Source organism: Pseudomonas sp. MH10, assembly GCF_034353045.1.
GTDB lineage: Bacteria > Pseudomonadota > Gammaproteobacteria > Pseudomonadales > Pseudomonadaceae > Aquipseudomonas.
The window spans coordinates 3,952,215-4,067,105 of the sequence record NZ_CP133783.1 but is presented as its reverse complement, the minus strand read 5'-3'; the positions used below and the strand labels follow the sequence as shown (position 1 = coordinate 4,067,105).

The window sequence follows — 114,891 nt, the reverse complement described above, 5'->3', positions numbered from 1 at the left end:
ACCCACGCACGATCCAGGTAGCTAAAAGCCAACATGATCGACACGGCCAACACCGATCCCGGCAACGCATAACCGGTATTGGCCACACTCACGGCTAAACGAACGGCTGGAGTAGGCGACAGGCGCCGGGCGAAGGCAAGGATCATCGCGACGCTGACAATGACCAGCGCCGCCATGCCCCCCAAGTACAACGTATGCAGGATCAGGCCGACGTAACGCTCATCCAGGTCGAACCGGCCGCGCTGCCAGCACCAAACAATCAACTGCAATAGCGGAACGGCGAACGCACAGGTGAACACCAAGCCGCACCAGGCGCTGGCAGCCAGCGCTTTCACACCGCGTAAGTGATACAGCGCGCTGACTCGAGGGCGCTCATTGCTTGGTCGAATGGCGCCTTGGGCACGGCGTTCGCCATACACAATCAGCATGACCACCAGCAGCAACAAGCTCGCTAACTGTGCCGCGGTGGGCAGGCTGAAGAAGCCGTACCAGGTTTTGTAGATGGCGGTGGTGAAGGTGTCGAAGTTAAACACAGCCACTGCGCCAAAGTCGGCCAGCGTTTCCATCAATGCCAGCGCTACGCCCGCCCCAATTGCCGGACGCGCCATCGGAAGCCCCACGCGCCAAAAGGCTTGCCACGGCGATTGACCCAGAATCCGCGCGGCTTCCATCAAGCCTTTACCTTGGGCGAGGAACGCCGTGCGCGCCAACAGGTACACGTAGGGATAAAACACCAGCACCATTACGAAGATCACCCCACCCGTTGAGCGCACGCGGGGTAAGCGCAGGCTGTTGCCGAACACTTCACGCAGCAAGGTTTGCACGGGTCCGGCAAAATCGAGCAGCCCGACGAAAACAAACGCCAGCACGTAAGCCGGAATTGCAAACGGCAACATCAACGCCCAATCGAGCCAGCGACGACCGGGAAATTCGCAGAGGCTGGTCAACCACGCGAGGCTGACGCCAAGCACCGTGACCCCAAGCCCTACGCCCACAACCAGTTTCAGCGTGTTGCCGAGTAAGCGCGGTAGTTGGGTCTCCCAGAGGTGCGCCCAGATCTGCTGGTCGATGGTTTGCCACGACAATAGCAACACGCTCAGTGGTAACAGCACCAACGCGGCAATGACGAAGACCAGCGGGTACCAACGGCGTTGGGCGGGATGGGCCACGAGGTTCTCTATCTTAAGGGTACGGGCGAAATGTGAAACGGATGCTGAATGGTCCTCGGCCCTCGCAGGCAAGCCCGCTCCACAAGTGTATGCGCCGGTAACACAAAGAGTGGATGGCTACAAAATCTGTGGGAGCAGGCTTGCCTGCGAATTAGTCACCGCAAAAATGACAGATTTGGCCTCAATTCCAACCCACCCGATCCATCATGCGAATGGCCTCGGCCTGGCGTTTTCCGGCCACTTCCACCGGTAGGGTGTCAGCCTTGAACGCGCCCCAACTGGCAACTTCTGCCGAGGGTGCCACGGCAGGATTGGCGGGGAACTCTTGATTGATGTCGGCAAAGATTTTCTGCGCGGCAGGTTCTGTCATCCACACCACCAACGCCTTGGCGGCGCCTGGATGCGGCGCGTACTTTGTCAGCCCCACCCCGGACAAATTGACGTGAACACCACGGTCGGCCTGATTCGGCCAGAACAGCTTCACTGCCAGTTTCGGGTTTTGTTGGTGCAAGCGACCGTAATAGTAAGTGTTGACGATGCCGACGTCGCACTGCCCGGCGTTTATTGCCTCCAGCACCGCGATGTCGTCTGAAAACACGTCCGTCGATAGGTTGTTAACCCAGCCCTTGAGGATTTGTTCGGTTTGCTCGGCACCGTGGGTTTCGATCAAAGTCGCTGTGAGTGATTGGTTGTAAACCTTCTTTGCCGTGCGCAAACACAACCGCCCTTCCCAGGTTTTATCCGCCAACGCTTCGTAGGTGGATAACTCCTCGGGTTTGACCCGGTCTGTCGAGTAGGCGATGGTGCGCGCGCGCAAGCTCAGGCCGGTCCAGCTATGAGTCGAAGATCGGTATTGCTTGGGAATGTTGGCGTTGATTACGGGCGAGGTGAACGGCTGAAGAATGCCCATTTGCTCGGCTTGCCAAAGGTTACCGGCATCGACGGTTAGCAGCAGATCAGCCGTGGCGTTTTCGCCTTCGGCCTTGATTCGCTGCATCAGCGGCGCTTCCTTGTCGGTGATGAATTTGATCTTGACCCCGGTTTCGGCGGTGTACGCGTCAAATACCGGCTTGATCAGATCATCAATGCGCGATGAGTACACCACCACCTCATCAGCGGCCTGGGCGGTGTTGGCGAGCACAGTTAGGATCAGGGCCGTCAGTAGACGCTTGCTTACTGGCATGGGCGTGGCCTCGTGTGGAAAATTGAGGCGAAAGGGTAGGGAATCCCATTTGCGATCTCAACCAAACTCACAACAGAGGCGTTACGGGATGTTGCGCAAGATCATTGAATCCAACGTTTTCTTTGTGGGAGCGAATTTATTCGCGAATGCCATCACGCCCTATGCCTGATAGCCCGTGCCGCATTTTTCCCGAATGAATTCGGTCCCACAGTGGTCCCCAATTAAACCTGCGCTAATACCGGTAAATCACCCGACAAACCCAGTGCTTGACGCACAAACAAGGCTTTGGCTTCTGGCAATCGATCAACGCATTTCAGGCCGGTGTTGCGCAGCCAGCGCAGGGGCAGTGGATCGGCCTGGAACAAGCGCTCCAACCCTTCCATTGCGGCCATCAGCGCCAGGTTATGCGGCATGCGTCGGCGCTCGTAACGGCTGAGAACGCGCACGTCGGCCAAGCGCTCGCCCCGACTGGCAGCATGTAACAGGACTTCGGCCAACACGGCGGCATCAAGAAAGCCCAGATTGACGCCCTGCCCGGCCAGCGGGTGAATGACGTGCGCCGCATCGCCGATCAGCGCCAAGCCTTCAGCCACGTAGCGTTTGGCATGCCGCTGGCGCAGCGGCACGCAAAGCCGTGGGTCAGCACTCAACACCTCACCGAGACGACCTTCGAACGCTTTTTCCAGCGAGCGACAGAACGCTTCATCGCTTAGCGCCATCAAGCGTTCGGCTTCGGCCGGGGTGACGGACCAAACGATCGAGCACCAATGTTCGCCCTCGCGCTCCAACGGCAGAAATGCCAGCGGCCCTTCATCGGTGAAGCGCTGCCAGGCGGTCTGCTGGTGCGTGTCAGCCGTGCGCACGCTGGTGACAATGGCGTGATGCAAATAATCCCACTCACGGGTGGCGCAGCCTGTCAGGCGACGTACCGCGGAATTGGCTCCATCTGCCGCGATCACCAACGGCGCGCGCAAGGTACGCCCGTCAGCCAGTGTCAGCAGCCAATCGTCTCCGGAACGACGCATCTGTTCCAACCGCGCGTTGGCCAGAAGGCCAATATCGCTGTCGTGCAGTCGCTCCAGCAGCGCGTCTTGAACCACGCGATTTTCGACGATATGACCGAGCACCTCCGCGTGCACGCTGGCTGCCGAGAAATGGATTTGTCCAGTGCCGCTGCCGTCCCACACCTGCATTTCGCCATACGGGCTAACGCGCCGCGCAACCATGCCCTGCCAGACACTCAGGCGTTCGAGAATGCGCTGACTGGCAGCAGACAACGCACTGACCCGAGGTTCAAAAGCCGACTGTGAATCGAACGGCGTGACGCTCATCGGGCTGCCATCGAGCAGCACAATATTCAGGCCGCTGTCCTGCAACGCCAGCGCCAGGGCGCTACCGACCATTCCAGCTCCGACAATCAGCAGATCTGCGCGTGTTTCCATGCTTTAAATCATCCCCGCGAATCGCGTGAGCCGTGGTGTAGAAATTCGGGCATCAAACATCGGGGCGAGTTCCCAGCCCCATGGCTTGACGGGCAAACCAACTTTTTGCGGGTGGCAACAGGTCCAATCCCAGCAGGCCCAGGTTGCGCCCCGCGCCCACCATAGGTTGAGCGCTGCCGAACAGCCGCGTGACTTGATCGGAAAAGCCCACGGTCAACAGCTGGTCCAGCCGCTGGCACTCACGATAAGCCTGCAACGTGGCGAAATCACCCGGCAGTTTTTTGCTCGCCAGCAGCGCTTCGGCCAATGCATTGGCGTCGCGCAACGACAAATTGAAGCCCTGCCCGGCAATCGGATGCAGGCTGTGAGCGGCATTACCCAACACCGCGAGATGCGGGCGGACTTGCTCTTGCGCCTCAACCAGCTTTAGCGGATACAAATGCCGTGCGCCTACCTGCTGCAACGCACCCAAGCGATAGCCGAACACGTTTTGTAGTTCACTGAGAAAACTGCGCTCATCCAGTGCGGCCAGACGCTCGGCGTCCATCCCCGTACGGGTCCAGACCAAGGCGCAACGGTTCTCCGGCAACGGCAACAACGCCATCGGGCCGTCATCGGTGAAGCGCTCGAATGCTTGCCCGCAATGGGCTTCACTCGGCGTGATGTTGGCGATCAGCGCGCTCTGGTTGTAGGGCCGCTCAGTGACGCCGATCCCCAATTGCTCGCGCAGCCCCGAACGGCCGCCATCGGCGAGTATCGCCAGGTCGCATTCCACTTCGGTTTCGTCATCGAGGGTAAGTCGATAGCCATCGCCCAAGGGTTGCATGCGCTTGACCTCGGCCGGACAGCGCCAACTGATCACGTCGCTGTCCAGGCCCTGCCACAGGCATTGACCCAACCAGGCGTTTTCCACCACGTAACCCAATGCCGGCACGCCCTCTTCCATTGCCGACAATCGAGCTGCGCCGAAGCGCCCACGGTCAGACACCAGGATTTGCAGGATCGGCTCAGCGCGGCGGCTGATGTGCTGCCAAAGGCCTAAACGCTCGTAAATTTTTCGCGCACCGAAAGACAACGCCGACGAACGTGCGTCGTAGCTCGGCTGATAGGAGTCACCGGGGGCGAAGGGCTCGATCAGAACGATCTTCCAGCCCCGGGCCTTTGCTCCGGCCTGCAGCGCCAACGCCAAGCTTGCACCGACCAGACCGCCGCCGACGATTGCAATATTGACCCGGCTCATGCGGCCTCGGCACGTGCAGCGGCCATCAAGGCCTCGATAGCCGCGACCGTCTTGGGCACGCCACTGGAAAGCACTTCACAGCCTTGTTTGGTCACCACCACGTCATCCTCGATCCGCACACCGATCCCTCGCCATTTCTTCGCGACGCCCTGATTGTCCGGGGCAATATAAATCCCCGGCTCCACGGTCAGCGTCATGCCGACTTCCAAAACGCGCCATTCGCCGCCGACTTTGTAATCGCCAACATCATGTACGTCCATGCCGAGCCAATGACCGGCACGGTGCATGTAAAACGCTTTATAGGCTTCGCTGATGATCAACTCATCAACCTCGCCCTGCAACAAGCCCAACTCGACCAAGCCGGTGGTAATCACTAGAACCGTAGCTTCGTGCGCCTGGTTCCAATGTTTGTTCGGCCCAATGGCTGCAAACGCGGCTTCCTGGGCTTTGAGCACCAACTCGTAGATCGCTTTTTGCTCGGGCGAAAACCTGCCGCTGACCGGAAACGTGCGGGTGATGTCACTGGCGTAGCAGTCGATTTCACAGCCCGCGTCAATCAACACCAGGTCACCGTCCTTGAGCACCGCGTCGTTCTGCTGGTAATGCAGGATGCAGGCATTGCGGCCTGAAGCGACGATGGAACCGTAGGCCGGCATCTTCGCCCCGCCTTTGCGAAACTCGTAATCCAGCTCAGCTTCGAGGCTGAACTCGTGCAAACCGGCACGGCTGGCTTGCATGGCTCGAACATGGGCGCGCGCGGAAATTTCGGCCGCGCTGCGCATGACCTTAATTTCAGCGGCTGATTTATACAGGCGCATGTCATGCAGCAGATGATCCAGCGCAACGAATTCGTTCGGCGGCTGCGCGCCCATGTTGGCTTTAGAGCGGATGACGTTGATCCAGTCCATCACATGGCGATCAAACTCGGGGTTGCTGCCCATGGCCGAGTAGACCCGATCACGACCTTCGATCAGGCCGGGAAGAATGTCGTCGATATCATTGATCGGAAACGCATCATCGGCGCCGAAATCCCGTATCGCGCCTTCTTGTCCGGCGCGCAAACCGTCCCACAGCTCACGCTGCGGGTTGCGTTCGCGACAGAACAACACGTACTCGCCGTACTCACGACCGGGTATCAGCACGATGACCGCTTGCGGCTCTGGAAAACCGCTGAGGTACTGGAAGTCGCTGTCCTGGCGATAGACATGCTCGACATCGCGGTTGCGAATAGCCACCGCAGCAGCCGGCAAAATAGCGATGCTGTTGGGGACCATTTGCGCCATCAGGGCTTTGCGGCGCCGGGCGTAATCCGACTTCGGGATATGGGTCATAAGCAGGTGAAGTCCCCTTTTGGGTGCTGTGCGCGGCAGGCCTGACTACAGGCCGACAGTGGCCAGCACCAATATTGAGCGATCAGTGCAAGGAAGGCTTTGGTTCAGGTGCAGCGGGCTTGTTGCATTCGGTGAACAGAAGCAATGGCGCGACACGCAGGTATTCCATCACTTCCATGTAGTCTCCTTCGCCATCTTCGGACTCTTCCAGCGCATCCTGGACCTGAGCGATAGCCGAAAGATCTTGAAGCACTTCCATGGCTTCAGCGCTGATTGCATTGTCGCGGGCAGTAAGGCCGAAACCGGCTAAAAAGCCCTGGCACCATTGGCCGAGGGCGATGGCACGCTCGCCCAAGGGTGCATCGTCAGTCGGCAACAACAGCACGACGGTCATGTCATCACTGGTCAGTTCGCCTTTGACCATCTCTTGCAGGCCAATCAGCGCCTGGCGGATATTGTCTTCCGGTGCAGCGCCGAGGACTTCGCTAGCATCGACCATCCAGCCGTCGATGTCGAAACCTGCGCCGGCACAACTGCGGCCCAGCAAAAGGCCATGCAGCTCAGCGGGAGAAACGGGATGGCCACCGGCATTAAGCAGGGCGGCGAAAGCTTTGTACGGAGAATTCTGAATGGGCATGGGTAACTAGGCGCCAAGCGGCGCAATGTCTAGAATGGAGGCCTTGTATCGTAGGGCGTGCGCTCATTTATTTCCAGCAATTGCACCAGCGGACACGCCAAGACTGTCCGGCAAGCCCTTTTGAACGACTATCAAGGCGTCTGCATCTGCGCCATTCATCAGAAAGTATTCAGTGGGACACAATGGAAGATACCGATCTACAAGCGTTGATGGCTCGGCTGGAACTGCTGATCAAGCGTGTCGAGCAACTAAAAAGCCAAAACGGACTCTTAGTAGCTCAGGAAAAATCCTGGCGCGAGGAACGCGCTCATCTCATTGAAAAAAACGAAATCGCCCGCCATAAGGTGGAATCCATGATTTCGCGCCTCAAGGCCCTGGAGCAAGACACATGAGCTCAAATAACAGCGTAACCGTCCAGATTCTCGACAAGGAATACTCGATCATCTGCCCCCAGGAAGAGCGCACCAACTTGGTCAGTGCGGCGAAGTACCTGGATGGAAAGATGCGTGAAATCCGCAGCAGTGGCAAAGTCATCGGGGCTGATCGGATCGCCGTAATGGCTGCGCTGAACATCACCCACGACTTGCTGCATAAGCAGGATTTACCTGACGTTCAGACCAGTGGGTCGACCCGCGAGCAAGTGCGCGATCTGCTGGAAAGGGTTGATCTAGTGCTGGCCACTGATCCGGAACCCACCCAAAAGTGATTCTTCGGAAAGGTTTCGGGTATACTTCCGACCGCTCCCTGGAGTGCTAGCCAGTCGGTCATGTCCCTGAGCCGATACGCACAACCACGGGGGTTGCACGTTGGGGACGGTGTGCATGTCCGCTTGACGGAAAGCCTTAAGTCCTCCTGCAATCTCCACCTTGAACTTTCGGGTTCAAGGGCTACACCGACAGCGGTTCGTCGGGGAGTCTTTATTTTTATTCATGGCCAGTCTTGCTGTCTGGCGATGATCTTTCCGATTCGGCGCCCTGCCGAATTTGACTCTGGATTTACCTGAATGACCAGTCCCGCGCCACTTTCGCGGCAACAACTGCGTACTCAGTTGCGCAAAGCTCGTCGCGCTTTGAACCCCAGCCAGCAACGTCAAGCCGCTCGCGGTTTGTATCGCCAGCTCGCACAAAACCCACTGTTCCGCCGCGCCAGACACATAGCGTTGTATATCCCCAACGACGGTGAAATCGATCCGCGCTTGCTGCTGCGTGCAGCTCAACGACGCGGCAAGAAAACCTATCTGCCTGTGCTCAGCGCCTGGCCGCGCACCAAGATGGTTTTTCAGCGCGTTCATCAAGGGGAAAAATTACGGCCTAACCGCTTCCGCATCCCCGAACCACGAATCAACGTCGCCCGGCAGCGAGTTATTTGGGCGCTGGATTTGATTCTTATGCCGTTGGTGGGTTTCGACGATGTGGGTGGGCGATTGGGCATGGGCGGTGGATTTTATGACCGTAGCCTGGCGTATCAATCCCGCAGAAAAACCTGGGAGAAGCCCGTTTTGCTTGGGTTGGCCCACGAGTGTCAGAAGGTCGATCAAATAGCGCAGGCCAGTTGGGACGTGCCCTTGCAAGGCACCGTGACCAATAAGCGCTGGTATCAAGGAGTCAATAAGGAACGGGGCTAGACGCTGCTCATGATTGCAGCGTCTGGAAGATCAATCAGTGTCGCGGTGGCTTTTGATGTTGCTGCTGAGAAATTTCGACAGGTGCATCAGACTTATTCGTCCACAGACTCTGCGCGTAGCCGGTGGTTACTACACCCAAACCGAACACGAAAGCTAAAATCCACAAGATATCCGGTTTGCGTTTCATCGATTGCCCCCCTTGGGCAAATCAATGCGTTACTGGCCGCGGTTTTTAAAGCCGCTGCAACAACGCGTTGCTTAAAATCCCGCGCATTCTCCGACAAACTTGACTTTCGCGCAAATGATGGCCTCAACCGACCGTCGGTTTGTCATAAAATTACCTCACTTTTATTCACCCCCGATTCAGGAGCAGCACCCATGGCCTACTGGCTGATGAAATCCGAGCCGGAAGAACTCTCGATCAAAGACCTCCAACGTCTGGGCGAAACTCGCTGGGACGGCGTGCGCAATTATCAGGCGCGCAACTTCATGCGGGCGATGGCGCCGGATGACAAGTTTTTCTTTTATCACTCCAGTTGCGCACAACCAGGAATTGTCGGTATCGGGCGTATCGTCGATGCCGCTTACCCGGACCCGACGGCCCTGGATCCGGGCGGGGCTTATTTCGATGCTAAATCCAGCGAGAAAAAAAATCGCTGGAGCGCCGTGAACGTCAGCTTCGTCGAGGCGTTCCCGCAGGTGCTTAAAATCAGTTATCTGAAGCAACAGAGCGCGCTGGAACAGTTACCCTTGGTGCAAAAAGCTACCCGACTTTCCGTCATGCCCGTCAGCGCCGAACAATGGCAAGCGATCCTGGCGCTGCTCTGATGTGAAGCGTTACTGAATGATCAGGTTGTTGAAGAGCAAATCCTCAACAACCGGCTTACCTTCTTCATCACTCATGACTTGCTGGGTCTGTTTCAGCGCTTCCTGACGCAGTTTTTCCTTCGCATCGACGTTGTTCATGGTGTCTACGGTTTGCTGCGAAAACAGCGCGACCAGTTGATTACGGATCAGTGGTTCGTTGTGCCTGACCGCTTTTTCCGCGTCGGCACCGGTCACCCGCAGCGCGATATCGGCTTTATAGACGTGCAGCTTTTGCCCGCCATCAAGGCCGTAATTGCCCACCAGCGCAGGGCTGAGGGAAACATAGGCCACTTTGCTGGCGTCGCCTTCTTTAGACTCTTCGGCCGATGCCACAATGGGCAGCGCCACAGCCAACAACATGATGATCCACGCTTTCACAGTCCACTCCTCATCCGATTTGTTGCGTAGCTTACTGCACTTATGTCTGCTTATTTGGCTCCGGCATTCTGATTGACCCAGAAACCTGCCTATCTACACTTATCGGCCATAACTATAAAAGGAATAGTCCGATGAAAGCCGTGCTGTGCAAAGCCTTCGGCCCTGCCGAAACCTTGGTGCTGGAAGACGTCGCCAGCCCCGAAGCGAAGAAAAACGAGATCGTGCTAGATGTACACGCGGCAGGGGTCAACTTCCCGGACACGCTGATCATCGAAGGTAAATATCAGTTCAAACCGCCCTTCCCTTTTTCACCGGGCGGCGAAGCATCGGGCGTAATTTCGGCCGTCGGTGAAAAAGTCAGCCACCTGAAAGTCGGTGACCGGGTGATGGCGTTGACCGGCTGGGGCAGCTTCGCCGAACAGATCGCCGTAGCCGGCTACAACGTCCTGCCCATCCCCGACGCGATGGACTACATCACCGCCGCTGCTTTCAGCATGACCTACGGCACCTCCATACACGCCCTCAAGCAGCGCGCCAACCTGCAACCCGGCGAAACCCTGCTAGTACTTGGCGCCTCAGGCGGCGTAGGCCTCGCCGCCGTCGAAATCGGCAAAGCCATGGGCGCCAAAGTCATCGCCGCCGCCAGCAGCGCGGAAAAACTTGCCGTAGCCAAAGCAGCCGGCGCCGATGAGTTGATCAACTACAGCGACACTAATCTCAAAGACGAGATCAAACGCCTCACCAACGGGCTGGGCGTTGACGTTATTTACGACCCGGTGGGCGGGGATCTGTTTGACCAAGCGGTGCGGTCAATTGCCTGGAATGGCCGGTTGTTGGTGGTGGGGTTCGCCAGCGGGCGTATTCCTGAACTGCCGGTAAACCTGGCGCTGTTGAAAGGCGCTTCAGTGGTTGGGGTTTTTTGGGGGTCTTTTGCGCAACGGCAGCCGCTGGATAATGCGGCTAACTTCCAACAGTTATTTGCGTGGTATGCGCAAGGGAACCTAAAGCCGTTGGTGTCTCAGGTATATCCACTGGAAAAGGCGGGTGAGGCGATTGATTCATTGGCGCAGAGGAAAGCGGTTGGGAAGGTAGTTGTTGGCGTTAGATGACGGGGATTAAGAGCCCGGGCCGCTGCGTTGGCGGCTCGGGCGTCCAAAGCCATAACTATTACCCTGCACTACCCTGTGAGACCGAATTCATTCGTTTGAGCTTCGCTTCCAGATTCAGATCCGGCATGGCGTGGCTGCGCAGGCAGGTGGCGGTTTGTTCAACGTAGTCGCGGGTGCTGCCGTTGCGGCCGCTGGCGCTGGCGAGGACTTGGCTGAGGACACTGTCGGGCAGATTACCCGCGTAGCTGGGGAGGTGGCGTTCGAGTACGAAGCCCAAGGCTTGAACTCGCGTGCCGTCTTCAAGGCGGCAGCCTAGCCAGTGAGGTCGATACGAGGGATAAGGCATCTCGCGCTGCCAAAGGGCGAGCAGTGATTCTTGCAGGCATTCTTCGGGCAATCGATAGGCGAACCCACTGCAGGAGCCGCCGCGATCGAGGCCGAACACAAGGCCAGGAAGTTCTGGTGTGCCACGGTGTTCGTGGGACCAAAGGTACAAACCGCGATGATAACCGTGCACTCGTCCGCGCTGACGCTCTACGGCGGAGCATTCCGGCCGCCAAATGAGCGAGCCATAAGCGAATAACCACACAGGGCCACCTTGATGCAGCTTCATGGTGTCTTGCATAGAGCTGAGCAGTTGTTCACGCGTTAACTGCGGGCCGAGGTCAATTACCGGTGGGTAACTGAGCTCCAGACCGATGTGGGCAGCCGTGATCAAACTGTTGAGTTCATTCCCCATTGCTTTCCCCCTGGCATTACCACGCCAGTTGTCGCTGACCTGATGCATTTCATGCAATTTGTAATCCACTGCCGGCACTGATCTTCCAGGCGGTAGTGAACACAAAGACGCTGCAGTTTGCGCAGCGGTCACCGTTATAGCTTAGAAGCCTTGACCGTCGATCTTAAATACCGAATTCGCATAGCCGGTGACCGTTCAACCTTATAGGAAATTTCCGACACATTTTGTAGGCATCGCCCACCTTCCAAGCCGTAGGACAGATCTGTATAAAGCCGCCCCTTGGCATTAAATGCTCAGAGGACAACGATGAACGTTAGAAAATACAAGCGCTGGGCATTAGCCGGAGTGCTGGCGGCGTTAGCACCCATCGACGCGAGTGAAGCCACCGAAAACAACGACGACGGTTTTTGGCTCGTTCAGACCAGCGTGTACACCCGGCACTTTTCCCCAGACCCTGAACACAATAATCGGCAGCAACTGATCGGGCTTGAACGCAATGAGGGGTCGGGCTTGCTGTACGGGGCCGCCACGTTTCGAAACTCATACGACCAACGATCAGCCTACGGTTATGTCGGCAAGCGCTTTGAGAGCGATGACTACCCGGTGTACGTAAAAATTTCGGGAGGGTTGATGTATGGCTATCGGGGCGAATACCGCGACAAGATTCCGTTCAACCGCTTTGGCGTTGCGCCGGTGATTATCCCATCGGTGGGTGTCCATCTCGGCCCTGTCACGGCCGAGGCGGTTTTGTTGGGATTTTCGGCGACGATGGTGAACGTGGGGGTTCGTTTCTGAGGCTGAATCAGCCTCTGGGCGCGTAGGCAAAAACGTCGGCATGCATCTGGTGCGCGTCCATTCCGGCATTGACCAAGGCGTCGAGCGTTGCGTAAACCATTGCCGGGGAGCCGCTGGCGTAGACAATCACCGACGACAAATCGCTGATGTCCTGGCTGACCGCTTCATGCAGCATGCCGCAACGCCCTTCCCACCCGCATAAATCGCTGACGACTTTATGCAAAAACAGGTTAGGCAGCTGTTTCCACTCGTCCCAGTGGGGCATCTCATAGAACTCTTCAGGGCGTCGAACGCCCCAGTAGAGGTGCACCGGGTGTTGAAAACCCTTGGCGCGGCAATGCTCAATCAAGCTTTGCATCTGTCCCATGCCGGTACCGGCGGCGATCAGCACCAGCGGGCCATTGGGCAAATCGGCCAGGTGCGAATCGCCATACGGTAGCTCGACGTTAACCATGCTGTTGCGCTGCAACTGTTCGACAAGACTCAACGCACTGGCTTCACGGGCCAGGACGTGCAATTCAAGATCGCGCCCGCGGTGAGGCGATGAAGCCATGGAAAACGCCGATTTCTCGCCGTTTTCGCGTTCGATCATCAAATACTGCCCGGCGTGATAGCGCGGCGGCTTGCCGGCCGGCGCCCGGAGGCGGATGCGCCAGACGTCGCCACCGACCTCAACGCACTCGGTAATTTGGCAGGCCAGCTTGCGCAACGGCAATTCGTTACGCGCCAACACGCCATCCCACATCACTACGCAGTCTTCCAGCGGCTCGGCCAGGCAGGTGTAGAACTCGCCATGATCACGCTCCTCACCCGCTTGCATGACTCGACCTTCGACCAACAACGCAGAGCAAATATGGCAATTGCCATTGCGGCAACTCTGCGGGCAGTCATAGCCTAGACGTTGTGCAGCGTCGAGTATTCGCTCGCCGGGCAACATCTCCAGTACCGCACCAGACGGCTGCAAGGTTACACGCATCAATCTATTCCTAACTCATTCCAAATATCGTCGATCCGGCGTGTCACCGCTTCATCCTTGACGATAACCCGACCCCACTCGCGCGTGGTTTCACCCGGCCATTTATGTGTTGCGTCCAAACCCATCTTCGAACCCAAGCCGGAGACTGGCGAGGCGAAATCGAGATAGTCGATCGGCGTATTTTCGATCATCACCGTGTCGCGCTTGGGGTCCATGCGCGTGGTAATGGCCCAGACCACATCGTTCCAGTCCCGAGCGTTAATGTCATCGTCGGTGACAATAACGAACTTGGTGTACATGAACTGTCGCAGAAACGACCAGACGCCGAGCATTACGCGCTTGGCGTGGCCGGGATACTGTTTCTTGATGGTCACGATGGCCATGCGGTAGGAACAGCCTTCAGGCGGCAAGTAGAAATCGGTGATCTCTGGAAACTGCTTTTGCAAGATGGGCACGAACACTTCGTTTAGCGCTACACCAAGGATAGCGGGCTCATCAGGTGGCCGACCGGTGTAGGTGCTGTGGTAAATCGGTTTGATTCGATGGGTAATGCGTTCGACCGTGAACACTGGGAAGCTGTCGACTTCATTGTAATACCCGGTGTGGTCGCCGTACGGCCCTTCATCGGCCATCTCGCCGGGATGAATTACGCCTTCGAGGACGATTTCCGCGCTGGCCGGAACTTGCAGGTCGTTGCCACGGCATTTGATCAGCTCGGTGCGATTACCACGCAGCAAGCCAGCAAATGCGTATTCGGACAAGCTGTCAGGCACCGGCGTCACTGCGCCGAGAATCGTTGCCGGGTCAGCGCCCAACGCCACGGCGACCGGAAACGGCTTGCCGGGGTGCTTCTCGCACCACTCCCTGAAATCCAGCGCACCGCCACGGTGGCTCAGCCAGCGCATGATGACCTTGTTGCGGCCAATCACTTGCTGACGATAAATACCGAGGTTTTGGCGGTCCTTGTTCGGACCTTTGGTGACGGTCAGGCCCCAGGTGATCAGCGGACCGACATCGCCCGGCCAACACGTCTGGACCGGCAACATACCGAGGTCGACATCATCGCCTTCGATGACCAGTTCCTGGCACGGCGCGTCTTTAACGACCTTGGGCGCCATGGCGATGATTTTGCGAAAAATAGGCAGCTTGGACCACGCGTCCTTCAAGCCTTTAGGCGGCTCCGGCTCTTTGAGAAACGCCAGCAGCTTGCCGATTTCACGCAGTTCGCTGACGGCCTCAGCGCCCATGCCCATGGCCACGCGCTGTGGCGTACCGAACAGATTGCCGAGTACGGGAATGTCATAACCGATGGGGTTTTCAAAGAGCAAGGCCGGACCTTTGCTGCGCAAGGTTCGGTCGCAAATTTCGGTCATCTCAAGCACCGGCGAGACGGGCACCTTAATGCGTTTCAACTCTCCGCGCTGCTCAAGCTGCTGCACGAAATCCCGAAGGTCCTTGAATTTCATTGATCAGGCCATTCCTAAAATAGACGCACATCCTACCTGCTCTGAAGCGTGAATAGGCGACGTCAGCGGGCATTTTCGCTCAAGAAAATCGGCTCGAACAATGGCTTCATACGTTCGCCACCCTGATCCGACAGGTGATTTTCGTCCATGTACAACGGCGCACCGTTTACTTCGGCCCGACAAATACCCCCCGCGCACAACAGCGCGGACGGATCGAGCACCCGCACTTGGGCGTCGGCGGCGCTCAATTGCGCGAACACGCCGTCGATGAACTGTTCTCGCGCTTTATATTCAGCAACGGGGCGGCCCACCAGCGACGCCGAACGACCGATCATGGCTAGACTGCTGAGGCGACCGATGGTGCCCGGTCGTTGCATCGGCACCTCTTTGAACAGCCAAACCCTGGCACCGGTTTCGCGTAAACGGGCAACCATGCTGCGCAGATCGTCCGCCATGTGTTGCTCGGCACTGCCCTGGTTATCCGCGCGGAACACCACGTATTTTCGGTCACCGTTCTCTTCGCCATACAGGTAAAGACTCCAGCGACCCGCCAACACCACGTCGTGAACCTTTTCGCGACGGACCAGCGCCAACGTCTGCTGATTGAAGTCTTCGCACTGCTGACGAACATTCGCACCAATGATCGGCGGGCAACCCGCCAGACTGGCCAGCCAGACCGGCATGCCATAACGCTCTGCATCCGCCCGAAGCGCGGGGGTCAACGCGGCAGCATGGCTATCACCCCACACCAATTGCAGCGGCGGCGTGTCGGCGGCCCCGCCAAAACGGCACACCGTGTTTAAGTCCGGACTTTCCGTGCGCATGAGGCACGCCATCTGTCCTTGGGTCCAATGACGCGCTTGGGCATAACGCATGGCTTGCGCGGACAAACGTTCAGGTACGCCATCCTTCCAACGTATCGTTTGGCCAACAATGGCCAGCACCAACATACTAATAGCGGCAGTAACCACAACTGACCCACGACCGGCCACCAAACGCTTTTGCCTGAAGGGAAGTTCCACAAAACGCCAACTCAGGTAAGCCAACACGAAACTGAGCAGCACCCACAAACAGGCTTCATTAAACTGCAGGCCGTCGACCGATGCCGCGTTGGCGTAGACAAAAATCGGCCAATGCCAGAGGTACAGTGAATAAGAGATCAACCCAATGCCTACCAGCGCCGGCATGCTCAGGAGTCGCCCCACCCATGTTGGGGACTGACCATTAGCCCAAATCATGGCCGTAGCGCCCACGACTGGAAGCAATGCCGCCCACCCCGGAAATAGCGTGTTTTTGTCCAGCCAACACACTGCCAGCATCACGGCCGCCAGCCCTGCCGCGCTCACCGCCTGATACACCCACGGGCGCAGACTGCGTTGCGAAACCGGCAGCACGGCCAGCATTGCCCCGCACAACAACTCCCACGCGCGCATCGGCAATAAAAAGAACGCCACGTCGGGTTGCCGATTTACGGTCCAGACATTAAGCAAAAACGAGCCCACTAATAACGCAAACAATGCCCATCGCCAACGCCGGAGGTAACGCGTAAGCAGGACCATCAGCAGCGGAAAGAAAATGTAGTACTGCTCTTCGACCGCCAGTGACCAGGTGTGCAGTAACGGCTTGAAGGCCGAGGCGGCATCGAAGTAACCGTCTTGGCGCATGAAGAGAATGTTGGAGGCGAACATCGCCTGATAACGAACGGTTCGACCCAGCTGCGCATAATCGTTAGGCGGCAGCAGCAACCAACCGACTAACAGCGTGGCGCCCATCACCAGACTCAATGCCGGGATGATGCGTCGGGCACGCCGCGACCAAAACTCATAAAAACTGAACCGCCCGGCTTCGATCTCTCGGCAGATGATTGAGGTAATCAGGAATCCTGAAATGACAAAAAACACATCGACGCCGACAAAGCCGCCGCTGAAGCCGTTGAATCCATAATGAAACAAGACGACCGGGATGACGGCCAGCGCCCGTAATCCGTCGATGTCACGACGATTGCCAAGGATGTAATTCACTTCCGTGTTCCAAAAAAAAATGGTGTCCCTAAGGACACCACTCTTTTTGTACGGTTCAGCCGGGTTGAATCAGCGGCTTATTTGCGCTTCATCGACAGGAAGAACTCGTCGTTGGTCTTGGTCTGCTTCAGCTTGTCGATCAGGAATTCGATAGCCGCGACTTCGTCCATTGGGTGCAGCAATTTGCGCAGAATCCACATCCGTTGCAGCTCGTCATCAGCTGTCAGCAACTCTTCGCGGCGGGTGCCGGAACGGTTGATGTTGATGGCCGGGAACACGCGTTTTTCAGCGATCTTACGATCCAACGGCAGTTCCATGTTGCCCGTGCCTTTGAATTCTTCGTAGATCACTTCATCCATCTTCGAGCCGGTTTCAACCAGCGCGGTAGCGATGATGGTCAGCGAGCCGCCTTCTTCGATGTTCCGTGCAGCACCGAAGAAACGTTTCGGCTTCTCCAGGGCGTGAGCATCGACACCACCCGTGAGTACCTTGCCGGAGCTTGGGATCACGGTGTTATAGGCACGAGCCAGACGGGTGATGGAGTCGAGCAGGATCACCACGTCTTTTTTGTGTTCGACCAAACGCTTGGCCTTCTCGATCACCATTTCGGCAACCTGTACGTGCCGGGTTGGTGGCTCGTCGAAGGTCGAAGCAACCACTTCGCCGCGCACGGTGCGCTGCATTTCGGTTACTTCTTCTGGACGCTCATCGATCAGCAAAACGATCAGATGGACTTCCGGGTTGTTACGCGTGATGTTCGCCGCGATGTTCTGCAGCATGATGGTTTTGCCGGCTTTCGGCGGCGCAACGATCAGACCACGCTGGCCTTTACCAATCGGGGCGCAAAGATCGATCACCCGGCCGGTAAGGTCTTCAGTCGAACCGTTACCGACTTCCATCTTCATCCGAATAGTCGGGAACAACGGCGTCAGGTTTTCGAAAAGAATCTTGTTCTTCGCGTTTTCCGGACGGTCGTAGTTGATCGTGTCGACCTTGAGCAGGGCGAAATAACGCTCGCCTTCTTTAGGCGGACGGATCTTGCCGACTATGGTGTCGCCGGTGCGCAGGTTGAAACGGCGGATCTGGCTCGGCGAGACGTAAATATCGTCTGGACCGGCAAGGTAGGAGGCATCTGCAGAGCGGAGGAAACCGAAGCCGTCCTGGAGAATCTCCAGCACGCCATCACCGGAAATTTCCTCGCCACTCTTGGCGTGCTTTTTCAGCAGGGAAAAAATCACATCCTGCTTGCGCGAACGGGCCATATTTTCTATGCCCATCTGTTCGGCCATTTCGAGCAGATCGGTAATCGGCTTTTGCTTGAGTTCAGTCAGGTTCATATAGGAATGACGTAATCATGTATGGGAGGGGAAATTAAGCTTTTGGCTTAATGAGGCCGCGCCGCAGAGAAGGCGACAGGATCGCGTACTAATTCGAAAGGAGAAGCGTCGGCGACGGCTAGCAGGGGGCAATGGAGAAACCATTGCGGGGCCGAATGTAACACTGGACTTTCAGGGCGTCTAGTCCCGGCCACATAAAAAACCCCGCTGTATGCGGGGCTTTAGGTGCTTCAGATGTTGCTGTCGAGAAATGCAGTCAGCTGCGACTTCGACAGAGCGCCCACTTTGGTGGCCTCGACGTTACCGTTCTTGAACAACATCAAGGTCGGAATGCCGCGAACGCCGTGCTTGGCAGGTGTTTCCTGGTTTTCGTCGATGTTCAACTTGGCAATCGTCAACTTGCCTTTATAGGTCTCGGCGATTTCGTCCAGGACCGGGGCAATCATTTTGCATGGGCCACACCACTCAGCCCAGTAATCAACCAGTACCGCGCCTTCAGCCTTCAGGACTTCTGCTTCGAAGCTGGCGTCACTGACGTGTTTAATAAGATCGCTACTCATGGAAAGTCTCCGAGGTCGTAGGCTAAAAATCGTGGTCCATCATAGCGGTACTCACCGGGTTCAGGAAGCCGAGGTTGATTGACTCTTGCTATGGTCCTGCATGAGTCAGGCAATAACTTGGCACCATCAAGCATCAAAGCAGGCCCAAAGTCAGTGCAAAACTGTGCGCCAAAACGGAGCGACATGCGCGCTAACAGGCCACAGCACGCAGCTACCCGGTCGCCTGGACCCCGAAAGCTGGAGTAGCAAAGCGCTGGCATGCACTGTGCACTGGATAGAGACATGCCTTTCGTATGACTCGGAGTCTTCCTATGAAAAAGTGCTACAGCGTCTTACTCACTGCTCTGTTTGCGAGCCTGATGCTCGGCCAAGCGCCCGCTCACGCTAATGGGCTGGACGACGTGATGACCCGAGGCGTATTGAAGGTGGCGGTGCCTCAGGACTTTCCACCCTTCGGCTCGGTCGGCCCAGACATGCAGCCGCGCGGGCTGGACATCGACACCGCACACCTGCTGGCTGACCAATTGAAGGTCAAGCTGCAATTAACGCCGGTCAACAGCACTAACCGCATCCCGTTTCTGACCACAGGCAAAGTTGATGTGGTGATCTCAAGCCTAGGCAAGAACCTTGAGCGCGAAAAAGTCATCGATTTTTCCCGTGCCTATGCGCCTTTCTATCTCGCTGTCTTCGGCCCGCCCGATGCGCCCATCAAAGAACTCAGTGATTTGACCGGCAAAACCATCAGCGTGACCCGGGGTGCGATTGAAGACATCGAGCTGACCAACGTGGCCCCGGAAGGCGTGACCATTAAGCGCTTCGAGGACAACAACTCGACCATCGCCGCCTACCTCGCCGGCCAAGTGGACCTGATCGCCAGCGGCAACGTGGTCATGGTCGCCATCAGCGAACGCAACCCGAAACGCATTCCCGCGTTGAAGGTGAAGCTAAAGGACTCGCCAGTGTATGTGGGCGTTAACAAAAACGAGCCGGAGTTACTGGCCAAGGTTAACGAGATCCTCACGGCCGCCCTTGCCGACGGTGCGCTGGAAAAGAACTCGCAGCTATGGCTCAAACAACCGCTGCCGGCTGGCTTCTGACCGGGAGCCCCCGTTATGGCGTATCACTTTGATTTCCTGCCGGTCCTGCAAAACGCCAACCTGTTGCTGCGGGGGGCTTTATTCACCTTGGAACTGACAGCCATCGGCACGCTGTTCGGGGTTGGCCTTGGCATTGTCGGTGCGGTGTGCAGAGCGTGGAACATCCGCCCGTACTCATCGATTTTCGGCGTGTACGTCGAGCTGATCCGTAACACGCCATTTCTGGTGCAACTGTTCTTCATTTTCTTCGGCTTACCGTCGCTGGGGGTGAAGATTTCAGAGTGGGAAGCGGCCGTGTTGGCGATGGTGGTCAACTTGGGTGCGTACTCCACCGAGATCATTCGTGCTGGCATTCAGGCCGTATCAAGGGGGCAACTCGAAGCAGCGGCCGCTTTGGCCATGAGTCGCGCCGAGGCGTTTCGTCATGTGGTGTTGATTCCGGCGTTGGGCAAAGTCTGGCCCGCGCTGACCAGCCAAATCATCATCGTCATGCTGGGCTCGGCGGTCTGCTCACAGATCGCTACCGAAGAGTTGAGCTTCGCCGCCAACTTCATCCAGTCGCGCAACTTCCGGGCGTTCGAAACGTACATCGTCACCACGCTGATTTACCTGTGCATGGCCGTACTGATCCGCCAGTTATTGGCGTGGGTCGGGCGACGCTACATTTCGAGGAGCAACTGATGGATTTCACCCTTTGGGACGTCGTGCGCAACTTGCTTATCGGCCTGCAATGGACCGTGGCGCTGTCGCTGGTGGCATTCGTCGGCGGCGGTGTTATCGGGTTGCTGGTAATGACCCTGCGGATTTCGACGTTGAGCGCGCCGCGCTGGTTGGCGCGGGTGTATATCGAACTGTTTCAGGGCACGCCGTTGCTGATGCAGCTGTTTCTGGTGTTCTTCGGTGTCGCGTTACTGGGCATCGATATCTCGCCTTGGTTCGCTGCCGCGCTGGCACTGACCCTGTTTACCAGCGCGTATTTGGCTGAAATCTGGCGCGGCTGTGTTGAGTCAATTGCTCATGGTCAGTGGGAGGCCTCTGCCAGCCTGGCGCTGTCGCCTTTTGAGCAATTGCGTTACGTGATCTTGCCCCAAGCCCTGCGCATTGCGGTGGCACCCACCGTTGGATTCTCGGTGCAAGTGATCAAAGGCACCGCTGTGACCTCGATCATTGGCTTCACGGAGCTGACCAAAACCGGCGGCATGCTAGCCAACGCTACCTTTCAACCGTTCTTGGTCTATGGCTTCGTCGCCCTCGGCTATTTCCTGCTTTGTTACCCCTTGTCGCTCAGTGCCCGCTATCTGGAAAGGAGACTGCATGCCGTTGCTTAGAATTTCCGCCCTGCACAAATACTACGGCGACCACCATGTGCTCAAAGGTATCGACCTAACCGTTGAAGAAGGTCAGGTGGTGGCGATCATCGGCCGCAGTGGTTCGGGTAAAAGCACCTTGCTGCGCACGCTCAATGGCCTGGAGTCGATCAACGACGGCGTGATTGAAGTCGATGGCGAGTACCTCGACGCCGCCCGCGCCGACCTGCGCAGCTTGCGGCAGAAAGTCGGCATGGTGTTTCAGCAATTCAACCTGTTCCCGCATTTGAGCGTGGGCGAGAACGTCATGCTCGCGCCGCAGGTGGTGCAGAAGGTGCCCAAAGCCAAAGCGGCGCACCTTGCGCGGCAGATGCTGGAGCGCGTGGGGCTGGGGGAAAAATTCGATGCCTTCCCTGATCGCTTGTCCGGTGGTCAGCAACAGCGCGTGGCGATTGCTCGGGCGTTGGCCATGTCACCCAAAGTGCTGCTGTGCGATGAAATCACCTCCGCCCTCGACCCCGAACTGGTCAACGAAGTGCTGAGCGTCGTGCGCCAACTGGCCAAAGAAGGCATGACCCTGATCATGGTCACCCACGAAATGCGCTTTGCCCGGGAAGTGGGCGATAAGTTGGTGTTCATGCATGAGGGCAAGGTTCACGAAACCGGTGATCCGAAGATTCTTTTTGCTAACCCACGTACGCCGGAATTGGCTAACTTTATTGGGTCGGTAGAGCACGGTGACTGAGTGAACTTCGATGAAGCGCTGAAAATAAATCAATCCCCTCAGGCCATGTCATCTAATAACATGCCGTTTTTAGCGGTTTCCTAACAGCACTGACAGCCTCGCTCTTTTCGATGCCACCGGGAAAGTGCCAAACCCTTGAGCATCGACTCGTCGCGGGCCTGACTCCCCCTCAAATTCGCCAAAATAGTTTTGGCTAACAATAAATTCTTCTGTTTCTGTATCAAACAGACGAAATATCAATTTGGGGGGGATTATTTGCGGTGGGGGATTCTCTAATGCTGCCAGCATTCTTTGATGGCGAGCGTGCGGCTCGAAATCGCCCCAGTCAAACGTGCGCGCCTCAGGCTTGGTCAGCACCCACTCGCCGCGCTCGACTTGTTCCCAGACATAACGATCGTGATAGACCATCGACGCGCGCCGTAATTCGGCCAGACCTTCGATTTCCCGATGCCCCGCTAACAGTCTTTTGACTATCACCAGTGCTTCAGCGGGAGGATGGACGTATTTTTTCTCATCCATTTGGAGTGTGCGACGATGCACCAACTTCATGCCGAAGTCCCCTCATCCCAGTAGTCGGAACCCATCGTTCCACAGGTTTCATGAGTCGAGGCGATGGTCCGATACGTAAACGTAACAGTTTCCAAGGGAGTGATATGAGCCACTGCAGGATCGCGCCAACGCGGCATTGAAATATGAATATCGGTAATGAGGGCGTCTGTGTATACCATGGTGAAATAGTGTTCTTGAAAGCCGCCGGGTGAAACTCGATACCAATCCAATGTGCATAGGCTAAGTGTTTCACCCGTGCGCCACGCTTCGAACAGTAACGGGGTCGACTTGTCGAGCATCTTGGTAATGATGAAAGGCCCATGAACCCGATGGCCGGATTGCGCCCCTTGGGGACGACCAAAATGTTGATCAAATGACTCCACAAGAATTTGATCTTCTCGTCCGAGCTGGTAGTTATTGCCAATTGATTCTAACGACGAACAGCCTCCAGTAATCAATTTTTGTTTTTCGCCGATAATGGTTAAGTAGGTCGGCATGGACATGGGGGTACTCCTTGGCTAGACAGATTTATTTTTAGATTGGGTTAGTTGAGGTGAAACTTGCCAATTGACTGTGACAAATTCAGTTGAATCTATTAGGTAGCGCCAATGAGGCCGAGTCATGGGTAAGGGGTAAGGGGTCCAAGGCTTGGCAACTTCAAGGGTGATCTTATAGCGCTCTTCTTCGGGGTGTTTGCGGTCTTCAAAACGATGCACTGTGAGCGTGGCCTGATACTTGTCGCCGGCATACCAATAAGTTGTGCCTCCCTTGTTGGCATCGCGCAATCGAGCACGCCATTGGGGCGTGTCGGCAAAGGGTGGATATTTTTTGTGATTTCTATCTATCCACCCGCCGCGTCGCCATTGGTCCTGAAGTTCCAAGACAACCTTCAATGCATCATCGAGCAATAACGGTTCAATGTGCGGATGTATAGTTAGGCTCTGAACAATGTCGTCCTTGAATACAACTAAAAGTTCAGCGCTCTTTGGAGTAATAAATCCAAATTGCGGGTCGGTGAATCGTAATTGCACGTCGGAATGTGGTACGGCCGGCCATATCCCCCCACCGGGATAAGGTGAAGTAAAGCGGGCTGACGACTGTTGTCGCATCTCCTCGTAGGTTCCACCTATCACCAAGGCGATCTCTCGCTCGTACCATGAACGCAAAACGTATGCGGCTAATAGCGCCACAACTATAAGTAAGGCCCAACGACACCAGCTCATGGGAAAGGCAACCAAGGCTTGGCAACATTTAGAACTATCTTATAACGCTCTTCGTTAGGATATTTATCGTACTTGAAACGCCCCATATCTAACATGGCCTGATACTTTTCACCGGCCTGCCAATAAGTGGTTCCACCCTTGTTCACATCGCGCAACTTAGCGCGCCATTCAGGTGTATCGGCAAAGTCTGGATTCTTTTCCTGGTTACTGCCCACCCAACCACTCTGACGCCATTGCGCTTCCAGATCCATCACGACTTTTAGTGCATCATCGAGCAACAAGGGTTCGGTCTGCGGAGATATAACCAAACTCTGAATAATGTTGTCCTTGAATACAACTAAAAGCTCAGCGCTCTTTGGAGTAATAAATCCATATTGCGGGTCGGTGAATCGTAATTGCACGTCGGAATGTGGTACGGCCGGCCATATCCCCCCGCCGGGATAAGGTGAAGTAAAGCGGGCTGACGAAAGCTTTCGCATGTCTTCGTAGGTTCCACCTATCACCAGGGCGATCTCCCGTTCGTACAACGACCGCGCGACATTGGCTCCCCATACCGCTAGTAGTGCCAGGCAAAACCAATATCGCCGTTTCATCGGACACCCGATCCTTCGGCGATATCTTTTATTGACTGTTCCAGCAAGGGTCGATTTTCGTCGCCCAGCATCTCATCGAAACGTTCCGCTGCTTGCATCACGAAGGCTATGCGCTGCTCGTAAGCTGACAAGTCTGCAAACGGGTTGCTGCTGAATTCGAGGGTGCGTCCATCCTCGACCGGCTGGCATTGGCTCGCCAGGGTCAGCTCAATCGCTTGAGCCACCCCCGATGGAAAACCGGTCACGTAGGAGACATGGTTACCGCGCAGTAGCAGTTTAAGTTGTGGGTCTTCGTAGATGGTCGGCTGGAGGATATTGAGCTGCTCATGTACCGCTAATTGCCTCACGCTCTCGGCAATATCTCCCTTTTCTATTGCCTTGAAGGCCTCAAGGATCTCATCATGTGGTCGCCCAAATCGAAGCCTTTCCTGCTCCACCAACCACATCACCGGAAACTTCGGATGACCATAAATCCCCGCCCGCTCTTTAAGACAAGTCCTTAGCTCCTCAAGCCCACGCTTTTTGTAAAACGCATGCAATGGGAAGATATCCAGAAACAAGGTGGTGTTGCCCAGCGCCATCATTTCGTAGACGTGCTGGAACTGTTGCTGCATCAAGGATGAGGGTTCCCCGCCCAGGCCAAGGTCGCCCAGGGGAACGGGATTATTGCTGCGGGCGGCTCGGTAATCCTCCAGTGCCTGCTGATCCGTATCGTTGAAAATATGAGCCCCGAGGAAACCGAGATTCGATGCCGCATTGGAGTCGATCAAGCGCTGCCTGGCGTCGCGCTCAGCTTGAATGACGTCAGTCATATCGGCCGCATGCAACAACCCGCAACCGACTTGCTTGGAGGCAAAGGCTGCCAGCCCGGCCCACTGAAAGCGGTTGTCGTGCAGCCACAACCGGGCATAGGCGGCGTTGATCACGCGGTTGCGTTCGATGGGGTCGGCGATCAGGACGCCGCCGGGGGCGACGATTTCTTCGGCTTCGCGCTGGAAGACTCGCCAGATTCCCGAGCAAGTCAAAAACGGCACGTCAACGACGTCCTGCATGACCCCGTACAACTCGATCCTGTGCGTCTCGCACTCTTCGATCGGTTTGGTGGGGTGGTTCAACAGCTGCGTGTCGCATTCGTGGTCTTTGAAACACTGGGTCATGGGGCTGGCTCCTGGCTAGAATTTCGCCACCCTATCAGCCAAAACCCAGCAAAAAACCGGCGAAAAGGGCAATCAGAAACGCCCTACAAGCCTTACAGCCAAGATCCTACAAATCGCAGAAGCAAAAAAATCGGAAATGCACGAAACCGGTGGTCCGTCGCGCAGCAAAAACGGTGCTGTAGGAGCAACTGTCTGCCGCACAATTTTTTTGGTTTCATACCTGAAGTTCTTTTCGGGCGCAGCCGATCGCGGGCAAGCGCGCGCCTACAGATGCCCGGTGTTTGCAGCGCGACAGCACGGCTGTCGACGACTTGGCGCCAACTCCCACACAGAATGTCGGCAGGCACGAAATGGTAGGCACTGAAAAATCTTATCGCAGCCTGCGGCAGCTCCTAAAAAATTAGTTTTTATTCAATAGGTTATGCGCTACCTGAAGGAAAGCCAACGGGTTGGCTCGAGAATTAACGCGGTACAGGAAAACCGCGCTGCCTGATTTATCGCCAACAAGTTGGCTTCTACACGGCACCACACGACGCTTCGCGTTGGCGGCGGGGAAGGATCGTGGCACGATGACGGGGTTTTCGACCGAGACTCTTTAATCATGCCGCTGTCCCCTAGAAAAAATCATTCTTTGATCGCCGCCATCGACTTGGGCTCCAACAGCTTTCACATGGTCGTGGCCAAAGCCAACCTGGGCGAGATCCGCATTCTAGAGCGGCTCGGCGAGAAGGTTCAGTTGGCCGCAGGGATCACTGAAGAACGTCAGCTCACCGAAGAATCCATGCAGCGCGGCCTTGACTGCCTCAAGCAGTTTGCCCAGCTGATCAGTGGCATGGAGCCCGGCGCCGTCCGCATCGTCGGCACCAACGCCCTGCGTGAAGCACGTAATCGGGTGGAGTTCATTCGCCGGGCCGAAGAGATTCTCGGCCACCCGGTGGAGGTGATCTCAGGGCGTGAAGAGGCCCGCCTGATTTACCTCGGCGTCTCGCACACGCTGGCTGATGCGCCCGGCAAAAGGCTGGTGGCTGATATCGGCGGCGGCAGCACTGAATTCATCATCGGCCAGCGCTTCGAACCGCTGCTGCGCGAAAGCCTGCAAATGGGCTGCGTCAGCTTCACCCAACGGTATTTCAAAGACGGCAAAATCACGCCAGCACGCTACGCACAGGCTTACACCGCAGCGCGTCTGGAGATCATGAGCATCGAACACGCACTGCATCGCCTGAGTTGGGATGAAGCCATTGGCTCGTCTGGCACCATCCGCGCGATCGGCCTGGCCCTTAAAGCCGGGGGCCACGGCACTGGTGAAGTAAATGCCGAAGGCTTGGCCTGGCTCAAACGCCGAATGTTTAAACTGGGTGACGTCGATAAAATCGACTTCGAAGGCATCAAGCCCGACCGTCGGGCTATTTTCCCGGCAGGTTTGGCGATTCTCGAGGCCATTTTCGACGCACTGGAACTCACCCGCATGGATCACTGTGAGGGCGCGCTGCGTGAAGGCGTACTTTATGACCTCATGGGCCGCCATCATCATGAGGACGTCCGTGAGCGTACGCTCAGCTCGCTGATGGAGCGCTATCACGTCGATCTTGAACAAGCGGCCCGCGTTGAAGCTAAAGCGTTGCACTCACTTGAACAAGTGGCCGTGGCGTGGGGGCTGGAAGATGAACTGTATCGCGAGTTATTGCGCTGGGCCGCCAAGGTCCATGAAGTGGGCCTGGACATCGCTCACTATCATTACCACAAGCACGGTGCTTACTTGATCGAGCACTCGGATTTGGCCGGTTTTTCCCGCGAAGACCAGCAAATGCTGGCGCTGCTGGTGCGAGGCCACCGCCGGAATATTCCCAAGGACAAGTTTGCCGATTTTGGCGAGGAAGGCATCAAGCTGATTCGCCTGTGCGTGTTGTTGCGCTTTGCGATTCTGTTCCACCACATCCGTGGCACCCAAACGATGCCACAGGTGGTGCTGCACGCCAACGACCAGAGCCTAGACGTACTGTTCCCGGACGGCTGGCTCGAAAACAACCAACTGACTCAGGCCGACTTCGCGCTGGAAGCGGAGTGGCTGGCCCGAGTCGGTATCGTCTTCAGCGTACGCTGAGTACCGGGTTGCTCAGGCGCTCCAACAGCGTCGCCTGAGCACTGCGCGGGTTCTGGTTACCGGTCGGCGTGCTACGTGTGTAGCGACCGTCTGAATGCAGAATCCACGCGTGGGTGTTATCCGTCAGGTAACTCTCCAACTCCTTCTTGACCCGCAGAATCAACTTTTTGCCCTCAACCGGGAAGCACGTCTCGACGCGTTTGTCGAGGTTGCGCTCCATCCAGTCGGCGCTCGACAAGAACATCTGCTCTTCACCGCCATTGAGGAAGTAGAAAACCCGCGTGTGCTCCAGGAAGCGACCGATGATCGAGCGCACTTGAATGTTGTGCGAGACACCCGCGATGCCTGGCCGCAAACAGCACATGCCGCGAACCACTAAGTCGATACGCACGCCCGATTGGCTCGCCTTGTACAACGCACGGATAACCTTCGGGTCGGTCAGCGAGTTGAATTTGGCAATGATGTGCGCCGACTTGCCATCGAGGGCGAACTGCGTTTCTCGGGCAATCATGTCGAGCATGCCTTTCTTGAGGGTAAACGGCGCATGCAGCAGCTTCTTCATGCGCAATGTTTTACCCATGCCGATCAACTGACTGAACAGTTTGCCAACGTCTTCGCACAGGGCGTCGTCGGAAGTCAGCAGGCTGTAATCGGTATACAAACGAGCGTTACCCGCATGGTAGTTGCCGGTCCCTAAATGCGCATAGCGCACAATTTCACCGGCCTCACGGCGCAGAATCAGCATCATCTTGGCGTGGGTCTTGAACCCGACCACGCCGTAGATTACCACTGCACCTGCCGCTTGGAGACGGCTGGCCAGTTGCAGGTTGGACTCTTCATCGAACCGGGCACGCAGTTCGATCACCACCGTGACTTCTTTACCGTTACGGGCAGCATCTACCAAGGCATCGACGATTTCGGAGTTGGCGCCGCTGCGGTACAGGGTTTGTCTAACCGCGAGCACATGCGGGTCTTTAGCTGCCTGGCGCAGTAAATCCACCACAGGCGTGAAGGACTCAAACGGATGCAGCAGTAAAATATCCTGCTTGCTGATGACGTTGAAAATGTTCTCGCTGTTTTGCAGCAACTTCGGAATGGCTGGGGTGAACGGCGTGTATTGCAGCTCGGGGTGGCTGTCCAGGCCGGTAATGCTGAACAACCGCGTGAGGTTGACCGGTCCATTGACTTGATACAGTTCGGTTTCGCTCAGGTTGAACTGTTTGAGCAAATAGTCAGACAAGTGTTTCGGGCAGGTGTCCGCCACTTCCAACCTGACGGCATCACCGTAACGACGCGAGAACAACTCGCCACGCAGCGCGCGGGCCAAATCTTCTACATCTTCGGTATCAACGGCCAAGTCAGCGTTTCGAGTCAGACGGAACTGATAGCAGCCCTTAACCTTCATGCCCTGGAACAAATCATCGGCATGCGCATGGATCATTGACGACAGGAACACATAGTTATCCCCTGCGCCGCCGATATCCTCTGGCACTTTGATAATGCGTGGGAGCAAGCGGGGCGCCGGAATAATCGCCAGACCGGAGTCGCGACCAAAGGCATCAACCCCCTCCAGTTCAACGATAAAGTTCAGGCTTTTGTTCACCAGCAACGGGAACGGGTGTGTCGGATCAAGGCCGATCGGGGTGATGATCGGTGCAATCTCGTCACGGAAATAGCGACGGACCCAGGCTTTAAGCTTGGCGGTCCAGTAACGACGACGAATGAAGCGAACCTGATGTTTTTCCAGTTCCGGCAACAAAATATCGTTAAGAATCGCGTATTGGCGGTCCACGTGACCGTGTACCAATTCGCTGATCCGCGCCAAGGCCTGGTGCGGTTGCAAACCATCAGCGCCTGCTTGTTCGCGGGCGAAGGTGATTTGCTTCTTCAAGCCTGCGACACGAATTTCGAAGAACTCATCGAGGTTGCTGGAGAAAATCAGCAGAAATTTCAGCCGTTCCAGCAATGGGTAAGACTCGTCCAGTGCCTGTTCCAACACGCGAATGTTGAACTGCAATTGCGACAGTTCGCGGTGGATATACAGGCTGCTGTCGTCCAGATTCTGGACGACAGGATGCGCAACTGGCACGGGTAGTACCGCATCGGGGACCGGCACCACTTCAATGCTCGGCTCAACCACAGGCTGAGTCTCCTGAACGGCGATCTGAACAGCTGCTTCGGTGAGTCCTTCGGTATTCATGGGTGTTCCTGTTTGGGCTACTGCCCTTTTAGCAGTTGAGCAGCACGAACGGCGAAATACGTAAGAATGCCGTCAGCGCCTGCACGTTTAAAGGCGGTGAGGGATTCCAGTATCACCCCCTCACTCAGCCAGCCATTATTTATGGCCGCCATGTGCATCGCGTATTCACCGCTGACCTGATAAACAAAGGTCGGCACTTTGAATTCCTCCTTCACCCGGAAAAGAATATCCAGGTAAGGCATGCCCGGCTTGACCATGACCATGTCCGCCCCCTCAGACAAGTCAGCAGCCACTTCGTGCAGCGCTTCATTGCCGTTGGCCGGGTCCATTTGATAGGACGCCTTATTGGCCTTGCCCAGATTCAGTGCCGAACCTACCGCATCACGAAACGGACCGTAGTAGGCGCTGGCGTACTTGGCTGAATAAGCCATGATCCGCACGTTAACGTGATCAGCCAACTCCAACGCTTCACGGATGGCCTGAATCCGACCGTCCATCATGTCCGAAGGCGCGACCACTTGCGCACCGGCGGCGGCGTGGGACAAGGCTTGCTTGACCAAGGCGTCGACAGTGATGTCGTTCTGCACGTAGCCGTGCTCATCCAGGATGCCGTCTTGGCCATGCGTGGTAAACGGGTCCAGAGCAACGTCAGTAATGACGCCCAATTCGGGGAAGCGGTCACGCAGGGCACGAGTAGCGCGCTGAGCAATGCCTTCAGGATTCCAAGCCTCGGCACCGTCCAGGGTCTTTTTCTCAGGCGGCGTCACCGGGAACAAGGCCAGCGCGGGAATACCCAGCGCCACCCATGCTTGAGCTTCTATCAGCAGCAAATCAATGCTCAGACGCTCGACGCCCGGCATCGACGCAATCGTCTCGCGACGGTTTTCGCCGTCGAGTACAAACACTGGAAGAATCAGATCGTCGACAGTCAGTACGTTTTCACGGACAAGGCGACGAGAAAAATCGTCGCGGCGATTACGACGCAGGCGAGTGGAAGGAAACAAGCGGCTGGCGGGGGTAAAGCTCACGGCAAGACTCCTGAGCCCGCGTTGGCGGGCAAGCGTGACAGTTATAAGCGGCCATTATGACCGCTGCGTGACAACTATGGCCAACCCTGCGACCGTGGGACGCAGCCGATGACTATTGTAGGAAATCTTAACGCTGAGACACATATCCACACTTTCCTGAATGGCTTCGGCGAGTTAGGCTGCGCGTTCATTTCGCTAGCATCCATATAATGCTCCAACATCTACTGCAGGAATTTGGCTACTTTGCCCTCTTTCTAGGAACCTTTTTTGAAGGTGAGACGATTCTTGTCCTCGCCGGCTTCCTTGCGTTCCGCGGATACATGGACATCAATCTGGTGGTGGTGGTTGCCTTCTTTGGCAGCTACGCGGGCGATCAGCTTTGGTATTTCCTGGGGCGCAAGCACGGCCGCAAGTTGCTGGCACGCAAGCCTCGCTGGCAGCTATTGGGCGACAAGGCACTGGAGCACATCCGCAAACACCCCGACATCTGGGTGCTGAGTTTTCGCTTTGTGTATGGACTGCGCACCGTGATGCCGGTGGCTATCGGTTTGTCCGGTTATCCGCCAGGACGTTATTTATTGCTCAATGGGCTGGGTGCCGCCGTCTGGGCCGCCGCATTGGGCGCCGCCGCTTATCACTTTGGCGCATTGCTCGAAGGTTTGCTGGGCAACGTAAAGAAGTACGAGCTGTGGGTGTTAGGCGCTCTGTTGATCCTCGGCGGTGCCTTGTGGTTGCGACGCCGGATCAAGGCCGCTCGTATCGCCCGAGAATTGGAATCGTCCAAGCGCGACGCGGCAATGATCGAGGTCAAGAACCTGCCAGACGAATGAAATGCCCACGAGCGCAATAAAGCCCCATTGCGCTCAGCAACACATAAGTCAGCAACGCCACCCAGCCCAACGAACTCACCGACCACATCCCGACCATCGGCGCTAACCCCATCAGCGGGATGTTCAGTGCCAGCCGCGCAGATTCCAGCTTGATCGCCCACGGCCGATTCTCCAGCGCAACACCCAACACGAACAAACCAAACGCGACCCACACCCAGCCCAACACCAAGGCAGGTACCGACAAACTGTCGCCCATGTTCAGCAAATAACTGCCCAGCGCGGCATGAACGACGAATTGCAGAGCGATGTACACCTGCTGCGACGGGCTCAGTGGTATCTCGAATTTACGGAATTGGCTCAAGTCAGACTGGGTTGTCGGGTATTTCGCAGCGACATCCGCCGGTCGCCAGCCGGTGCGCATGAACCAGATCCGCAGCTTGTCCCAGCCTTGTTCAGTCCGCCGTGCGTCGGCAGCCAATTGCGCATAAAACTGCAGATTGGCCCATAACGGATTCCAGCTCGCCAGCGGCGTAGTTACCCCGAAAATCGGCGGATCGCTGTCCAATTCCTCCTGAAACGAGCCAAACAGTCGGTCCCACACAATGAACACTCCGCCGTAATTGCGATCCATGTAAATAGCGTTCTGTGCATGATGGGCGCGGTGATTGGAGGGGGTGACGAACACCCATTCCAACCAGCCCAACTTCGGAATATGGCGAGTGTGGACCCAGAATTGATACAGCAAATTGAGCGCTGCTACGCTGATAAAGACCAGCAGGGGAACGCCCACCAGTGCCAGCGGCAGGTAGAAAATCCAGCTCAGAAGAAAACCGGTACTGGTCTGGCGTAATGCGGTGGAGAGGTTGTAGTCCTCGCTTTGGTGATGAACGCAATGCGCTGCCCACAGCACGTTTCGCTCGTGGCCCATTCGGTGCAACCAGTAATAACAGAGGTCATACAGCACAAACGCGAAGACCCACACCCAAACGCTGTCTGGCGAAAGCCGCAACAGCGCCAGGTGATCGAGCGCAAAGGCGTACGTCATCAAGCCGACGCCTTTGGTCAGCAATCCGGTGGTGGTGGACAACACGCCAGTGCTCAGGCTGTTGATGGAATCCGACAGGCGATAGGTATTCACCTTGCGCCAACGGTCAGTCAGCAGCTCCACGGCGATCAACACAAAGAAGAATGGAACGGCGTACAAAATGAAATTCATGGGGTAGCACTTATGGGACCGATCACCAAAGATTAGGTCGGGTTTGGCAAAAACCCTATGGCAGCGAATGACAAATTAGTGGACATTTAACGACATTCTTGTCGGACAACTCAGCAACCGGTCGGCGTATGGATGACTCCATCGGTGCCCTCAACAGGAGCAAACCCATGCAAAAAAAAGTGGCGGTTATTCTTTCGGGCTGCGGCGTCCAGGACGGAGCCGAGATCCACGAGAGCGTCCTTACCCTCCTGCGGCTGGACCAACGCGGTGTAGAGGTGCAATGTTTCGCCCCCAACATCGCGCAGCACCACGTAATCAATCACCTGACCGGGGAGGAAATGCCTGAGTCGCGTAACGTGCTCGTCGAGTCCGCCCGCATCGCCCGTGGCGCGATCAAGGATATCCGTGAAGCAGACGCCGATGAGTTTGACGCACTCATTATTCCGGGTGGCTTCGGCGCCGCCAAGAACCTGTCCAACTTCGCCGTCGAAGGCGCTAATTGCAGTCTTGATCCCGACTTATTGATGCTGGCCGAAGCGTTTGCCGAATCGCGTAAGCCGGTGGGGTTGATCTGCGTGTCCCCTGCCCTAGCGGCGAAAATCTATGGCCCTGGCGTTACCTGCACCGTTGGTAACGATCCAGCAACCGCCAAAGCTATCGGCAAAATGGGCGGCAACCACAAGGAATGCACCGTCGGCGAAATCGTTGAAGACCATGCACGCAAACTGGTCAGCACCCCGGCCTACATGATCGCCCAGTCAATCAGTGAGGCGGCGTCAGGCATTAACAAATTGGTCGACCGGGTGATTGAACTGATGCAGGACCGCGAAGAAACCGCAACTTTATAAGAGCCAATCTGTTAGCGAAGCGGTGTTTTTCAGTTTCACCGCATCACGCTTTCGCCGACAAGTTGGCTCTTACAGAGGTCTCGACAACCGAGTAAGTATCCTGTCCAGCGCATTGGCAAACGCCTGTTTTTCGCGGTCGCCATGGGGTGCCGGGCCGCCGCTCATCTGGCCTTGATCACGCAGGTCGGTGAACAAATTTCGTACCGCCAGACGGTCGCCCATGTTCTGCGGGTCGAACTCGCGACCCCGAGGGTCCAGCGCGGCGACACCCTTTTTGATCAGGCGATCCGCTAACGGCACGTCGCTACAGATCACCAGATCTCCAGGCACGGAGTGTTCGACCAGATAATCGTCTGCCGCGTCCGGCCCGCTAGGGACCACGATCAATTTAACGCAGCTGTAACTCGGCTTGATCTGGCTTTGCCCCGCCACCAGTAGCACCTCAAACTGACGCTTCAAGGCGAACTTGATGACCTGATCTTTCGCTGGCCTAGGGCAGGCATCGGCATCTATCCAAACGCGCATACGGTACTTCCAAATGAAGAGTGCGAGTATGTGCCGCACCCAAAAGCATTACCAATACTGTTATTAAGCCATTGTTTTGCCAGCACCGAAGCCTATACTCCGGCCCCGCACCAAAATGTCTTTTCCAATCGGCACTTCTATGCCGGTTGTCCTTCAGGGATGAACAGAACTCATGGCATTTCGTGCAAAGACTGCGTTGGCGTTAATCGCCATGATGCAACTGGCTGGCTGCGCCGCCTTCCGTAGCTACGACACCGAACTCAAAGAAACCAACCAACAACTGGCCACCGGCAACGTTGATGGCGCGCTCTTGACGCTGGAAAAGAACAACACCGGCGAAGATAAAGACTTGTTGTATTACTTCGAAAAAGGCGAGTTGCTGCGTTCTAAGGGCGATCTAGCGGGCAGTCAAACGGCTTGGCACGCAGCCGACCGTGTGGTGTTCGCCTGGGAAGAGTCGGTCAAACTCGATACCGATAAGTACCTGAGCCAGTTCGGTAGCTACTTGGTCAACGACAAAGTCCGCCGTTACGAAGGCTACGACTACGAAAAAGTCATGTTGACCACTCAGATGGCGCTCAATCTGCTAGCCCAAAACGACTTCGATGCAGCCCGCACTGAGATCAAGAAGACCCACGAACGTGAGGCCGTGATCGCCGAGTTGCGCGACAAGGAATACGCCAAGAGTGAACAAGACGCCCAAGCGCGCGGCGTCAAAACCGAGTTCAAAGACCTTAAGGGCTACCCGGTAGAAAGCTTGAATGCGCCGGACGTTGTCGGCCTGAAGAACAGCTATCAGAGCGCATTCAGTCATTACCTGGCGGGCTACGTCTACGAAGCACTGGGAGAACGAGGCCTCGCCGCACCCGGTTATCGTCAAGCCGCCGAACTGCGGCCTCATACTGCGCTGCTCGACCAAGCCCTGCTTAATCTCGACAGCGCCGCCAGCACCGACAGCGACGTTCTGATCGTAGTGCAAAGTGGATTCGCCCCAGCCCGCGACTCGGTCCGTATCCCACTACCCTTGCCGATCAACAACGGTCTGGTGATCACGGCTCTGTCATTTCCGATCATCAAGCCGGACCTTTCGACCGCCGCGTTCAGCCAAATTGGGCTCGATGGCCAACCACTCAATCTGACGCTGCTCAACAGCACCGCCGCGATGTCGCGTCGTGCGCTGCGTGACGACATGCCTGGGATCATCCTGCGCACTTCCGTGCGTGCCATTAGCCGTAGCGTTGCTCAAGCCCAATTGAACAAAGCCAGCCCGATGGCGGGACTGGTACTGGGTATCGCCTCCGCCGTAACCGAAGGCGCGGACACCCGCACCTGGCGCACCTTGCCTGATACCACTCAAGTGGTGCGCTTGCGCCTGAAACAGGGCGATCACCAAATCAGCCTGCCGGCAGCTCAGGGTGGCCGACAAGTACAGATAAAAATCGATCAGCGCTACCAGGTCATCGCCCTCCGGGTGATCGGCACTCAGGTTTACACCAGCGGCTTGGCCTCGCACGTCGTCCCAACAGACACGCCGCAAGCGCTGGCCAGCATCAAACAACCTTAAAAGGAGCGCCTGTATGCGCATCAAGATTTTTGGCCTGATGGCTGCTGCTTTGCTGATCGGTTGCGCCACGCCGCCACCTGCGCCAGCGCCGGGGAGTGCCGCCAGTAAAGTAATGGCCATGGGCAAACTGAAAGACATCGACGTCGGCGCTATGCGCGTCGCCCGCGAGAACGGTTTTCTTACCGTTAAAGCAGCGCTGAGCAACACCAGCTCCAGCAACACAACGCTGTATTACCGCTTCGCCTGGCTGGGCAACGACGGTTTCCCTGTGGCCGATGAAGAAACCTGGAAAAGCCTGACCTTGTACGGTTCGCAAACCAGCTTCCTGACCAGCATCGCCCCCGTGCCCAGGGCCACTGATTTCCGGATCGAAGTGAAAACGCCTTGAACAAAGAACCCCTATTAGCTCGATCCACCCCAGAGAGTCCTACGATGCTTCTTGCACGCTTTTCACTGGTTGCCCTTGCTGCGTTGCTGATCGGCGGCTGCGCCTCTAACTCTCCGGTTCTCGGCGGGAAAAACATCAGCTACGGCGACACCAAGGCTGTCGAGTTGGTGACCAACGAGTTCGGCTCCACCGACCTGCAAACCATCGCTGAAAGCATGACCCGTTCCTTGGCACAGTCCGGCGTTCTGCAAGGTCGCCCAGTGGTGCAGGTGTACGACGTGAAGAACAAAACCAGCGAGTACATCGATACCCGCGAGATCACGACATCGATCAAGACCCAGCTGATGAAAACCGGTACCGCCCGCTTCGCCAGCGACAACACCGACATGCAAAGCCAGGTCGATCAGCTCAAGCTGCAAAACCAGAGCGGTTTGTATAAGCCATCGACGGTCAACAAGACTGGGAACATGGTCGCCGCCAAATACCGCTTGGAAGGCTCGATCAGCTCGATCGTCAAACGCAGCAGCGACGTCAAAGACGTGTTTTATAAGTTCAGCCTGCAATTGGTCGACGTTGACAGCGGTTTGGCCGAATGGATGGACGAAAAAGAAATCCGCAAAACCACGGAGCGTTAAACAATGCGTGCATGGATTGGCATTCTCGGCTTGATCTGCGCCGTTGGCGTGCAGGCAGCCCCAAAAATCGCTGTCACTGATTTGGCGTTCGAGCAGCGAGTGGAGCAGTACATTCATACCGTTTCCGCGCAAACCAATGTCCAGGCCAACGCCTATCAAGCCAGCGGTTCGGCGAGTTACAACGAGTACGAAAGCAGCACCAGCTACATAGAACAGGGCGAGCTACGGAAATTCAGCGGCGACATCAAGGGCGAGATATTGAAGTCAGGGATGTTCCAACTGGTTCAGGGCACGCCCTACACCGCCAAGTCCCAAGAAGACGTTTATGACGTGATCAAACGGATCAAAAACGGCAATTTCAAAGGCGCAGATTTCGTGCTATTTGGCACGGTGTCCGACATCGATTTTCGCCAGGACATCTCCGCGCTGGCCAATACCGACAGCCATACGGCGGTCTTGGGGCTGACATTGGTGGGCAGCTTCAGCCTGATCAACACCCGTACCTTCGAGATCACCTCGGCCTTCACCGCCATGGGCGAAGGTCAAGACACCAAACTGGTCAATGGTTATGACCAGCACGTCACGCTTAATCGCGGGCATGTGGTCCGGGACGTATCGAAATCCATCGGCCTAGACGTTGCTCGGCAATTGAAAGAACAACTGATGGGCTTCAATGGCAGCAGCGAAACGCCGTCGCCACGCAACAACTTGCCCCGGGATGAAGCGCCGACGATATTGCGCTGATTTCTGGGCGCCGTGAGCGGCCGTCCCTGGCCGCGCACGGCTTACTCGGCATCCTTACCTCGTCACTCCCCTGCGCAACACCTGCGTTCGGCCGCATGGTTTCACGGGGCCTCTTTGCGCAATTTGATATTCAATTCACAGGCGGTCTATAAGCGGGCGACTATCTCTAGAGCCAACTTGTTGGCGAAGGTCCTTCGGACCTATCGCAGCCTTCGGCAGCTCCTACAGAAATCTGTGCAGCGCCAAAAACCGTGGGACCGAATTTATTCGGAAAGGCTTCTGTCCTGACACGCTGCAACCTCAAACCACACAAAGTGCCAACCAGTTTGCTGCGCGACAGCGCAGCGTCGAAGACGTGGCGGACCCTCCTACAGGGATTGCGATATTCAGCGGGAGGCTGCGCTGTTTGAACCGGTGCCTTCCCGAATAAATTCGGTCCCACGGATGTCGCTGTTCGCACATTCGTAGGCGCTGCCGACGGCTGCGATAGGTCCGAAGGGCTTTCGCCAACACGCGGGCGGCTACAGACGCCCGCACATGTCAGCGGGTCAAACCGTTGCGCGATGAATCGTTGCCAAAAATGCCGCAGCGCCCACGAACAATCCGGCGAAGGTGCGGTTCATCCGGCGTTGTTGTTTAGGCGTGCGCAACAACCTTAATACCCGCGAAGCCAGGCCGGTATACCCCGCCATGACGGTCAAATCCACCGCAACCATGGTCACGGCGATGATCAGGTATTGCGCGAGCAAAGGCCGAAGTGGGTCGATGAACTGCGGCAGGATAGCCAGCATGAATACCAGCGCTTTCGGGTTGCTGATGTTCACCAGAAATCCGCGCATCACCAAACTGAGTGGTCGACCGATTGGGCGAACTGCATCATCGGCAGCCAAGTCCATCGCCAGCGCACGCCATTGTTTGACGGCGAGGTACACCAGGTAAAAGACGCCAAACCATTTGATCAAACTGAACGCCAACGCCGACGTGGCAAGAACAGCGCCCAGCCCTGCGGCGACAATCGCGATTTGCAGCACCAAGGCGACTTGCAGACCGAGGGCGTTCCAGTAACCGCGCCAAAAGCCGTAACGCAAACCACAGGACATTGACGCAATGGCGCCCGCACCTGGAGACAAGCTGATGACCCAACAAGCGGCGAAGAACGCCAGCCACGTTTCAAGCAACATCACTCACCTCGGGAATTTTGAACGCGGCTAAGAGGATAGCGCTTCCAGCTCCGCTTGCATGCTTTCCAGCAGTTCCAGCAGTTCCAGCGCTTCCATCCAGGTTTCTTCCAATTCTGCTTCGCGAATTTTCAGCTTTGCCTGATCCGCCAACAAGTCGCGCAGCTTATCTTTGTTCGCCGCGTCGTAGTTTGTGCTATCGGCCAGTCCCGCTTCGACCGTGGACAACTTTTCATGCAGCGTACCGAGGTCGCGTTCGAGCTTGTCGGCCTCGCGCTTGTGCGGCGCCAGCTGTTGACGCAAGGCCGCCGCTTGTTGGCGTTGGGCTTTTTTGTCGGTCTTATCAGGGTTGACCGGCGTGTTGTTAACCGGTGCATTGCGCAGACGATAGTCCACCAGCCAGCGAGCGTAATCTTCAAGGTCGCCGTCGAAGGTCTGCACCAGACCATCAGCCACCAGCAAGAAGTCGTCGGTGGTGCTCTTGAGCAGGTGTCGATCGTGAGAAACCACCAACACCGCGCCACTAAACTCTTGAAGGGCCATGGTCAGTGCCAGGCGCATTTCCAGGTCCAAGTGGTTGGTTGGTTCGTCGAGCAGCAGCAGGTTCGGCTTGCCCCAGGCGATCAACGCCAAGGCCAATCGTGCTTTTTCGCCACCGGAAAAATTCAATACCGGCTCGTCCAGGCGCGGCCCCCGGAAGTCGAAACCCCCGAGGAAGTCACGCAAGGTCTGTTCACGCTCGGTGGGCGCGATACGTTGCAAGTGCAGCAATGGGCTAGCTTTGGAATCGAGGGAGTCCAACTGATGCTGGGCGAAATAGCCCACGATCAGGTTTTCGCCACGAACCAATCGACCACTTAACGGCTCAAGCTCACCGGCGAGGTTTTTGATCAGGGTCGATTTACCCGCACCGTTGGGGCCCAGCAAACCAATGCGGGCGCCCGGTGTCAGCTGTAATTTGACCTTTTCCAGTACGGCTCTTTCGCCATAACCCAAACGGGCATCGGACATATCCAGCAGCGGACTGGAGATTTTGTCGGACTCACGGAAGGTGAAGTCAAACGGCGAGTCGACGTGGGCCGCCGACAGCTCCTCCATGCGTTCAAGGGCTTTCATCCGGCTTTGAGCCTGACGAGCTTTGGTCGCCTGGGCCCTGAAGCGCGCAATGAATTTCTCCATGTGAGCGCGTGCCACTTGCTGCTTGTCGTACGCCTGCTGCTGCTGGGCCAGACGTTCAGCTCGGGCGCGCTCGAAAGCGCTATAGCCGCCACGATAGAGAATGATTTTTTTCTGTTCGACGTGGGCGATGTGATCAACCACTGCGTCGAGGAAATCCCGGTCGTGGGAGATCAACAGCAAGGTGCCGGTGTAGCTCTTGAGCCAGTCCTCAAGCCAAAGAATGGCATCGAGGTCCAAGTGGTTGGTGGGCTCATCGAGCAGCAACAGGTCCGATGGGCACATCAGTGCCTGGGCCAGGTTCAGACGCATCCGCCAGCCGCCGGAAAAGTCTCCGACCTGTCGATCCATCTGTTCGTTGGTGAAGCCCAGGCCGGCGAGCAACTTGCGGGCACGGGCGTCAGCCGTGTAGCCATCGGCAGCGTCCAGCTCGGCGTGAAACCGTGCTTGAGCGGAGCCGTCCTGAGCCAACTCGGCGGCGGCCAAATCGCTTTGTGCCTGACGCAGACGCAAGTCCCCGTCGAGCACATAATCCACCGCCAGGCGTTCGAGGGTCTCGATCTCCTGGCGCATGTGTGCGATGCGCCAATCGGCGGGCAGCAGGCAATCACCAGAGTCGGGGGTCAATTCACCCCGCATCAAAGCGAACAGGCTGGATTTTCCGGCGCCATTGGCACCGATCAAACCGGCTTTATGGCCGGCGTGCAGCGTTAACTCGGCGTCTTCTAGCAGACGTTGCGGGCCACGCTGTAAAGTTAGGTTTTGAAGTCGAATCATAATGGCGGCGGAGTCTACCAGCTTCGTCCGAAACAAGTAGATGACTATGCCTTCTGATCTGTGGAGTTTCACCTTCAATCTCTATACCCAACCGGGCGTTGAACAGGCCTGTTTGCGCCTGCAGGCCAGCGGGGCCAATGTTTGCACGCTGATATGTGGCGCATGGTTAGGGCAACGCGGAGTGATTTGCTCGGTTGAGCGTTTGAGCGAAATCAGACAATTGGCCACGCCCTGGCACGACGCGGTGGTGCAACCGCTCAGGGCATTGCGCACGCAATGGCGAATGGCGGCGGCCGATGATGCTGAATGGGGAGCCCTGCGGCAGCAGGTAAAGGGTCTGGAGCTGGACGCCGAGCGCACGTTGTTGGCGCGACTGGAGATACTGACTCAGGGTTGGCCAGTGGGTGTTGCTGAGGATCTAGTCGCTTGGCTAGAGGGGCTTGCCGCCGACGCAGCCAAAGAAAACCGCGACGCGCTGCGGGTGCTGCGCGTCGCGGTGGACCAGCGTTAAGAAGCGCTGGTTGGGGTAGCAGGCGTTGCCGTTACCGCTGGAGTTGAAGCCGCAGGAGCGGCTGCAGTCGAGGCGGTGGAGGCTGGCGGGGTTGCCGGCTTAACCGCTGGCTTGGCGGCCGATTTCGCGGCGGCTTTCACTGGCGCAGGTTTAGCGGCTGGTTTTGCGGCGGACTTGGCCGGCGCTTTGGCGGCAGCCACTTTAACCGGTGCTTTAGCAGGCGCTTTTGCTGCCGGCTTAACCGCAGGTTTTGCAGCGGGTTTGGCGACAGCTGCTTTAGCCGGCGCTTTGGTCACCGCAGACTTAGCAGCGCTTGCTGCAACTGGCGCTTTCGAAGCGGCTTTCGCAGCGGGCTTGGCGACAGCGGTTTTCGCCACCGGCTTGGCAGCAGGTACTTTGGCGGCAGCCGCTTTAGCAGGCTTGGCGGCAACAACCGGAGCAGGGGCTTTAACCGCCACTGGCTTAGCTGCGCGCAGGCTCAATGTCTTGCCCGCTGCGTCTTTTACACGACCGATGCCCTGGGCCAGTTTCAGGCTTTCTTGAGCATCACGCTTGAGTTGCAGAATGTAGGTGCGGGTTTCGGTCTGACGGGACTTGAGCGCGTCGAGCAGTTCTTCGAGTTCGGACACGCCCTGCTTGGCTTTGGCTTGTGCCTTGGCTTTTCCGGCAGTGGCGGCATCTTGCAACTTGATACGGGCGTTGTGCAGTTTTTCCTGGGCTTTGCCGCGCTGCTTTTCCAATTTCGCGAGCATTTTTTCAGCTTCGGTCATTGCTTGGGAGCAGGCGTTTTCCAAATGTTCGAGCAGACTGTTCGAAAGCTGTTGAAGCAAATGCAACGGCGTATGTACTAATTTGGCTTCTACTGACTTCTTTTTCGCCGACATGACTAACCTCCTGGCTGGCTTGATTGGGGCTCATACTAGACCTCTGCATGACACGCCGCTAGGTGATGTTGACAGCAACAACATGCCATCGTTTGCACAGCGCCGAACTGATTGAGAGCAGTACCCATGACAGTTCCGTGAAATTCCCTTTCACGCGAGGCAGCGTCACGGCGTCTGCGCTGGCATAATCGCCGCTCCCCAGGCTGGAGTGGACCATGTCGCGCTACCTATTAATGTCTCTGTTTCTTCTGCTACCGCTCGCTCAAGCTGCCGAAACTGCCGCTCCCGCGAGCGATCATGATCTCGCGTATAGCCTCGGAGCGAGCCTCGGCCAGCGACTTCGCCAGGAAGTGCCTGACCTGCAGATTCAGGCGTTGATCGATGGCCTGCAGCAAGCCTATCAGGGCAAACCGCTGGCGCTCAAAGACGAACGCATCGAACAGATTCTCCGGGATCACGACGCCGCAGTAACGCAGTCCGAAGAGGCGCCTGCGCCGGAGCCACAAAGCGAAGCAGCTATGAGCACTGAACAGCGTTTCCTGGCGCTCGAAAAAGCCAAACCGGGTGTTCAGGTACTCGCAGACGGCGTGTTGATGACTGAGCTTAAGGCAGGCACCGGGGTGAAACCCACCGCATCGGATCGTGTGCAAGTACGTTACGTGGGCCGACTGCCTGATGGGACCATCTTCGATCAAAACACTCAGCCACAATGGTTTCGCCTGGACAGCGTGATCGCTGGCTGGACCAGTGCTCTACAGGGGATGCAGGTGGGGGCGAAATGGCGACTGGTGATTCCGTCCGCCCAAGCGTATGGCGCCGAAGGTGCGGGTGATCTTATCGACCCGTACACACCGCTGGTATTCGAGATTGAATTGCTGGACGTTGCCCGATAACACATCCGTCGGGCGGACCTTCAACATCCGGGGCGCAGGAAGCGCGCCCGGAAATTGCAGGTATCAGGCCTGGGCAGCGTCAGGCGTTTTGTGGGAATTGTGCAGCACTTCGATCAAGCAATCTTCGAGTTCGAAGCGTTCATGGAGCATGTTGCCCAGCTTCTTGAACTCTTCGGCAACGAGATCAGCATCAGAGCAGTCACCTTTGTCACAGCGGTCGTTGAAGGCCAGCGCGAACTCGGTGATGACGTCGATTCGTGGGTAGATTTGCTTGGCCAAGTCCAGGCCGCGCTCATCGTTGAAGGCTTTCGCTTCACTGGTCAATTGTTCATAGACTTCAAAATGCCCAGCCGAAACGTAATCGACCAACACTCTGCAGAAGTCTTGAAGGGCTTCGCGGTCTGCGGCCAGAGCTACCGGCGTATCGCCGAGCGCGTCGTAGTCACGTACAAGCTTTTGGCGGTCTTCAAGCCAGCGATCAATCAGCTTATGAACCCCACCCCAGCGCTCCTGAGCATTTTTGCAACTTTCCAGCATGATGTTCTCTCTTCCCTTCAGGGTCATGCGGCTCTGCACCGCTCCCCAGACTTCTAGTACGCCTCTGGGTAAGAGACGGGCCTGATGAAGCTACAAAAACGGCATATTTCCGATAACGCGTGCGGACCAGATTATGCCCGCACACCAACCCCATCAAGGTACGCAGGAGAGAAAGTTCATACAAGTGTTTAATCCGGGCGGGCGTGAAGATCCGATTATTCAGGGTCCAGACGGGCAGGCTCACGCTGGAACAACTGATAGGTCGCGAACATAATCAAGCCGGCAAATGCCAGCAAACTCCATTCGGGAACACTCATCTCAAGCAGCGTCCAGCTGACCTCATCGCAATTGATGCCGCCCATGAAAAGGCGCGATATGGCTTCGTTGACAGCCATCGTTTCAAACAAATATTCGAAACCAGGCACGCATGACAATAAGTCTTGAGGGGGCAGCGTTTGCAACCACACCTGACGTCCCGCCGTCACGGCGCCCGCCAGAGCAAACAGCAGCAGCATCGAAGAGTAAATCCGCCAAACGAGCTGACCAGGCGCATGCAAGTAAGCAACCAACGACATGATGCCGAAAGCGACCACAAAGATGCGTTGCAGGATGCATAAAGCACAGGGTGTCAGCCCCTCTTCATACTCCAGATACAGCGCCATACAGATAACAAGCGCACAGGCGATGAAAGCCAGGAAAAACAGGGGACGCGAGCGGGCCAGTTGCATGGCAGATCCGTTACAGAATGCGAGGGCACCTACGGTAGAGAAAGCATCTGAACGTTTCAAGGCAGCAACGGGCCGATACGTCTGCAATGCCGTAGGGCCCTAATGACGCGACGGGTAGGACTTTATTGCGAAAAAAGGAAACCGTTCTTTTCGGCTACTCACCGATAGGAACAGTCCTACAAATCGGGTAATAAGCTTAGCCATCACGGGACGTGGCGGGCCGCATTCATGAGACCCGCGAACCTGTTACGCCCTCGCCAACACGGGAAGTGGCCTTGCCAGCAAACGCTCATCAAGCAGCCCAAGACCTTCCTGGAACAATTCATTACTGCGGTCGGTTTCGCCCAATTGCGCCAAGAGTCTCGCCAACTCAGCGCACGCCTCAGGGTTACGCTGCAAGCGTAAGCTGTCTTCCAAATAATCCCGTGCTTTACCCCACAAACTGCTTTGCAGGCATAGACGCCCGAGTGTCAACAACAGGCTCGGATCGGCAGGGTGCTGCTTGAGCCAGCCTTCGGCAGTTTGTAACTGCCGAGCAGGGTCATTACCGCGCAATAATCCGTAGAAGCGCGCCAAGTGGCTGTTGTAATCGCGTTTGACGGCCCCTCGCAACACTTCCTCTGCTTCGCCGTCGGCGCCCAGTTGGCGAAGTTGCTCGGCATAAGCCAGCACCAAGGGCGGCTCTTGCCGTTGGGCGGAAGAAAGCTGCTTCCAGGCGTTGTTGAGCGACTGGAGTCCTGCTTCGCCTTCCTGCTCACGATGCGCGGCGAGCGTCAGGTTTTCGCCCCAGGCCCGGCGTTCCAGCTCAACCAGGTCTGCCGCCGGCAGCACCTTGTCTTTGCGCAACTCAGGCATCAGCCGAATCAGCGCTGCCCAGTCGCTTTGTTGCTGATACAGGCGCTGCAGTTGGCGCAAGACCTGCGGGTTATGAGGGTGACGCTCATGCATGGCTTCCAGGGTCGCCCGAGCGCCGTCGTTGTCTCCACGGTCCAATTGCAACTGCGCGTGACTTAACGCAATGGCCAGTTCGGCGTGTGGCTGTCGTTCCAGTGCACGCTCAAGCAGGCTGTCACAGTCTTCGTAGCGACCGAGTTCATTCGCCGCACGCGCTGCGCCAAGGTAGTACAGCAGCGGTTGACGCTCAGCTTCAGCCGCTCGTTGCAAATGACGTTGCGCGTTGGCCCAGCGGCCTTCAGCAAGGTCCAATTGACCTTGCTCAATAGCCTGCTGCACTCGACGACTACGGTTGCGCCGTGACCATGGATTGACCACGCCACTGGAGGTTGTTACCAGGCTTAATAGAACCCGAACGGCAAACACCGCCAGCCAAATAACCAGCAGTAAACCCAACGTCGCCCACAGGCTCGATTCGTAGCGGAAGTTTTGATAGGCAATCAATACGTAGCCCGAGTGCTCGGAAATGGCGACTCCGATCAGCGCCGCGACGACGATCACCGCAAACAGGATCAGGTACACACGTTTCATGGGCTGGTCTCCTGCTTGGCTTGCGCGGCAGGTTTATCTGCAGCGAGGTGCCGTCGCTCAAGGTAGGCCTGCACCGAACTCAGGCTTTGCGCCAAATCAGGGGTGACCACTGACACCGGTTGCGTTGTCAGGGCTTGCAGACGCTCATCGAGCACTTTGCTTTGTGGGTTGTCTTTGTTGAAGTTGTTTTGCAGGACATCGCGCGCCTCGCCGATGGCTTGGGCATAAACCTTGGGTTCGCCATTCAGCGCGGCCCATTGCGCCTGTTCCAGCGTCAGACTCAAGGCCAGCCGAACCTGTGTGAGGCTCTGCCCGGCCAACAGCGGACGGATGTTTTTGTCGGCATTGAAATCGATACGGATGTAATGGGAGATCTGATCCCACCATTGGGCCCAATGGCTGTCGGTGGCGTCACCGGCAGCGGTCAAGCCGAGCAATGACTCACCTTTGTCCTGATACTCCGGCGCCAAGGTGTTGAGCTGAGCAACTTGATCCCGCAAGGCCCCCAGCTGCAAGAACAGTCCGGTACGATCCGGTTGCTCAACGCTGCGCAATGCGGCGAGACTTTTAGCCAATTGCTCGCGGGCGGCAAACGAACCTGGGTCGTCCTGCTCTTGCAGAATCTGATCGGCACCCTGAACCAAGGCCAGCGCGCTGTTGATATCCTGCAACGCCGACAAGCGCAGGCTGGCTAAACGCAATAAATGCTCGGCCTCGGCCAATCGCCAATCCTGGCGGCTTGCACCCAGCACGGTCTCCAGACGCTCACTCAATCGCTGCTGATCGCCCTGAAGCTGTGCAACCAGACGCCGACGCTCTTCCAGCTCTGTCGGAGGTGGCAATTGCGCCAGACGTGTGGCCAGTTGCTGCTCGCTCTGTTTCAGCGTTTGCGTCTGTGTGCCGATGTCCTGTAATTGGCTCAACTGCTGCTGATGACCTGCTTGGAGGCTGCGCACCTGCCACACCCCCCAGCCACCCACGGCAATGCCAGCCACACCCAGCAGCAACGCCAGGATCACCAGACCGCCGCCACGGTTTTTCGAGGGAGTGTTCGGGGTTGGCGCAGACGCTTCAATCACCGGTTCAAATTGTTCTATGGGCAAGACTGTTTCGCTCACGTATCCATCCTTTGCATTAGGGCGCACATCACATCGAAGACGACGCTGCTCTGAATGAGGTCATCATCGCTACGCCTGGAGGGCAGGTTCAGGCTGAGCCCGTAACGCCGCCAGCAAAGCCGCGGCATTAGCGCCGCGACAATCAATAACTGTCTGAGCCCCCGCCGCTGACGCCAATTCAGCGACCCGGGGACTCGGTACAAACAAAGGTAACCGTGCCACATCCGACCAAGCATCGCCCGCCAATACGCGCAAGTGTTCAAAACCCTGTCCACTGCTGACCACCACACCGTTCAAGCGTTCCGCTTCGATACGGCGTGGCAGCTCAGACGCGGCGTAATTGGGTAAGGTGCGCCGATACAAGGGAAGATAATCGACACTGGCACCTAGCGCACGTAATCGGTCGGCCAGCAGTTCCCGGCCACCTTCGCCGCGCAGGATTAATACCCGCGCGCCAGGCAAGGCCATGGCTTCCTGCAACGGCGCCAATGCGAGCAAGGCTTCGCTGTCATCACCGCCCTCGGGATAGGCGACGTCCAGGCCATAGTCTTGCAGAATATGCGCCGTTGCAGCGCCGACAGTGAACCACTGCTGAATGGGCGGTTGCGGCCATATTTCGTCAATTAAAGCCAAACCCAAACGTGCAGCCGGCTTGCTGACGACGATGACAACGGAATAGAGGTCCAGATCGAAAATCATTGAGCGCTGCGCACCGGTGAGTGCCAACGGTTCAATGTCCAGCAAAGGCAGGCTGCTGCTATAGACGCCAACGTCACTCAGCAAGGTCGCCAGCGCGGCTGACTCCTGCGCGGGACGCGTCAGCAGCAGTCGCCAACCCGTCACTCTGCGCCCGCCTCGCCGTAGACTTTTTGCAAGATAGCTTGTGCACCTTGGGCCAACAACGCTTCGGCAACCTGGACACCCAATGCTTCAGGGTTAGCCCGAGGGCCGCGGGCATCCGCGTTTAGAAGAAGGCCGCCTTCTGGATCGCCGACCATTGCGCGCAGCCAGATCTGCTCACCTTCCAGCACCGCGTAACAGGCGATGGGCACTTGGCAGCCCCCATTGAGGTGCTTGTTCAACGCTCGTTCTGCGGTCACCCGCACCGAGGTATCAGCGTGATTGAGAGGCGCGAGCAAGGCTTGAATTTCGCTATCTGCCGTGCGGCATTCGATTGCCACTGCGCCTTGACCACCTGACGGTAATCCGTCTTCGATACTTATTGGCGCAGTGATACGCCCTTCAAAGCCCAATCGAATCAAGCCAGCCGCCGCAAGAATAATCGCGTCGTACTCACCCGCATCCAGTTTTGCCAAGCGGGTGTTGACGTTACCGCGCAGGAAACGAATCTGCAGGTCTGGCCGTCGTGACAGCAGTTGCGCCTGACGACGCAAGCTCGATGTGCCGACAACGCTGCCCGCAGGCAACCTATCCAGACTGGCGAAGGTGTTGGAAACAAACGCGTCGCGGGCATCTTCACGCTCGCAGATGCAGAACAGACCCAAGCCCTCAGGGAAGTCCATCGGAACGTCTTTCATCGAGTGCACGGCGATATCGGCGTTGCCCTCAAGCATGGCTGTTTCCAGCTCCTTGACGAACAATCCCTTGCCACCAATTTTGGACAAGGGCGAGTCGAGCAACTTGTCAGCACGGCTGACCATGGGCACCAACGTCACGATCAATCCCGGATGGGATTCTTCCAGACGGGCTTTGACGTATTCGGCCTGCCATAAGGCCAACGCACTTTTGCGGGTAGCGATGCGAATTTCGCGAATGGACATGGATCGATCCGTACTTGAATAGATGCGACGGATAATAACAGCTGTGCGCACTCGCGGGCCTGACCTGGCTCAGAAGTTAGCGCCTACAGATATGCGAACCTCTGTAGGGGCCGACTTGTTGGCAAGGCCTCGACACGGTTTATTGTGTAACCCGCGCAAAACCTATAGCTGTTGCATCATTTTGCGCACGCCTGCCACATGGCGCCGGCTCACGATCAGCGCGTCGCCGTTAAGACCACGCAGAAACAGCTGAAAATGACCCAACGGCGTACGCTGCAGACGCTCGATGCGATCGCGGGCGACCAGCGCATTGCGATGGATGCGCACAAATCGATCGCCGAACTCATCTTCAAGCGCCTTGAGCGGCTCATCCAGCAGCACCTCGCCGCCTTCATGGCGCAGGGTCACGTACTTGTGATCGGCGATAAAAAAGATCACCTGATTCAGCGGTATCAGCTCAATACCCTTACGGGTCCGTGCACTGATATGGGTGCGCGGACCGCTGCCCGTTTCAGCAGCAGGACGGGTCATGGCCGCCAGCTGAACGCGATTGGGACGCTCAGCTTTCTTCAACGCCTCAAGCAAATGCTCGGCGCGCACCGGTTTTACCAAATACCCCACCGCGCTGACCTGAAATGCCTCCAGCGCAAATTCGTCGTGGGCGGTGCAGAAAACTACGGCGGGCGGCGTCTCGCGTTCGCACAGTTTTGCGGCGACTTGCAGACCGTCCAGACCCGGCATACGGATATCGAGCAGCACTACATCCGGTTTAAGGCTATCGATCAGCGCCAAGGCTTCTTCGCCATTGGTAGCGCTGGGTTCGAGGACTCTGTAGCCCTCGAGTTCGCTGACCAGGCGACTCAGTCGCTCACGGGCCAGGGGTTCGTCATCAACGATCAGGACATTCATATTGCTTTGGCTTCCTGCGTGAGTCTCGCACAAGGATAGCGTAGACAGGTGAAGTGACGACCGTCACGGCGTTCCACGCTCAGACTGGCGCGCGGGCCAAAAAGTGCCGCAATTCGCGCACCAATGTTCACGAGTGCCTGATGGGTGCCGTTGGAAGTCTGCTTTTTGGCGACTTCGTCATAGGGATTGCTGACGCACAATACGAACTCCCCCTCTTTATAGGTTGCTTCTACCCGAACTACACCGCCTTCAATCCTCGGTGCAATGCCGTAAAGCAAGGCGTTTTCAAGTAACGGCTGTAAGGTTAGCTGTGGAATTGGCAAGTCGTCCGGAATCGCACTCACCACCCAGTCCAACTGTAGACGCTTGCCGAGACGATATTGCTCAATCGAAAGATAACGTTTCGCCAATTCAAGTTCGTCACGCCATGTAACAAGATTTCCCGGTTTGGCGAGGCTCGCACGAAACAAATCGGAAAGATCCAACACCGCCTGCTCGGCCTTGATCGGGTCGCTGGCGACCAAGCTGGCGATACTGTTAAGCGTATTGAAGAGAAAGTGCGGCCGGATTCGAGCTTGCAGTGATTCGATCCTGGCGCGCAATTCCGCTTGCTGCTGCTTGCGCCACTGACTCTGCAGATAAAAATAACGCAACATCAGTGCCGACATGATTAGCGCAATCAGCGCATAGCGAAAATACCTCTCCACCCTAACTCCGACCGTCGCCGTTCCTGCCAGTTCGCAATACTCTGTCACCGCCGTGCATGCCAGGGTCAAACCCACCACCAATGCACAACACAACATACCTGCGACGCCTGCCGGCAAACGCGCCAACCAAGGACGCAGACCACACATCACAGCGGCTGAAAGCAGAACGATCCACTGCACAAACATTGAAATCAGCGCCAGTCGCACCCAATTGAACCCCGCAACCATGGGCTCGACCAACACCAGAACCATGACCAATAGCTCAGCCAGAACCACCAGCACCAACAATGCTTGGGGCACACACAGTTCCGGCAAGAAAAATTCTTTTTCAGGTACTGGTGCAGCACCCGTTTTCAACCGTTCAGTTCGCATCGGTTCAGTCTCTGCGCCACCACACTCAGCGGCAAGCTGCACAGGAATAAAAAAACAGCAACCCTGTTATTATCGCCAGCGCCGCCTCAACCTCGGCCATTCCCACTTTTAAATACCAGACAACTGACTATCGAGCGAATCCATGAGCACCGACAAGACCAATCAGTCCTGGGGCGGCCGCTTCAGTGAACCCGTCGACGCGTTTGTCGCCCGCTTCACCGCCTCCGTCACTTTTGATCAACGCCTCTATCGCCACGACATCATGGGCTCCATTGCCCACGCAACGATGCTGGCCCACGTCGGCGTTCTGACCGACGCAGAACGCGATTCCATCATTGATGGCTTGAACAACATCCAGACCGAAATCGAGGCCGGCAACTTTGACTGGCGCATCGATCTGGAAGATGTGCACATGAATATCGAAGCGCGTTTGACCGACCGCATTGGCGTCACCGGCAAAAAGCTGCACACCGGACGCAGCCGTAACGACCAGGTCGCGACCGATATTCGCCTGTGGTTGCGCGATGAAATCGACCTGATCCTGGCTGAGATCACTCGCCTGCAGCAGGGTCTGCTAGGGCAAGCTAAACGCGAAGCCGAGACCATCATGCCTGGTTTCACCCACTTGCAAACCGCGCAACCGGTGACATTTGGTCACCACATGTTGGCGTGGTTCGAGATGCTCAGCCGCGATTACGAACGCCTGGTCGACTGCCGCAAACGCCTCAATCGCTTGCCGCTGGGCAGCGCTGCACTGGCGGGTACGACTTACCCGATTGATCGTGAACTTGTGTGCAAGCTGCTCGGTTTTGATGCCGTCGGCGGCAATTCACTGGACAGCGTTTCCGACCGTGACTTCGCCATCGAGTTTTGTTCGGCTGCCAGCGTGGCGATGATGCACTTGTCGCGTTTCTCCGAAGAACTGGTGTTGTGGACCAGCGCGCAGTTTCAGTTCATTGACCTGCCAGATCGCTTCTGCACAGGCAGTTCGATCATGCCGCAAAAGAAAAACCCTGACGTGCCAGAACTGGTACGCGGCAAAAGTGGCCGGGTTTTTGGTGCCTTGATGGGCCTGCTGACCTTGATGAAGGGCCAGCCTCTGGCCTACAACAAGGACAATCAGGAAGACAAGGAGCCGCTGTTCGACGCCGCCGACACCCTGCGCGATTCGTTGCGTGCGTTTGCCGACATGATCCCGGCGATCAAGCCCAAGCACGCGATCATGCGTGAAGCGGCGTTACGTGGTTTCTCCACCGCCACTGACCTCGCCGATTACCTGGTCCGCCGCGGTCTGCCGTTTCGCGACTGCCACGAAATCGTTGGCCACGCCGTGAAATATGGCGTGGAAAGCGGCAAGGATCTGGCCGAAATGAGCCTGGAAGAACTGCGCACCTTCAGCGATCAAATCGATCAGGATGTGTTCGCCGTGCTGACCCTCGAAGGCTCGGTCAACGCGCGCAACCACATCGGCGGCACCGCGCCGACGCAGGTCAAAGCGGCAGTGGTCCGCGGCGAAGCACTGCTGGCCTCCCGCTAAACCTGTAGAGCCAACGTGTTGGCGAAGATGCCCGCGTCGCATCACGTACGCCGCTTCGCGAACAAGACCGCTCCTACCGACGATTGTTTTTGCCCGTATGTGGCTATTTTTTCAGGAAATCAGCATGACCGACAAAACCGACATTATTGACGACGACGAAGAAGAGTTTGCTGAGTCGACCTTGGTCCAAGCCATCGAAAACCAGATTGAAAGCGATAACCCACCGGCTGCCAAAGCGACCTACAACAAGCTGACGTTGGTGGGCTATGAGCGTGAAGAGATTCTGCAATTGATGGCCCATGTGCTAGCGGTCGAGATTGATGCCCTGCTCGAAGACGATCGGCCCTTCAATACCGAATGGTATGAACAGGCACTCCGAGCGCTTCCTACGCTACCTCCCGAGACCAAATGACAACTGGTTAAAGATCTGCTGCAAAAGTTCTGCACCCTGTCTACACTGCAAAAGCCCCGCTGCCGTATCACCCCCCGGGGCTGTCGCGCCACGCCGGCTTTATGGGTCCTCAAGAACTCAAATAAGCGCAGGACAGCTCGTTCCTGTGCCTTGACTCAAGACAGACCCAAACACCAGAGCGGCGCATCACTGGAAATGTCTGGAGTGTCTATGTCGTATACCCCTGAGTTGGTTGCCGAACTGGAAATCCTCGCACTGTTCAATCTGGGCAATACCCTTGAGGGCCTCAAAGTCCATCACATAGCAGCTCCCAAAGCGATCGCCGCCGCACAGCGCTTGTTCGATAAAGGGCTGATCACTCAGTTCGATGGTGGTTACCTGACCAGTCTGGGTCTTGAAGCTGCCGAGCATGCCCAATCACTGCTGACCATTCTCAACGTCACCGAAACTGCCTGAGACTCTCGCCGGGCTCGCGGGAATTCACCTTCCAAAAGGTATCGCGAGCCATTCCTTCAGGACTTCATTTTTTGCGTTGGCTGCCGATACTATTTTGGCGCCAATTATTCACGCAGCTAAAAAGTGCTCGGATGTCAGCGCTCGCCGCTTTGAACACTCCTTTTGAACTCGCCCGCCGGTTAGCTGCGATGACGCGTACCTTTGAAATCCGCCCCGACTTGAATGAAGGCATTGACCGCAAGGTTCTCAGCCAGCTGCGCAACCGCTTTCTGACCGTCAACGATGGGCGGCTGGGCCGGGCCATGGAAGGTCTGTCGACGCGCCAACAAGCGGTATTGACGCTGCTGCCGCTGTTCTTCCACGTCAACCATCCGCTATTGCCTGGTTATGTGTCCGGCAGCACACCTGCTGGAGTTTCCGGCTATGACCCGAACGCCCAGGCGCTGGCTGAAGCTCAACGGTTGACCCGGTCCTTTTCCTATAAGCAACGCCACGGTGATCTGCCGCAGCCGATTCACGGCCTGTTTTTGATGGGCAGTCTCGGCACACTAGCCCAGGCCGAGCAGAGTGATATGGATGTCTGGGTCTGTCACGACTCGGAGCTGAGCCCAGATGCTATCGCCGAATTGCGAAAAAAATGCCAGGCGCTGGAAACCTGGGCCCTTAGCCAAGGCGCCGAAGCGCATTTTTTTCTCATTGATCCCAAACGTTTTGTGCTTGGCGAGCGTGATGCGCAACTGAGCTCGGAAGATTGCGGCACTACCCAGCATTATTTGCTGTTGGATGAGTTTTACCGCACCGCTATCTGGCTGGCTGGCCGTACGCCGCTGTGGTGGTTGGTGCCCACCTATGAAGAACCCCATTACAGCGCATACACCCACACGCTGATCTCCAAGCGGTTCATTCGCGCGGATGAAATCCTCGATCTTGGCCATCTGGCACACATCCCGCCCGGCGAGTTCATCGGCGCGGGGCTCTGGCAACTGTTCAAAGGGATCGAATCGCCCTACAAGTCGGTGCTGAAACTTCTGCTGACCGAGGTCTACGCCAGCGAGCAGCCGCACGTGCAGTGCCTGAGCCTGCGTTTCAAGCACGCAGTGTTTGCCAACACGCTCAATCTTGATGAGTTAGACCCGTACATGATGGTTTACCGACGCATTGAGGAATACCTCAACGCACGATGTGAGCCCGAGCGCCTGGAGTTGGTGCGACGCAGCCTTTATTTGAAGGTCAACAAGAAACTCACCGGCTTGCCACGACAGCGCACCACCAGTTGGCAGCGCTTGCTGCTGGAACGTCTGACCAAGGAATGGAAGTGGGACGAACGACAGCTCGCGCTGCTCGACAGCCGCAGCCAGTGGAAAGTGAGACAAGTCGCCACCGAACGCCGAGCGCTGGTCAACGAGCTGAACCACAGCTATCGATTCCTCACCGAGTTTGCCCGCAAGCAAAAAGCCGTCAGCCTGATCAACAAACGTGACCTGAATGTGCTCGGGCGACGCCTTTATGCAGCGTTCGAGCGCAAGGCCGGCAAAGTTGAGTTCATCAACCCAGGAATCGCGCCGGATTTGGCAGAAGACACACTGACCCTGGTGCAATCGCCGAATAAACGTGAACCCGGCAAAACTCAGTGGGCGCTCTACAACGGCAGCCTTGGCGCGCACGAGTGTGAGCACTTTTCACCGATCAAGCGCAGCCGGGAATTGCTCGAATTGCTGACGTGGTGTCACCGCAACAACGTGATCGACCACACCACGCGCCTGGCACTGCACCCTGGCACCAGCGATTTAACCGAATTGGAGCTGTTCAACCTTATCGGCAGCCTGCAACAGGCGATTCCCCTGCCCCTTGGCCTCGTCAGCGAGGAGCATTTATTGCGCCCCAGCGTGCCGAGCGAGGTCTTGCTGCTGGTCAATGTCGGCATCGATCCGCTCAAGCATCATCGCGACCTGAATATTCTGATGACCACCGAGCGCACCGACTCGCTGAGCTATGCCGGGGTTCGCGAAAACCTGGTGCTGACCTTCGACCAGATCACGCTTAACAGCTGGAATGAAATAGTGGTCAGTCGATATGACGGGCCCCACGCGCTGCTCGACTGCCTAAGCAATGTTCTCAGCAACTTGCCCGAGGGAGCACAGCAGCCGAGAGTGCGGGTGCGTTGCTTCTGCCATAACCGCGCGCCCGCCATTGCCCTTCGGGTCGAAGAGCTGGTGAAAACCGCACAATTGTTGTTGGCTCGACGCTTGAACCACCGTTACCTGATTCAGGTTCAGCAGCAGTACCACGTACTGGAAATCGTCCCCGGCCAGATCAACCATGTACCGCTGTCCAGTCTTCCTGCGCTGCTCGATTACTTGAGCGAAGAGCTGCCCAGTTACAGCCCGCTGCATGTGGACCCGTACGCGCTCAACGACCATGATTTGGCGTTGATCCTGCCTCACGGCCAGCCAGAGTGCATTCAGGTGTTCTACCGCATCAGCGAACCCTACGCTGATCTGTATGTGCTCGATGAACACAACTCCCTTTGGCACCAGCGCTTGCCCTACTTTGACGAGCCTTGCCTGTTATTGCCGTTACAACGCTTCTTCCAGTCTTTGGTCTATCGACGCGGCGCGCTGCTACCGCTGGACAATCCGCTTGAGCCTTTAACGCTGGAGACGTTGTACTACCAGATATCGCCCAACGGCCCCGGCCGCGCCCGACGCATAGAACCTCGCACGGCGCCCGCGACGCCCGCCGACAAACCGTTCTATGAAGTGCAAGCAATTATCGAAGAAGCCACGCCGGGGCAGTTGAGCGTTACCTTGTATTGCAACCAGCGAGAGTTTTCCGAGTTGGAGTATGGCGAGCAGTTATTCACCGTCGTTGCCGAGCAAATCCTGCAACAACGCAGCGAAGGCGAACGCTATCGCTGCTACATCACCGACCTCGACCTCTCCGGCCTGCTGGGCGACGTGCGCGGGCAGAGCATTTTGTTTTTACGCTACAAGGCCGACCTGGAAAGGTCGCTGAACGACGCGATGGATTCGGCTTGAGAAACCTGTGTTTGCGGCAGACGCTTCGCCAGCACGTTGGCTCCTACAGAGCCCGGCGCTGAATTTGCACCTTACACATCCCACAGAAAACCGGCCCGGCGCTAAATCTGGACTACTCGAAACGTTGCTCACTGTTCAACTTGCGCTGCTCGGCCGTCGCGCAGATCTGGCGGCGGCGATTGTCGTCCGCCGAGCGCCATTCGCGGATGTCTTCCACGTGACGCCAGCAACCGCTGCACACTTTCTGCTCATCCAGGCGACAAATGCTAATGCACGGCGACGGCACGGCAGGGCTGACGTTGCTGAACAGCGGCTTGGCCGGTTTGACCGGCGCTGGGTTACTCGTGGTCACGATCAAATCTCGTCGAAATCCAGCTCAACACCACCCTGCTGCAAGCACAGGCGATGGAGCATTTCACTGAGCAACTCTTCGCTGGTATCGCACGCCCAACGCTTTTCTTCTTCGTCGTAGTCGAAATGGAAACCACCGGATTTCGCTGCCAACCACAGCTGACGCAGCGGTTCCTGACGGCTGAAAATGAGCTGCGTACCGTTTTCAAACTTCACGGTCAGCACGCCCGCCGAGGCTTCCAGGTCCAGATCCATATCGCTCTCATCGAAAATATCCTCCAGCGCTTGCTGGGTGGCATCAACCAGATCGTGAAAGCGGGCTTCAGTCAAACTCATTACGGGAACCTCAGAAAGTGTCTACCAACGCGCAGCGACGCAAGATACGGTCGCTTTGAGACAAATGCAAAACATACCCGCCCAATAGCAGGCAGCTAGGTCGACAGCGCGACCGCGCCAGTCTATTCCCCGCGATCCCGTTTGAAGCCCCGTCGGGCGGGTCGTACGCTACATAGGCAAGGCGCTGGGTGGTCGGTATACTCGGGCGCAATTAATGCTTTTACAAAGGATTTCGCCATGAAGCGCCTGATCTCGTCCCTTGCTGCGCTCCTCGCGGTTGCTTGTCTCGTCTCTGCCTGTGGTCAAAAAGGGCCATTGTATCTGCCTGATGACAGCCAAAACCCTGATGATCAAGCCAAATCATCGCAATCGCACAAGCACTCTACTTACTAGGGAACACCCATGGACGCCTTCAACTACCGCGACGGTGAGCTGTTCGCGGAGGGTGTAGCGTTGTCTGCCATTGCCGAACGCTTTGGCACGCCGACTTACGTTTACTCCCGTGCGCACATCGAAGCGCAATACACCGCGTACACCGACGCATTAAGCGGCATGCCGCACTTGGTGTGCTTCGCGGTAAAAGCCAACTCCAACTTGGGTGTACTCAATGTCCTGGCGCGCCTTGGCGCTGGTTTCGACATCGTGTCCATTGGTGAGTTGGAACGTGTATTGGCCGCCGGCGGCAGCCCCGACAGAGTCGTGTTTTCCGGCGTCGGCAAAACTCGCCAGGACATGCGTCGTGCGCTGGAAGTGGGCGTGCACTGCTTCAACGTTGAATCCACTGACGAACTCGAACGTCTGCAAATCATCGCCGCCGAGCTGGGCGTTCGCGCGCCCATATCGCTGCGCGTCAATCCGGACGTCGATGCAGGCACGCATCCGTATATTTCCACCGGTCTCAAGGAAAACAAGTTCGGCATCGCCATCGCTGACGCCGAAGACGTCTACCTTCGCGCCGCGCAGTTGCCAAACCTTGAAATCATCGGCGTCGATTGTCACATCGGTTCGCAACTGACCAGCCTGCCACCGTTTATTGATGCGCTCGATCGCTTGCTGGCACTGATCGATCGCCTCGGCGATTGCGGCATTCATCTGCACCACGTCGATCTCGGCGGCGGTCTGGGTGTTCGTTATCGCGACGAAGAGCCGCCCTTGGCCAGCGAATACATTGCTGCCGTGCGCGAGCGCCTTGACGGTCGCGACTTGGGGCTGGTGTTCGAACCCGGTCGCTTTATCGTGGCCAACGCTGGCGTGCTGCTAACGCAAGTGGAATACCTCAAGCACACCGAGCACAAGGATTTCGCCATTGTCGATGCGGCGATGAACGATTTGATCCGCCCGGCGCTGTATCAAGCCTGGATGAACGTGACGGCCGTGCGCCCCCGCGATACGCAGCCGCGCACTTACGACATCGTTGGACCTATCTGCGAAACCGGCGACTTTCTGGCCAAGGGCCGCCAATTGGCGCTGGCCGAAGGCGATCTGCTGGCCGTGCATTCGGCGGGCGCTTACGGTTTTGTGATGAGTTCAAACTACAACACCCGTGGCCGTACCGCTGAAGTACTGGTCGATGGCAGCGAAGCCTTTGAAGTGCGCCGCCGCGAAACCGTTGCAGAGCTGTTCGCCGGCGAAAGCCTGCTGCCGGAGTAACCCCCATGCTGCTGCGTTTTACCAAGATGCATGGCCTGGGCAACGACTTCATGGTTTTGGACCTTGTCAGTCAGCACGCGCACATTTTGCCCAAGCACGCCAAACAATGGGGTGATCGTCACACCGGGATCGGCTTCGATCAGCTTTTGCTGGTCGAGGCGCCGAGCAATCCCGAGGTGGACTTTCGCTACCGGATTTTCAATTCCGACGGTTCCGAGGTCGAGCAATGCGGCAACGGCGCGCGTTGTTTCGCCCGCTTCGTGCTCGACAAACGGCTGACCGCCAAACGGCAGATTCGCGTCGAAACCAAAAGCGGGATCATTGAGCTGGATATCCGTAGCGACGGGCAGATCAGTGTCGACATGGGGCCGCCCCAATTGATTCCAGAGCAGATTCCGTTTCAGGCGTCTGAGCAGGCGCTGAGCTATGCAGTTGAAGTCGATGGTCAAATCGTTGAGCTTGCCGCAGTATCGATGGGCAATCCGCACGCGGTGTTGCGTGTCGATGACATCAATAACGCTCCGGTGCACGTACTCGGGCCGAAGCTGGAACATCACCCGCGCTTCCCGGCCCGGGTCAATGTTGGCTTCTTGCACGTGGTCGATCGCCAACGCGCGCAATTACGCGTCTGGGAACGGGGTGCTGGGGAAACCCAGGCCTGCGGAACCGGCGCTTGCGCAGCAGCGGTAGCGGCCATCAGTCAGGGCTGGATGGACTCGCCCCTGTTGATCGACCTGCCTGGCGGGCGCCTGTCCATTGAATGGGACGGCCCAGGCCACTCCGTGAAGATGACCGGTCCGGCAGTGCGGGTTTATGAAGGACAGGTTCGTCTATGAGTGAGCAAATACGATGACCGATCAGCCTCAGATTTCAGCCGAAAAGCCCAGCAAAGCCTCTTCCGAAGCCGCAGCGCCAGCCCTTGAAGCGGAGGCCATCGCCGCATATTTGCGTCAACACCCCGAGTTTTTCGCAGACCACGAAGAACTCTTGACCACCCTGCGTATACCGCACAAGCGCGGCGATACGGTCTCGCTGGTTGAGCGTCAGCTGAATCTGCTGCGCGAACGCAACATTGAAATGCGCCACCGTCTTTCGCAACTAATGGATGTCGCTCGAGACAATGACCGGTTGTTCGACAAGACCCGTCGGCTGATGCTGGCGTTGATAGACGCCAGCAGCCTGGAAGAAGTAGTGATTGCCGTAGAAGACAGCTTGCGCCAAGAGTTCCAGGTGCCTTTTGTCAGCCTGATCCTGTTCAGCGAAAAACCGATGACAGTCGGACGATGGGTCGGCGCAGATGAAGCGCATAAATCCATCGGCGGCCTGATTTCAGATGACAAGATAGTCTGTGGGGCATTGCGCGAGCATGAGCTGTCGTTTTTGTACGGCGCAGAGCAAGGCGTTCAAGTCGGCTCCAGCGCCGTCGTGGCACTGACCCATCAAGGCCTGCACGGCGTGCTGGCGATCGGCAGCCGCGATCCGCAGTACTACAAAAGCTCGGTCGGCACCTTATTCCTCAGCTATATCGCTGAAGTGTTGGGCCGAGTATTGCCGCGTTTTACTCAACCTTCACACCCGGTTTATTAACGGTGGAAAGGCAGCTGGACGCTTACTGCACCCACCTGCGCAGCGAGCGCCAGGTGTCGCCGCATACCTTAGAAGCCTACCGTCGCGACCTGAATAAGGTGCTGGCTTTCTGCGAGAAACAAAACGTAAGCAGTTGGTCTGCGCTAGATATTCAGCACCTGCGTAGCTTGATTGCGCGCTTGCACCAGCAAGGTCAATCCTCGCGCAGCCTGGCGCGGCTACTGTCGGCGGTTCGCGGCCTGTATCACTATTTGAATCGCGAGGGGCTTTGCAATCACGACCCTGCCAATGGGCTGTCGCCGCCCAAAGGCGAGCGCCGTTTGCCGAAAACCCTTGATGCCGACCGGGCCCTGCAACTACTCGACGGCGCCGTCGAGGACGATTTTCTGGCCCACCGTGACCAAGCCATTCTGGAGCTATTCTATTCCTCGGGGCTGCGGCTGTCGGAGCTGACCGGACTCAATCTGGAGCAGCTGGATTTGAGTGACGGGCTGATTCAAGTCCTCGGCAAAGGCAGCAAAACCCGAGTACTGCCGGTGGGCAAGAAAGCATGCGAAGCCTTGGAAATCTGGCTGCCGTTGCGCGCGCTTGCCAACCCGCAGGACGATGCGGTGTTCATTAGCCTACAAGGGCGCCGCCTGGGCCCGCGCGCCATTCAACTGCGCGTAAAAGCTGCAGGCATACGCGAGTTGGGACAGAACCTCCACCCGCACATGCTTCGCCATTCATTCGCTAGCCACTTGCTCGAATCTTCGCAGGATCTACGCGCAGTTCAGGAATTACTCGGCCACGCAGACATTGCGACCACGCAAATCTACACGCACCTGGACTTCCAGCACCTCGCAACGGTCTACGACAGCGCCCATCCCCGGGCCAAACGCGTAAAGGGCTCTGATCATGATTAAGCTGATTACCTTCGACCTTGATGACACCTTGTGGGACACCGCCCCGGTGATCATTAGCGCCGAAGCCGTGCTGCGAGACTGGTTGGCCGAACACGCACCCAGCCTGGGACCGGTTCCGGTCGAACACCTGTGGGCGATCCGAACGCGGTTGGTTGAGGCCGATCCATCGTTCAAGCACCGGATCAGTGCACTGCGCCGGAAGGTGTTGTTTCATGCGCTGGAAGATGCCGGATATCCCCACGACGAGGCGCAGGATCTGGCCGACAAGAGTTTTGAGGTGTTCCTGCACGCACGGCATCAAATCGAGGTCTATCCTGAGGTTCAACCGACCCTGGAAATTCTCGCCAAAACCTACACCCTTGGGGTGTTGACCAATGGCAACGCCGACGTTCGCCGTTTAGGGCTGGCAGATTATTTCGCTTTCGCATTGAGCGCAGAGGATGTCGGGATCGGCAAACCCGACCCGGCGCCATTCCTTGAAGCACTAAAGCGCGGCAGTGCCGATGCCAGCGCCGCGGTGCACATTGGCGATCATCCGGGTGACGACATTGCTGGCGCGCAGCAGGCCGGCTTTCGTGCAATCTGGTTCAACCCAACGGGCAAACCGTGGGAAGCCGATAAGCGTCCTGATGCTGAAATCAAAAGCCTGACCGAACTGCCAGAGCTGTTGAAACGCTGGCGCTAGTTAACCGCGCTTGAACGCAGCCAAGAAAAAGCCCGCAACGACAGCGGGCTTTTTCTTAACCGCAACGCACACCTAGATAGGCCGGCTACCGTATTTGTTGTCAGGCTTCTTCGGCGGATCGGCGACCACATTGGCCTCCACTTCCTGCACAGTGCCGCCTTTGGCCAGGAACTCTTCCATTGCGCGAGCCAAGGCATCGCGCTCTTTGTTCTTGGCTTCTACGCTAGGCAGCTCATCAACCGAAACAGCAGCCTTGGCTTTGCCTTTGGGCGCAGCGGGAGCACCGTCAGCGCTTTCGTCAACTTCAGGGCCGTCGTCGTCACCGCCAGCAGCGGCCAGTTCCTCACCGCCCTCTTCGTCTTCCAAATCGTCTACCGGATCGTCGATGTCGTCGTCGCTCATGTTTTACCTCATGACTTGCGAAAGCAGATTAGTTATAGCCCAGCCACACCAACTTACGATGGTCGCCAGAAAAAATTCAACATCCGCTGATACTCAGCGGACATCCCCATCACCCTGAAGGGTGGCAAGGATTCTGCGAGCACCGCCGACATCACGGTGCTCACCCAAATAAACACCTTGCCAGATGCCCAACGCCAACCGCCCCGCCGTAATCGGCAAACTCAGTTGGCAGCCAAGCAAACTGGCCTTGAAGTGCGCAGGCAGGTCATCGGGGCCTTCGTCGTCATGTTCGTATCCGTCCATTCCCTGGGGCACCAGACGGCTGAAAAAACGTTCGAAGTCACGACGCACGGCCGGATCAGCGTTCTCATTGATGGTCAATGAGGCCGAGGTGTGTTGCAGCAACAAATGCAACAGACCGACTCGACAACTGCGCAGTTCAGGCAAACCTGCCAGTATCTCGTCGGTCACTAGATGAAAACCGCGAGGCCTTGCTCGCAACGTAATCAGCGTCTGTTGCCACATACAGTTCTCCACGCTTCGGCGCGCATTCTAACGCGCTGGTGAAAAAAACAAAGCGCGTTATAAGCCACGTTTTATGTAAGCCATAACTGAGACTCGTACTACGATGGCGATCGTACCTACATCGACAAATCTCAGGCAAAAAAATGCCCGGTCACCCGGGCATTTTTTGTGATGCCTTACAAGTTGTAGCCACGCTCATTGTGCAGCGCAAGGTCGAGGCCGACCGCTTCTTCTTCCTCGGTGACACGCAGGCCCATGACCGCGTCAACCACCTTGAGAATGATGAAGGTCGCGATCGCCGTGTAGATGATCGTGAAGCCTACGCCTTTGCACTGAATCCAGACTTGTGCAGCGATGTCGGTGGTTGCGGCATTGAAGCCACCCATCGACGGTGCAGCGAACACACCGGTCAGAATCGCGCCGAGGATACCGCCGATACCGTGTACACCGAAGGCGTCCAGGGAGTCGTCGTAGCCCAGTTTGCGTTTCAAGCTGGTAGCGCAGAAGAAGCAGACCACGCCAGCCGCCAAACCGATAACCAGCGAGCCCATTGGGCCAACAGTGCCGGCCGCAGGAGTAATAGCAACCAGACCGGCAACCACACCCGAAGCGATGCCCAGGGCACTTGGCTTACCGTGAGTGATCCACTCGGCGAACATCCAGCCCAGTGCAGCAGCAGCCGTAGCGATTTGAGTAACGAGCATTGCCATACCGGCAGTGCCGTTGGCCGCAGCAGCGGAGCCGGCGTTAAAGCCGAACCAGCCGACCCACAACATGGCAGCACCCATCAAGGTGTAACCAAGGTTATGCGGGGCCATCGGTGTAGCTGGGTAGCCTTTACGTTTACCCAGAACCAGACAGGAAACCAGACCCGCAACACCGGCGTTGATGTGAACCACGGTGCCGCCAGCGAAGTCGAGAACACCCCAATCGCCCAACAGTGCGCCCGGACCGCTCCAGACCATGTGCGCAATCGGCGCATACACGAAGGTGAACCAAAGGGCCATGAAGACCAGCATTGAAGAGAACTTCATGCGATCAGCAAACGCACCGACGATCAACGCCGGGGTGATGATAGCGAAAGTCATCTGATAGGTGACGAACACCGCCTCAGGGAATAGCGCGGTAGGGCCAGTGATGCTAGCTGGCGTGATACCGGCGAGGAACGCCTTGGCGAAGCTGCCGAAGAAGGAGTAGTAGTTAATGACGCCTGCTTCCATACCCGTTGTATCGAACGCAACGCTGTAGCCATAAGCGAACCACAGGATGGTGATCAGACCGGTAATGGCAAAGCACTGCATCATTATTGCGAGAATATTTTTCGAGCGAACCATACCGCCGTAGAACAGCGCCAAACCGGGAATGGTCATGAACAACACCAGCGCCGTCGAAGTCAACATCCACGACGTATCGCCAGAGTTGAGCACTGGAGCGACGACGGGTACCGGGTCAGCCGCCAGGGCCAGACCAGGTATTAAAAGGGACAGCAGGGCTCCTAGCCCTGCGAATTGACGCAGAGTCATATTGTTTTACTCCTGGGGCGATGGGGGTTGGCGGCTTAGATTGCGTCGGTATCGGTTTCGCCGGTACGGATGCGAATAGCCTGTTCCAGATTAACTACGAAGATCTTGCCGTCACCAATCTTGCCGGTGTTGGCTGCTTTGGTTATCGCCTCGATAACCCGGTCCAGATCTTTGTCATCAATCGCAACATCGATTTTCACTTTTGGCAGGAAGTCGACTACATACTCCGCACCACGGTACAGCTCGGTGTGACCCTTCTGCCGGCCGAAGCCTTTGACTTCAGTTACGGTGATGCCCTGCACGCCGATTTCGGACAGCGACTCGCGCACATCGTCCAACTTGAACGGCTTAATGATTGCAGTGACTAGTTTCATGAAACTTTCTCCCGAATTGGTGGACTTGCCCCAGGAAAACAAACCCGACTCAAGTCTAAGCGCAGTGCTTGGCTTTGTAACCCGTCGGTCGTCTCAATACGTGCCCGACCAACCCCAAAAAAACTGCTTCCGACGAAACACTTCCCTGCTCCGCCTTGGGCACTGCATCGTCACATTGACTGCATCAGCGCATGGGTCATAAGCCACTAAGCAGAAAGCTTGCCATCTCGGGAAAAATCACTGATTACAGGGATTTTATCGATAACTTGCGCTCTTCTACCCGCGTATTACCACTGACACGCACAATAATAGTGCGACCGCGCCCGGCACTTTGCACGAAAACTGTGCAGGGTGGCGGGTCTGGATTGACTATAGACGCTGCGTGATACACTGCCGCGCATCTGCTTATGGAAAATTGAATATGCTCGCGCCTAAAGCCTTCCTCGACGCCTTGAGCGGCCATGCTTCACGCTTGTTCAACGGCGAAACACCGGTCCCGCGCACTGAATTCGAAAGCCAGTTCAAAATCCTGCTGCAAAGTGGGTTCAGCAAACTGGATTTAGTCAGCCGGGAAGAATTCGATAGCCAGATGACCGTACTTGCCCGAACCCGTGCTCGTCTTGAAGCACTGGAAGCAAAAGTGGCCGAGATGGAAGCACGATTGGCTCCGCCGGCTGAGTAATACGCCCTGAAGAGCTGTTACGCAGCAAACACAGTACAACTGTAGGAGCATGCGCCCCTTTATCACATAACCCAGTTAACACCCTGTAGCTATTCCCCTCCCCAGCCTCATCGCTAATTGCCGCAGGATGCGGTTCTTCAGACATCAAGGAATGATCATGTCTCTCGCTATCGTTCTCAGCCGCGCCCAAGTAGGCGTGGAAGCACCTGCCGTTACTGTCGAATGTCATTTGGCCAACGGCTTGCCGGCGCTAACGCTGGTGGGCCTGCCCGAGGGAGCGGTCAGGGAAAGTAAGGACCGGGTACGCAGCGCCATTTTGAATTCAGGTTTTCAATTTCCGGCACGGCGGATCACGCTCAATCTCGCCCCGGCAGATTTGCCCAAGGACGGTGGACGCTTCGACCTTGCCATTGCATTGGGACTGCTGGCCGCCAGCACCCAATTACCTGCGTTTGCACTCCAGGACGTGGAGTGTTTGGGTGAATTGGCATTGTCAGGCGGCATTCGGCCAGTTCAGGGCGTGTTGCCTGCGGCGTTGGCAGCACGGGCGGCAGGCCATACGCTGATCGTGCCTACGGCGAACGCTGAAGAAGCGTGTTTGGCGTCCGGTCTGAGGGTCATCGCCGTTAATGACCTGCGTCAGCTGGTGGCGCACTTCAACGGTCAGGCGCCAATCATCCCCTATACATCCAGCGGCCTGTTGCACCAGAGCAAGCCATACCCGGACTTAAGCGAAGTCCAAGGCCAAACTGCGGCTAAACGTGCGCTGTTGGTGGCGGCGGCCGGGGCGCACAATCTGCTTTTCAGCGGCCCGCCAGGCACCGGCAAAACACTGCTCGCCAGCCGCCTGCCCGGTTTGTTGCCGCCGCTGGATGAACATGAAGCGCTGGAGGTTGCGGCGATTCAGTCGGTTGCCAGCCAAACACCTCTCACGAGTTGGCCGCTGCGGCCTTTCCGGCAACCGCATCACTCAGCCTCCGGTGCGGCGCTGGTCGGTGGCGGCAGTCGGCCTCAGCCGGGGGAAATTACCCTCGCTCACCACGGCGTGCTATTTCTCGATGAGCTGCCTGAGTTCGACCGCAAGGTGCTGGAGGTGCTGCGTGAGCCGCTGGAGTCTGGCCACATCGTCATCGCCCGCGCCCGTGACCGAGTGCGCTTTCCGGCGCGTTTTCAGTTAGTCGCCGCGATGAACCCGTGTCCGTGCGGTTATCTCGGAGAGCCCAGCGGTCGCTGTCGGTGTTCGACCGAGCAGATTCAGCGCTATCGCAACAAATTGTCCGGCCCACTGCTGGACCGCATCGACTTGCACCTGACCGTCGCCCGTGAAGCCACTGCGCTCAACCCCGGCCCACAAACCGGCGACGACACCGCCACAGCCGCCGCGCTCGTCGCCCAAGCCCGCGACCGGCAACAACAGCGCCAAGGTTGCCCCAACGCCTTCCTCGACTTGCCAGGACTGCGCAAGCATTGCCCCTTATCGATTGAAGATGAGACGTGGCTGGAAACCGCCTGCGAGCGCCTGACGCTTTCACTTAGGGCCGCGCACCGCTTGCTAAAAGTCGCACGGACGTTGGCAGACTTGGAGCAGGTCGATGGGATTGTCCGTCATCATCTGGCGGAAGCGTTGCAGTACCGGCCTTCGGGTTATTGAGGATGCGGAGTATTCCCGATACTCAAACCCCTGAGCCAACGTGTTGGCTGCAGGGGTTTGGCGTCGACAGTTTCGTGAATTTAAACACCAAGCCTCACCGAAACCGATTCACTTCCTTGCGCAACTCCTCCGCCAGTTCTTCCAGTTCCTTGGCGGTGATCGCCAAGTGGGACACCACTTCGCGCTGCTCGCTGTTGGCCAGGGCGATGCTTTGCAGATTACTGCTGAGCAGGGTTGCCGTATTGCTTTGTTCTTGAGTGGCCGTGGTGATGGCGGCAAATTGTTCGCCGGCAGAGCGGCTTTGCTCATCAATCCGGGCCAGCGCGGCGGCAACGGTGGCGTTGCGTGACAGGCCTTCCTGCATCAATGCGTTGCCCTGCTCGATGGTGCTGATAGCGTTGCCGGTTTCGAGCTGGATGCTGGCGATCATGTCGGTGATTTCGTCGGTAGCCTTACGGGTGCGCGACGCCAGGTTGCGCACCTCATCGGCGACCACCGCAAAACCACGACCCTGCTCACCCGCCCGCGCCGCTTCAATCGCAGCGTTGAGCGCCAGCAAGTTGGTCTGTTCGGCAATCGAGGTGATAACGCCGACAATGCTGCCAATCTCCTGCGAGCGCTGGCCCAGGGTATTGATCACGGTGGCGGTGCCATTCAACGACGAGGCAATCTGCTGCAGTGACGTCGAGGCCTCATCCATTGAGCTTCGCCCAATACGCGTTTGCTGGGCGTTTTCCTGCGCAAGGCGCTCGGTGTTGCCCATGTTGTCGGCGATATTCAACGAGGTGGCGCTGAACTCTTCCACAGCGCCGGCCATGCTGGTGATCTCGCCGGACTGCTGCTCCATCCCTTCGTAGGCCCCGCCCGATAAACCAGACAACGCTTGAGCACGACCACTGACTTCCTGAGCCGCACTGCGGATGTGCGAGACCATGTTCGATAGCGCTTCACCCATCTGATTGAAACTGCCCGCCAGTTGGCCAATTTCATCGTGGCTGGAGACGTTCAGCCTAGCGCTCAGATCCCCCGCGCCCATGGCCTCGGCCTGATGCACCAAGTCTGACAGCGGCTGCAATTTACGGCGCAGCAGCCAAATGGCCGCACCGACCGCGATCAACATGGCCAGCAGGCTGCCGATGGCCAATTGCATGCCGACGCTCCAAGTCACGGCGTTGATCTCGGCCTCCGGCATGCTTGCAAATACCGTCCATGGCCCACCAGCAAACGGCGAGGCGACGGTATAAAACTCCTGGCCACTGTTCGCCCAGAACTGGCCGTTACCCGGACGCTCGATAATGTCGGCCAAACTCTGAACTGCCTGCTTCAAATCCTTGACCCCGTCCGGTGCAACCAGCCAGTGATTTTGCTCATCGAGCAGCGCCAGCGAACCGGTGTTTCCGATGCGGAAGTTTTTCAGGTTTTCAAATTGAGTATTTTGCGCCTCGGTGTAATCGAAACCGACGAACAGGGCGGCGATGATCTTGCCAGTACTGTCACGCACTGGGCTGTACTGGGTCACGTAATAGCGCTCGAACAATAAGGCCCGGCCCACGTAGCCCTCGCCCGCCATCAAACGCTCATAAGCCGCACTCTTGTGATCGAGCAACGTGCCGATGGCGCGCGTGCCGTCCTGCTTCCTCAGGGACGTGCTGATGCGAATGAAGTCGTCGCCGCTACGCACAAAAATCGTCGCTACGCCGGCGGTCATTTGCTTGAAGTTGTCGACCTCGGTGAAGTCGTTGTTCAACACCTGATCACCCACCATCAAACCCGGTGTCTGCATCCCGGCGACGGTCACCGGGCTGTCTGCGTGCAGGCTCAATCCTGCGGCGAAGCGCTTTTCGAATAACCCGCTCAACCGCAACGTGCTTTCGCGCAGGCTGCTATGAAAGGTATTCAACTGATCCGCGAGCAAGCGCGCTTCGCTGGACATGTGGTCTTCACGAATTTCCAGGTTGGCCCTGTCCAGTGAGCGCAAGGCAAACACCGTACTACCGGTGATGACCACAGCCAAAATGACCGCCAGGGCGACGCCTAGCTGCGTAGCGATACGGGCACTGGGTTCAGACATGAAGGCTCCTGGCTGGACAGCAGCAGCGTTTTACGTCCAATCGGCTGCCCAGCAAAATTTCGATGAAGAGGCATATTGAACGTTTTTGAACGAAACACCATGCTTATACGGATTCGGCCGATACGAAAAATACTTGAGTGCGGCGCGAGGTCGCAAAGCAAAGTGGCGCTGTCGCCTTGGCTGAGCCCCGCTGCCTATTTCAGTACTTCTACCGCTGGTAACGTCATCGCCTGGACCTCGCCCTGAAGAAAATCACTGAGCCGACGCAAACGCTCTCCGCCGGGGCGTGTCTTCGGCCACACCAAATAGTAGTTTTCGCCGCTGACCACCGCCGTGCGCCACGGCAAACTCAGGCGTCCCTGCGCCACATCCTCGGCAACCATCAACAAATCGCCCATGGACACGCCATAGCCACGGGCGGCAGCAATCATACCCAACTCAAGGGTGTCGAAAAGTTGTCCGCCCTTCAATGAAACCTGATCCAACAATCCCATCCGCTCAAGCCAACTGCGCCAATCCCGACGATCCGGCGTGGGGTGCAGCAGTTCGGCGCTGGCCAAACGTGCAACATCCCAGGGCTGATCCTCAAGCAACGTCGGAGCGCCGACTGGAATCAACAACTCGGGAAACAGGTACGTCGCCTCCCAATCCGGGGGAAAGTTCCCACGACTGAGTAACACCGCGCAGTCGAATGGTTCTTGAGTGAAGTCAACACTTTCGATGTCCATCCAGGCGCTGGTCAGTTGCACTTCATTGCCGACCTGCAGGTGACGAAAACGGCTCAAGCGCGCCAGCAACCAACGCATTGTCAGGGTCGACGGCGCCTTCATCCGCAGCACGCCATCTTCTGCGCGCAAGGTGCTGCACGCCCGCTCCAGTGCCGAAAAACCTTCCCGCACCCCCGGCAATAAAAGGCGTGCGGCCTCGGTCAACTGCACGTTACGGCCATTACGCTGAAACAAACGGCAGGCGAAATGCTCCTCCAAGGTGCGGATATGACGACTCACCGCACTTTGGGTGATCGACAACTCTTCGGCCGCTCGGGTGAATGAGCTGTGCCGAGCAGCGGCTTCAAAGGCGCGAAGGGCATACAGCGGGGGCAAAGTACGTGACATACAGCGCTTCCTGTTGCGGTTTGCGGTCACTCTACCTGAACGGGCTTCAGATGAGTTTTACTCATGCCAAGCATCGGATTTATCCCTTTGTGCCAATGCGCTTAACTGTCGAGAATCAGTTGCTCATAAAACCCTGATACCGAGCCACACCCATGCAACCTGTTGCTACTAAAGCCCCCTGGATCAATGAGCTGAGAACCATCCTGCGCCTGGCCGGGCCGCTGATTGCGTCGCAAATGGCGCACATGCTGATGGTCTTTACCGACACCGTCATGATGGGCCATCTCGGGCCCGACGCATTGGCGGGCGGCGGGCTGGGGGTGGCCAGCTATAACCTGATCGCTTTTTTCTGTGTGGGGGTGATTGCCGCCGTTGGCACCTTGGTCGCAATTCGTCATGGGGCCGGCGACATCGAGGGCGTTATCCGCCTGACTCAAAATGGACTGTGGCTGGCATGGGGCATGGCATTGGTCGCCGCAACGCTGCTGTGGAATCTGGAGCCAATCCTGCTCAGGCTCGGCCAGAACGAGGCCAACGTACACTTGGCCGGTGAGTTTTTGATCACCCTGCCCTTCGCGTTACCCGGTTTGTTGAGCTTTATGGTGTTGCGTGGGTTCACCAGCGCGCTGGGCCGCGCAGGGCCGGTGATGGTCATCAGCATCGGCGGCGTGGCAGTGAACTTCGGCTTTAACTATGCCCTGATCCACGGGCTGTTTGGTCTGCCGCATTTGGGGCTGATGGGCATTGGTCTGGTGACAGCGTTGGTGGCGAACGGCATGGCATTACTGCTGGCGCTGCACATTCGTCGGCATTGGGCCTACGCCCGCTATCCCCTTCGCCAAGGTTTGATGCGCCCGTCCCTGCACTATTTGAAAGAGCTGTGGCGCCTGGGCTTACCGATTGGCGGGACTTATGCCGTTGAAATCGGTCTGTTCACGTTTGCCGCTTTTTGCATGGGTGCGATGGGCCGCTCGCAAATGGCCGCGCACCAGATCGCGCTGCAATCGGTGTCAATGGCATTCATGATCCCGGTCGGGATTTCCTACGCGATGACCATGCGAATCGGCGCCCATTATGGCGCGGGCAAACTTCAGCAAGCGCGCTTGGCGGGACGAGTGGGCATCGCGTTCGGCTCTTTGATGATGCTTGGCTTTGGGCTGCTGTTCTGGCTGGCACCGCACATGGTGGTGGGCCTGTTTCTGGATTCTGACAATCCGGCCAACCATGACGTGATAGAACTCGCCGTGAAGTTGCTGGCGATCGCCGCATGGTTTGAATTGTTCGACGGCGCCCAAACACTAGCCATGGGCGCGATCCGTGGGTTCAAGGACGCAAAGACCACCTTTATGATCGGCCTCGCGTGCTATTGGCTAATCGGAGCGCCAGCGGCCTGGACCTTCGGTTTTTACGTCAACGGCGGCGCCATCGGGGTTTGGTGGGGGTTGGCGTTGGGATTAGCGTGCGCAGCATCAGCGCTGATCGTGGCCTTCGAACGAAAAACATCACGTCTCTTGCGGCAAGCACCGGTAGGCGAGACGGTTTTGGCGTAAAGCCGATTTAGAGCAATCAACCCTTGTAGGAGGGTCCGCCACGTCTTCGACGCCGCGCTGTCTCGCGCAGCAAACTGGGTGGCACTTTGTGTGGTTTGAGGTTGCAGGGTGTCAGGACTGGAGCCTTCCCGAATGAATTCGGTCCCACGGTTTGGCGCTACACAGATTCTGTAGCTGCCGAAGGCTGCGATAAGGTCCGAAGGGCCTTCGCCAACACGTTGGCTCCTACAGACACTAGTTGTTAGATAGGTTTTTGGTTTGTCCGACGTTTTCGCGCTGACCAAACGTTAAATACTGAACCAGTTGATCCAGCGGCAGCGGTTTGCTGATGAGGTATCCCTGAATTTGATTGCAGCCAAAGTCGCGCAGCAACGCCAACTGCTCAGTGGTTTCAACCCCTTCGGCCACCACTTCGAGGTTTAGGTTATGCGCCAGGTTGATCATGGCGTGAACCAGTTTTCGGTTCTCTTCACGCAGCTCCATGCCACCCACGAAGCTCTTATCAACCTTGAGCAAAGCAATCGGTAAGCTGTTGAGGTGCACGAATGACGAGAAGCCGGTGCCGAAATCGTCCAGCGAGAAGCGCACGCCCAGGCGGCCCAGCGCATCCATGGTTTGCTTGACCAAATCACTGCGGCGCATCACCGCCGTTTCGGTCAGCTCGAACTCCAGCCAGCGCGCATCGACGCCGCGTTCGGCGATCAACCGGGTTAACGTCGACAGCAGTTGGCTGTCCTGAAATTGACGGAACGACAAATTGATCGCCATGTGCAGCGGCGGTAACCCGCGCTCACGAAGGTCCTGCATGTCACGCAGCGCGCGGGAAATCACCCAATAACCGAGGGGCACGATTAACCCGCTTTGCTCAGCCAACGGCACGAACTCACTCGGTGGCAGCAATCCGCGCTCAGCGTGGCGCCACCGCACCAAGGCTTCAAGGCCCACGATGCGACCGTCTTCCAGGGACAATCGTGGTTGGTAATGCAGTTCCAACTCATCAAGGCGCAAGGCTGCGCGCAGCTCTGTTTCAAGGTCCGCCAGGCTTCGTGCGTTGCGATTGATGCGCTCATTGAAGATATGAAAAGTGCAGCCCTGAGTGCTTTTCGCCTGCTGCATGGCGATGTGCGCGTGCCACATCAGCGGATCGGCGCCTGCCTGGGCGCGCGCGTGAGCAATGCCTAGGCTGCAACCGATCAACAGGCTTTCGCCGTCAACCCAGTACGCTTCAGACATCGCGTCAACGATGCGCTCGGCCATCCATTCGGCACGTTGCGGCGCACGACGGGTGTCGATCAACAAAGCGAATTCATCACTGCCGAGCCGGGCCAATTGATCGCCAGCTTCGAGCTGGCTTTTAAGCCGCGAGACCACTTGCAGGATCAACCGGTCACCGGCCTGATGACCCAGTGCGTCGTTGGCATGGCGGAAGTTGTCCAGATCGAGATGGCCGAGGGCCAGGCCACGCCCGTCGTTTTCGGCTAAGCGGGCGGCCAATAAGGTCTGGAAACCCTGGCGATTGGCGATACCCGTCAACGGGTCCTGCTCAGCCAGACGCTGTAGGGTGTTTTCAAGCACACCGCGCTCGTGCACATGCCGCAGGCACCGACGAACTGTGTCGATATTCAGCGCATCAAGCACCAACCAATCACTGACGCCCACCGGCGGCTCTGTCGGCTCATGTTCGAGCAGCATCACCACCGGCAACTTACAGCGCCCAGGTACTGGCTGTAGTTGAGGGGTTGTTAGCAGCACGGCATTGGGTTCGTCATTGAACAAGCCGCTCACATCTTCCCAGCTCGGCGCGCAGACCAGCGTCACCGTGTCTCCCAATGGAACGAGACACTCGCGCAACAACGCGGACCATTCTGGCGTTTGGGCCAACAACAGCAAATGCAAGGGTTGGGCAGACGTCAACAAACTAGCTCCCTAGACTCACTAAAAATCGTTGGTAATACCGCTCAAAAGTCCGAGGATGAGCGCAATTCAATGCGCATCCTGCGCGAAAGTATCAAAACCGGCAAATTTAGATCGAGTGCTGCGTCACAGTGTCTGACGATGACGGCATAAAGGCTTGATCCTGTTAAAATGCCCGGCCATTTCGTGAGCGATCTCTTTCTGTCATGTCCCGACTCAATCCCCGGCAACAAGAAGCCGTGAACTACGTCGGCGGCCCTCTTTTGGTGCTCGCCGGTGCTGGCTCCGGCAAGACCAGTGTCATTACCCGCAAGATCGCCCATCTGATCCAGAACTGTGGCATTCGGGCACAGCACATTGTCGCCATGACCTTTACCAATAAAGCGGCCCGGGAGATGAAAGAGCGGGTCGGCACGTTGCTTAAAGGCGGCGAAGGTCGCGGCTTGACGGTGTCGACGTTCCACAACCTGGGCTTGAACATTATCCGCAAGGAACACGCGCGGCTGGGTTACAAACCCGGTTTCTCGATTTTCGACGAGACCGACGTCAAATCGCTGATGACCGACATCATGCAAAAGGAATACTCAGGCGACGATGGCGTCGACGAAATCAAGAACATGATCGGGTCCTGGAAAAACGACCTGATCATGCCTGCCCAGGCCTTGGAAAATGCCCGCAACCCCAAAGAACAGACCGCCGCCATCGTTTACACCCACTATCAGCGCACGCTCAAAGCCTATAACGCGGTGGATTTTGACGACCTGATCCTGGTGCCGGTGAAGCTGTTCCAGGAACACGCCGACATTCTCGAAAAGTGGCAAAACAAAGTCCGCTACCTGCTGGTGGACGAATACCAAGACACCAACGCCAGCCAATACCTGCTGGTGAAGCTGCTGATCGGCACTCGGCATCAGTTCACCGTGGTCGGCGACGATGACCAGTCCATCTACGCTTGGCGCGGCGCCCGGCCAGAAAACCTGATGCTGCTGAAAGACGATTACCCGTCGCTGAAAGTGGTCATGCTTGAACAGAACTACCGTTCCACCAGTCGCATCCTGCGGTGTGCCAACGTGTTGATCTCGAACAACCCTCACGCGTTTGAAAAACAACTGTGGAGCGACATGGGCCACGGCGACGAAATTCGTGTGATCCGTTGCCGTAACGAAGACGCAGAAGCCGAGCGCGTGGCCGTTGAACTGCTCACCCTGCACCTGCGCACCGACCGTCCTTACAGCGATTTCGCGATTCTTTATCGCGGTAACTATCAAGCCAAGCTGATCGAACTGAAGCTGCAGCACCACCAGATTCCTTATCGACTGTCGGGCGGTAACAGCTTCTTCGGACGTCAGGAAGTGAAAGACCTGATGGCTTATTTCCGACTCTTGGTAAACCCGGATGATGACAACGCCTTCTTGCGCGTGATCAATGTGCCGCGCCGGGAAATCGGCTCAACTACCCTGGAAAAGCTCGGCAACTACGCCACCGAGCGCAAAGTATCGATGTACGCTGCCACCGACGAGATTGGTTTGGGCGCGCACCTGGACAGTCGCTATACCGACCGCCTGCAACGCTTCAAGCGCTGGATGGACGGCGTGCGCCAGCAATGCGCGCAGAACGATCCCATCGCGGCGTTGCGCAGCATGGTCGTGGACATCGATTACGAGAATTGGCTACGGCAGAACAGCTCCAGCGAAAAAGCCGCCGATTACCGGATGGCTAACGTCTGGTTTTTGATCGAAGCATTGAAGAACACCCTGGAAAAAGACGAAGAAGGCGGGATGACCATCGAGGAGGCCATCGGCAAGCTGGTCTTGCGCGACATGCTCGAACGTCAGCAGGAAGAAGAGGACAACGCCGAGGGCGTGCAAATGATGACTTTGCACGCGTCCAAGGGGCTGGAGTTTCCCTACGTGTTCATCATGGGCATGGAGGAAGAGATTCTTCCGCACCGCTCCAGTATCGAAGCCGATACCGTCGAGGAAGAGCGCCGTTTGGCGTATGTCGGCATCACCCGGGCGCGTGAAACACTGGCCTTCACTTTTGCGGCCAAGCGCAAGCAGTACGGGGAAATCATTGACTGCGCACCCAGCCGTTTCCTGGATGAGTTACCGCCCGACGATCTCGCTTGGGAAGGCAACGATGACACCCCGGTCGAAGTAAAAGCTGTTCGAGGTAACACAGCACTGGCTGACATACGTGCCATGCTGAAACGCTAATTTTTGTTCATTTATTGCGCACATTTGCGCCGCTTGAGGAATCATCGTGGAAGCACTGCATCAGAAAATTCGTGAAGAGGGCATTGTCCTTTCAGACCAGGTGTTGAAGGTCGATGCGTTTCTCAACCACCAGATCGACCCGGCGTTGATGCAGCTGATCGGCAATGAATTCGCCACGCTGTTCGCTGATTCGGGCATCACCAAAATTGTCACCATCGAAGCCTCGGGCATTGCCCCGGCGATCATGACTGGACTGAAACTGGGCGTGCCGGTGATTTTCGCCCGCAAGCATCAGTCCCTGACGCTGACGGAAAACCTGCTCTCGGCGACGGTGTACTCATTCACCAAGCAAGTCGAAAGCACCGTCGCCATCTCGCCCCGTCACCTGACCAGCAGTGATCGGGTACTGATCATTGATGACTTTTTGGCCAACGGCAAAGCCTCGCAAGCGCTGATTTCGATCATCAAACAAGCGGGCGCCAGTGTGGTAGGCGTCGGTATCGTGATCGAGAAATCGTTTCAAGGCGGCCGGGCGGAACTGGATGCCCAGGGTTATCGCGTCGAGTCACTGGCTCGGGTTAAATCACTGGCCGGCGGCGTTGTAACGTTCATGGAGTGACCGTCAGACCCTTCGCCAGCACGGTGGCGCTTATCAAACACGGCATAACCCGTTGATAATCTATATTTTAATTGTAGGAGCACGGCTGCCTCAGACGCTTGGATCAGTGGCCTGCAACCCCGCCAGCACCAGCCGCTGAAACAGCTCTTCCCTTAAGCCCTGTGGATTATCCAACTGCATTCGCTCAAGGTGCGCCGGGTAAGTGCTTGGCTCTGGCGCATCGAAAGTGGCTTTGCCCAACTGTAAAATCTCAGTGAGTTTGAATTTGCTCTTCAGCCAATTCAACGCCCGCAGTAAATCCTTTTCTTCGGCACTGAAATCACACCCCAGAGGGTACTCGGGGAAGAGCTGTCCGTACCGAGCCTGCAGTGCCTGCAAGCGCTCGGGCGTGTTTTCGGAGAAGCGTGGATCAAGCTGAAAATCCCGAGGCAACTTACCCACCTTCTGCGCTTGCTCAATCAGCTTTGCCTGAAAGCGTGAATCACTGATGTTCAACAGCGCCTCAATCACCCTGGCGTCGGTTTTGCCCCGCAAATCAGCGATGCCATATTCAGTGACCACGATGTCACGCAAATGCCGGGGAATGGTGGCGTGGCCGTAGGACCAAACGATGCTTGAACTGACATCACCGCCGGATTCACGCCAGCTGCGCAGCATCAACACCGAGCGCGCGCCCTCCAACGCATGAGCTTGGGCAACAAAATTGTATTGGCCACCGACCCCGCTGACCACGCGCCCGTCTTCCAATTGATCGGCAATGGCCGCCCCCAGCAACGTTACTTTGAACGCACTATTGATGAATCGCGCGTCGCGTCGCTGCAGTCGCTTGAGTTCCTCGTTGCCGTACAGCTCGTTGATGTAACTGATGGCGGTCATATTGAAGCGCCCCATCTGCTCCAACGAGAACTCACGCAGGCGCTGATAAAAACTATTCGGCCCGAGGAAAAAACCACCGTGAACCACGACGCCGTCTGACCGCAATGACTCATCCAGCGTGCCCGCGATAGCCTGTCTTTGCACGGCGGCATCGGCATACACCCTGCGCCGCACTATGCCTGCATCGACCAACACCAACAGACCGTTGACGAACATTTCGCTGCACCCGTACAGACCCTGAGCAAAAGGTTGCAAGCCGCCTTCACGCTGGATCAAGGTCTGCCAAGACGTGGTGGCATCCAACTCGTCGAGCAACGCCCGATAGGCCCCATTATCGGCTTGTCGGGCCAGCAACGCCGCCGTCAACGCATCGCCCATCGAACCAATGCCGATCTGCAACGTGCCGCCATCGCGCACTAAGGTGCTGGTATGCAAGCCGATGAAATGGTCCTGAAAACCCACCGGCATGTTCGGCGTGGAAAACAAGGTGCTGTGGTCTTCGTTCTCGATCAGCAGATCGAAATCATCCACGTCGAGCTCCGAGTCACCCGGCATGTACGGCAAATCGGCGTGTACGTGACCGAGCAACAAAATGGTCTCACCGGCAGCACGACGTTTGGCAATCATCGGCAACAGATCAAGGGTCACATCCGAATTACAGCTCAAGCTCAACCGCCCTGAACGCGCCGGATCGCGAGCAACCAGTTGCGCCACCAGGTTCAAGCCATTGGCATTAATGTCGCGGGCCGCATGGCTGTAATTGCTACTGACGTAATCCTGCTGCGCCGAGTGACTAGTAAGCAAACTGCCCGGCAACATGAAAAATTGCTCAACGTGGATATTCAGCGGCAGGCTGTCCCGGTGAAGGTCAGCGAGAAAATCCAACTCGGGATAGTCACCAAACACCCGCGCCACGAAGGGCTCAAGAAAGCGCTCCTGCAACCCATCACCCAAATCAGGCCGCCCAAGGCAAAGCGCGGTGTAAATCGTCAGCCGTCGCTCGGGCAACTGCCTGACTCGAGCATACAGAGCGTTAACGAAAAGATTGGGTTTGCCCAAGCCCAGCGGCAGCCCCATATGAATGTGCGCAGGCAATCGTTCGAGCACTTGGTTGACGGCGTGTTCGATGGAGCATGACTTTGGCATTGAACCCTCCCGGCACATCCTTGATTTCAGGTTGGACCGAGCTTGCCGGGTGTTTACTGCAAAGAACAGGGTTGTGGGTTATTTGTGGCCAAACAAATACCGCAAATTCGCCACTGGTAGGAGCGCGCTTGCCCACGATGGATCGCGAAGCGGTCCCAAATATCTGACCCGATTTCAACGGAAAAACCCGAGCTGCCTGATTGACGACTGCTGCGCAGCTGATCGCGGACAAGCGCGCCCCTACACAGTGAATCGCGCGTAAAAAAAAGCCGACCCAAGGCCGGCTATTTTTATCGGACTGAATTACTTCAACCCAGACATTTGCGAGATGGTGGCTTTGAGCTCTGCATCGGAGCAATCGGCGCAGGTGCCTTTAGGCGGCATGGCGTTGATGCCCGTGATGGCCTTGGCCAAGATGCCGTCAAGACCGCCCTGCTCTTTGGCGCGCTTGCCCCAGTCGGCGGCGTCACCGATTTTCGGCGAACCCAGCAAACCGGTGCCGTGGCATGCGCCACAATGGCCGGCAATGATGTCGTCCGGGGTTTTCGCCCCGCCGCCACCGGCAGCCGATGCGACAAAGTCCATCCCAGGGCATTCTTTGCCTTGAACGCAGACTTGGCCTACTGGCTCCAGACGCTTGGCAATATCGTCAGTGGTCGTAGCTTGAGCGGCAACGGCCCAAAGGGCCAATACGACGGCGGGTACTGCCAGTATCTTATTGATTAGGTTCACGCTTACACCCTCATGGTGACTAGTCACGCCCGCGTCCACAGCTTCGGGGCGGACGCAAGTATAACGGTTAGCCCTTTCCGAGTGATTGTTGGAAGTTCCAAAATAGTAAGCGCAAGGTGGATGTTACGCTTCAATACAAACTTACCACGGAGGAATCGCTTTAAATAATTGTAAGAATTGTCTTAAGACAAAAGCTACAACATTCCCGGAATGTATCGCTGTTGACCCGACGCGGTTTGAGGTGAACAATAAATCAATACAAATAACCCGGTACATAAATCTCAAAAAGCCTGATTAGGAGATTCGCTAATGAACAGTTCTTGACCTATACAATGTGCGAGCATTATCTGAAAGTGCCATCCAACTATATATGTCGTCCGCTAGATACATTGCGATCCATTACCTTAACTAAATTTCTCATAAAGCGAGAGCAATATGCAGATCGATCTCGAAACAATTCAAAATAACCGAAGTGTGATGTTGGAAACAATTGCGCCAATTTCAGCGCTTGTTATTCAAGCATACAGTAATCTCACATCAGCAAGCAGTGGTACCAAACCGTGTACCAGCTGTTGCACTCAGTGCTGGAGCCGTTGCTGCAACGCAACATACGCGTGAATCAAGTTGACGGCTGCGACGCAGCCGTCCTCTATGCAAGGAAGTCAGATGCAATACGCTATTGAAATATTAAAACTACAATCGCAAGACGTAAAAAGTATCACGACCGATTGTCCGGTATGGCCATACCTAGTCTTTTTTACAAAAAAGTCTATCGAAGGCTTAACAAAGATTGAAGGATTAGCTGAACCAGAGAAAAAGGTGATCATCAATGGTTATTTAAGGAACTTGTCAACGCGAATCACAAATACTGCTGCTAACGTATTAACCGTAGAAAAAGATATATTAAATTCAACGATCAAACCACATAAATTGAACACTGTGGAATACTATAATTTAGTGAGAAATAATTCAAATTATTTGCTCAATATCCTAGAGGCATATCCAGAGTTGGACCGGGTACTCCAGCAAGTATCCGAAAATTTTGTTGATCAAACCCGACTTTTGGCAACTCGTCTAAGCGAAGATCGAGCATTCTTGGAGGCATTAATCGGCGAACAGTCGTCCTATCCCATCAGTGAGTGTAACCCGTCGGAAGGTGAAACTCACAATGGCTCCCTCACCGTCTGCAGCTTAACTTTCTCCAATGGTAGCAAAGTAATATATAAACCCAGAAATCTCACGATAGAACATAACGCTTCGATGCTTCTAAAGAGGCTTTCTGAAGATGCAGGAACTAGTTACGCGGAATGGGAAATTCCGTCCTACATCGTAAATCAAGACCACGGCTGGGCACAGTTTGTGCCACATACACCAGCTAGTAATATTTTGGATGTGCATACTTATTATAAACGTGCCGGGTTTCTTCTAGGGTTTTGTACAGCTTTTACCGCTTCCGATATAACCTCTGACAATATTATATGCAATGGAAGCAACCCTACCCCCATCGACCTCGAGACTATGTTTTACTGCGTGCTAGATATCAAGACGATCCCTAAAGAGGTTCGTTGGAACTGTGCCCAGACAAGCATACTTCCGAACTGGACTTGGAAGGGGACCGACGGGATCGGGGTCGATTTAAGCGCTCTAGGTGGCCTGAGAGAACAATATGTCAGCCTTAATTTGTACCAGTACATAGAAGATGACAGCGGTGATGGAACTTTCGGCACCGACGGCGTCAAAATATTTCCAGCAGAAAACGTACTTTATATTGATGGAGAGGTCGTTAGCCCATGGCTCTATGAGCAAGAAATTCGTGAAGGATTCAACAAATTTTTTTCGGTCCTAGAAAAAAACAAGCTATTCGTAGTCCAAAAAATTCAATCATTCAAAGGACTTCCATCGCGTTACGTGCCACGCCCCACCGCTACTTACCATTATGCGCTGCAATGCTCCCTTCATGCATCTTTGATGCGTTCGACAAATGAGCGAGAAGCGTTTTTAGCCAAGATTCTTGATAATGATAATGCGCCAGCAAAAGGATTTTTACCCGCGGAAGTAAAAGCACTTTTGAATCTTGACATTCCATATGCAAAAAGCCAGGTTGGGTCACTAGACTTTTTCGAGCCCCACTATTCCGGGGAAGGGCATCTAGATCCAAACACCTATCTGGACGGGCTATCCAACAGCGTTGATTATATCGAAAATTTCTCCGAGAGCCGCCGCAATTTTGAACTCGCTCAAATAAATAATACCTTAACCGCTATGAAGTTTATGTACGATCATGATAAAAAACTAACAACGCATAATTTTAGGGAAGTTGACGCGATCAATCTTAACTCACTCAGTCTACCGGACGTAATAGAAAGTATAAGACGTTCTCAACATGAGAATATAAAATTTCTCACTACCAAAATCTCAACAGAACTTTCCAATAACGGTTTATGGTATGGCTTTCACGCATCGCCGGGGGGTTATATAGAATATTCTGAATTGGGAGAAGATCTATATTACGGGCTTTCCGGCATAATATATGGCCTAGTAACCATCCACCACATGACACCAATACCGACAGACGGCTTATTACCGCTGCTGAATGAGACATATAGGCGAGTAGTCGCCAAATTAGATAATCAGGGGTCTCATCTGGGAGGCTCACATTTTGGCATATCCTCATCGATCTTACCTCTCGCAATCTGTCTCAAGTATTTTGACGATAGTCGACATAATGAATTGTTAGAAAAATACAAAAATTATTTGCACAGCGCAATGTCGGAAGACTGGTGGCAGAAGTATTATTGGGGCGCTGACCTTCTTTCTGGTATGTACGGAACACTCAGCGTACTGACTAAGCTATTTGAACTTTCCGGTGATTACGAATTCAGCGCTTTGGCCGTAAATTTGCACGGAAAAATTGACACTGAGCTTACTATCGCTGATGGCAAGCGAATGGTTCAATTCGACAAGTCCGTGACTATTCGACAAGACGCACTTCTCTCCGGAATTTCCCATGGCGTCATGGGATGCGCATACTCAGCATTTTATTTTTATAAAACCATCGCTAGGACAGCCGAAGCGTATGATGTTTTCACTACGTTTTTAGACTGGGAATTGAAGCAATTTGATGAAAGCATCAACAACTGGCCCGATTACCGCCGTAGGTCTGAATCGAAAGGTGGTGAGTTCTCATGGAGTCACGGTTTACCAGGAAACTATCTCGCCCTTCAGTATTTTGCGGAACACGGAGTACAAGAAGCATTAGATTTTATTACAGAAAAACCTGCATCATCGTTTTTTTGCTATGAAAGTCTTATACAAAGGGAACGGCCCTCGAATGATTCAATGTGCCATGGTGCATACGGCTTACTAAATATTTTAAAAAAATTATACCCCGCTGCACTATCCGATCCAAGAGTTTATGCATGGTTGAATTTGTCGTTATTAGCAGAGCACGATGTGCGAGAACTACGCTCTAGATCTGCCGATCCTTTGGGTCTTTGGGTAGGGAAAACGGGAGCGGTTCTGGGCGCATCCGGCATTCTTAGCAGAGCGTACGAGTTTCCCTTCCTTGTCCATCAAATGAACTACCTATAATAATGATACCTAACTTTGGCTTTATAGCTCTTGGGGCTGCGACGGCATGCGTGAACCTTTGCGCCCCTTTTTTTTTGGGCGCCACTATCGATCACTATCAAGAGCACCATGAACTGCATATTTGGCATATTTCAGCTGCATGTATCAGCTTCATATTATCTCCATGCATAAAACTCTACACAAAAATTCAGTTAGCTAAGTCGAACGCCGCTACTAGGCTGAAACTTAAACAGAAATCTGTTCAGATACTGATACAACACAACAGAGGTTCGTTACCTGAAGGCGACATAATTGAGTTTGTCGATAATGACGTGGACGGTTCCATTTACCTATATCACAATATATATTTTGATATCAGCGTAAGTCTCGCAGCAATTTGCCTCTCTCTGATAGCGATATATAACTACCACTTTTCGCTTTTGATAGCCCCAATAGCAGCAATTATTTTTTCGTCATTAGTTTATATAACAAGCAGGACAGTAATAGAAAAAACCTACGGCAGATATGTTGAGCAAAACACTGTTCTCATCAGTAATATTATTTCTGCATCGCAGATGAAAAGCGGCCCCTCATTTGACGTGTTTGACGAATTAAAGAAAGACACTTTGATAATACTTTGCAAAACCCAGCTGAAAATTTCAACACTTGAGGCAGCTACCGGCTTTTCATTTCTTATCGGCATGTCACTCTTGCTATATATAGGAGATCAATTATTGCAGTCAAATGCGATAACATTAGGCGCGTTGATCGCATCCGCGATGTATATAGAGCGCATATTAAATCCTTTGGGTTTCCTGCTAGGAATTTATTTTTCGAGCGCGGAAGCAATTTATAGACGATCAAGGATGGTTTCATTACATGGCAAAACCACATTCCATTAAGACCGTAATTGAAAAACACGGCTTTCTTATAGTTACTAGTATTGCCATATCGATAACCAGTGCTGCTTTACAAATTGCTATACCCTATGTCATTAGCAATGGCATCAGGGAGATAACAGCATCCCAAAAAAACGTTTACACTATATTCGTACTGATATTCATATTTAGTGGCAAAAGCATATTACAATGCGCCTGCACAATACTAAATCATTTGATTGAAGCTCGAATACGACTTTCTCTGATAGAACATATTTACGCACAAGCGAAATCAAATAAGGAGGGCGAACTTATCACTTTGATAAAAGAGGACTCTGAAAGGGTCGCAGCAAGCGTTATACAGATTTTGGAGCTAACTGCTTCTGGCTGCTTGACTCTGGTTACTTTTATTGTTTTAACTTTCGATAATTATTTTATGGCGGCCCCATTAATGATACTGTTCGGTCTTTCATATCTTCATGTTACTCGTTTTACCAAATGCGTTGGTCAAGCGTACACTTTGGAAATTGACCAAGAGCAAAAATACAAAGCCTCGATTATTCGTCTGAAAAAAGCCTCTTTCAACAATGCTCATCGTTTCAACTTTAGAGCTAAAAGCACTGAGTACAATTTGAGGAGATCTATAAACACACGCTACTTATATGAGCGGCTTTGTATTTTACTTAGCGGTACGCCAGAAATTATCGTATCGGCTATGATTGCTGCATCATTATTTCTGATAGCAACTTTATCACCTGGAATGCTTGGAGCTGAGATGCTGTATTATCTAGGCTACGTTGGCATGTTTGCTCTCGGCGCCAACAGCTCCATCCAAGCAGCGTTATCTATAGTTGGAACAAAAGTTTCAATAAATAGGATTTTCAAGAGAAGAATATGAACGCTACAATTATTAAAGAAATACGACTCAAGGCTGGAGTGTTACTTAATAAGTCTATACACTATATTTTTCCAATTAATTTCGACAATGCAATAACAGTAATTGTCGGAGACAATGGAGCTGGCAAGTCTACTTTGCTTGAATCGATTGCTGTAAAACTAGGATGTAACCCCGAGGGAGGTGGGAAAAATTTCTCTTTCAGCACAGAGGCTACTCACTCAGACTTACATAATAATATCATTATTTCCAAAGGTTACAGAAAGGAGAAAGACATCTTCTTTTATCGAGCTGAGACTTTTTATAATTTAAACACCGAGATTAGACGCTTAGACAGCGAGGGAAGCTTTGATCCTGAGATTAAAACTTATTATGGAGGAAAAGATCTTCACTCTATGTCTCATGGCGAGGCAATGGAAGCACTCTACCAAAATCGATTTAAACCGGACGGCATCTATATTTTAGACGAGCCGGAAGCTTCTCTACACCCAATTCGCCAACTTAGCTTTGTCATTAGGATTGCTGAGCTAGCAAAACAAGGTTCTCAGTTTATAATTGCGACCCATTCTCCAATTATCATGTCAATCCCTAGCTGTGACCTGCGACACCTGCACAATGGCGTCCTAGAGCCTGCTAATGCTTGCGAGATGGAATCGTACAGCATTTATAAGGCTGTTATAAATTCTGATGGCCGATACTTGGAACGCCTACTTTCGGATGACGAGTAAAAAGCTACCGCCTTCGCTCTAAATAAAAAGCCGACATGACGTCGGCTTCCTACTATCCGAACCTGACCAAATTACTTCAGACCAGACATTTTCGAAATGGCGCCTTTAAGCTCTGCATCGGAGCAATCGGCGCAGGTGCCTTTTGGCGGCATTGCGTTGATACCGGTGATCGCTTTTGCCAGCAGGCCGTCAAGACCGCCCTGCTCTTTGGCGCGCTTGCCCCAGTCGGCGGCGTCACCGATTTTCGGCGAACCCAGCAGGCCGGTGCCGTGGCACGCGTTGCAGTGGCCGGCGATGATGTCATCCGGCGATTTCGCACCGCTTCCACCGGCAGCGGAGGCCGCAACCTCCATGCCTGCGCATTCTTTGCCTTGTATGCAGACTTGGCCTACTGGCTCCAGACGCTTGGCAATATCGTCATTGGTATTGGTCGTCGCCTGAGCGCCAACGGCCCAAAGGGCCAAGACGACAGCAGGTACTGCCAGCATTTTGTTAATTAAATTCACGCTTACACCCTCATGGTGACTAGTCACGCCCGCGGCCACGGTCTGGCGGGCGGACGAAAGTATAACGGTTAGGCCGCCACTGCGAAACAACCCTATAGTCGCAGGGGTGATTACCGAATATCAGGCCTTAGATGGACGCTCTATGCTTCTTCCGAACAGCGCGTCTCTGGTTGAAGCGCGTAATTTAATTCAAAAATTCGCTGGCGTCGCTGCGCTGATTAGTCGCGCCGGCTCGTCGAACGGGTTACGAAAGCGGTGGGGCTTGGTGCTTTCGAAATAATAGCTGTCGCCCGCTTCAAGAATGAACGTCTCGGCACCGACCACCAATTCCAAACGACCTTCGAGCATGATTCCGGTTTCTTCGCCTTCATGAACGAGCATTTCAACCCCGGTGTCAGCACCTGGAGGATAGATCTCGCTGAGAAAAGCTATCGCCCGACTTGGGTGCGCCTTGCCGACCAGTTTCATGGTCACCGCGCCGTCCGAAATGTCGATCAGTTCGCTGGCTTTGTAAACCACCTGCGTCGGGTTTTCTTGCTCCAACTCTTCCGAAAAGAACTCGACCATGGACATCGGTATACCGCCCAGCACCTTTCTCAAAGAACTAATCGAAGGGCTGACGCTGTTTTTCTCGATCATGGAGATGGTGCTGTTGGTCACGCCCGCTCGCTTGGCGAGTTCACGTTGGGACAGACCTTTGAGCTTGCGAATGGATTGCAGTCGTTCACCGACGTCCAATACGGGAGTCCTCCTATTGATCAGGTGCGGTCGAAATGAACGTTATGATGGCGATAGCGTTCAGTATTTACAACACTTCGACCCCTAACCTGCTCGTAAAAGCACTCGCCGCTTATCGGGGAATAATCTGAAGGTAATCAGCGCCGACGCAGCCTTGGCGGTCAGTTCCCGGAATAGAGCCTTGGGACCCGGCGTAGGTTGCAAAAAATCTGATAGGGGATGGTCCCGGCGTGAGCGGCAACGTCGCTGGCAAGAACGTTTTTGCCCCACAATTCAACTTGGCTGCCAAGCCCAGCGTGTGGCAAATCGGTCAAATCAACGCACAGCATGTCCATGGACACACGGCCCAGCAATCGGCTCAATTGCCCGTCGATAAAAACTGGCGTGCCGGTGGGCGCCTGACGTGGATAACCATCCGCGTAACCCATGGCGACGACGCCGATGCGCATGGACCGATCGGTGACGAAACCACCGCCATAGCCAATCGGTTCGCCCGCAGGCAATTCACGTACACAAATGACTTTTGATTCCAGCGTCATCACCGGCTTCAGGCGTGCGGCCAGGCTGTTCGACTGGTCGAATGGCGTGGCGCCGTAGAGCAGAATGCCGGGGCGCACCCAATCGCTTGGGATGGTCGGCCAACCCAGAACCGCTGGTGAGTTACGCAAACTGATCGGCGCCACGATCCCTTGGGTGGCCGCTTTGAACACGGCCACTTGTTCGTCGCTGCGCAAGCAATCCAGTTCGTCGGCACGGGCGAAGTGAGTCATCAAGACGACGTTCGCCACTTTCCCACTGCTCAACAAACGCTGGTAGCCGGCTTTGTAGTCGTCAGGGCGCAAGCCGACTCGGTGCATGCCCGAATCCAGTTTGAGCCAGGCGGTGAGCGGTTTGCTTAGGCTGGCCTGCTCAATGGCCTCGAGCTGCCACAGTGAATGCACCACGCACCAGAGATCATGCTCGACGATAAGGGGCAATTCGCTGGCTTCGAAGAATCCTTCAAGCAGCAAAATCGGTGCCCGGATTCCCGCCTCGCGTAGCTCCAGCGCCTCTTCGATGCAGGCCACGGCAAAGCCATCGGCGTCACCTTCCAGGGCCTGCGCGCAACGCACCGCGCCGTGCCCATAAGCATCGGCCTTGATCACCGCAAGCGCCTTGGCGCCTGTGGACTCACGTGCCAACTGATAGTTTTGACGCAGGGCTTGCAGATCGATTAAAGCGCGGGCAGGACGCATGGCGGCGGGATTCTGAAGTTAAAGGAATAAGGTCCGTTGGAGCGAATTCATTCGCGAATGCGTTGGGTCAGACAACCATGTGTTAGATGTACCGACCCCTTCGCGAATGAATTCGCTCCTACAGGATGGCGGGGGATCGTTACGGCAGCGCAGCGACTACCGATAATTCAACCAGAATCTCAGGCTCGCACAGCTTCGACTCAACGGTGGCGCGGGTGGGTGCGACGCCTTTTGGCAGCCACTTGTCCCACACGCTATTCATCCCGGCAAAATCCGCATCGATGTCTTTCAGGTAAATGGTCACTGAGAGAATCCGCGAGGTATCAGTGCCGGCCAAATCCAGCAAACGCTCGATGTTGGCCAAGGTTTCGCGGGTTTGCTGCTCGATTCCACCGGCCATGTTGTCAGCCACTTGCCCGGACAAATACACGGTGCTGTTGTGGACGACGATCTGACTCATGCGGTCATTGGTGAGCTGGCGCAGGATTGCCATGTTTTACGATCTCCTGGGTTTTACCGTAGCGAGAAATATCAAGGCCTTCGGCGCTGATCTGAGGTGTTTTGAGCGCGATCAAATCGGCTAACAAACGACCCGAGCCACACGCCATGGTCCAACCAAGTGTGCCGTGGCCGGTATTGAGGAACAGGTTACGGAACGGCGTGGCACCTACAATCGGTGTGCCGTCCGGCGTGGTCGGGCGCAGACCGGTCCAAAAATCAGCCGCTGCCAAATCACCGCCCTGAGGATAAAGGTCGCCGACGATCATCTCCAGCGTTTCGCGCCGACGCGGGTTAAGCGACAGGTCGAAACCCGCGATTTCCGCCATGCCGCCCACCCGAATACGGTTGTCGAAACGGGTGATCGCGACCTTGTAGGTCTCGTCGAGAATAGTCGAGGTCGGCGCCATGGCCGGGTTGGTGATCGGCACGGTCAGCGAGTAACCCTTGAGCGGATACACCGGGGCGCGGATGCCCAACGGCTTGAGCAACTGCGGCGAATAACTGCCCAGCGCCAGCACGTAGCGGTCAGCGGTTTCCAGCTTGCCGTCGATCCACACGCCATTGATTCGGTCGCCGGCGAAATCCAGCCGTTCGATGTTCTGATCGAAACGGAACTCAACGCCTAACTTGACCGCCATTTCCGCGAGGCGAGTGGTAAACAACTGGCAGTCACCAGTCTGATCATTGGGCAGGCGCAATGCGCCGGCGAGGATGTTGGTGACGCCTGCCAACGCGGGTTCAACCCGGGCGATGCCGGCGCGGTCGAGCAATTCGTACGGCACGCCAGACTGTTCCAGAACGGCGATGTCCTTGGCGGCGTTATCGAGTTGCGCCTGGGTGCGGAACAATTGGGTCGTGCCCAGGCTGCGGCCTTCGTAGGCAATACCGGTTTCGATGCGCAGTTCGTCGAGACAATCGCGGCTGTATTCGGACAAGCGCACCATGCGCTCTTTATTCACCGCATAGCGACTGGCCGTGCAGTTTCGCAGCATCTGCGCCATCCACAGGTATTGATCGATGTCCCCGGTGGCCTTGATCGCCAGCGGCGAATGGCGCTGAAGCAACCATTTGATGGCCTTGAGCGGCACGCCCGGCGCAGCCCATGGTGAGGCGTAACCTGGCGACACTTGGCCCGCATTCGCGAAGCTGGTTTCCATGGCAGCGGCAGGCTGGCGGTCGACAACAGTCACCTGAAACCCGGCCCGCGCCAGATAGTAGGCCGTTGTCGTACCGATCACGCCGCTGCCAAGGACCAGAACTCGCATAGTAAATCCCTCAATCGCGGATATCCGCTGACGTTTGTGCTTAAGAGCAAAGATATGCCCAGTATAAAAAGCAGCGGGCAGTGCATTTCACTATATAAACGCCTATATTCGGCGGTAATTCTCGGCAATAACGGCTTTACTAGCGAGGGGTAACCCATGCGGACCCAGCATCAGTCCAAACGTGAGTTGGACAAGATTGATCGCAACATCTTGCGCATCCTTCAAGCGGACGGCCGGATTTCATTTACCGAGCTGGGGGAGCGCGTCGGATTGTCGACCACGCCCTGCACTGAGCGGGTGCGCAGGCTTGAGCGCGAAGGGATCATCATGGGCTACAACGCCCGGCTCAACCCACAAAACCTCAAGGCCAGCCTGCTGGTTTTCGTTGAAATCAGCCTGGATTACAAGTCGGGCGACACCTTCGAGGAGTTTCGCCGCGCCGTCCTGAAACTGCCCCACGTACTGGAATGCCATTTGGTGTCCGGCGACTTCGATTACCTGGTCAAAGCGCGGATTTCAGAAATGGCGTCCTACCGAAAATTACTCGGCGACATCCTGCTCAAGCTCCCGCACGTGCGCGAATCCAAGAGCTACATCGTGATGGAAGAAGTGAAAGAGAGCCTGAATTTGCCGATACCTGAGTAGGCGGGGAAATACGGGATAACTTCAGGAGCGCGAGAGCTCACACCAACACTTGTCGAGTAGTCGCCATGTATTCGTGAATCTGCTTCTCAACCTTGGGATGAATCATTTCCACCGGGCGACGGCCATTGGGGCATGGCAGGGTCGGGGTGGTGCCGAACAGACGGCAGATCAGCGGACGCTCTTCATACACTGTGCAGCCATTAGGCCCCAGGTGTACGCAATCCAGCTCATCCATCGCGGCCTCTTGCTCGGCCGCCGTCTTGCGTGGCAAGCGGGACATTTCTTCAGTTGAAGTCGTGACCGGCCCACAGCAATCGTGGCAACCGGGCACGCACTCGAATGACGGGATCTGCTGCCGAAGAAAGCGGATTTTCTGGCTGTTGCAGCTCATCGAAGCGATTACCGAAAGAAGGATCAGCTGGGATTTTGCCTCACTTGTGCCGTATCGGACAGCGCCACCGAGCCGAACCTTGCCGGTGGTCCGCGTCGACGTCTATGCTGCGTAAAGTTTTCCAAACACCAAAAACAGGAAAAACAACATGAACGCCCGCGTTCAGCAGCCAACTATCACCGACCAACACACCGCTTCTTACTACGCCGCCAGCAGCCATCCGCAACGGGATCATCCGATGCTAAAGGGCGAGCTGAAGGCTGATGTGTGCGTGGTCGGCGGTGGTTTTACCGGGCTCAATACCGCGATTGAACTGGCAGAACGCGGTCTGAGCGTGGTGTTACTGGAGGCGCGCAAGATTGGTTGGGGTGCCAGTGGGCGCAATGGCGGGCAACTGATTCGCGGCGTGGGCCATGGACTGGAGCAATTTACGCCCACTCTCGGCAGCGAGGGTGTTCGCCAGTTGAAACTCATGGGCCTGGAAGCGGTAGAAATCGTGCGCCAGCGAGTGGAACGGCACCACATCGACTGCGACCTGACCTGGGGCTACTGCGATCTGGCCAACAAACCCCGAGATTTAGCTCACTTGATCGAGGACGCCGAGTCGTTACGCGGCCTCGGTTATCGCCACGAACTGCGGGTGCTGCAAGCCAACGAGATGCACAGCGTGGTGGGCTCGGATCGCTATGTTGGCGGACTAATCGACATGGGTTCGGGCCACTTACATCCGTTGAATTTGGCGCTGGGCGAAGCACAGGTTGCGCGGGAATTGGGCGTTCAGCTCTTTGAACACTCAGCAGTGACCCGAATCGACTATGGGCCACAGCTCTGCGTCCACACCGCACATGGATCGGTGCGCGCCGATACCCTGGTGCTGGGCTGCAACGCGTATCTGAATGATTTGAACCCGCAGCTAAGCGGCAAAGTCTTGGCGGCGGGCAGCTACATCATCGCAACTGAGCCATTAAGCGCAGCACAGGCCCACGAACTGTTGCCGCAAAACATGGCGCTCTGCGACCAGCGGGTGACGGTCGATTATTACCGGCTCTCGGCTGACCGACGCCTGCTGTTCGGAGGCGCCTGTCATTATTCGGGGCGCGACCCAAAAGACATTGCGGCCTACATGCGGCCCAAGATGTTGCAGGTTTTCCCGCAACTGGCCGACGTTAAAATCGACTACCAATGGGGCGGCATGATCGGCATCGGCGCCAACCGGCTGCCACAGATCGGTCGACTCGATAGCCATCCGAATGTGTATTACGCCCAGGCCTATTCCGGCCATGGCCTGAACGCCACCCATCTGGCCGGACGGCTTCTGGCAGAAGCCATCAGCGGCCAGCACAGCAGTGGATTTGAACTGTTCACCCAGGTGCCGCACATGACCTTTCCGGGAGGGAAAAGGTTGCGCTCTCCCCTATTGGCGCTGGGCATGCTCTGGCACCGCTTGAAAGAACGGCGCTAAACATTCCTCAGTCCCGCCAGAACGGCTTCAGTCCTTCGGCACGCGCCTGCTCCCACGAGATGCCGACGTCTCGAAGTTGGTCGGCGTCCAACTCCAGCAGCACTTTGCGTGTGACCCAACGATGGCGGAAAACGCCCCAGCGGCTGGACGCTGGCGCGCAGCGCATCTTGATAAAAGGCCCCTGCACTGCCTGCAACTCCTGACCGCGCAGCATTAGCCGTACATCGCTCATCCCGTTCATTTCCAACGCCTCCATCACCTTTTGCATGTGGCTTCATGATGGCGCGGCAGCAGGAACCATTACAGATCCAAAAATGCAGTATTTTTTCCATACAGACAGTACGAATATTCCACTGAATGCTGTATTTTGGCCTCATCTGTATCGGTCGATTTGAAAAATAGCCGCTGGGAGTCCGCCATGACGCTCTATGTAAACCTTGCTGAACTGCTCGGCTCCCGCATTGAAAACGGCTTTTATCGTCCCGGCGACCGACTGCCCTCAGTCCGCGCTTTGAGCGTGGAACACGGGGTGAGCCTCAGCACTGTGCAACAGGCGTATCGCGTGTTGGAGGACAACGGCTTGGCCTCGCCGAAGCCTAAATCGGGTTATTTCGTTCCGGCGGGACGAACGGCGCCGGCCCTGCCCGCAGTGGGACGGCCCGCGCAGCGTCCGGTGGAAATCTCTCAGTGGGATCAAGTCCTGGAGTTGATTCGCGTCGTACCGAATAAAGACGTGATCCAGCTGGGCCGAGGGATGCCAGACATCACCAGCCCAACGCTAAAACCCTTGCTGCGCTCCTTGGCCACCATCAGCCGACGCCAAGACATGGCGAGTTTGTATTACGACACGATCTACGGCACCCAAAGCCTACGTGAGCAAGTGGCGCGACTGATGCTGGATTCTGGCTGCCAGCTCACGACCAACGAGTTAGTCATCACGACCGGCTGTAGCGAAGCGCTGTCCACCAGCCTGCGCGCCATTTGCCAGACTGGTGATATCGTCGCGGTGGATTCGCCTAGCTTTCACGGGGTGATGCAAATGCTCAAGGGCTTCGGCTTAAAGGCACTGGAAATTCCCACCGACCCAATCACAGGCATCAGCCTTGAGGCGTTGGAGTTGGCCTTGGAACAGTGGCCAATCAAAGCCATTCAGCTAACTCCCAACTGCAACAACCCGCTGGGCTACATCATGCCCGAGGCGAATAAAAAAGCGTTGCTGACCCTGGCCCAGCGCTATGACGTGGCAATCATTGAAGACGACGTGTATGGCGACCTGGCCTACACCTACCCCCGTCCGCGCACGATAAAGTCTTTCGATGAAGACGGCCGCGTCCTGCTGTGCAGTTCGTTTTCCAAGACCCTTGCGCCTGGCGTGCGGATTGGCTGGGTCGCACCCGGTCGTTATTTGGAACAAGTGCTGCACATGAAGTACATCAGCACCGGTTGCACCGCCACCCAACCTCAGTTGGCCATCGCCGAATTTCTCAAGGACGGGCATTACGAACCGCACTTGCGGCGGATGCGGGGGCAATATCAGCGTGGCCGCGACCAGATGACTGACTGGGTCATGCGCTACTTCCCACAGGGCACACGGGTCAGTCGGCCCCAAGGTGGTTTTATGCTGTGGGTCGAGCTGCCGGAAGATTTCGACACCTTGCGCCTGAACCGCGCGTTGCTGGGGCAAGGCGTTCAAGTGGCGGGCGGCAGTATTTTCTCGGCGGCGGGCAAATACCGGAACTGTCTGCGAATGAACTACGCATCGAAGCCAACGGCCGAGATTGAAGCCGCCGTGCGAACGGTGGGTGCTGCCATCACGCATCTGCTAAGCGAGACCGCGTGAAGGCGGGTCGCTAAGCCATCACCGGCTGTAAGCCGAACGCGCCACGGCGCAGGGACACAATCACCAGACCGAATGCACCGGCAGCCATCAACAGCGGCAAAGCATGCCCGCTGACCCATTGGCTGCCCGCGCCCGCCGCCAAGGGCCCCAACAAGCAACCCACGCCCCACAACTGAGCCACGTGGGCATTGGCGCGGACCAACGCGTCATCGCGATAGCGTTCGCCAATCAATATCAGCGACAGGGTAAACAGCCCGCCAGCGCTGGCACCGAACAACACCCACACCGGCCATATCAATACCGTGTCGAGCAGCAACGGGATTGCCAGGCTCGATACCATCAACAGTAACGCACAACCGGAAAATAGCGTGCGCCGAGAGATGCGGTCGGCCAACGCACCGATCGGCAGTTGCAACAGGGCATCGCCGACCACCACGGTGCTGACCATGAACAATGAGATTTCCGCAGTAAAGCCCTGTTGCAAGCAATAGATCGGCAGCAGGGTCAGGATCATCGCTTCGAACGCGGCAAACAACGCAATCGCCCAGGCAATCGCTGGCAGCCCTCGGCAGAAACCGAACAGGTCATTAAAGGTAACGCTGCACGCCTCGGTGCTGGGTGCGCCGGTTCGTCCCAGCAGCAACAGCGGGGAGATGACCAATAACGCGGCACCGACCCAAAAGCCATAATCGGCCTCGGTGCCCATCACGCCCAGCAGCAATGGCCCAGCCAGCTGGCTCAGGGCGTAAGTGCTGCCATACAGCGCTACCAGCCGACCGCGCCAACGCTCGACCACCAGTTGGTTGATCCAGCTTTCGCCCAGAATAAAAACGATGGTCAGGATGACGCCGATCAATAGCCGCAACACGACCCAGACCGCGTAGCTCGGCAGTAACGCAAGCAACCCAATAGAGAGCGCCCCGCCCCACAAACACAAGCGCATCAGCAACGGCGTGCCGACATGCGCAGCGAGGCGGCTGGCGACACTGGCGCCCGCCAGCACACCGATGGCGGGCATCGCGGCCATGACGCCGATGGCGAACGAACCGTAGCCCCAGCTTTCCAGGCGCATGGACACCAGCGGCAGGCTGACGCCCAGTGCTAACCCGACGCTGAGGACCGAAGCCAGCACAGCGAAATAAGTACCCCAACGCATTTTCATAGATCCGTAAGGTCTTTTCGCGAAGCAATTCGCTCCCACGGTTAAAGCGAGTTCAACCGTGGGAGCGAATTCATCCGCGAAGAAACCGACTCGGTTTGGAGGATTACAACTTGATCCAGGTCGCTTTCAATTCGGTGTACTTGTCGAACGCATGCAGGGATTTATCCCGGCCATTGCCCGACTGTTTGAAGCCACCAAACGGCGCCGTCATGTCGCCGCCATCGTATTGATTGACCCACACACTGCCGGCTCGCAGTGCCTTGGCGGTCAGGTGAGCTTTCGACAGGTTGGAGGTCCAGACCCCCGCAGCCAGGCCATACGGCGTGTCGTTGGCAATCTGGATGGCCTCTTCAACGGTGTCGAAGGCAATCACCGACAGCACCGGACCGAAAATTTCTTCCTGAGCGATTTTCATCGCGTTGCTCACGCCGTCAAAAATGGTCGGCTCGACGTAAGTGCCGCCAGTTTCCTGCAAAATACGCTTGCCGCCCGCGACCAGCTTGGCGCCATCGGCATGCCCGGACTCGATGTACGACAGCACGGTATTCATCTGCTGCGTATCGACTAACGCCCCGACGGTGGTTTCCGGGTCCAGCGGATTACCCGGTTTCCAGGCTTTCAGTGCTTCGATCACCAACGGCAGAAACTGGTCCTTGATCGAACGCTCCACCAGTAGGCGCGAACCGGCGGTGCAGACTTCGCCCTGATTGAACGCGATGGCGCCAGCCGCCGATTCGGCCGCAGCTTTCAAGTCCGGCGCGTCGGCGAAGACAATGTTGGGGCTTTTGCCGCCCGCCTCCAGCCACACCCGCTTCATATTCGACTCGCCCGAATAGATCAGCAGTTGCTTGGCAGTTCGCGTGGAGCCAGTGAACACCAGCGTGTCGACATCCATGTGCAATGCCAACGCCTTGCCCACCGTGTGGCCATAACCGGGCACTACGTTGAGCACGCCCGCTGGGATACCGGCTTCAACCGCCAGTTGAGCGACGCGAATGGCGGTCAGTGGGGATTTTTCCGAGGGCTTGAGGATCACCGAGTTACCACTGGACAGCGCCGGGCCGAGTTTCCAGCAGGCCATCAACAACGGGAAATTCCACGGCACGATGGCCACGACGACACCAATCGGCTCACGCGTCACCAGACCCAATTGATCGTGGGGCGTCGCGGCGACTTCGTCATAAATCTTATCGATCGCTTCACCGCTCCAGCTCAGCGCCTGAGCGGCGGCGGGGATATCGATGGTCAGCGCATCATTGATCGGCTTGCCCATGTCGAGGGTTTCAAGCAACGCCAGCTCCTCAACGTGCTCATTCAACAGGGCGGCAAAGCGGATCATTGCCACTTTGCGTTTTACCGGCGCCAGTCGCGACCACACACCGGAATTGAACGTTGCACGGGCGCTGTCAACGGCACGCTGGGCATCTGCGGCGTCACAGCTGGCGACGTGTGCCAGGAGGCGGCCATCGACCGGGCTGATGCATTCGAAAGTAGCGCTGGAAACGGCGGCGGTGTATTCGCCATTGATGTAGGCGCGGCCTTCGATCTTCAAATCGCGAGCGCGTTGTTCCCAGTCAGCACGAGTCAGGGTGGTCATTCGAGTGTCCTCCTGTTGTATTTTGAATACGGATGGCGTCAGCCAAGGCAGTTGCCACCCTAAACCAAGTCAGCGGAGTATTTCCAATATATTTGACACTTGGGGGTAAACGGCAGCCTGTTGTTCATTTTATTCAACATAAACTCGAAATTCAGGCACAAAAAAGCCCGCCTTCTCAGGCGGGCTTCTTCGTAAAGAAGTAAAAATCAATTACTTGATTTTGGCTTCTTTGTAGATCACGTGCTTGCGAGCTACCGGATCGAATTTTTTGATTTCGATTTTATCCGGAGTAGTGCGCTTGTTCTTATCGGTGGTGTAGAAGTGGCCTGTGTTAGCGCTCGACACCAAACGGATCAATTCACGCATGACTTTCTCCCTTAGACCTTAGCGCCATTGGCGCGGATTTCGAGAAGAATGACATCAATGCCACGCTTGTCGATGATACGCATGCCTTTGGCAGATACGCGCAGACGCACGAAACGATTCTCGGACTCGACCCAGAAGCGGTGATGCTGCAGGTTCGGCAGGAAACGACGACGGGTTTTGTTGTTTGCGTGGGAAATGTTATTCCCAGTTACCGGACCCTTACCGGTAACTTGACATACTCTCGACATGCCTCAGCCCTCTAAAACCACATGCCCAACCCGGCATGGGTTGGCCGCTTAATCTCTCAGTTGGCGCCAGGCGCCGCGTTTCTTTAGGGGTCTTACCGGCTACACCTACAAACGAAGGAACCGGGCCCCTAGAAAAGAGCGCTGCTTTATATCAGAAACCCTGCGATGCAACAACAACACATGCGAAATACCTTTTCCGTCCTGCCTGTTTGCTGGCTGAAAACGTAGTCGGTACAGGCCATTGCAGGAAATCTACCGCTCGTCGACCTAGACGGATTGTCCTGCGTCGACGCATAGTCTAGGGTAAGTCCCTCACCAGACTGCGCCTGCAGATGGGGCCTTTTCTGACAGGAATATAGCCATGCGCCTTGCTGCCTTACCCCTTCTACTTGCCCCTTTGCTGTGCCCTTTATGGGCTCAAGCTGAGACGCTGCTTAGCGTTTGCACTGAAGCCAGCCCTGAAGGCTTTGACGTGGTGCAATACAACTCGCTGACCACCACCAACGCGTCAGCCGATGTGCTGATGAACCGCCTGGTAGAGTTCGACGCACAAAACGGCAAGGTGGTACCCAGCTTGGCCGAACAGTGGAACATCTCCGCTGACGGCCTGACGTACACATTCAAATTACGCTCCGGCGTTAAATTTCACCACACCGATTATTTCAATCCGACCCGCGAGCTGACGGCCGACGACGTACTGTTCAGCTTTCAACGCATGCTTGATCCAACTAACCCATGGCACAAAATCGCTCAAAGCGGCTTTCCTCACGCCCAATCGATGCAACTGCCAGCGTTGATCAAGCGCATCGACGCGCCTGACGCACATACGGTGCGCTTTACCCTCGACCACTCGGACTCAACGTTTCTGGCAACACTGAGCATGGGCTTTGCTTCGATCTACTCCGCCGAGTACACCGCACAACTGCTCAAGGCGGGCACGCCGGAAAAACTCAACAGCGAGCCCATCGGTACCGGTCCTTTCGTCTTCAAGCGCTTCCAGCGAGACGCTGTGGTGCGATATGCCGCTAACCCGGACTACTTTGGCGGCAAGCCCGGCGTTGACGCACTGGTCTTCGCGATTACCCCGGACGCCAACGTTCGCCTGCAGAAAATTCGCCAGAACGAATGCCAGATCGCTCTATCGCCCAAGCCACTTGATATTCAAGCCGCCCGGACCGACCCCAAGTTGAACGTGGAGGAGAACGCGGCGTTCATGACCGCTTTCGTGGCCATCAACACCCAACACCCGCCGCTGGATAAACCGGAAGTCCGTCAGGCAATCAATTTGGCGTTCGACAAAGAGACATACCTTAAAGCCGTGTTCCAAGGCACCGCCAAAGCCGCCAACGGTATTTACCCCCCTAACACCTGGAGTTACGCCAAAGACTTGCCCGGTTACGCCTACGACCCTGCCAAGGCTCGCGAGCTGCTGGCTAAAGTTGGACTCAAGGACGGTTTCAAAACCACGATCTGGACGCGGCCTTCGGGCAGCTTGTTGAACCCGAACCCGAGTCTCGGCGCACAATTGTTACAAGATGACTTGGCCAAAGTCGGAATCACTGCCGAGATTAAAGTGATTGAGTGGGGCGAACTGATTCGTCGCGCCAAGGCCGGCGAGCATGACCTGCTGTTTATGGGGTGGGCAGGCGATAACGGCGATCCGGACAACTTCCTGAGCCCGCAATTTTCATGCGCAGCTGTGACATCCGGGACCAATTTTGCCCGCTATTGCGATAAGACTCTGGACACGCTGATCAGCGACGGCAAAGCGGGCAGCGACCAGGCAAAACGCAGCGCGCTGTATGAGCAAGCGCAGGCGCAAATCCAGCAACAAGCACTTTGGCTGCCGTTGGCACACCCAACCGCGGCGGCGCTAACGCGAAAAAACGTACAGGGCTATCAGGTCAGTCCGTTCGGACGCCAAGATTTTTCCCACGTCACGTTGAAGTAATTTACTAGACCGTTGTGATGCCCAGGCCGCGCCGCGCCAGGCCAGCGCGGCCTACGCCGATCACATCAAGCCGGCTTCCGCCATGGACAGAGGGTCACCGTCGCCGATGATGAAATGATCCAGCACTTGAACGTCGATCAAGCTCAGCGCGTCTTTCAAAAGAACCGTCAGGTTTTGATCTGCTGGGCTCGGATCAGTGATACCTGACGGATGGTTGTGACACAAAATGACCGCCGCCGCGTTGTTCGCCAAAGAGCGTTTGACCACCTGTCGCGGATGCACCTCAGCACAGCGAATAGAGCCGTGAAACAGCACCTCAAAGGCCAGAACCCGGTGCTTGGCGTCGAGAAACAGACACCCGAACACTTCGTGCGGCTCGTGCCTGAGCATGGCCTTGAGGTATTCGCGCACCTCACCAGGATTGTGCAGGCTTGGGTCGCGCTTCAAGCGCTCAGCCATGTGCCTGCGAGACATTTCTATCACCGCTTGTAACTGCGCGAACTTGGCGGGCCCCAATCCCAGCTCCTGGCTGAAGGTTTTAAGGTCCGCTTCCAGTAACGCTCTCAAGCTCCCGAATTGCTTCAACAAGTGTCGGGCAAGGTCCACAGCGCTTTTTCCGGTCACGCCAGTGCGTAAAAATATCGCCAACAGTTCGGCATCAGAAAGACTCGCCGAACCCTGTTCAAGCAGCTTCTCCCGTGGGCGTTCAGCCACAGGCCAATCTCGAATACTCATAGCACCTCCATGTGTGTGGGCCCCGCTGTTCCGGTGCGGTCGCTGTGCTATCTTAGCCCATCTTTTTTTGCGCGGTGACCTGGCCTGGGGAGGCGTCATTGCCGTTGCGATCACTTGACTAAAAAGGCAGGCCTATGCAACGGCTGTATCGGAAACGCATTGTTCTAGGCGTCGGCGGCGGCATTGCTGCCTACAAGAGCGCAGAGCTAGTCCGTCGGTTACTCGATCAGGGCGCGGAAGTGCGTGTTGTCATGACCCGCGGCGGCAGTGAGTTCATCACCCCTCTGACTATGCAGGCTTTGTCCGGTAATCCCGTGCACATGGACTTGCTCGACCCGGCCGCTGAGGCCGCAATGGGTCATATCGAACTGGCGAAATGGGCTGACTTAGTGCTGATCGCCCCCGCAACGGCGGACTTGATTGCGCGCCTGGCCCAAGGCCTGGCCAACGACTTGTTGACCACCGTCGTGCTAGCCACCGACGCCCCGGTGGCGTTGGCACCGGCGATGAATCAGGCGATGTGGCGCGACCCGGCCACCCAGGCCAACACCCGGTTGCTGGAAGAGCGTGGCATGCGCATGTTCGGACCTGCCTCGGGCAGCCAAGCCTGCGGTGACGTCGGTTTTGGCCGGATGCTCGAAGCCAACGACCTCGCACTGTGTGCCGCAGAATGTTTTCGGCGCGAATCGTTGACCGGCAAACACGTGTTGATCACGGCCGGCCCAACCCAGGAAAACATCGACCCGGTGCGTTACATCACCAACCACAGCTCAGGGAAGATGGGTTTCGCCTTGGCCGAAGCGGCCGTGGAAGCCGGCGCCCGCGTGACGCTGATTACCGGACCGGTGAACCTGCAAACGCCGGACCGTGTCACCCGAATTGACGTGGTCAGCGCTCGTGACATGCTCGCGGCCTGCGAAGCGGCAATCCCCTGCGACCTGTTCATCGCCTCTGCCGCCGTGGCGGATTACCGGCCGGAAGTCGTTGCCCCACACAAACTCAAGAAAGACCCCACCAATGGTGACGGGCTGCTGTTGCAGATGGTCCGCAACCCAGACATTCTCGCGACCATTGCTGGCCGCCCGGACCGACCTTTCAGTGTCGGCTTTGCTGCCGAAACCGAACACTTGCTCGACTATGCCGCTCGCAAGCTCAAGGACAAAAACCTTGATCTGATCGTCGCCAACGATGTTGCCAACCCCAGCATCGGTTTCAACAGCGAAGAAAATGCTTGCAGCGTCATTGACCGAGCGCTGCACGAAACTGTTTTTGCCCAGACTAGCAAGGGCAAAATTGCCCGCCAGCTGATCACCTTCATTGCCGACCGTCTGAACCAGGTTTAATCACGTATGCACGCCTTACAAGCCAAAATCCTTGACCCTCGCATTGGCAGCGAATTCCCTCTTCCGGCCTACGCCACCACGGGTTCCGCTGGTCTCGATCTACGCGCCATGCTGAAGGAAGATACCGTCATCGAACCGGGCCAGACGCTACTGATCCCCACCGGCCTGTCGATCTACATTGGCGATCCTGGCTTGGCAGCGCTAATTTTGCCGCGCTCTGGCCTGGGTCATAAACACGGCATTGTGCTGGGCAATCTGGTCGGTTTGATCGACTCCGATTACCAAGGTGAACTCATGGTTTCCTGCTGGAATCGCGGCCAAACCGCTTTCAAGATGTCCGTCGGCGAGCGTCTTGCGCAGTTAGTGTTGGTGCCGGTCGTCCAGGCACACTTCGAGCTGGTGGAAGAATTTGACGAGAGCCAGCGCGGCGCTGGCGGCTTCGGACATTCCGGCAGCCACTGAACAGCCTGCCAAATAACCATATAAACCTGACCCGACCGTTTGAAGTTCGCACTGCGCGATAAGCGGATCAGGAACCACGCATTGCCGTTCAGGATGAATATCGGGGAGAGGTTATTTGAAGGGTTTTAACGGTAAGGCCACAGCAAGCGGTACCTCCAAACCCGTCAACGATCAACCGTTAGGTGCTCGCCAACGGGTTTTTTCACCGGGACTGATCTCGGTGGTCATTGGCTTGGTCGCTGCCAGCGCACTGCTGTGGTGGGCGCTTGCCAACCATTCGCAGCAGCAACCTCAGCTGGGTGAAGCCTGGGGCTCCAGTCAGGCCGCAGCCGTTGGTATGGCGCTCAAGCAGTTGAACGCAGAAACCCAGGCCGCAGCGCTTGATGGCGCATTGATTCAGGCACTGCAAAGCAACGATGCCGGGGCCATCAGCAACGCCCAAACCCAGCTAGGCTTTCGTAGCAGTGTGATCGGGGCCCGACTGAATCATATCGGCTTGACCGAGGTAAATGCCCAAGGTCCGGTGCCGGTGAGCTTCGCTACGCTGGACATGCTTAACAAAGCCGCCCAAGGCCAGACTCCATCACCCGAGGCGCGCAAAATAGGTGATCGGTGGTTGGTTTACAGTGCCGCCCCCCTTCGCGCCAACCCTACCGCACCTGTCATCGGAACGTTGCTGCTGGCATTCGATCTGCAACGGGTATTGGATGCTTTGCCACTGCTCCCAGCGGGTGTTGGCGAAGTGAAAGTAACGCAGCAGTTCGGTTCCAGCCCGGCACAAGTGTTGCTGTTGCGCGGTCAAGCGTCTGGCTTGGCACAAACATTCGACACCGGCCAGGCTAACTGGAAACTCGAGTTTTCCCCGGGCCCGGCACTCAACTCAGGAACGCCGTGGTTAGTCATGGGCTTGGCAGTATTGCTTGCGTTTGTCGGCGCAGTGTTTGGGCTATTCCTCAATGAACGTGTGTTGCAACGGCGTATTAGTGCAGATGCGCGACAGCTGGATCAGTTGCTTCAAGAACTCTCGGGCGGAAAAGCCGTCAAAGCCTTCGGCTTGAGTCTTCCAGCGCTGAACGGCCTGGCACAAAGCCTGGCTCGATTTTCAATGCGCAGCGCACCTCCCGTGGTGGTGAGTGCCGCCCAAGGGATGTCAAGTGGCAAGGCCAGCTTCGACACAACCAGTGCCGCAGCGGCGATACATCCCGACGCCCAGCATGCCGAGTGGGTTGATCCGCTGTTTCAAGATACCGATATTCTCGATATCGACATCCTCGACGAAAACCAGGATTTCCTGAGAATGGAGCACCCCCAGATCATGAGCAGCCCAGATACCGTAGCACCTGCATTCCCTGACAGCATTTTCCGCGCGTACGACATTCGCGGTGTCATCGGTGAAACCCTTAGTGCACAAACGGCTTACTGGATCGGTCGCGCAATCGGCTCAGAAAGTCTGGCCAAGAATGAACCACACGTGTCCGTAGGCCGCGATGGCCGCTTGTCCGGACCTGAGTTGGTCCAGCAACTGATTCAGGGGTTGTTTGACAGTGGATGCCACGTCAGCGACGTCGGACTCGTTCCGACTCCAGCCCTTTACTACGCCGCTAACGTATTGGCCGGTAAATCGGGCGTCATGCTGACTGGTAGCCATAACCCATCGAACTACAACGGCTTCAAGATCGTCATCGCTGGCGACACTCTGGCCAACGAACAGATACAGGCGCTGCACACCCGCCTGAAAACCAATGACCTGACCACGGGCAAAGGTAACGTCGAGAAGGTTGAAATTCTTGAGTCTTACTTCAAGGAAATCACCAAGGACGTGGTCCTCGCCCGGCGCATGAAAGTCGTGGTCGATTGCGGTAACGGCGCGGCAGGCGTCATCGCACCGCAGTTGATCGAAGCTCTGAATTGCGAAGTCATCCCACTGTTTTGTGACGTCGATGGCAACTTCCCGAACCATCACCCCGATCCAGGCAAACCGGAAAACCTTGTCGACTTGATCGCCAAGGTCAAGGAAACCGGGGCCGATCTGGGTCTGGCGTTCGATGGTGACGGTGATCGCGTTGGGGTGGTAACCAATACCGGCGCCATCGTGTTCCCTGACCGCTTGCTGATGCTGTTTGCCAAGGATGTGGTCTCCCGCAACCCAGGCGCCGACATCATTTTCGACGTCAAATGCACGCGCCGCCTCACGCCGCTGATTCTTGAATACGGCGGCCGCCCGGTGATGTGGAAAACGGGTCACTCGCTGATCAAAAAGAAAATGCGCGAAAGCGGCGCATTGTTGGCCGGCGAAATGAGCGGCCACATCTTTTTCAAAGAACGTTGGTTCGGTTTTGACGACGGCATTTACAGCGCTGCACGCCTGCTGGAAATTCTCAGCCAGGAAAAAGGCACCGCTGACGAAGTGTTCGCCACCTTTCCGAACGACATTTCTACCCCTGAAATCAATATCGATGTGACTGACCTGACCAAGTTCAGCATCATCGAAACCTTGCAACGCGACGCGCAGTGGGGGCAAGAAGCCAAGCTGACCAGCATCGACGGCGTTCGTGTTGATTACCCGAAAGGCTGGGGTCTGGTTCGTGCTTCGAACACCACACCGGTATTGGTTTTGCGCTTCGAAGCCGATACTGAAGCTGAGCTGCAACGCATCAAAGATGTGTTTCATGCCCAACTGAAAAACGTCGCACCTGATCTCGAACTACCGTTTTGACCGACCCTAAGTTTCACTGGAGCCCTGAATGACCCTCGAACGTGATGCCGCTGCCAACGTTGCCAAGGTTTTGTCCGAAGCGTTGCCTTACATTCGCCGATTCGTCGGCAAAACGCTGGTGATCAAATACGGCGGCAACGCCATGGAAAGCGACGAGCTGAAAACCGGCTTTGCGCGCGATATCGTGCTGATGAAAGCAGTCGGTATCAACCCGGTAGTGGTTCACGGCGGCGGCCCGCAAATCGGCGACCTGCTCAAGCGGCTGTCGATCGAAAGCCACTTCATCGACGGTATGCGTGTGACCGATGCGCAAACCATGGACGTGGTGGAGATGGTGCTGGGCGGCCAAGTCAACAAAGACATCGTTAACCTGATCAACCGCCATGGCGGCAGCGCCATCGGCCTGACCGGCAAAGACGCTGAGCTGATTCGTGCGCGGAAACTGACGGTCACCCGGCAGACCCCCGACATGACCAAGCCAGAAATCATCGACATCGGCCAGGTCGGCGAAGTGGTCGGGGTCAATACCGACCTGCTGAACATGCTGGTCAAAGGTGATTTCATCCCGGTCATCGCACCGATTGGCGTCGGCCCTCAGGGCGAGTCCTACAACATCAATGCTGATTTGGTAGCAGGAAAAGTAGCCGAAGCCCTCAAGGCCGAAAAGCTGATTTTGCTGACCAACATCGCAGGCTTGATGAACAAACAAGGCGATGTGCTGACCGGACTGACCACCGAACAAGTGGACGGCCTGATCGCCGACGGCACCATCTACGGCGGCATGCTGCCCAAGATTCGCTGTGCGTTGGAAGCGGTTCAGGGCGGGGTCAACAGCTCCCACATCATCGACGGCCGCGTGCCGAATGCCGTGCTGCTGGAGATCTTTACCGACAGCGGCGTGGGTACTCAGATTACCAATCGCAAGCGTCATTGATGGGTTAGTCGGTTGGAAATCAAAAGCCCCGTCCGGGTTATGCCGGACGGGGCTTTTTTATTGCAAGGACAAAGCCGTAGGACGAACCCTACCAGCGCACGGGATGCGTCCTACGCAACGTGTTAGCTCCGCCCGATAGTCGTTAAAGGCCCAGTCCTGCAGAGTTACCGCATCTTTTGATGTGGAGAATCTGCCAATGCCTCAGGCCGCCGTCCCAACCTTCACGCTGAATGTGAAAGGTGTTGAACCCCGCCATTTTCAAGTCCTCGCATTTGATGGCACCGAAGCCGTCAGCACGCCGTACGCCATCACCGTCGAACTGGTCAGTCGGTCGTCTGGTATTGAGCTGTCGGACCTGCTGCACAAGGCGGCTTTTCTCGGTTTCGGCCCGAACGGCGAAGGCATTCACGGGCAGATTCACTCCATCCACAAAAGCGATTCCAATGCCCGGCTGACCCACTACGTCGCGGTGCTCAAACCCTCTCTCGCGTCCTTGGAACACAGCAGCCACCGCCGCTCGTTCCAGCAGATGAGCGTGCCGGCGATCATTCTTGAAGTGCTGAAAGAACACGGCCTGTTTGACGGCCTGGATGTGCAATTCAACGGTGACGTGACCCGCGCTCCGATCCGTGACTATTGCGTTCAGTACGACGAAAGCGACCTGCACTTCGTCAATCGGCTGTGCGAAGAAGACGGTTGGTTCTATCGCTTCGAGCATTCGGCTGACGGCCATCGGTTGATTTTCGCCGATGACGAAATAATGTTTCCCCACGCGGCGCGGCGGACGCTGCCGTTCAAACCGTTGAACGGCATGGTGCCCGACGAGTATTCGATAAATAACTTCGGCGTGCGCTTAGCGGCGCGCACCAGCCACGTGGTGCATCGCGATTACGATTTCCAGAAAGCCGGTTATTTGCTGGAAAGTTCGAGACAACCTTCGCTGACGCAAGCCCAAGCCCAAAGGGGTGAGGCCCTGCATGTCGATCCCAAGCTTGAGCACTACGTGTATCCCGGCCGCTTTCTGGAGGACGATCACGGCAGACGATTATCCAACCGAGACCTGGAACGGCACCGCACGGATTTCCAACTGGCCGACGGCGGCAGCGATCACCCGGTGTTGCGCAGCGGGACGGTGATCCAGCTGGAAGAACACCCGCAGCTGAAATGGAATAACCCGTGGGTGCTGATTTCGATCAAACACGAAGGCCGCCAGCCGCAGGTGTTGGAAGAATTGGGCGCCGACGCCCCGGTCGCCGCCGGAAAAATCGCTCAGGGTTATCGGAATTCCTTCACCGCCATCCCAGAAACCATCCAGTTTCGCCCTGCCTTGCGCCACCCCAAACCACTGATCCACAGCACCCAAACCGCCAAAGTCACTGGCCCGGAAGGCGAAGAAATCCACTGCGATAAATTCGGTCGGGTGAAGGTCAAGTTTCACTGGGACCGCCGCGAGCTGAATGACGAAACCACCAGCTGCTGGGTGCGGGTGGCGTCGAGTTGGGCGGGCAACAGTCATGGCGCCGTGACCTTGCCTCGGGTCGGCATGGAAGTGCTGATTTCTTATTTGGAAGGCGACGCGGATCGGCCGATTATCATGGGCTGTTTGCCGAACAGTCTGAATCCGGTGCCTTATGAGCTGCCGGCGAACAAGACCAAAAGCGTGTTCCGCAGTCGCAGCTCCAAGGCAAGCCAGGGCTTCAACGAAGTCGCCTTCGAAGACCGTAACGGCGCTGAGTTGGTTTACCTGCGCGCCCAACGTGACATGGAGCAACTGATCCAGAACGACAGCCGTCTTGAGGTGCGCGGTCAGCGGCTGGAAACCATCAAAGGCAACAGTGTTTCAGTGCTGGAGGCTGAGCACCATCAAGCCGTCAGCGGCGACCGCAAGGTGCAACTGTCAGCGGGGGATCATTTGCAGGTGGCGGGGTCCAGCCATACCCAAGTTACCGAAGGGGTGTCTGTAGAAGCTGGCCAAGAAGTGCATCTCAAGGCAGGCGTCAACCTGATCATCGATGCCGGTATGACGCTGACGCTGACAGCAGGCGGCCAGCATCTTTTCCTCAGCCCTGCGGGCATCTTTTCCAGCGTACCCATTTTGCTGGGCGGTGCGCCGCTGCCGGGAACTCCTTCGATGCCACTGCCACCCGAGGGCGTAGAGGCTCTGGGCGCCGCCGTTATCCCGCCTGTCACGCCGATTTCAGCGCCGGCCATCGAGCAGCTCTTGGAGCAAGCACCTGCCCATTGCGAAGTCTGTGAAATGGAACAGGACAAAGCCCCATGAGCAGCCCTGAGCATGCCAACTACCTGCTGATCGATGGAGCGCTACGTCCCGGCGCGCTGGTTGAGTTACTCAAGGACGATCAATCCACGCGGGCCAATCCGCTGTACATGGGAACCCGCTGGAGTGAACTGCATGACCAGGGACCGATTCTGATCCAGCTCGACGCGGACAGCCCGCACGTTTCGCAATGGCTCAATGAACCTCGCAAGCAACAAGATTCAACGTTGCTGTACAGCACGAAGCCGCTGCACGTCGTGGCCAACCATCTGCGGCACTTCATCTGCCCGCCCGACGCATGGGGCGGCAACGGCTTACTGCGGTTTTCCGATCCCTTGGTCGCGATTTTTTGGCTGTCGAGCTTCTCGGACGCACAACTGGCTGAGCGGCTAGGGCCTATCGAACACTGGTGGGTAGGCCGTCCGACACACCGCTGGCAAGAACCGTCTCCAAGTTCCTGGCAGAGGTTTAGCCGAGTTGACGCCGAATCTTCCTGGACCCCGGAATTTGCCTTTCTCGACCATCCACAGCTGGCAGCGCTTGCACGGGCGCAACGCTGGCAGTTGGAGGAACGTTTTTACCAGTGGTTAAACAGCCGCCGCCCCGACTCTTTTGCAGCCATGAACAGTCAGCAAACATCGGACTGGATGCAATCAACGATCGATAGCGGGCTTGCCTGGGGTTTGTTTACCGAACGTGGACTGATCATTTGGGCCGAAATAAGCCTGGATGCGGGCTCCGACTTTGCCGATCAAAGGGACGGCCGCTATCAAACCTGGCTTGACCGCGACCCCGAACATCCGCGCCTGTCACCCGAGTTGCGCATTAAAGCATTCGACATTTTTCGCCATATGCACAGGGACTTCATTCATGTTCGCTAAAACCGGCACCCTGCAAGAACGGCGCGACGCTCTGTTCACGGATACGCCAGCGGCGACCAAAGCGTCATGCCCGTTCAAAAACGCTGAAATCGCTATCGTGCCGATGCGCTACGCCTTGGATCGCTCGCATTACGACGTCGATCCCGCCGCGCTCACCCCGCTGAGCCCACGCGGTAAATGGGCCTTTCTACCCCCGTTGAAAACCCGCACCTACACCCTGCGCCAACTGCGCGAGGGTTATGTCTATGTCTTTGATGAAACCGCCAACACCCTGCACGAGTACTCGTATTCGGCGGTCACCGCCCTCCTCACCCGCATCCTTTGGGACGAGTCCGAGATCGGTTTGGATCAACGTTCTAATTCAAACAGAGGCGTTTGCCAGACACACTTGCTTTACCCGCGCAGCCATCAACTGTACATCGCCTTTTCACCACAGCAATGGACATGGCGCACGTGTGAGCATCTGCGTTCCCACGCCAAGGATCGTGCACAGTGGATGCAGGCGCTGGACCTGAAAGAATACAGCGGCAGCCTGTCTGTGCCCCACGCCCTGCCGTTGATGCAATTGGCGAAGAAAGCTGTAGCGGACATCGATGCCTGGCCGATTGCCGACGACGGTCGTTTTGCCGATTCGGCCCATCCACCCAAGGCCATCGGCGGCCTCGGTGAAACCCGACACGCGGTACCACTGGCCGCCGACGTGCTCTGGACCGGCACCGTCGACGACAAATTCAGTTCAGTGCTTATCGCTCTCAACGACCCCTTGGCGGTGATGGAAGACCTCGGCATGCAACTGGCTGCCGACCAAGCCGCCCTTCAGGAATGGCAGGACGAGCACGAGCACAAGCTTGGTATTGCCGGGATTGTCGAGCAACTGTGCGGCGCCGGCAGCGATCGATCAATGCTTCCAAAGTCGGTGCTCAAGGATGAAAGCGCGACCCGGGAATACGTCGCCCTGGCTGAAAAATACTTCGAACAACTCAAAGTTGAGGAAGACTCCGGTGCAATGACCCCCGGCACCGGCTTGATCCTTGGATTGAACGCCCTGCCGTCCACCGAAATCGGCAATCAGATCTACTCGAAATATCACAGCCGGCCCGACCCCAAGCTGCGCGAAAGTTGGGAGAACCGGCAAAAGTGGCGCCTGCAAGCCGATCATGTCGCGGCACGCAGCTTTGCCGAAACCCAGCAGCCCCGGCGTGATGCCCTGCGCCAGCAGCTCTCAAAAACCCAGCACGACCTAAGGACGTGGGCCGAGCACATCGGCACCGAACCGCTAAAACTGTTCGTTGACACCACCCACCCCGACAGCCTGCTTTACCTGCAAAGCCTTATCGCGGGCCTGCTGGAAATCCTCGGCCAAGACCTGACGACCTCGCACTGGATGATGGAAGAAGAACTGCACGCCAAATCGCTGTTCGGCGTCGCCCGCTTCGGATTTTCCGTCGGCCTGAAAGCCGCTTTCGATGCGCAAGTTAACGACCTGATCCAAGACCATAACGATATCAATGGGCTGTTCAGTCGTGCCAGCGAACTGAACGCGTTGTTGGGCCACGACGCCATCGCCAACCACCCCTGGATGAAGGCCCTGAGCGAGCCGATTCAAAACACCTTCAAGGCCATGGGCGATCTGGTCAAAGGCGCTGGCAAAAACGTTCTGGAGAAAACCCTGCTCGCCTTATTGGCTGCGGACAGCCGATTGGCCAGTGGGAAAAGTCCGCACTTGGGCGCCCTGCTGCGCAACCTGGCCATCGGCAATTTCCTGATGGGACATCCCAATGTACTCAAGTCCGTCCCTGACTTTGCCAAACGCCTCATGCAGTGGAAACAGGAGATGAACCAATTACGCGCTGGGTTAAACGGCGCCCAGTATCGCTTCACCTACCAACGCGACACCTACAACGCCCGCAGCCTGGGCCGCGCCGTGGCTGACGCGGACAACGCCCTCAAAGTCCATGCTCTAAAACTACCGCTGTTGTTTGAGTTCGAACATTCGCCGTACCTCAAATCCATCCAGGAAGGCATCGCTTCCTCCCTCGCCCGCGGCGGCCTCGCTGCCGATAATTGGCTCAACGGAGTCCGCGCCTGGAGCGAAAAACGCGGCCTCAACGCTGGAGCGTTTACCTACGCCGTGATCATTTCCAACTTGATTAATACCGCGCTGGTTTATCGCGATTTGTCGAAAGATGGGGAGTTGAGTGAGAAAGACTGGGTGAAGCTGACATCGGCGGCGGCGTACACCGGCAGTGCGTTGATGGGATTGTTTGTGGAGACGAAGTGGGGGGTGATGAAGGATTTGAGTACGGTTGTTCATGGAGAAACTTTTGGAATCACAGACAAGCCTGCTAGTTACTGGAAAAATGTAAAACCAGGGTGGGGAACGCTCATACGTGGTTTCGGTGCTCGACTGGTGGGATTGGGTGCATTCACTTTGGTGGCGACGCTCACCGAGACCTGGGACATTTCAGATGACATAAAAAGCACATATTCGTTGACCGATAAAAATCTGCTGTGGGTTAAACGAGGAGCAGTTTTTGGAATGGCGATGATCGGGGTTCTGCAATTAGGTGCAGGACTACTTGCCGTTGCTGGTAGCCCATTGCTTTTGCCGCTAGCCATGAATCCATTCACCGCATGGGCGGCGCTTGCAATGGGTTTAATTTATCTTGCGACCACGCTCACGCTCAACTACCTGAAACGCGATGCCGTAGGCCAATGGTTACGTATGGGCTCTTGGTCCCGTTTCCCAGAAGAACGCCTACCTCAAACATTATTGAGCGATACAGAGGAGTACCGATCTTTTCTCGAGATACAACTGAGCCCAACACTTCACGTCAAACCAACATACACGTTCATCGAGCGATACTCTTATAAACAAGGTCATGAGAAGATTCCACTTCAGAACGGCGCGTGGGTGCAGTTACATCTCCCCGCAGAACTTCAGGAATCAGTGGTTCAAGTCAATTTGATAGCGAGCCATCAACCGTATTACGTGGGTATGGTTGAGAAACTTGGTAAATCGTTGAAAGAACAATTCATCGATAATGGCTACATGATTGACCCGTCACTACTAGGCAAAACGCCTAACGAGAACGGGCCCACAAAGGCAGAAAATGTTTACCACCCCCTTTTCGAGAACAGCGCGGGCATTATCTGGCAAACATGGGTTCCACTAGAAGTGGATGCTCAGTTTGTTGAAGCTCAAGTCTGGTACCCTCTTGAAGTCCTAGCCGCAGCCGAGGGGGATAGAGGATACCGATTCCAGTTGGAGTTGGAAGAGAAAGGCGTTACTGATGAGAAGGATACACTTGTGAGCAGCTTGAATACTAACAGCATACAAGTTCAAACGCTGGGCGGTCGAGAAAAAGCAACCACTCTAGCTGTACCAGGAGCGGAATGAACATGGACAATATCGAAGCAAGTCAACCTTACTTCCAAGCGGATAGTCGGACACCGCTGAATGCAATAGTTCTGTTTGGAGGGAAAGAGCTTATGGCATGGACAACCAAGGCCCTGCCGCACCCGACCCTGGCAGGTAATATAATGATGGCTGTAGTTTTCTCCTTACTCGTAGGAGTTATTCTCTACGAATACTTTACCGGCCTACCTGCGGTAACAGAATCTAGTGTGACCGACCTTGCTATTTTAGGTATATGCATATGGTTGTTTTTTTGGAAAAAAGTAGTTCTTCAAAAAAACGCTTATAAGATGCGCATCACTGAGGTTGGCGGGCAAGCCAATTACTGGGCTGACATCCCTGAAAACATAAATATCTTTTTCAGGTGGACGGTGGGCATAGGCATATTCCTTGTCGTTTGCCTGATCGCAGTCATGCCGTCGGGAATCTGGTTACTGGCAGGCCCCGGAGGCATGGCAATTCTAGCCTCGAAATCCCTTCTAAATTGGAAAAGAGAAATAAAATACACTAGATTTACTTGGGACCAATTAGATTGGATAGTCATTGATAGAAAACGAAAACTCGTCGTATTTACAGCGCATTGGGACCCCAGCAGGACCTTCGAAGAGCAGTATGTTTGCTTTCAAGCATTTGTACCCAAAGACCAAATAGATGACTTGATCAGAATCGCTAAACTACATGCGCCAACATGCACCCACTTCGAACAATGTCACTGGGACGGCTGTAATGAGTAACGATTTTTGTCATCCCCCATTGGAAGAAAAGCATGAACACGCCTGATGAGGATCAGTCCTACTTCCAACCGGATAGCAATTTACCCGACAACCCTATAGTTCTCTTTGAAGGAAAAGAGCTTAAAGTCTGGACAACAAAAGCGCTGCCGCATCCAGTGGGGACTATCAATATAGTGATGGGTGTAGTGTGCACTATCATCATCGGGGTGGTCTTTTACGGATATTTTGGCGACCAGGCCGTCATAGGAGACCTCCCAGTTCTCGGTTGCGGTATTTTTGCCCTCTGCCTATGGCTGCTGTTCTGGAAAAAAGGTGCTCTGCAAAAAAACGTATATAAAGTCCGTATCACTGAAGTAGGCGGCCAAGCAAATTACTGGGCGGACATTCCTGAAAACATGAAGTACTTTTTCAGGTGGATGGTCGGTATAAGCGTATTCCTTGTCGTTTGCATGATTGCAGTCATGCCGTCGGGAATCTGGTTACTGGCAGGCCCCGGCGGCATGGCAATTCTAGCCTCGAAATCCCTTCTAAATTGGAAAAAAGTAATTCGCTACGACAACTTTACGTGGAAAGAACTTAACTGGATCGTCATTGATAGAAAACGAAAACTCGTTGTATTTACAGCACATTGGGATCCCAGCAGGACCCTTGAAGAGCAGTATGTTTGTTTTCAAGCATTTGCACCCAAAGACCAAATAGATGACTTGATCAGAATCGCTAAACTACATGCGCCAACATGCACCCACTTCGAACAATGTCACTGGGACGGCTGTAATGAGTAACGATTATTGTCATCCTTCATTGGAAGAAAAGCATGAACAAGCTTGATGAGGATCAGCCCTACTTTCAAGCAAGTAGTCGGATGCCGCTGAATGCAATAGTTTTGTTTCGTGGGAAAGAGCTTATGGCATGGACCACCAAAGCCCTGCCGCACCCGACCCTGGCAGGTAATATAATGATGGCTGTAGTTTTCTCCTTACTCGTAGGAGTTATTCTCTACGAATACTTTACGGGCCTACCTGCGGTAACAGAATCTAGTGTGACCGACCTTGCTATTTTAGGTATATGCATATGGTTGTTTTTTTGGAAAAAAGTAGTTCTTCAAAAAAACGTTTATAAGATGCGCATCACTGGGGTTGGCGGGCAAGCCAATTACTGGGCTGACATCCCTGAAAACATCAATATCTTTTTCAGGTGGACGGTGGGCATAGGCATATTCCTTGTCGTTTGCCTGATTGCAGTCATGCCGTCCGGAATCTGGCTACTGGCAGGCCCCGGAGGCATGGCAGTTCTAGCCTCCAAATCCCTTCTAAATTGGAAAAGAGTAGTTCGCTACAATGACTTTAAATGGGAAGAGCTTGACTGGGTCGTCATCGATAGAAAACGAAAGCTCGTTGTATTTACAGCACACTGGGATCCCAGCAGGACATTTGAAGAGCAGTATGTCTGCTTTGAAGCATTTGTGCCCAAAGACCAAATAGATGACTTAATCAGAATCGCTAAATTTCATGCACCAACATGTACCCACTTCGAACAATGCCACTGGGATGGCTGTAATGAATAGCTATCTTTTTATCAAGCGAAACGTTACTGCCTTAAATACACGCTAACTAATGTAGGAGCGCGAAGCGGTCCCCATAGACAGACTTGGTTTCAACTGAAAGAACTGATTGGCTGGTTTTACGACTGCTGCACGGCCGATCGCGGGCAAGCGCGCTCCTACAGCGGTTACGTGTTGCTCATGCGGGTGGTGGCTTATCCAATAACCGCAGCAATGGTTATCACGGCACTAACTTCTGCACCCGTACCCGGTCCCCCGCAAAGCTGGCGTCCACCTGTTTACGTGAGTCCTGATACCGCACAATCTCAGCCTTGAGGTTGTTCTGGTCGTCTCGCAAACTGTTCATTTGATCGACTAACGCTTGCGGCACAACGCGGCCCGCTCGTTCCTGGTCCGCCGCTTGGCTTTGCAGGTTGCTTTGCTGTGCGCTCAGGTTTTGCAGATTGCCTTGGGCGACGGCGACCAGTGCGTCGACCTCTGCCAACTTGCGGGCTTTGGCGCGGTCGACGTCGGCGACGCTGCTGTAGAGGTGCAGCAACTGAGCATCGGAATCGGCTTGGGCTTTATCGGCTCGCTGGTGGACTAATTCGTCTGCGCTCGGGGCAGGGGGCACCACTTGCATGACTCGCCCGCGCTCGTTGAGCACTTGATAGCCTTTGCCCACGTACTCGGGTGGAACGCCTTGGCGATCAAGGACGACCCCGCCTTTGCTGTCGATGTAGCGATAGAACAAAATCTGAGGCTTTTCTGCTGCCTGCCCAGCTACAACGTACAACGCCAGAACTAATCCGCACACGCTCAGCTTGGGCATATAA

General features: G+C 56.1%; 109 protein-coding genes and 1 other RNA gene (1 of these 110 cut by a window edge). 53 read left to right on the top strand and 57 right to left on the bottom strand.

Annotated elements, in window-relative coordinates; translation table 11 throughout:
- From RHM59_RS18130 to RHM59_RS18105, 6 genes are all read right to left on the bottom strand, one after another.
- A protein-coding gene (locus RHM59_RS18130; protein ID WP_322285148.1) for an iron ABC transporter permease crosses the window boundary here: on the bottom strand, positions 1–1,169 show its 5' portion. The gene continues 448 nt to the left of window position 1, outside the view; the window shows 1,169 of its 1,617 coding nt (coding positions 1–1,169); its start codon is at positions 1,167–1,169; its stop codon lies beyond the left edge, outside the window.
- A gap of 181 nt (positions 1,170–1,350) precedes the next feature.
- Positions 1,351–2,352 (bottom strand): extracellular solute-binding protein, encoded by a 1,002-nt coding sequence (locus RHM59_RS18125; protein ID WP_322166573.1) that lies wholly within the window; start codon positions 2,350–2,352, stop codon positions 1,351–1,353.
- A 221-nt stretch (positions 2,353–2,573) separates the two neighbouring features.
- Positions 2,574–3,794 carry a 2-octaprenyl-3-methyl-6-methoxy-1,4-benzoquinol hydroxylase gene (locus RHM59_RS18120; protein WP_322166574.1) on the bottom strand — a complete coding sequence of 407 codons (1,221 nt, stop codon included), beginning with the start codon at positions 3,792–3,794 and terminating at the stop codon, positions 2,574–2,576.
- Between the two features lie 52 nt (positions 3,795–3,846).
- Positions 3,847–5,034, bottom strand: coding sequence for a 2-octaprenyl-6-methoxyphenyl hydroxylase (ubiH, locus tag RHM59_RS18115; protein ID WP_322166575.1), 1,188 nt, complete (start codon positions 5,032–5,034; stop codon positions 3,847–3,849).
- The gene (gene pepP / locus RHM59_RS18110; RefSeq protein WP_322166576.1) at positions 5,031–6,365 is read right to left on the bottom strand and encodes a Xaa-Pro aminopeptidase; all 1,335 of its coding nucleotides are present in this window, start codon (positions 6,363–6,365) and stop codon (positions 5,031–5,033) included. Before pepP ends, ubiH begins: the two co-directional genes overlap by 4 nt.
- An 82-nt stretch (positions 6,366–6,447) precedes the next feature.
- Positions 6,448–7,002 (bottom strand): YecA family protein, encoded by a 555-nt coding sequence (locus tag RHM59_RS18105; protein WP_322166577.1) that lies wholly within the window; start codon positions 7,000–7,002, stop codon positions 6,448–6,450.
- 182 nt (positions 7,003–7,184) lie between these two features.
- Here RHM59_RS18105 and RHM59_RS18100 point away from each other — a divergent pair, with 182 nt between their 5' ends.
- The 5 genes from RHM59_RS18100 to RHM59_RS18080 all read left to right on the top strand — a co-directional run bounded on the left by RHM59_RS18100 (position 7,185) and on the right by RHM59_RS18080 (position 9,454).
- Positions 7,185–7,394 carry a TIGR02449 family protein gene (locus tag RHM59_RS18100; RefSeq protein WP_322166578.1) on the top strand — a complete coding sequence of 70 codons (210 nt, stop codon included), beginning with the start codon at positions 7,185–7,187 and terminating at the stop codon, positions 7,392–7,394.
- Complete coding sequence (locus tag RHM59_RS18095; RefSeq protein ID WP_322166579.1) at positions 7,391–7,708, top strand: cell division protein ZapA; 318 nt, start codon at positions 7,391–7,393, stop codon at positions 7,706–7,708. The genes RHM59_RS18100 and RHM59_RS18095 overlap by 4 nt, the downstream gene beginning before the upstream one ends.
- 32 nt (positions 7,709–7,740) lie before the next feature.
- Positions 7,741–7,919, top strand: a non-coding RNA gene (gene ssrS / locus RHM59_RS18090) — 6S RNA.
- 86 nt (positions 7,920–8,005) lie between these two features.
- The gene (locus tag RHM59_RS18085) at positions 8,006–8,626 is read left to right on the top strand and encodes a 5-formyltetrahydrofolate cyclo-ligase (protein WP_322166580.1); all 621 of its coding nucleotides are present in this window, start codon (positions 8,006–8,008) and stop codon (positions 8,624–8,626) included.
- Positions 8,627–9,004: 378 nt separating this feature from the next.
- On the top strand, positions 9,005–9,454 hold the full coding sequence (locus tag RHM59_RS18080; protein ID WP_322166581.1) for an EVE domain-containing protein: 450 nt from the start codon (positions 9,005–9,007) through the stop codon (positions 9,452–9,454).
- A gap of 9 nt (positions 9,455–9,463) precedes the next feature.
- Here the strand turns inward: RHM59_RS18080 and RHM59_RS18075 are convergent, their stop codons facing one another.
- Positions 9,464–9,871, bottom strand: coding sequence for a flagellar basal body-associated protein FliL (locus RHM59_RS18075; protein WP_322166582.1), 408 nt, complete (start codon positions 9,869–9,871; stop codon positions 9,464–9,466).
- A gap of 131 nt (positions 9,872–10,002) precedes the next feature.
- On the opposite strand from RHM59_RS18075, the gene RHM59_RS18070 reads away from it, so the two are divergent.
- A complete protein-coding gene (locus RHM59_RS18070) occupies positions 10,003–10,980 on the top strand; it encodes an NADPH:quinone oxidoreductase family protein (protein WP_322285147.1) in 978 nt (325 codons plus the stop codon).
- Positions 10,981–11,038: 58 nt separating this feature from the next.
- Here RHM59_RS18070 and RHM59_RS18065 read toward each other — a convergent pair whose 3' ends face one another.
- Positions 11,039–11,719, bottom strand: a complete 681-nt coding sequence (locus RHM59_RS18065; protein ID WP_322166584.1) for a gamma-glutamylcyclotransferase — start codon at positions 11,717–11,719, stop codon at positions 11,039–11,041.
- A gap of 306 nt (positions 11,720–12,025) precedes the next feature.
- Between RHM59_RS18065 and RHM59_RS18060 the strand changes: the two genes are divergently transcribed.
- On the top strand, positions 12,026–12,514 hold the full coding sequence (locus RHM59_RS18060; protein WP_322166585.1) for a sn-glycerol-3-phosphate transporter: 489 nt from the start codon (positions 12,026–12,028) through the stop codon (positions 12,512–12,514).
- Positions 12,515–12,521: 7 nt separating this feature from the next.
- Here RHM59_RS18060 and RHM59_RS18055 read toward each other — a convergent pair whose 3' ends face one another.
- The 5 genes from RHM59_RS18055 to trxA all read right to left on the bottom strand — a co-directional run bounded on the left by RHM59_RS18055 (position 12,522) and on the right by trxA (position 18,874).
- Positions 12,522–13,490 (bottom strand): CDP-6-deoxy-delta-3,4-glucoseen reductase, encoded by a 969-nt coding sequence (locus RHM59_RS18055; RefSeq protein ID WP_322166586.1) that lies wholly within the window; start codon positions 13,488–13,490, stop codon positions 12,522–12,524.
- A complete protein-coding gene (gene ubiD / locus RHM59_RS18050; RefSeq protein WP_322184587.1) occupies positions 13,490–14,956 on the bottom strand; it encodes a 4-hydroxy-3-polyprenylbenzoate decarboxylase in 1,467 nt (488 codons plus the stop codon). Before ubiD ends, RHM59_RS18055 begins: the two co-directional genes overlap by 1 nt.
- A gap of 62 nt (positions 14,957–15,018) precedes the next feature.
- Positions 15,019–16,977, bottom strand: coding sequence for an acyltransferase family protein (locus RHM59_RS18045; RefSeq protein ID WP_322285146.1), 1,959 nt, complete (start codon positions 16,975–16,977; stop codon positions 15,019–15,021).
- A 77-nt stretch (positions 16,978–17,054) separates the two neighbouring features.
- Positions 17,055–18,314, bottom strand: coding sequence for a transcription termination factor Rho (rho, locus tag RHM59_RS18040; RefSeq protein WP_322166589.1), 1,260 nt, complete (start codon positions 18,312–18,314; stop codon positions 17,055–17,057).
- 230 nt (positions 18,315–18,544) lie between these two features.
- Positions 18,545–18,874: a thioredoxin TrxA gene (gene trxA, locus RHM59_RS18035; RefSeq protein ID WP_322166590.1), complete on the bottom strand. Its 330-nt coding sequence runs from the start codon at positions 18,872–18,874 to the stop codon at positions 18,545–18,547.
- A 311-nt stretch (positions 18,875–19,185) separates the two neighbouring features.
- Here trxA and RHM59_RS18030 point away from each other — a divergent pair, with 311 nt between their 5' ends.
- From RHM59_RS18030 to RHM59_RS18015, 4 genes are read left to right on the top strand one after another with little or no spacing between them, the layout of a single operon-like run.
- On the top strand, positions 19,186–19,971 hold the full coding sequence (locus RHM59_RS18030; RefSeq protein ID WP_322166591.1) for a transporter substrate-binding domain-containing protein: 786 nt from the start codon (positions 19,186–19,188) through the stop codon (positions 19,969–19,971).
- 15 nt (positions 19,972–19,986) lie between these two features.
- Positions 19,987–20,652 carry an amino acid ABC transporter permease gene (locus RHM59_RS18025; protein WP_322285145.1) on the top strand — a complete coding sequence of 222 codons (666 nt, stop codon included), beginning with the start codon at positions 19,987–19,989 and terminating at the stop codon, positions 20,650–20,652.
- On the top strand, positions 20,649–21,299 hold the full coding sequence (locus RHM59_RS18020) for an amino acid ABC transporter permease (protein WP_322171260.1): 651 nt from the start codon (positions 20,649–20,651) through the stop codon (positions 21,297–21,299). The genes RHM59_RS18025 and RHM59_RS18020 overlap by 4 nt, the downstream gene beginning before the upstream one ends.
- Positions 21,286–22,023: an amino acid ABC transporter ATP-binding protein gene (locus tag RHM59_RS18015; protein WP_322285144.1), complete on the top strand. Its 738-nt coding sequence runs from the start codon at positions 21,286–21,288 to the stop codon at positions 22,021–22,023. The genes RHM59_RS18020 and RHM59_RS18015 overlap by 14 nt, the downstream gene beginning before the upstream one ends.
- Before the next feature lie 69 nt (positions 22,024–22,092).
- Here RHM59_RS18015 and RHM59_RS18010 read toward each other — a convergent pair whose 3' ends face one another.
- The 5 genes from RHM59_RS18010 to RHM59_RS17990 are packed head-to-tail and all read right to left on the bottom strand — an operon-like array spanning position 22,093 to position 25,545.
- Entirely contained in the window at positions 22,093–22,572 is a 480-nt protein-coding gene (locus RHM59_RS18010; protein ID WP_322184583.1) for a hypothetical protein, read from the bottom strand.
- Entirely contained in the window at positions 22,569–23,075 is a 507-nt protein-coding gene (locus RHM59_RS18005) for an Hcp family type VI secretion system effector (RefSeq protein WP_322166595.1), read from the bottom strand. Before RHM59_RS18005 ends, RHM59_RS18010 begins: the two co-directional genes overlap by 4 nt.
- 15 nt (positions 23,076–23,090) lie before the next feature.
- Positions 23,091–23,795, bottom strand: a complete 705-nt coding sequence (locus tag RHM59_RS18000; protein WP_322184582.1) for a hypothetical protein — start codon at positions 23,793–23,795, stop codon at positions 23,091–23,093.
- A complete protein-coding gene (locus tag RHM59_RS17995) occupies positions 23,792–24,388 on the bottom strand; it encodes a hypothetical protein (RefSeq protein ID WP_322166597.1) in 597 nt (198 codons plus the stop codon). The genes RHM59_RS18000 and RHM59_RS17995 overlap by 4 nt, the downstream gene beginning before the upstream one ends.
- On the bottom strand, positions 24,385–25,545 hold the full coding sequence (locus RHM59_RS17990) for a DUF2515 family protein (RefSeq protein ID WP_322285143.1): 1,161 nt from the start codon (positions 25,543–25,545) through the stop codon (positions 24,385–24,387). Before RHM59_RS17990 ends, RHM59_RS17995 begins: the two co-directional genes overlap by 4 nt.
- Before the next feature lie 601 nt (positions 25,546–26,146).
- Here RHM59_RS17990 and ppx point away from each other — a divergent pair.
- Positions 26,147–27,649, top strand: coding sequence for an exopolyphosphatase (gene ppx, locus RHM59_RS17985; RefSeq protein ID WP_322166599.1), 1,503 nt, complete (start codon positions 26,147–26,149; stop codon positions 27,647–27,649).
- Here the strand turns inward: ppx and ppk1 are convergent.
- Both ppk1 and hemB read right to left on the bottom strand, forming a co-directional pair.
- Positions 27,636–29,849, bottom strand: coding sequence for a polyphosphate kinase 1 (ppk1, locus tag RHM59_RS17980; RefSeq protein ID WP_322166600.1), 2,214 nt, complete (start codon positions 29,847–29,849; stop codon positions 27,636–27,638). The genes ppx and ppk1 overlap by 14 nt on opposite strands.
- Positions 29,850–29,866: 17 nt before the next feature.
- Complete coding sequence (gene hemB / locus RHM59_RS17975; RefSeq protein WP_322166601.1) at positions 29,867–30,877, bottom strand: porphobilinogen synthase; 1,011 nt, start codon at positions 30,875–30,877, stop codon at positions 29,867–29,869.
- Positions 30,878–31,083: 206 nt separating this feature from the next.
- On the opposite strand from hemB, the gene RHM59_RS17970 reads away from it, so the two are divergent.
- Positions 31,084–31,707 (top strand): DedA family protein, encoded by a 624-nt coding sequence (locus tag RHM59_RS17970; protein ID WP_322286723.1) that lies wholly within the window; start codon positions 31,084–31,086, stop codon positions 31,705–31,707.
- Here the strand turns inward: RHM59_RS17970 and RHM59_RS17965 are convergent.
- Positions 31,685–32,923, bottom strand: coding sequence for a sterol desaturase family protein (locus RHM59_RS17965; protein ID WP_322285142.1), 1,239 nt, complete (start codon positions 32,921–32,923; stop codon positions 31,685–31,687). The genes RHM59_RS17970 and RHM59_RS17965 overlap by 23 nt on opposite strands.
- Before the next feature lie 167 nt (positions 32,924–33,090).
- Between RHM59_RS17965 and elbB the strand changes: the two genes are divergently transcribed.
- Positions 33,091–33,771 (top strand): isoprenoid biosynthesis glyoxalase ElbB, encoded by a 681-nt coding sequence (gene elbB, locus RHM59_RS17960; RefSeq protein WP_322166603.1) that lies wholly within the window; start codon positions 33,091–33,093, stop codon positions 33,769–33,771.
- Between the two features lie 69 nt (positions 33,772–33,840).
- On the opposite strand, the gene RHM59_RS17955 is transcribed toward elbB, so the two are convergent.
- Positions 33,841–34,296, bottom strand: a complete 456-nt coding sequence (locus RHM59_RS17955; RefSeq protein WP_322166604.1) for a YaiI/YqxD family protein — start codon at positions 34,294–34,296, stop codon at positions 33,841–33,843.
- A gap of 172 nt (positions 34,297–34,468) precedes the next feature.
- Between RHM59_RS17955 and RHM59_RS17950 the strand changes: the two genes are divergently transcribed.
- The 4 genes from RHM59_RS17950 to RHM59_RS17935 are packed head-to-tail and all read left to right on the top strand — an operon-like array spanning position 34,469 to position 37,627.
- Complete coding sequence (locus tag RHM59_RS17950; protein WP_322184580.1) at positions 34,469–35,860, top strand: hypothetical protein; 1,392 nt, start codon at positions 34,469–34,471, stop codon at positions 35,858–35,860.
- Between the two features lie 13 nt (positions 35,861–35,873).
- Positions 35,874–36,248: a YcfL family protein gene (locus RHM59_RS17945; protein WP_322166606.1), complete on the top strand. Its 375-nt coding sequence runs from the start codon at positions 35,874–35,876 to the stop codon at positions 36,246–36,248.
- A gap of 44 nt (positions 36,249–36,292) precedes the next feature.
- Positions 36,293–36,883 (top strand): penicillin-binding protein activator LpoB, encoded by a 591-nt coding sequence (gene lpoB / locus RHM59_RS17940; RefSeq protein WP_322166607.1) that lies wholly within the window; start codon positions 36,293–36,295, stop codon positions 36,881–36,883.
- A 3-nt stretch (positions 36,884–36,886) separates the two neighbouring features.
- Positions 36,887–37,627 carry a penicillin-binding protein activator LpoB gene (locus RHM59_RS17935; RefSeq protein ID WP_322166608.1) on the top strand — a complete coding sequence of 247 codons (741 nt, stop codon included), beginning with the start codon at positions 36,887–36,889 and terminating at the stop codon, positions 37,625–37,627.
- A 548-nt stretch (positions 37,628–38,175) separates the two neighbouring features.
- On the opposite strand, the gene RHM59_RS17930 is transcribed toward RHM59_RS17935, so the two are convergent.
- Together RHM59_RS17930 and RHM59_RS17925 are read right to left on the bottom strand one after the other, a co-directional pair.
- Complete coding sequence (locus tag RHM59_RS17930; RefSeq protein ID WP_322166609.1) at positions 38,176–38,808, bottom strand: LysE family transporter; 633 nt, start codon at positions 38,806–38,808, stop codon at positions 38,176–38,178.
- A 27-nt stretch (positions 38,809–38,835) separates the two neighbouring features.
- The gene (locus tag RHM59_RS17925) at positions 38,836–40,758 is read right to left on the bottom strand and encodes an ATP-binding cassette domain-containing protein (protein ID WP_322285141.1); all 1,923 of its coding nucleotides are present in this window, start codon (positions 40,756–40,758) and stop codon (positions 38,836–38,838) included.
- 46 nt (positions 40,759–40,804) lie between these two features.
- Here RHM59_RS17925 and RHM59_RS17920 point away from each other — a divergent pair, with 46 nt between their 5' ends.
- Positions 40,805–41,269, top strand: a complete 465-nt coding sequence (locus RHM59_RS17920; RefSeq protein WP_322286722.1) for a TIGR02444 family protein — start codon at positions 40,805–40,807, stop codon at positions 41,267–41,269.
- Here RHM59_RS17920 and RHM59_RS17915 read toward each other — a convergent pair.
- Entirely contained in the window at positions 41,266–42,153 is an 888-nt protein-coding gene (locus RHM59_RS17915) for an AlgP family protein (protein WP_416195027.1), read from the bottom strand. The two genes, RHM59_RS17920 and RHM59_RS17915, sit on opposite strands and share 4 nt — an antisense overlap.
- A 215-nt stretch (positions 42,154–42,368) precedes the next feature.
- On the opposite strand from RHM59_RS17915, the gene RHM59_RS17910 reads away from it, so the two are divergent.
- Positions 42,369–43,046 (top strand): FKBP-type peptidyl-prolyl cis-trans isomerase, encoded by a 678-nt coding sequence (locus tag RHM59_RS17910; RefSeq protein ID WP_322166612.1) that lies wholly within the window; start codon positions 42,369–42,371, stop codon positions 43,044–43,046.
- A 63-nt stretch (positions 43,047–43,109) separates the two neighbouring features.
- On the opposite strand, the gene rsd is transcribed toward RHM59_RS17910, so the two are convergent.
- The 8 genes from rsd to RHM59_RS17870 form a co-directional block, all read right to left on the bottom strand.
- Complete coding sequence (gene rsd, locus RHM59_RS17905) at positions 43,110–43,583, bottom strand: sigma D regulator (protein ID WP_322286721.1); 474 nt, start codon at positions 43,581–43,583, stop codon at positions 43,110–43,112.
- Positions 43,584–43,798: 215 nt separating this feature from the next.
- Positions 43,799–44,311 (bottom strand): disulfide bond formation protein B, encoded by a 513-nt coding sequence (locus tag RHM59_RS17900; protein ID WP_322285140.1) that lies wholly within the window; start codon positions 44,309–44,311, stop codon positions 43,799–43,801.
- A gap of 246 nt (positions 44,312–44,557) precedes the next feature.
- Positions 44,558–45,796, bottom strand: coding sequence for a heme biosynthesis protein HemY (locus RHM59_RS17895; protein WP_322285139.1), 1,239 nt, complete (start codon positions 45,794–45,796; stop codon positions 44,558–44,560).
- Positions 45,793–46,914: a uroporphyrinogen-III C-methyltransferase gene (locus RHM59_RS17890; protein WP_322285138.1), complete on the bottom strand. Its 1,122-nt coding sequence runs from the start codon at positions 46,912–46,914 to the stop codon at positions 45,793–45,795. Before RHM59_RS17890 ends, RHM59_RS17895 begins: the two co-directional genes overlap by 4 nt.
- Positions 46,915–46,983: 69 nt before the next feature.
- Positions 46,984–47,757, bottom strand: coding sequence for a uroporphyrinogen-III synthase (locus tag RHM59_RS17885; protein ID WP_322184578.1), 774 nt, complete (start codon positions 47,755–47,757; stop codon positions 46,984–46,986).
- A complete protein-coding gene (hemC, locus tag RHM59_RS17880) occupies positions 47,754–48,695 on the bottom strand; it encodes a hydroxymethylbilane synthase (RefSeq protein ID WP_322166618.1) in 942 nt (313 codons plus the stop codon). Before hemC ends, RHM59_RS17885 begins: the two co-directional genes overlap by 4 nt.
- 162 nt (positions 48,696–48,857) lie before the next feature.
- Positions 48,858–49,604: a LytTR family DNA-binding domain-containing protein gene (locus RHM59_RS17875; RefSeq protein WP_322166619.1), complete on the bottom strand. Its 747-nt coding sequence runs from the start codon at positions 49,602–49,604 to the stop codon at positions 48,858–48,860.
- Positions 49,601–50,683 (bottom strand): sensor histidine kinase, encoded by a 1,083-nt coding sequence (locus tag RHM59_RS17870; RefSeq protein ID WP_322285137.1) that lies wholly within the window; start codon positions 50,681–50,683, stop codon positions 49,601–49,603. The genes RHM59_RS17875 and RHM59_RS17870 overlap by 4 nt, the downstream gene beginning before the upstream one ends.
- Positions 50,684–50,825: 142 nt before the next feature.
- Between RHM59_RS17870 and argH the strand changes: the two genes are divergently transcribed.
- The 4 genes from argH to RHM59_RS17850 all read left to right on the top strand — a co-directional run bounded on the left by argH (position 50,826) and on the right by RHM59_RS17850 (position 56,126).
- Positions 50,826–52,220: an argininosuccinate lyase gene (gene argH, locus RHM59_RS17865; RefSeq protein WP_322166621.1), complete on the top strand. Its 1,395-nt coding sequence runs from the start codon at positions 50,826–50,828 to the stop codon at positions 52,218–52,220.
- 124 nt (positions 52,221–52,344) lie between these two features.
- Positions 52,345–52,632, top strand: a complete 288-nt coding sequence (locus tag RHM59_RS17860; protein ID WP_322166622.1) for a hypothetical protein — start codon at positions 52,345–52,347, stop codon at positions 52,630–52,632.
- A gap of 210 nt (positions 52,633–52,842) precedes the next feature.
- The gene (locus RHM59_RS17855; RefSeq protein ID WP_322166623.1) at positions 52,843–53,088 is read left to right on the top strand and encodes a TIGR02647 family protein; all 246 of its coding nucleotides are present in this window, start codon (positions 52,843–52,845) and stop codon (positions 53,086–53,088) included.
- Positions 53,089–53,276: 188 nt separating this feature from the next.
- Positions 53,277–56,126 carry a class I adenylate cyclase gene (locus tag RHM59_RS17850; protein ID WP_322285136.1) on the top strand — a complete coding sequence of 950 codons (2,850 nt, stop codon included), beginning with the start codon at positions 53,277–53,279 and terminating at the stop codon, positions 56,124–56,126.
- A gap of 112 nt (positions 56,127–56,238) precedes the next feature.
- On the opposite strand, the gene RHM59_RS17845 is transcribed toward RHM59_RS17850, so the two are convergent.
- Positions 56,239–56,478: a DUF1289 domain-containing protein gene (locus RHM59_RS17845; protein WP_322166625.1), complete on the bottom strand. Its 240-nt coding sequence runs from the start codon at positions 56,476–56,478 to the stop codon at positions 56,239–56,241.
- A 2-nt stretch (positions 56,479–56,480) separates the two neighbouring features.
- Positions 56,481–56,813: an iron donor protein CyaY gene (gene cyaY, locus RHM59_RS17840; RefSeq protein WP_322285135.1), complete on the bottom strand. Its 333-nt coding sequence runs from the start codon at positions 56,811–56,813 to the stop codon at positions 56,481–56,483.
- A 237-nt stretch (positions 56,814–57,050) separates the two neighbouring features.
- Here cyaY and lptM point away from each other — a divergent pair, with 237 nt between their 5' ends.
- The 6 genes from lptM to RHM59_RS17810 are packed head-to-tail and all read left to right on the top strand — an operon-like array spanning position 57,051 to position 61,640.
- Positions 57,051–57,206 carry an LPS translocon maturation chaperone LptM gene (lptM, locus tag RHM59_RS17835; protein WP_322166627.1) on the top strand — a complete coding sequence of 52 codons (156 nt, stop codon included), beginning with the start codon at positions 57,051–57,053 and terminating at the stop codon, positions 57,204–57,206.
- A gap of 9 nt (positions 57,207–57,215) precedes the next feature.
- On the top strand, positions 57,216–58,463 hold the full coding sequence (gene lysA, locus RHM59_RS17830; RefSeq protein WP_322285134.1) for a diaminopimelate decarboxylase: 1,248 nt from the start codon (positions 57,216–57,218) through the stop codon (positions 58,461–58,463).
- Between the two features lie 5 nt (positions 58,464–58,468).
- Positions 58,469–59,299 carry a diaminopimelate epimerase gene (dapF, locus tag RHM59_RS17825; RefSeq protein WP_322166629.1) on the top strand — a complete coding sequence of 277 codons (831 nt, stop codon included), beginning with the start codon at positions 58,469–58,471 and terminating at the stop codon, positions 59,297–59,299.
- A 13-nt stretch (positions 59,300–59,312) separates the two neighbouring features.
- A complete protein-coding gene (locus RHM59_RS17820) occupies positions 59,313–60,050 on the top strand; it encodes a DUF484 family protein (RefSeq protein WP_322285133.1) in 738 nt (245 codons plus the stop codon).
- Between the two features lie 2 nt (positions 60,051–60,052).
- On the top strand, positions 60,053–60,955 hold the full coding sequence (gene xerC, locus RHM59_RS17815) for a tyrosine recombinase XerC (protein ID WP_322166631.1): 903 nt from the start codon (positions 60,053–60,055) through the stop codon (positions 60,953–60,955).
- On the top strand, positions 60,948–61,640 hold the full coding sequence (locus RHM59_RS17810; RefSeq protein WP_322285132.1) for an HAD family hydrolase: 693 nt from the start codon (positions 60,948–60,950) through the stop codon (positions 61,638–61,640). The genes xerC and RHM59_RS17810 overlap by 8 nt, the downstream gene beginning before the upstream one ends.
- Before the next feature lie 72 nt (positions 61,641–61,712).
- Here RHM59_RS17810 and sutA read toward each other — a convergent pair whose 3' ends face one another.
- From sutA to glnK, 4 genes are all read right to left on the bottom strand, one after another.
- Positions 61,713–62,042 (bottom strand): transcriptional regulator SutA, encoded by a 330-nt coding sequence (gene sutA, locus RHM59_RS17805; protein WP_322166633.1) that lies wholly within the window; start codon positions 62,040–62,042, stop codon positions 61,713–61,715.
- Between the two features lie 93 nt (positions 62,043–62,135).
- Complete coding sequence (locus RHM59_RS17800) at positions 62,136–62,567, bottom strand: secondary thiamine-phosphate synthase enzyme YjbQ (protein WP_322166634.1); 432 nt, start codon at positions 62,565–62,567, stop codon at positions 62,136–62,138.
- A 176-nt stretch (positions 62,568–62,743) separates the two neighbouring features.
- On the bottom strand, positions 62,744–64,090 hold the full coding sequence (locus RHM59_RS17795; protein ID WP_322166635.1) for an ammonium transporter: 1,347 nt from the start codon (positions 64,088–64,090) through the stop codon (positions 62,744–62,746).
- Between the two features lie 35 nt (positions 64,091–64,125).
- Entirely contained in the window at positions 64,126–64,464 is a 339-nt protein-coding gene (glnK, locus tag RHM59_RS17790; RefSeq protein ID WP_002555808.1) for a P-II family nitrogen regulator, read from the bottom strand.
- 421 nt (positions 64,465–64,885) lie between these two features.
- Here glnK and RHM59_RS17785 point away from each other — a divergent pair, with 421 nt between their 5' ends.
- Entirely contained in the window at positions 64,886–65,146 is a 261-nt protein-coding gene (locus RHM59_RS17785; RefSeq protein WP_322166636.1) for an accessory factor UbiK family protein, read from the top strand.
- 157 nt (positions 65,147–65,303) lie between these two features.
- On the top strand, positions 65,304–66,797 hold the full coding sequence (locus tag RHM59_RS17780) for a YifB family Mg chelatase-like AAA ATPase (RefSeq protein WP_322166637.1): 1,494 nt from the start codon (positions 65,304–65,306) through the stop codon (positions 66,795–66,797).
- A 94-nt stretch (positions 66,798–66,891) separates the two neighbouring features.
- Here RHM59_RS17780 and RHM59_RS17775 read toward each other — a convergent pair whose 3' ends face one another.
- Together RHM59_RS17775 and RHM59_RS17770 are read right to left on the bottom strand one after the other, a co-directional pair.
- On the bottom strand, positions 66,892–68,868 hold the full coding sequence (locus tag RHM59_RS17775; RefSeq protein WP_322285131.1) for a methyl-accepting chemotaxis protein: 1,977 nt from the start codon (positions 68,866–68,868) through the stop codon (positions 66,892–66,894).
- A 194-nt stretch (positions 68,869–69,062) separates the two neighbouring features.
- A complete protein-coding gene (locus RHM59_RS17770; RefSeq protein WP_322166638.1) occupies positions 69,063–69,983 on the bottom strand; it encodes a LysR substrate-binding domain-containing protein in 921 nt (306 codons plus the stop codon).
- Positions 69,984–70,135: 152 nt separating this feature from the next.
- Here RHM59_RS17770 and RHM59_RS17765 point away from each other — a divergent pair, with 152 nt between their 5' ends.
- A complete protein-coding gene (locus tag RHM59_RS17765) occupies positions 70,136–71,533 on the top strand; it encodes a NorM family multidrug efflux MATE transporter (protein ID WP_322285130.1) in 1,398 nt (465 codons plus the stop codon).
- Between the two features lie 234 nt (positions 71,534–71,767).
- Here the strand turns inward: RHM59_RS17765 and RHM59_RS17760 are convergent, their stop codons facing one another.
- Entirely contained in the window at positions 71,768–73,450 is a 1,683-nt protein-coding gene (locus RHM59_RS17760; protein ID WP_322285129.1) for a bifunctional diguanylate cyclase/phosphodiesterase, read from the bottom strand.
- Between the two features lie 203 nt (positions 73,451–73,653).
- Here RHM59_RS17760 and rep point away from each other — a divergent pair, with 203 nt between their 5' ends.
- Positions 73,654–75,663 carry a DNA helicase Rep gene (rep, locus tag RHM59_RS17755; RefSeq protein ID WP_322285128.1) on the top strand — a complete coding sequence of 670 codons (2,010 nt, stop codon included), beginning with the start codon at positions 73,654–73,656 and terminating at the stop codon, positions 75,661–75,663.
- Between the two features lie 46 nt (positions 75,664–75,709).
- Positions 75,710–76,282 carry a xanthine phosphoribosyltransferase gene (locus RHM59_RS17750; RefSeq protein ID WP_322166643.1) on the top strand — a complete coding sequence of 191 codons (573 nt, stop codon included), beginning with the start codon at positions 75,710–75,712 and terminating at the stop codon, positions 76,280–76,282.
- 90 nt (positions 76,283–76,372) lie between these two features.
- Here the strand turns inward: RHM59_RS17750 and RHM59_RS17745 are convergent, their stop codons facing one another.
- Both RHM59_RS17745 and RHM59_RS17740 read right to left on the bottom strand, forming a co-directional pair.
- Complete coding sequence (locus RHM59_RS17745) at positions 76,373–78,304, bottom strand: acetyl-CoA hydrolase/transferase C-terminal domain-containing protein (protein ID WP_322285127.1); 1,932 nt, start codon at positions 78,302–78,304, stop codon at positions 76,373–76,375.
- A gap of 303 nt (positions 78,305–78,607) precedes the next feature.
- A complete protein-coding gene (locus RHM59_RS17740) occupies positions 78,608–79,036 on the bottom strand; it encodes a c-type cytochrome (protein ID WP_322184571.1) in 429 nt (142 codons plus the stop codon).
- 666 nt (positions 79,037–79,702) lie between these two features.
- Here RHM59_RS17740 and lanM point away from each other — a divergent pair.
- The 4 genes from lanM to RHM59_RS17720 are packed head-to-tail and all read left to right on the top strand — an operon-like array spanning position 79,703 to position 85,107.
- A complete protein-coding gene (gene lanM, locus RHM59_RS17735; protein ID WP_322285126.1) occupies positions 79,703–82,627 on the top strand; it encodes a type 2 lanthipeptide synthetase LanM in 2,925 nt (974 codons plus the stop codon).
- Positions 82,628–82,629: 2 nt separating this feature from the next.
- Entirely contained in the window at positions 82,630–83,508 is an 879-nt protein-coding gene (locus tag RHM59_RS17730; protein WP_322285125.1) for a hypothetical protein, read from the top strand.
- Positions 83,486–84,382, top strand: a complete 897-nt coding sequence (locus tag RHM59_RS17725) for a hypothetical protein (RefSeq protein ID WP_322184567.1) — start codon at positions 83,486–83,488, stop codon at positions 84,380–84,382. The genes RHM59_RS17730 and RHM59_RS17725 overlap by 23 nt, the downstream gene beginning before the upstream one ends.
- Positions 84,379–85,107 (top strand): AAA family ATPase, encoded by a 729-nt coding sequence (locus tag RHM59_RS17720; RefSeq protein WP_322184566.1) that lies wholly within the window; start codon positions 84,379–84,381, stop codon positions 85,105–85,107. The genes RHM59_RS17725 and RHM59_RS17720 overlap by 4 nt, the downstream gene beginning before the upstream one ends.
- A gap of 71 nt (positions 85,108–85,178) precedes the next feature.
- Here the strand turns inward: RHM59_RS17720 and RHM59_RS17715 are convergent, their stop codons facing one another.
- The 5 genes from RHM59_RS17715 to dadA form a co-directional block, all read right to left on the bottom strand.
- Positions 85,179–85,613 (bottom strand): c-type cytochrome, encoded by a 435-nt coding sequence (locus RHM59_RS17715; protein WP_322285124.1) that lies wholly within the window; start codon positions 85,611–85,613, stop codon positions 85,179–85,181.
- A 189-nt stretch (positions 85,614–85,802) separates the two neighbouring features.
- Complete coding sequence (locus RHM59_RS17710) at positions 85,803–86,351, bottom strand: cupin domain-containing protein (RefSeq protein WP_322166646.1); 549 nt, start codon at positions 86,349–86,351, stop codon at positions 85,803–85,805.
- A gap of 161 nt (positions 86,352–86,512) precedes the next feature.
- Positions 86,513–87,586: an alanine racemase gene (alr, locus tag RHM59_RS17705; RefSeq protein ID WP_322184565.1), complete on the bottom strand. Its 1,074-nt coding sequence runs from the start codon at positions 87,584–87,586 to the stop codon at positions 86,513–86,515.
- Positions 87,587–87,725: 139 nt separating this feature from the next.
- Positions 87,726–88,079 carry a RidA family protein gene (locus tag RHM59_RS17700; protein WP_322166648.1) on the bottom strand — a complete coding sequence of 118 codons (354 nt, stop codon included), beginning with the start codon at positions 88,077–88,079 and terminating at the stop codon, positions 87,726–87,728.
- Positions 88,051–89,352, bottom strand: a complete 1,302-nt coding sequence (gene dadA, locus RHM59_RS17695; RefSeq protein WP_322166649.1) for a D-amino acid dehydrogenase — start codon at positions 89,350–89,352, stop codon at positions 88,051–88,053. Before dadA ends, RHM59_RS17700 begins: the two co-directional genes overlap by 29 nt.
- A gap of 156 nt (positions 89,353–89,508) precedes the next feature.
- Between dadA and dadR the strand changes: the two genes are divergently transcribed.
- Positions 89,509–89,997 (top strand): transcriptional regulator DadR, encoded by a 489-nt coding sequence (dadR, locus tag RHM59_RS17690; protein ID WP_322184564.1) that lies wholly within the window; start codon positions 89,509–89,511, stop codon positions 89,995–89,997.
- A gap of 37 nt (positions 89,998–90,034) precedes the next feature.
- On the opposite strand, the gene RHM59_RS17685 is transcribed toward dadR, so the two are convergent.
- Positions 90,035–90,388 carry a YkgJ family cysteine cluster protein gene (locus tag RHM59_RS17685; RefSeq protein WP_322166651.1) on the bottom strand — a complete coding sequence of 118 codons (354 nt, stop codon included), beginning with the start codon at positions 90,386–90,388 and terminating at the stop codon, positions 90,035–90,037.
- 148 nt (positions 90,389–90,536) lie between these two features.
- Here RHM59_RS17685 and RHM59_RS17680 point away from each other — a divergent pair, with 148 nt between their 5' ends.
- The gene (locus tag RHM59_RS17680; protein ID WP_322184563.1) at positions 90,537–91,850 is read left to right on the top strand and encodes an FAD-binding oxidoreductase; all 1,314 of its coding nucleotides are present in this window, start codon (positions 90,537–90,539) and stop codon (positions 91,848–91,850) included.
- 7 nt (positions 91,851–91,857) lie between these two features.
- Here the strand turns inward: RHM59_RS17680 and RHM59_RS17675 are convergent, their stop codons facing one another.
- Positions 91,858–92,091 carry a DUF1127 domain-containing protein gene (locus RHM59_RS17675; protein WP_322185273.1) on the bottom strand — a complete coding sequence of 78 codons (234 nt, stop codon included), beginning with the start codon at positions 92,089–92,091 and terminating at the stop codon, positions 91,858–91,860.
- A gap of 177 nt (positions 92,092–92,268) precedes the next feature.
- Between RHM59_RS17675 and RHM59_RS17670 the strand changes: the two genes are divergently transcribed.
- A complete protein-coding gene (locus RHM59_RS17670; RefSeq protein WP_322166653.1) occupies positions 92,269–93,690 on the top strand; it encodes a PLP-dependent aminotransferase family protein in 1,422 nt (473 codons plus the stop codon).
- A 10-nt stretch (positions 93,691–93,700) separates the two neighbouring features.
- On the opposite strand, the gene RHM59_RS17665 is transcribed toward RHM59_RS17670, so the two are convergent.
- The 4 genes from RHM59_RS17665 to rpmB form a co-directional block, all read right to left on the bottom strand.
- Entirely contained in the window at positions 93,701–94,846 is a 1,146-nt protein-coding gene (locus RHM59_RS17665; RefSeq protein WP_322166654.1) for an MFS transporter, read from the bottom strand.
- Positions 94,847–94,955: 109 nt separating this feature from the next.
- A complete protein-coding gene (locus tag RHM59_RS17660; protein ID WP_322285123.1) occupies positions 94,956–96,449 on the bottom strand; it encodes an aldehyde dehydrogenase in 1,494 nt (497 codons plus the stop codon).
- Positions 96,450–96,659: 210 nt separating this feature from the next.
- Positions 96,660–96,815, bottom strand: a complete 156-nt coding sequence (gene rpmG, locus RHM59_RS17655; RefSeq protein WP_219063048.1) for a 50S ribosomal protein L33 — start codon at positions 96,813–96,815, stop codon at positions 96,660–96,662.
- 11 nt (positions 96,816–96,826) lie between these two features.
- On the bottom strand, positions 96,827–97,063 hold the full coding sequence (gene rpmB / locus RHM59_RS17650) for a 50S ribosomal protein L28 (protein ID WP_219063049.1): 237 nt from the start codon (positions 97,061–97,063) through the stop codon (positions 96,827–96,829).
- 361 nt (positions 97,064–97,424) lie between these two features.
- Between rpmB and RHM59_RS17645 the strand changes: the two genes are divergently transcribed.
- Positions 97,425–99,014 (top strand): ABC transporter substrate-binding protein, encoded by a 1,590-nt coding sequence (locus RHM59_RS17645; protein WP_322184561.1) that lies wholly within the window; start codon positions 97,425–97,427, stop codon positions 99,012–99,014.
- Positions 99,015–99,074: 60 nt separating this feature from the next.
- On the opposite strand, the gene radC is transcribed toward RHM59_RS17645, so the two are convergent.
- The gene (radC, locus tag RHM59_RS17640; RefSeq protein WP_322184560.1) at positions 99,075–99,749 is read right to left on the bottom strand and encodes a RadC family protein; all 675 of its coding nucleotides are present in this window, start codon (positions 99,747–99,749) and stop codon (positions 99,075–99,077) included.
- Positions 99,750–99,883: 134 nt separating this feature from the next.
- Here radC and coaBC point away from each other — a divergent pair, with 134 nt between their 5' ends.
- The 10 genes from coaBC (at position 99,884) to RHM59_RS17590 (ending at position 114,079) form a co-directional block, all read left to right on the top strand.
- A complete protein-coding gene (coaBC, locus tag RHM59_RS17635) occupies positions 99,884–101,092 on the top strand; it encodes a bifunctional phosphopantothenoylcysteine decarboxylase/phosphopantothenate--cysteine ligase CoaBC (RefSeq protein WP_322184559.1) in 1,209 nt (402 codons plus the stop codon).
- 6 nt (positions 101,093–101,098) lie between these two features.
- The gene (gene dut, locus RHM59_RS17630; protein WP_299833822.1) at positions 101,099–101,554 is read left to right on the top strand and encodes a dUTP diphosphatase; all 456 of its coding nucleotides are present in this window, start codon (positions 101,099–101,101) and stop codon (positions 101,552–101,554) included.
- A gap of 115 nt (positions 101,555–101,669) precedes the next feature.
- Positions 101,670–104,270, top strand: a complete 2,601-nt coding sequence (locus RHM59_RS17625; RefSeq protein ID WP_322285122.1) for a phosphomannomutase/phosphoglucomutase — start codon at positions 101,670–101,672, stop codon at positions 104,268–104,270.
- Positions 104,271–104,298: 28 nt separating this feature from the next.
- Positions 104,299–105,204: an acetylglutamate kinase gene (gene argB / locus RHM59_RS17620; protein ID WP_322166661.1), complete on the top strand. Its 906-nt coding sequence runs from the start codon at positions 104,299–104,301 to the stop codon at positions 105,202–105,204.
- Positions 105,205–105,400: 196 nt separating this feature from the next.
- Positions 105,401–107,485, top strand: coding sequence for a type VI secretion system tip protein TssI/VgrG (tssI, locus tag RHM59_RS17615; protein WP_322224947.1), 2,085 nt, complete (start codon positions 105,401–105,403; stop codon positions 107,483–107,485).
- Complete coding sequence (locus RHM59_RS17610; RefSeq protein ID WP_322224946.1) at positions 107,482–108,363, top strand: DUF4123 domain-containing protein; 882 nt, start codon at positions 107,482–107,484, stop codon at positions 108,361–108,363. Before tssI ends, RHM59_RS17610 begins: the two co-directional genes overlap by 4 nt.
- The gene (locus RHM59_RS17605) at positions 108,353–111,763 is read left to right on the top strand and encodes a T6SS effector BTH_I2691 family protein (protein ID WP_322224944.1); all 3,411 of its coding nucleotides are present in this window, start codon (positions 108,353–108,355) and stop codon (positions 111,761–111,763) included. Before RHM59_RS17610 ends, RHM59_RS17605 begins: the two co-directional genes overlap by 11 nt.
- Positions 111,764–111,765: 2 nt before the next feature.
- Positions 111,766–112,515 carry a hypothetical protein gene (locus RHM59_RS17600; protein ID WP_322224942.1) on the top strand — a complete coding sequence of 250 codons (750 nt, stop codon included), beginning with the start codon at positions 111,766–111,768 and terminating at the stop codon, positions 112,513–112,515.
- Positions 112,516–112,547: 32 nt separating this feature from the next.
- Positions 112,548–113,297 carry a hypothetical protein gene (locus tag RHM59_RS17595; RefSeq protein WP_322224940.1) on the top strand — a complete coding sequence of 250 codons (750 nt, stop codon included), beginning with the start codon at positions 112,548–112,550 and terminating at the stop codon, positions 113,295–113,297.
- 32 nt (positions 113,298–113,329) lie between these two features.
- Positions 113,330–114,079, top strand: a complete 750-nt coding sequence (locus tag RHM59_RS17590; RefSeq protein ID WP_322224938.1) for a hypothetical protein — start codon at positions 113,330–113,332, stop codon at positions 114,077–114,079.
- 217 nt (positions 114,080–114,296) lie between these two features.
- On the opposite strand, the gene RHM59_RS17585 is transcribed toward RHM59_RS17590, so the two are convergent.
- The gene (locus RHM59_RS17585; RefSeq protein WP_322166671.1) at positions 114,297–114,887 is read right to left on the bottom strand and encodes a DUF4124 domain-containing protein; all 591 of its coding nucleotides are present in this window, start codon (positions 114,885–114,887) and stop codon (positions 114,297–114,299) included.
- Between the last annotated feature and the right edge of the window lie 4 nt (positions 114,888–114,891).

Coding starts and splice junctions, on each gene's coding strand:
- RHM59_RS17775 (WP_322285131.1), bottom strand. CDS start 68,868: ATGTCTGAACCCAGTGCCCGTATCGCTACGCAGCTAGGCGTCGCCCTG.
- RHM59_RS17950 (WP_322184580.1), top strand. CDS start 34,469: ATGGCATTTCGTGCAAAGACTGCGTTGGCGTTAATCGCCATGATGCAA.
- RHM59_RS17995 (WP_322166597.1), bottom strand. CDS start 24,388: ATGAAACGGCGATATTGGTTTTGCCTGGCACTACTAGCGGTATGGGGA.
- RHM59_RS17875 (WP_322166619.1), bottom strand. CDS start 49,604: ATGAATGTCCTGATCGTTGATGACGAACCCCTGGCCCGTGAGCGACTG.
- dut (WP_299833822.1), top strand. CDS start 101,099: ATGCACGCCTTACAAGCCAAAATCCTTGACCCTCGCATTGGCAGCGAA.
- RHM59_RS18065 (WP_322166584.1), bottom strand. CDS start 11,719: ATGGGGAATGAACTCAACAGTTTGATCACGGCTGCCCACATCGGTCTG.
- lpoB (WP_322166607.1), top strand. CDS start 36,293: ATGCTTCTTGCACGCTTTTCACTGGTTGCCCTTGCTGCGTTGCTGATC.
- RHM59_RS17780 (WP_322166637.1), top strand. CDS start 65,304: ATGTCTCTCGCTATCGTTCTCAGCCGCGCCCAAGTAGGCGTGGAAGCA.
- RHM59_RS17585 (WP_322166671.1), bottom strand. CDS start 114,887: ATGCCCAAGCTGAGCGTGTGCGGATTAGTTCTGGCGTTGTACGTTGTA.
- elbB (WP_322166603.1), top strand. CDS start 33,091: ATGCAAAAAAAAGTGGCGGTTATTCTTTCGGGCTGCGGCGTCCAGGAC.
- RHM59_RS17850 (WP_322285136.1), top strand. CDS start 53,277: ATGACGCGTACCTTTGAAATCCGCCCCGACTTGAATGAAGGCATTGAC.
- RHM59_RS17965 (WP_322285142.1), bottom strand. CDS start 32,923: ATGAATTTCATTTTGTACGCCGTTCCATTCTTCTTTGTGTTGATCGCC.
- RHM59_RS17915 (WP_416195027.1), bottom strand. CDS start 42,153: ATGTCGGCGAAAAAGAAGTCAGTAGAAGCCAAATTAGTACATACGCCG.
- RHM59_RS18095 (WP_322166579.1), top strand. CDS start 7,391: ATGAGCTCAAATAACAGCGTAACCGTCCAGATTCTCGACAAGGAATAC.
- RHM59_RS17800 (WP_322166634.1), bottom strand. CDS start 62,567: ATGTGGCAACAGACGCTGATTACGTTGCGAGCAAGGCCTCGCGGTTTT.
- RHM59_RS17955 (WP_322166604.1), bottom strand. CDS start 34,296: ATGCGCGTTTGGATAGATGCCGATGCCTGCCCTAGGCCAGCGAAAGAT.
- RHM59_RS18015 (WP_322285144.1), top strand. CDS start 21,286: ATGCCGTTGCTTAGAATTTCCGCCCTGCACAAATACTACGGCGACCAC.
- rho (WP_322166589.1), bottom strand. CDS start 18,314: ATGAACCTGACTGAACTCAAGCAAAAGCCGATTACCGATCTGCTCGAA.
- hemC (WP_322166618.1), bottom strand. CDS start 48,695: ATGTCCATTCGCGAAATTCGCATCGCTACCCGCAAAAGTGCGTTGGCC.
- RHM59_RS17765 (WP_322285130.1), top strand. CDS start 70,136: ATGCAACCTGTTGCTACTAAAGCCCCCTGGATCAATGAGCTGAGAACC.
- RHM59_RS17895 (WP_322285139.1), bottom strand. CDS start 45,796: ATGAAACGTGTGTACCTGATCCTGTTTGCGGTGATCGTCGTCGCGGCG.
- RHM59_RS17645 (WP_322184561.1), top strand. CDS start 97,425: ATGCGCCTTGCTGCCTTACCCCTTCTACTTGCCCCTTTGCTGTGCCCT.
- RHM59_RS17730 (WP_322285125.1), top strand. CDS start 82,630: ATGATACCTAACTTTGGCTTTATAGCTCTTGGGGCTGCGACGGCATGC.
- dadA (WP_322166649.1), bottom strand. CDS start 89,352: ATGCGAGTTCTGGTCCTTGGCAGCGGCGTGATCGGTACGACAACGGCC.
- RHM59_RS17920 (WP_322286722.1), top strand. CDS start 40,805: ATGCCTTCTGATCTGTGGAGTTTCACCTTCAATCTCTATACCCAACCG.
- tssI (WP_322224947.1), top strand. CDS start 105,401: ATGCCTCAGGCCGCCGTCCCAACCTTCACGCTGAATGTGAAAGGTGTT.
- RHM59_RS17665 (WP_322166654.1), bottom strand. CDS start 94,846: ATGCGTTGGGGTACTTATTTCGCTGTGCTGGCTTCGGTCCTCAGCGTC.
- RHM59_RS17855 (WP_322166623.1), top strand. CDS start 52,843: ATGTCGTATACCCCTGAGTTGGTTGCCGAACTGGAAATCCTCGCACTG.
- RHM59_RS17605 (WP_322224944.1), top strand. CDS start 108,353: ATGTTCGCTAAAACCGGCACCCTGCAAGAACGGCGCGACGCTCTGTTC.
- rsd (WP_322286721.1), bottom strand. CDS start 43,583: ATGCTGGAAAGTTGCAAAAATGCTCAGGAGCGCTGGGGTGGGGTTCAT.
- RHM59_RS17685 (WP_322166651.1), bottom strand. CDS start 90,388: ATGAGCTGCAACAGCCAGAAAATCCGCTTTCTTCGGCAGCAGATCCCG.
- RHM59_RS17935 (WP_322166608.1), top strand. CDS start 36,887: ATGCGTGCATGGATTGGCATTCTCGGCTTGATCTGCGCCGTTGGCGTG.
- RHM59_RS17610 (WP_322224946.1), top strand. CDS start 107,482: ATGAGCAGCCCTGAGCATGCCAACTACCTGCTGATCGATGGAGCGCTA.
- ppx (WP_322166599.1), top strand. CDS start 26,147: ATGCCGCTGTCCCCTAGAAAAAATCATTCTTTGATCGCCGCCATCGAC.
- RHM59_RS17675 (WP_322185273.1), bottom strand. CDS start 92,091: ATGAACGGGATGAGCGATGTACGGCTAATGCTGCGCGGTCAGGAGTTG.
- RHM59_RS17795 (WP_322166635.1), bottom strand. CDS start 64,090: ATGACTCTGCGTCAATTCGCAGGGCTAGGAGCCCTGCTGTCCCTTTTA.
- RHM59_RS17945 (WP_322166606.1), top strand. CDS start 35,874: ATGCGCATCAAGATTTTTGGCCTGATGGCTGCTGCTTTGCTGATCGGT.
- RHM59_RS17770 (WP_322166638.1), bottom strand. CDS start 69,983: ATGTCACGTACTTTGCCCCCGCTGTATGCCCTTCGCGCCTTTGAAGCC.
- RHM59_RS17925 (WP_322285141.1), bottom strand. CDS start 40,758: ATGATTCGACTTCAAAACCTAACTTTACAGCGTGGCCCGCAACGTCTG.
- RHM59_RS18060 (WP_322166585.1), top strand. CDS start 12,026: ATGAACGTTAGAAAATACAAGCGCTGGGCATTAGCCGGAGTGCTGGCG.
- RHM59_RS17720 (WP_322184566.1), top strand. CDS start 84,379: ATGAACGCTACAATTATTAAAGAAATACGACTCAAGGCTGGAGTGTTA.
- RHM59_RS18070 (WP_322285147.1), top strand. CDS start 10,003: ATGAAAGCCGTGCTGTGCAAAGCCTTCGGCCCTGCCGAAACCTTGGTG.
- RHM59_RS17680 (WP_322184563.1), top strand. CDS start 90,537: ATGAACGCCCGCGTTCAGCAGCCAACTATCACCGACCAACACACCGCT.
- RHM59_RS18125 (WP_322166573.1), bottom strand. CDS start 2,352: ATGCCAGTAAGCAAGCGTCTACTGACGGCCCTGATCCTAACTGTGCTC.
- argH (WP_322166621.1), top strand. CDS start 50,826: ATGAGCACCGACAAGACCAATCAGTCCTGGGGCGGCCGCTTCAGTGAA.
- lanM (WP_322285126.1), top strand. CDS start 79,703: ATGCAATACGCTATTGAAATATTAAAACTACAATCGCAAGACGTAAAA.
- rpmG (WP_219063048.1), bottom strand. CDS start 96,815: ATGCGTGAATTGATCCGTTTGGTGTCGAGCGCTAACACAGGCCACTTC.
- rpmB (WP_219063049.1), bottom strand. CDS start 97,063: ATGTCGAGAGTATGTCAAGTTACCGGTAAGGGTCCGGTAACTGGGAAT.
- RHM59_RS17595 (WP_322224940.1), top strand. CDS start 112,548: ATGAACACGCCTGATGAGGATCAGTCCTACTTCCAACCGGATAGCAAT.
- RHM59_RS17990 (WP_322285143.1), bottom strand. CDS start 25,545: ATGACCCAGTGTTTCAAAGACCACGAATGCGACACGCAGCTGTTGAAC.
- RHM59_RS17870 (WP_322285137.1), bottom strand. CDS start 50,683: ATGCGAACTGAACGGTTGAAAACGGGTGCTGCACCAGTACCTGAAAAA.
- trxA (WP_322166590.1), bottom strand. CDS start 18,874: ATGAGTAGCGATCTTATTAAACACGTCAGTGACGCCAGCTTCGAAGCA.
- RHM59_RS18025 (WP_322285145.1), top strand. CDS start 19,987: ATGGCGTATCACTTTGATTTCCTGCCGGTCCTGCAAAACGCCAACCTG.
- sutA (WP_322166633.1), bottom strand. CDS start 62,042: ATGAGCGACGACGACATCGACGATCCGGTAGACGATTTGGAAGACGAA.
- RHM59_RS17910 (WP_322166612.1), top strand. CDS start 42,369: ATGTCGCGCTACCTATTAATGTCTCTGTTTCTTCTGCTACCGCTCGCT.
- radC (WP_322184560.1), bottom strand. CDS start 99,749: ATGAGTATTCGAGATTGGCCTGTGGCTGAACGCCCACGGGAGAAGCTG.
- RHM59_RS18105 (WP_322166577.1), bottom strand. CDS start 7,002: ATGCCCATTCAGAATTCTCCGTACAAAGCTTTCGCCGCCCTGCTTAAT.
- ubiH (WP_322166575.1), bottom strand. CDS start 5,034: ATGAGCCGGGTCAATATTGCAATCGTCGGCGGCGGTCTGGTCGGTGCA.
- RHM59_RS18080 (WP_322166581.1), top strand. CDS start 9,005: ATGGCCTACTGGCTGATGAAATCCGAGCCGGAAGAACTCTCGATCAAA.
- argB (WP_322166661.1), top strand. CDS start 104,299: ATGACCCTCGAACGTGATGCCGCTGCCAACGTTGCCAAGGTTTTGTCC.
- RHM59_RS18005 (WP_322166595.1), bottom strand. CDS start 23,075: ATGTCCATGCCGACCTACTTAACCATTATCGGCGAAAAACAAAAATTG.
- coaBC (WP_322184559.1), top strand. CDS start 99,884: ATGCAACGGCTGTATCGGAAACGCATTGTTCTAGGCGTCGGCGGCGGC.
- RHM59_RS17785 (WP_322166636.1), top strand. CDS start 64,886: ATGCTCGCGCCTAAAGCCTTCCTCGACGCCTTGAGCGGCCATGCTTCA.
- RHM59_RS17930 (WP_322166609.1), bottom strand. CDS start 38,808: ATGTTGCTTGAAACGTGGCTGGCGTTCTTCGCCGCTTGTTGGGTCATC.
- RHM59_RS18100 (WP_322166578.1), top strand. CDS start 7,185: ATGGAAGATACCGATCTACAAGCGTTGATGGCTCGGCTGGAACTGCTG.
- RHM59_RS18030 (WP_322166591.1), top strand. CDS start 19,186: ATGAAAAAGTGCTACAGCGTCTTACTCACTGCTCTGTTTGCGAGCCTG.
- dadR (WP_322184564.1), top strand. CDS start 89,509: ATGCGGACCCAGCATCAGTCCAAACGTGAGTTGGACAAGATTGATCGC.
- RHM59_RS17860 (WP_322166622.1), top strand. CDS start 52,345: ATGACCGACAAAACCGACATTATTGACGACGACGAAGAAGAGTTTGCT.
- RHM59_RS17600 (WP_322224942.1), top strand. CDS start 111,766: ATGGACAATATCGAAGCAAGTCAACCTTACTTCCAAGCGGATAGTCGG.
- RHM59_RS18010 (WP_322184583.1), bottom strand. CDS start 22,572: ATGAAGTTGGTGCATCGTCGCACACTCCAAATGGATGAGAAAAAATAC.
- RHM59_RS18120 (WP_322166574.1), bottom strand. CDS start 3,794: ATGGAAACACGCGCAGATCTGCTGATTGTCGGAGCTGGAATGGTCGGT.
- glnK (WP_002555808.1), bottom strand. CDS start 64,464: ATGAAACTAGTCACTGCAATCATTAAGCCGTTCAAGTTGGACGATGTG.
- RHM59_RS18085 (WP_322166580.1), top strand. CDS start 8,006: ATGACCAGTCCCGCGCCACTTTCGCGGCAACAACTGCGTACTCAGTTG.
- RHM59_RS17700 (WP_322166648.1), bottom strand. CDS start 88,079: ATGGCAATCCTGCGCCAGCTCACCAATGACCGCATGAGTCAGATCGTC.
- cyaY (WP_322285135.1), bottom strand. CDS start 56,813: ATGAGTTTGACTGAAGCCCGCTTTCACGATCTGGTTGATGCCACCCAG.
- rep (WP_322285128.1), top strand. CDS start 73,654: ATGTCCCGACTCAATCCCCGGCAACAAGAAGCCGTGAACTACGTCGGC.
- alr (WP_322184565.1), bottom strand. CDS start 87,586: ATGCGTCCTGCCCGCGCTTTAATCGATCTGCAAGCCCTGCGTCAAAAC.
- pepP (WP_322166576.1), bottom strand. CDS start 6,365: ATGACCCATATCCCGAAGTCGGATTACGCCCGGCGCCGCAAAGCCCTG.
- RHM59_RS17820 (WP_322285133.1), top strand. CDS start 59,313: ATGACCGATCAGCCTCAGATTTCAGCCGAAAAGCCCAGCAAAGCCTCT.
- RHM59_RS17900 (WP_322285140.1), bottom strand. CDS start 44,311: ATGCAACTGGCCCGCTCGCGTCCCCTGTTTTTCCTGGCTTTCATCGCC.
- RHM59_RS17810 (WP_322285132.1), top strand. CDS start 60,948: ATGATTAAGCTGATTACCTTCGACCTTGATGACACCTTGTGGGACACC.
- RHM59_RS18000 (WP_322184582.1), bottom strand. CDS start 23,795: ATGAGCTGGTGTCGTTGGGCCTTACTTATAGTTGTGGCGCTATTAGCC.
- RHM59_RS17660 (WP_322285123.1), bottom strand. CDS start 96,449: ATGACCACCCTGACTCGTGCTGACTGGGAACAACGCGCTCGCGATTTG.
- ppk1 (WP_322166600.1), bottom strand. CDS start 29,849: ATGAATACCGAAGGACTCACCGAAGCAGCTGTTCAGATCGCCGTTCAG.
- ubiD (WP_322184587.1), bottom strand. CDS start 14,956: ATGAAATTCAAGGACCTTCGGGATTTCGTGCAGCAGCTTGAGCAGCGC.
- RHM59_RS18055 (WP_322166586.1), bottom strand. CDS start 13,490: ATGCGTGTAACCTTGCAGCCGTCTGGTGCGGTACTGGAGATGTTGCCC.
- lysA (WP_322285134.1), top strand. CDS start 57,216: ATGGACGCCTTCAACTACCGCGACGGTGAGCTGTTCGCGGAGGGTGTA.
- RHM59_RS17725 (WP_322184567.1), top strand. CDS start 83,486: ATGGCAAAACCACATTCCATTAAGACCGTAATTGAAAAACACGGCTTT.
- RHM59_RS17590 (WP_322224938.1), top strand. CDS start 113,330: ATGAACAAGCTTGATGAGGATCAGCCCTACTTTCAAGCAAGTAGTCGG.
- dapF (WP_322166629.1), top strand. CDS start 58,469: ATGCTGCTGCGTTTTACCAAGATGCATGGCCTGGGCAACGACTTCATG.
- RHM59_RS17745 (WP_322285127.1), bottom strand. CDS start 78,304: ATGCCAAAGTCATGCTCCATCGAACACGCCGTCAACCAAGTGCTCGAA.
- RHM59_RS17670 (WP_322166653.1), top strand. CDS start 92,269: ATGACGCTCTATGTAAACCTTGCTGAACTGCTCGGCTCCCGCATTGAA.
- lptM (WP_322166627.1), top strand. CDS start 57,051: ATGAAGCGCCTGATCTCGTCCCTTGCTGCGCTCCTCGCGGTTGCTTGT.